The sequence below is a fragment of the Sphingomonas sp. GC_Shp_5 genome (assembly GCF_026540855.1).
Classification (GTDB): Bacteria; Pseudomonadota; Alphaproteobacteria; order Sphingomonadales; family Sphingomonadaceae; genus Sphingomonas.
Genome location: NZ_JALNUP010000012.1, coordinates 1 through 112497 on the forward strand (window position 1 = coordinate 1; position 112497 = coordinate 112497).

General features: G+C 68.4%; 107 protein-coding genes, 2 tRNA genes and 2 other RNA genes (1 of these 111 only partly in view). 52 read left to right on the forward strand and 59 right to left on the reverse strand.

The window, feature by feature from the left end; genetic code table 11:
• Positions 1–1320, reverse strand: a 1320-nt coding sequence (gene radA / locus OXR60_RS10975; RefSeq protein WP_267395938.1) for a DNA repair protein RadA, incomplete at its 3' end; no start/stop codon positions are given.
• A 254-nt stretch (positions 1321–1574) separates the two neighbouring features.
• On the opposite strand from radA, the gene OXR60_RS10980 reads away from it, so the two are divergent.
• The 3 genes from OXR60_RS10980 (at position 1575) to OXR60_RS10990 (ending at position 4147) form a co-directional block, all read left to right on the forward strand.
• A complete protein-coding gene (locus OXR60_RS10980) occupies positions 1575–2027 on the forward strand; it encodes a PA2169 family four-helix-bundle protein (RefSeq protein WP_267395940.1) in 453 nt (150 codons plus the stop codon).
• Between the two features lie 31 nt (positions 2028–2058).
• A complete protein-coding gene (locus OXR60_RS10985; protein WP_267395941.1) occupies positions 2059–2907 on the forward strand; it encodes an oxygenase MpaB family protein in 849 nt (282 codons plus the stop codon).
• Positions 2908–2989: 82 nt separating this feature from the next.
• Positions 2990–4147: a glycosyltransferase family 1 protein gene (locus OXR60_RS10990; protein WP_267395942.1), complete on the forward strand. Its 1158-nt coding sequence runs from the start codon at positions 2990–2992 to the stop codon at positions 4145–4147.
• Positions 4148–4261: 114 nt separating this feature from the next.
• Here the strand turns inward: OXR60_RS10990 and OXR60_RS10995 are convergent, their stop codons facing one another.
• Together OXR60_RS10995 and OXR60_RS11000 are read right to left on the reverse strand one after the other, a co-directional pair.
• Entirely contained in the window at positions 4262–4552 is a 291-nt protein-coding gene (locus OXR60_RS10995; protein WP_267395943.1) for a DUF2218 domain-containing protein, read from the reverse strand.
• Positions 4549–5193, reverse strand: a complete 645-nt coding sequence (locus OXR60_RS11000; RefSeq protein ID WP_267395944.1) for a PadR family transcriptional regulator — start codon at positions 5191–5193, stop codon at positions 4549–4551. Before OXR60_RS11000 ends, OXR60_RS10995 begins: the two co-directional genes overlap by 4 nt.
• A gap of 162 nt (positions 5194–5355) precedes the next feature.
• Between OXR60_RS11000 and OXR60_RS11005 the strand changes: the two genes are divergently transcribed.
• Entirely contained in the window at positions 5356–6675 is a 1320-nt protein-coding gene (locus OXR60_RS11005; RefSeq protein WP_267395945.1) for a replication-associated recombination protein A, read from the forward strand.
• Between the two features lie 24 nt (positions 6676–6699).
• Here the strand turns inward: OXR60_RS11005 and OXR60_RS11010 are convergent.
• The 5 genes from OXR60_RS11010 to OXR60_RS11030 all read right to left on the reverse strand — a co-directional run bounded on the left by OXR60_RS11010 (position 6700) and on the right by OXR60_RS11030 (position 12077).
• Positions 6700–6775: transfer RNA gene (locus tag OXR60_RS11010), tRNA-Thr, on the reverse strand.
• Between the two features lie 59 nt (positions 6776–6834).
• Complete coding sequence (locus tag OXR60_RS11015; RefSeq protein ID WP_267395947.1) at positions 6835–8226, reverse strand: FAD-containing oxidoreductase; 1392 nt, start codon at positions 8224–8226, stop codon at positions 6835–6837.
• On the reverse strand, positions 8223–8678 hold the full coding sequence (locus tag OXR60_RS11020; protein ID WP_267395948.1) for a DUF4126 domain-containing protein: 456 nt from the start codon (positions 8676–8678) through the stop codon (positions 8223–8225). Before OXR60_RS11020 ends, OXR60_RS11015 begins: the two co-directional genes overlap by 4 nt.
• A 79-nt stretch (positions 8679–8757) precedes the next feature.
• The gene (locus OXR60_RS11025; protein WP_267395949.1) at positions 8758–10743 is read right to left on the reverse strand and encodes a M1 family metallopeptidase; all 1986 of its coding nucleotides are present in this window, start codon (positions 10741–10743) and stop codon (positions 8758–8760) included.
• Between the two features lie 68 nt (positions 10744–10811).
• Positions 10812–12077 carry an oligosaccharide flippase family protein gene (locus OXR60_RS11030; RefSeq protein WP_267395950.1) on the reverse strand — a complete coding sequence of 422 codons (1266 nt, stop codon included), beginning with the start codon at positions 12075–12077 and terminating at the stop codon, positions 10812–10814.
• Positions 12078–12167: 90 nt separating this feature from the next.
• Here OXR60_RS11030 and OXR60_RS11035 point away from each other — a divergent pair, with 90 nt between their 5' ends.
• The 5 genes from OXR60_RS11035 to OXR60_RS11055 all read left to right on the forward strand — a co-directional run bounded on the left by OXR60_RS11035 (position 12168) and on the right by OXR60_RS11055 (position 17229).
• Positions 12168–13280, forward strand: coding sequence for a hypothetical protein (locus OXR60_RS11035; RefSeq protein WP_267395951.1), 1113 nt, complete (start codon positions 12168–12170; stop codon positions 13278–13280).
• A complete protein-coding gene (locus tag OXR60_RS11040) occupies positions 13277–14416 on the forward strand; it encodes a hypothetical protein (RefSeq protein WP_267395952.1) in 1140 nt (379 codons plus the stop codon). The genes OXR60_RS11035 and OXR60_RS11040 overlap by 4 nt, the downstream gene beginning before the upstream one ends.
• Before the next feature lie 110 nt (positions 14417–14526).
• Positions 14527–15573 carry a diacylglycerol kinase family protein gene (locus tag OXR60_RS11045; RefSeq protein ID WP_267395953.1) on the forward strand — a complete coding sequence of 349 codons (1047 nt, stop codon included), beginning with the start codon at positions 14527–14529 and terminating at the stop codon, positions 15571–15573.
• The gene (locus OXR60_RS11050) at positions 15570–16460 is read left to right on the forward strand and encodes a hypothetical protein (RefSeq protein WP_267395954.1); all 891 of its coding nucleotides are present in this window, start codon (positions 15570–15572) and stop codon (positions 16458–16460) included. Before OXR60_RS11045 ends, OXR60_RS11050 begins: the two co-directional genes overlap by 4 nt.
• Positions 16453–17229: a nucleotidyltransferase family protein gene (locus OXR60_RS11055; protein ID WP_267395955.1), complete on the forward strand. Its 777-nt coding sequence runs from the start codon at positions 16453–16455 to the stop codon at positions 17227–17229. The genes OXR60_RS11050 and OXR60_RS11055 overlap by 8 nt, the downstream gene beginning before the upstream one ends.
• A gap of 20 nt (positions 17230–17249) precedes the next feature.
• Here the strand turns inward: OXR60_RS11055 and OXR60_RS11060 are convergent, their stop codons facing one another.
• Together OXR60_RS11060 and OXR60_RS11065 are read right to left on the reverse strand one after the other, a co-directional pair.
• Entirely contained in the window at positions 17250–17954 is a 705-nt protein-coding gene (locus tag OXR60_RS11060; RefSeq protein ID WP_267395956.1) for an HAD-IB family hydrolase, read from the reverse strand.
• Positions 17955–17968: 14 nt separating this feature from the next.
• A complete protein-coding gene (locus OXR60_RS11065) occupies positions 17969–19924 on the reverse strand; it encodes a CocE/NonD family hydrolase (RefSeq protein WP_267395957.1) in 1956 nt (651 codons plus the stop codon).
• Positions 19925–20267: 343 nt separating this feature from the next.
• Here OXR60_RS11065 and OXR60_RS11070 point away from each other — a divergent pair, with 343 nt between their 5' ends.
• Positions 20268–22586: an adenosylcobalamin-dependent ribonucleoside-diphosphate reductase gene (locus tag OXR60_RS11070; RefSeq protein WP_267395958.1), complete on the forward strand. Its 2319-nt coding sequence runs from the start codon at positions 20268–20270 to the stop codon at positions 22584–22586.
• 107 nt (positions 22587–22693) lie between these two features.
• Here the strand turns inward: OXR60_RS11070 and OXR60_RS11075 are convergent, their stop codons facing one another.
• On the reverse strand, positions 22694–23182 hold the full coding sequence (locus OXR60_RS11075; RefSeq protein WP_267395959.1) for a nuclear transport factor 2 family protein: 489 nt from the start codon (positions 23180–23182) through the stop codon (positions 22694–22696).
• 167 nt (positions 23183–23349) lie between these two features.
• On the opposite strand from OXR60_RS11075, the gene OXR60_RS11080 reads away from it, so the two are divergent.
• Positions 23350–23778: a VOC family protein gene (locus tag OXR60_RS11080; protein ID WP_267395960.1), complete on the forward strand. Its 429-nt coding sequence runs from the start codon at positions 23350–23352 to the stop codon at positions 23776–23778.
• A 3-nt stretch (positions 23779–23781) separates the two neighbouring features.
• Here OXR60_RS11080 and OXR60_RS11085 read toward each other — a convergent pair whose 3' ends face one another.
• Genes OXR60_RS11085 through OXR60_RS11095 form a run of 3 tightly spaced genes read right to left on the reverse strand, consistent with a single transcriptional unit; the run spans position 23782 to position 27647 of the window.
• Entirely contained in the window at positions 23782–25188 is a 1407-nt protein-coding gene (locus OXR60_RS11085) for a phospholipase D-like domain-containing protein (RefSeq protein WP_267396049.1), read from the reverse strand.
• Between the two features lie 33 nt (positions 25189–25221).
• Positions 25222–26418 carry a Xaa-Pro peptidase family protein gene (locus tag OXR60_RS11090; RefSeq protein WP_267395961.1) on the reverse strand — a complete coding sequence of 399 codons (1197 nt, stop codon included), beginning with the start codon at positions 26416–26418 and terminating at the stop codon, positions 25222–25224.
• Positions 26415–27647 carry an FAD-dependent oxidoreductase gene (locus OXR60_RS11095; RefSeq protein WP_267395962.1) on the reverse strand — a complete coding sequence of 411 codons (1233 nt, stop codon included), beginning with the start codon at positions 27645–27647 and terminating at the stop codon, positions 26415–26417. Before OXR60_RS11095 ends, OXR60_RS11090 begins: the two co-directional genes overlap by 4 nt.
• 76 nt (positions 27648–27723) lie before the next feature.
• Between OXR60_RS11095 and OXR60_RS11100 the strand changes: the two genes are divergently transcribed.
• From OXR60_RS11100 to OXR60_RS11115, 4 genes are read left to right on the forward strand one after another with little or no spacing between them, the layout of a single operon-like run.
• Positions 27724–28638 (forward strand): dihydrodipicolinate synthase family protein, encoded by a 915-nt coding sequence (locus OXR60_RS11100; protein ID WP_267395963.1) that lies wholly within the window; start codon positions 27724–27726, stop codon positions 28636–28638.
• 12 nt (positions 28639–28650) lie between these two features.
• A complete protein-coding gene (locus tag OXR60_RS11105; protein ID WP_267395964.1) occupies positions 28651–29649 on the forward strand; it encodes a 4-hydroxyproline epimerase in 999 nt (332 codons plus the stop codon).
• A gap of 46 nt (positions 29650–29695) precedes the next feature.
• Positions 29696–30346: a GntR family transcriptional regulator gene (locus tag OXR60_RS11110; RefSeq protein WP_267395965.1), complete on the forward strand. Its 651-nt coding sequence runs from the start codon at positions 29696–29698 to the stop codon at positions 30344–30346.
• Positions 30347–30371: 25 nt separating this feature from the next.
• Positions 30372–31784: an amino acid permease gene (locus OXR60_RS11115; RefSeq protein WP_267395966.1), complete on the forward strand. Its 1413-nt coding sequence runs from the start codon at positions 30372–30374 to the stop codon at positions 31782–31784.
• A gap of 225 nt (positions 31785–32009) precedes the next feature.
• On the opposite strand, the gene OXR60_RS11120 is transcribed toward OXR60_RS11115, so the two are convergent.
• From OXR60_RS11120 to OXR60_RS11150, 7 genes are all read right to left on the reverse strand, one after another.
• Entirely contained in the window at positions 32010–33791 is a 1782-nt protein-coding gene (locus tag OXR60_RS11120) for a DUF885 family protein (protein WP_267395967.1), read from the reverse strand.
• Complete coding sequence (locus OXR60_RS11125; protein WP_267395968.1) at positions 33788–34816, reverse strand: Ldh family oxidoreductase; 1029 nt, start codon at positions 34814–34816, stop codon at positions 33788–33790. The genes OXR60_RS11120 and OXR60_RS11125 overlap by 4 nt, the downstream gene beginning before the upstream one ends.
• The gene (locus OXR60_RS11130; RefSeq protein ID WP_267395969.1) at positions 34813–37185 is read right to left on the reverse strand and encodes a glycoside hydrolase family 127 protein; all 2373 of its coding nucleotides are present in this window, start codon (positions 37183–37185) and stop codon (positions 34813–34815) included. The genes OXR60_RS11125 and OXR60_RS11130 overlap by 4 nt, the downstream gene beginning before the upstream one ends.
• A gap of 71 nt (positions 37186–37256) precedes the next feature.
• A complete protein-coding gene (locus OXR60_RS11135; RefSeq protein ID WP_267395970.1) occupies positions 37257–39572 on the reverse strand; it encodes a DPP IV N-terminal domain-containing protein in 2316 nt (771 codons plus the stop codon).
• A 52-nt stretch (positions 39573–39624) separates the two neighbouring features.
• Entirely contained in the window at positions 39625–42096 is a 2472-nt protein-coding gene (gene galA, locus OXR60_RS11140) for a beta-galactosidase GalA (RefSeq protein ID WP_267395971.1), read from the reverse strand.
• Positions 42097–42151: 55 nt separating this feature from the next.
• Positions 42152–45136: a TonB-dependent receptor gene (locus OXR60_RS11145; RefSeq protein ID WP_267395972.1), complete on the reverse strand. Its 2985-nt coding sequence runs from the start codon at positions 45134–45136 to the stop codon at positions 42152–42154.
• Positions 45137–45317: 181 nt separating this feature from the next.
• Entirely contained in the window at positions 45318–46868 is a 1551-nt protein-coding gene (locus OXR60_RS11150; RefSeq protein ID WP_267395974.1) for a L,D-transpeptidase family protein, read from the reverse strand.
• A 185-nt stretch (positions 46869–47053) separates the two neighbouring features.
• Here OXR60_RS11150 and OXR60_RS11155 point away from each other — a divergent pair, with 185 nt between their 5' ends.
• The 3 genes from OXR60_RS11155 to fghA all read left to right on the forward strand — a co-directional run bounded on the left by OXR60_RS11155 (position 47054) and on the right by fghA (position 49477).
• Positions 47054–48166: an S-(hydroxymethyl)glutathione dehydrogenase/class III alcohol dehydrogenase gene (locus OXR60_RS11155; protein ID WP_267395975.1), complete on the forward strand. Its 1113-nt coding sequence runs from the start codon at positions 47054–47056 to the stop codon at positions 48164–48166.
• Between the two features lie 64 nt (positions 48167–48230).
• Entirely contained in the window at positions 48231–48620 is a 390-nt protein-coding gene (locus tag OXR60_RS11160; RefSeq protein WP_267395976.1) for a VOC family protein, read from the forward strand.
• Entirely contained in the window at positions 48617–49477 is an 861-nt protein-coding gene (gene fghA / locus OXR60_RS11165) for an S-formylglutathione hydrolase (protein ID WP_267395977.1), read from the forward strand. Before OXR60_RS11160 ends, fghA begins: the two co-directional genes overlap by 4 nt.
• Here fghA and OXR60_RS11170 read toward each other — a convergent pair.
• A complete protein-coding gene (locus tag OXR60_RS11170; protein WP_267395978.1) occupies positions 49474–49698 on the reverse strand; it encodes a hypothetical protein in 225 nt (74 codons plus the stop codon). The genes fghA and OXR60_RS11170 overlap by 4 nt on opposite strands.
• A gap of 47 nt (positions 49699–49745) precedes the next feature.
• On the opposite strand from OXR60_RS11170, the gene OXR60_RS11175 reads away from it, so the two are divergent.
• Positions 49746–51413: a formate--tetrahydrofolate ligase gene (locus OXR60_RS11175; RefSeq protein WP_267395979.1), complete on the forward strand. Its 1668-nt coding sequence runs from the start codon at positions 49746–49748 to the stop codon at positions 51411–51413.
• A gap of 164 nt (positions 51414–51577) precedes the next feature.
• On the opposite strand, the gene OXR60_RS11180 is transcribed toward OXR60_RS11175, so the two are convergent.
• Together OXR60_RS11180 and OXR60_RS11185 are read right to left on the reverse strand one after the other, a co-directional pair.
• The gene (locus OXR60_RS11180) at positions 51578–55705 is read right to left on the reverse strand and encodes a translocation/assembly module TamB (protein WP_267395980.1); all 4128 of its coding nucleotides are present in this window, start codon (positions 55703–55705) and stop codon (positions 51578–51580) included.
• Positions 55702–57636, reverse strand: coding sequence for a BamA/TamA family outer membrane protein (locus OXR60_RS11185; RefSeq protein WP_267395981.1), 1935 nt, complete (start codon positions 57634–57636; stop codon positions 55702–55704). The genes OXR60_RS11180 and OXR60_RS11185 overlap by 4 nt, the downstream gene beginning before the upstream one ends.
• A gap of 136 nt (positions 57637–57772) precedes the next feature.
• On the opposite strand from OXR60_RS11185, the gene OXR60_RS11190 reads away from it, so the two are divergent.
• Positions 57773–57943, forward strand: coding sequence for a hypothetical protein (locus OXR60_RS11190; RefSeq protein WP_267395982.1), 171 nt, complete (start codon positions 57773–57775; stop codon positions 57941–57943).
• Positions 57944–57981: 38 nt separating this feature from the next.
• Here OXR60_RS11190 and OXR60_RS11195 read toward each other — a convergent pair whose 3' ends face one another.
• A complete protein-coding gene (locus tag OXR60_RS11195; protein ID WP_267395983.1) occupies positions 57982–58599 on the reverse strand; it encodes a S24 family peptidase in 618 nt (205 codons plus the stop codon).
• An 89-nt stretch (positions 58600–58688) separates the two neighbouring features.
• On the opposite strand from OXR60_RS11195, the gene OXR60_RS11200 reads away from it, so the two are divergent.
• The 5 genes from OXR60_RS11200 to OXR60_RS11220 all read left to right on the forward strand — a co-directional run bounded on the left by OXR60_RS11200 (position 58689) and on the right by OXR60_RS11220 (position 63533).
• Positions 58689–58865, forward strand: a complete 177-nt coding sequence (locus OXR60_RS11200; protein ID WP_267395984.1) for a hypothetical protein — start codon at positions 58689–58691, stop codon at positions 58863–58865.
• The gene (locus tag OXR60_RS11205; protein ID WP_267395985.1) at positions 58862–59179 is read left to right on the forward strand and encodes a hypothetical protein; all 318 of its coding nucleotides are present in this window, start codon (positions 58862–58864) and stop codon (positions 59177–59179) included. Before OXR60_RS11200 ends, OXR60_RS11205 begins: the two co-directional genes overlap by 4 nt.
• Positions 59180–59213: 34 nt before the next feature.
• Complete coding sequence (locus OXR60_RS11210) at positions 59214–60005, forward strand: tryptophan 2,3-dioxygenase family protein (RefSeq protein ID WP_267395986.1); 792 nt, start codon at positions 59214–59216, stop codon at positions 60003–60005.
• Between the two features lie 98 nt (positions 60006–60103).
• A complete protein-coding gene (locus tag OXR60_RS11215; protein ID WP_267395987.1) occupies positions 60104–62242 on the forward strand; it encodes a TonB-dependent receptor in 2139 nt (712 codons plus the stop codon).
• 106 nt (positions 62243–62348) lie between these two features.
• Positions 62349–63533: an acyl-CoA dehydrogenase gene (locus tag OXR60_RS11220; RefSeq protein ID WP_267395988.1), complete on the forward strand. Its 1185-nt coding sequence runs from the start codon at positions 62349–62351 to the stop codon at positions 63531–63533.
• Positions 63534–63598: 65 nt separating this feature from the next.
• On the opposite strand, the gene OXR60_RS11225 is transcribed toward OXR60_RS11220, so the two are convergent.
• Entirely contained in the window at positions 63599–63985 is a 387-nt protein-coding gene (locus OXR60_RS11225) for a protease inhibitor I42 family protein (protein WP_267395989.1), read from the reverse strand.
• A 53-nt stretch (positions 63986–64038) separates the two neighbouring features.
• Here OXR60_RS11225 and OXR60_RS11230 point away from each other — a divergent pair, with 53 nt between their 5' ends.
• Complete coding sequence (locus tag OXR60_RS11230; RefSeq protein ID WP_267395990.1) at positions 64039–65160, forward strand: CaiB/BaiF CoA-transferase family protein; 1122 nt, start codon at positions 64039–64041, stop codon at positions 65158–65160.
• A gap of 80 nt (positions 65161–65240) precedes the next feature.
• On the opposite strand, the gene OXR60_RS11235 is transcribed toward OXR60_RS11230, so the two are convergent.
• On the reverse strand, positions 65241–66383 hold the full coding sequence (locus OXR60_RS11235; protein WP_267395991.1) for a DUF2171 domain-containing protein: 1143 nt from the start codon (positions 66381–66383) through the stop codon (positions 65241–65243).
• Between the two features lie 256 nt (positions 66384–66639).
• Here OXR60_RS11235 and OXR60_RS11240 point away from each other — a divergent pair.
• The 7 genes from OXR60_RS11240 (at position 66640) to OXR60_RS11270 (ending at position 71474) form a co-directional block, all read left to right on the forward strand.
• Positions 66640–66715: transfer RNA gene (locus tag OXR60_RS11240), tRNA-Ala, on the forward strand.
• 150 nt (positions 66716–66865) lie between these two features.
• The gene (locus OXR60_RS11245) at positions 66866–66994 is read left to right on the forward strand and encodes a hypothetical protein (RefSeq protein ID WP_267395992.1); all 129 of its coding nucleotides are present in this window, start codon (positions 66866–66868) and stop codon (positions 66992–66994) included.
• A gap of 51 nt (positions 66995–67045) precedes the next feature.
• Positions 67046–67798: an NUDIX domain-containing protein gene (locus OXR60_RS11250; RefSeq protein ID WP_267395993.1), complete on the forward strand. Its 753-nt coding sequence runs from the start codon at positions 67046–67048 to the stop codon at positions 67796–67798.
• 44 nt (positions 67799–67842) lie between these two features.
• The gene (locus OXR60_RS11255) at positions 67843–68544 is read left to right on the forward strand and encodes an extensin family protein (RefSeq protein ID WP_267396050.1); all 702 of its coding nucleotides are present in this window, start codon (positions 67843–67845) and stop codon (positions 68542–68544) included.
• Positions 68545–68602: 58 nt separating this feature from the next.
• Entirely contained in the window at positions 68603–69841 is a 1239-nt protein-coding gene (gene mtaB, locus OXR60_RS11260; RefSeq protein ID WP_267395994.1) for a tRNA (N(6)-L-threonylcarbamoyladenosine(37)-C(2))-methylthiotransferase MtaB, read from the forward strand.
• Positions 69838–70776 carry a signal recognition particle-docking protein FtsY gene (gene ftsY / locus OXR60_RS11265; RefSeq protein ID WP_267395995.1) on the forward strand — a complete coding sequence of 313 codons (939 nt, stop codon included), beginning with the start codon at positions 69838–69840 and terminating at the stop codon, positions 70774–70776. The genes mtaB and ftsY overlap by 4 nt, the downstream gene beginning before the upstream one ends.
• Before the next feature lie 56 nt (positions 70777–70832).
• Positions 70833–71474, forward strand: a complete 642-nt coding sequence (locus OXR60_RS11270; RefSeq protein WP_267396051.1) for an inner membrane-spanning protein YciB — start codon at positions 70833–70835, stop codon at positions 71472–71474.
• Positions 71475–71569: 95 nt separating this feature from the next.
• On the opposite strand, the gene OXR60_RS11275 is transcribed toward OXR60_RS11270, so the two are convergent.
• Both OXR60_RS11275 and pspF read right to left on the reverse strand, forming a co-directional pair.
• Positions 71570–72172: a superoxide dismutase gene (locus OXR60_RS11275; RefSeq protein WP_267395996.1), complete on the reverse strand. Its 603-nt coding sequence runs from the start codon at positions 72170–72172 to the stop codon at positions 71570–71572.
• Positions 72173–72251: 79 nt separating this feature from the next.
• Positions 72252–73301 carry a phage shock protein operon transcriptional activator gene (pspF, locus tag OXR60_RS11280; protein ID WP_267395997.1) on the reverse strand — a complete coding sequence of 350 codons (1050 nt, stop codon included), beginning with the start codon at positions 73299–73301 and terminating at the stop codon, positions 72252–72254.
• A 174-nt stretch (positions 73302–73475) separates the two neighbouring features.
• Between pspF and OXR60_RS11285 the strand changes: the two genes are divergently transcribed.
• The 10 genes from OXR60_RS11285 to OXR60_RS11330 all read left to right on the forward strand — a co-directional run bounded on the left by OXR60_RS11285 (position 73476) and on the right by OXR60_RS11330 (position 76968).
• Positions 73476–73619 (forward strand): hypothetical protein, encoded by a 144-nt coding sequence (locus OXR60_RS11285; RefSeq protein ID WP_267395998.1) that lies wholly within the window; start codon positions 73476–73478, stop codon positions 73617–73619.
• A gap of 68 nt (positions 73620–73687) precedes the next feature.
• Positions 73688–74368 carry a phage shock protein PspA gene (gene pspA / locus OXR60_RS11290; protein ID WP_267395999.1) on the forward strand — a complete coding sequence of 227 codons (681 nt, stop codon included), beginning with the start codon at positions 73688–73690 and terminating at the stop codon, positions 74366–74368.
• 1 nt (position 74369) lies between these two features.
• The gene (gene pspB, locus OXR60_RS11295) at positions 74370–74630 is read left to right on the forward strand and encodes an envelope stress response membrane protein PspB (protein ID WP_267396000.1); all 261 of its coding nucleotides are present in this window, start codon (positions 74370–74372) and stop codon (positions 74628–74630) included.
• Between the two features lies 1 nt (position 74631).
• A complete protein-coding gene (gene pspC / locus OXR60_RS11300; protein WP_267396001.1) occupies positions 74632–75009 on the forward strand; it encodes an envelope stress response membrane protein PspC in 378 nt (125 codons plus the stop codon).
• A 46-nt stretch (positions 75010–75055) separates the two neighbouring features.
• On the forward strand, positions 75056–75379 hold the full coding sequence (locus OXR60_RS11305) for a hypothetical protein (RefSeq protein ID WP_267396052.1): 324 nt from the start codon (positions 75056–75058) through the stop codon (positions 75377–75379).
• Between the two features lie 14 nt (positions 75380–75393).
• A complete protein-coding gene (locus OXR60_RS11310; protein ID WP_267396002.1) occupies positions 75394–75657 on the forward strand; it encodes a hypothetical protein in 264 nt (87 codons plus the stop codon).
• Positions 75658–75672: 15 nt separating this feature from the next.
• Positions 75673–75948, forward strand: coding sequence for a hypothetical protein (locus OXR60_RS11315; protein ID WP_267396003.1), 276 nt, complete (start codon positions 75673–75675; stop codon positions 75946–75948).
• Positions 75949–75979: 31 nt separating this feature from the next.
• Positions 75980–76219 carry a hypothetical protein gene (locus OXR60_RS11320; RefSeq protein ID WP_267396004.1) on the forward strand — a complete coding sequence of 80 codons (240 nt, stop codon included), beginning with the start codon at positions 75980–75982 and terminating at the stop codon, positions 76217–76219.
• Positions 76220–76232: 13 nt separating this feature from the next.
• Positions 76233–76469, forward strand: a complete 237-nt coding sequence (locus tag OXR60_RS11325; RefSeq protein ID WP_267396005.1) for a hypothetical protein — start codon at positions 76233–76235, stop codon at positions 76467–76469.
• Between the two features lie 91 nt (positions 76470–76560).
• Positions 76561–76968, forward strand: coding sequence for a SufE family protein (locus OXR60_RS11330; protein WP_267396053.1), 408 nt, complete (start codon positions 76561–76563; stop codon positions 76966–76968).
• Here the strand turns inward: OXR60_RS11330 and OXR60_RS11335 are convergent.
• The 12 genes from OXR60_RS11335 to OXR60_RS11390 form a co-directional block, all read right to left on the reverse strand.
• A complete protein-coding gene (locus tag OXR60_RS11335; protein ID WP_267396006.1) occupies positions 76965–77270 on the reverse strand; it encodes a (2Fe-2S) ferredoxin domain-containing protein in 306 nt (101 codons plus the stop codon). The two genes, OXR60_RS11330 and OXR60_RS11335, sit on opposite strands and share 4 nt — an antisense overlap.
• A complete protein-coding gene (locus OXR60_RS11340; RefSeq protein ID WP_267396008.1) occupies positions 77255–77794 on the reverse strand; it encodes a J domain-containing protein in 540 nt (179 codons plus the stop codon). Before OXR60_RS11340 ends, OXR60_RS11335 begins: the two co-directional genes overlap by 16 nt.
• Positions 77795–77842: 48 nt before the next feature.
• On the reverse strand, positions 77843–79777 hold the full coding sequence (locus OXR60_RS11345) for a hypothetical protein (RefSeq protein ID WP_267396009.1): 1935 nt from the start codon (positions 79775–79777) through the stop codon (positions 77843–77845).
• Positions 79778–79855: 78 nt separating this feature from the next.
• Positions 79856–80238, reverse strand: an RNA gene (gene rnpB / locus OXR60_RS11350) — RNase P RNA component class A.
• A 10-nt stretch (positions 80239–80248) separates the two neighbouring features.
• Entirely contained in the window at positions 80249–80938 is a 690-nt protein-coding gene (locus OXR60_RS11355) for an N-acetylmuramoyl-L-alanine amidase (protein ID WP_267396010.1), read from the reverse strand.
• Between the two features lie 42 nt (positions 80939–80980).
• Positions 80981–81838 (reverse strand): CheR family methyltransferase, encoded by an 858-nt coding sequence (locus tag OXR60_RS11360; RefSeq protein WP_267396011.1) that lies wholly within the window; start codon positions 81836–81838, stop codon positions 80981–80983.
• The gene (gene cheB / locus OXR60_RS11365; protein WP_267396012.1) at positions 81835–82965 is read right to left on the reverse strand and encodes a chemotaxis-specific protein-glutamate methyltransferase CheB; all 1131 of its coding nucleotides are present in this window, start codon (positions 82963–82965) and stop codon (positions 81835–81837) included. Before cheB ends, OXR60_RS11360 begins: the two co-directional genes overlap by 4 nt.
• Positions 82966–82984: 19 nt before the next feature.
• On the reverse strand, positions 82985–83350 hold the full coding sequence (locus tag OXR60_RS11370; protein WP_267396013.1) for a response regulator: 366 nt from the start codon (positions 83348–83350) through the stop codon (positions 82985–82987).
• 83 nt (positions 83351–83433) lie between these two features.
• Complete coding sequence (locus OXR60_RS11375) at positions 83434–83859, reverse strand: chemotaxis protein CheW (protein WP_267396014.1); 426 nt, start codon at positions 83857–83859, stop codon at positions 83434–83436.
• Positions 83859–86153 carry a chemotaxis protein CheW gene (locus OXR60_RS11380; RefSeq protein WP_267396016.1) on the reverse strand — a complete coding sequence of 765 codons (2295 nt, stop codon included), beginning with the start codon at positions 86151–86153 and terminating at the stop codon, positions 83859–83861. The genes OXR60_RS11375 and OXR60_RS11380 overlap by 1 nt, the downstream gene beginning before the upstream one ends.
• A gap of 72 nt (positions 86154–86225) precedes the next feature.
• Entirely contained in the window at positions 86226–86870 is a 645-nt protein-coding gene (locus OXR60_RS11385; RefSeq protein ID WP_267396017.1) for a histidine phosphotransferase family protein, read from the reverse strand.
• Positions 86861–87319, reverse strand: a complete 459-nt coding sequence (locus OXR60_RS11390; protein ID WP_267396018.1) for a M67 family metallopeptidase — start codon at positions 87317–87319, stop codon at positions 86861–86863. The genes OXR60_RS11385 and OXR60_RS11390 overlap by 10 nt, the downstream gene beginning before the upstream one ends.
• 17 nt (positions 87320–87336) lie before the next feature.
• On the opposite strand from OXR60_RS11390, the gene OXR60_RS11395 reads away from it, so the two are divergent.
• From OXR60_RS11395 to mtgA, 4 genes are all read left to right on the forward strand, one after another.
• Complete coding sequence (locus OXR60_RS11395; RefSeq protein ID WP_267396019.1) at positions 87337–88284, forward strand: RluA family pseudouridine synthase; 948 nt, start codon at positions 87337–87339, stop codon at positions 88282–88284.
• A gap of 61 nt (positions 88285–88345) precedes the next feature.
• Positions 88346–89251, forward strand: coding sequence for an RNA polymerase sigma factor RpoH (gene rpoH, locus OXR60_RS11400; protein WP_267396020.1), 906 nt, complete (start codon positions 88346–88348; stop codon positions 89249–89251).
• Between the two features lie 2 nt (positions 89252–89253).
• The gene (locus OXR60_RS11405; protein ID WP_267396021.1) at positions 89254–90513 is read left to right on the forward strand and encodes an NAD(P)/FAD-dependent oxidoreductase; all 1260 of its coding nucleotides are present in this window, start codon (positions 89254–89256) and stop codon (positions 90511–90513) included.
• A gap of 31 nt (positions 90514–90544) precedes the next feature.
• On the forward strand, positions 90545–91219 hold the full coding sequence (gene mtgA, locus OXR60_RS11410) for a monofunctional biosynthetic peptidoglycan transglycosylase (protein ID WP_267396022.1): 675 nt from the start codon (positions 90545–90547) through the stop codon (positions 91217–91219).
• A gap of 223 nt (positions 91220–91442) precedes the next feature.
• On the opposite strand, the gene OXR60_RS11415 is transcribed toward mtgA, so the two are convergent.
• From OXR60_RS11415 to OXR60_RS11455, 9 genes are all read right to left on the reverse strand, one after another.
• Entirely contained in the window at positions 91443–91688 is a 246-nt protein-coding gene (locus tag OXR60_RS11415) for a hypothetical protein (protein WP_267396023.1), read from the reverse strand.
• 72 nt (positions 91689–91760) lie between these two features.
• Positions 91761–92084 carry a YbaB/EbfC family nucleoid-associated protein gene (locus OXR60_RS11420; RefSeq protein ID WP_267396024.1) on the reverse strand — a complete coding sequence of 108 codons (324 nt, stop codon included), beginning with the start codon at positions 92082–92084 and terminating at the stop codon, positions 91761–91763.
• On the reverse strand, positions 92081–93751 hold the full coding sequence (locus tag OXR60_RS11425) for a DNA polymerase III subunit gamma/tau (RefSeq protein WP_267396025.1): 1671 nt from the start codon (positions 93749–93751) through the stop codon (positions 92081–92083). The genes OXR60_RS11420 and OXR60_RS11425 overlap by 4 nt, the downstream gene beginning before the upstream one ends.
• Positions 93752–93949: 198 nt before the next feature.
• An RNA gene (gene ffs, locus OXR60_RS11430) (signal recognition particle sRNA small type) lies at positions 93950–94045 on the reverse strand.
• Positions 94046–94084: 39 nt separating this feature from the next.
• Complete coding sequence (locus OXR60_RS11435) at positions 94085–94309, reverse strand: hypothetical protein (protein ID WP_267396026.1); 225 nt, start codon at positions 94307–94309, stop codon at positions 94085–94087.
• Positions 94310–94370: 61 nt separating this feature from the next.
• Entirely contained in the window at positions 94371–94622 is a 252-nt protein-coding gene (locus tag OXR60_RS11440; protein ID WP_267396027.1) for a hypothetical protein, read from the reverse strand.
• Between the two features lie 162 nt (positions 94623–94784).
• Complete coding sequence (locus OXR60_RS11445; protein ID WP_267396028.1) at positions 94785–95096, reverse strand: 2Fe-2S iron-sulfur cluster-binding protein; 312 nt, start codon at positions 95094–95096, stop codon at positions 94785–94787.
• On the reverse strand, positions 95093–96181 hold the full coding sequence (locus OXR60_RS11450) for an aminotransferase class V-fold PLP-dependent enzyme (protein ID WP_267396029.1): 1089 nt from the start codon (positions 96179–96181) through the stop codon (positions 95093–95095). Before OXR60_RS11450 ends, OXR60_RS11445 begins: the two co-directional genes overlap by 4 nt.
• On the reverse strand, positions 96178–97248 hold the full coding sequence (locus tag OXR60_RS11455) for an aminotransferase class V-fold PLP-dependent enzyme (protein WP_267396054.1): 1071 nt from the start codon (positions 97246–97248) through the stop codon (positions 96178–96180). Before OXR60_RS11455 ends, OXR60_RS11450 begins: the two co-directional genes overlap by 4 nt.
• A 95-nt stretch (positions 97249–97343) precedes the next feature.
• On the opposite strand from OXR60_RS11455, the gene OXR60_RS11460 reads away from it, so the two are divergent.
• Entirely contained in the window at positions 97344–98000 is a 657-nt protein-coding gene (locus tag OXR60_RS11460) for an alpha/beta hydrolase (RefSeq protein ID WP_267396030.1), read from the forward strand.
• Positions 98001–98093: 93 nt separating this feature from the next.
• Here the strand turns inward: OXR60_RS11460 and OXR60_RS11465 are convergent, their stop codons facing one another.
• Positions 98094–98273 (reverse strand): hypothetical protein, encoded by a 180-nt coding sequence (locus OXR60_RS11465; protein ID WP_267396031.1) that lies wholly within the window; start codon positions 98271–98273, stop codon positions 98094–98096.
• A gap of 197 nt (positions 98274–98470) precedes the next feature.
• Positions 98471–99430 (reverse strand): threonine/serine dehydratase, encoded by a 960-nt coding sequence (locus OXR60_RS11470; protein ID WP_267396032.1) that lies wholly within the window; start codon positions 99428–99430, stop codon positions 98471–98473.
• Between the two features lie 139 nt (positions 99431–99569).
• Here OXR60_RS11470 and OXR60_RS11475 point away from each other — a divergent pair, with 139 nt between their 5' ends.
• The 4 genes from OXR60_RS11475 to OXR60_RS11490 all read left to right on the forward strand — a co-directional run bounded on the left by OXR60_RS11475 (position 99570) and on the right by OXR60_RS11490 (position 103317).
• Entirely contained in the window at positions 99570–100826 is a 1257-nt protein-coding gene (locus OXR60_RS11475; RefSeq protein WP_267396033.1) for a type III PLP-dependent enzyme, read from the forward strand.
• A gap of 111 nt (positions 100827–100937) precedes the next feature.
• Positions 100938–102020 (forward strand): deoxyhypusine synthase, encoded by a 1083-nt coding sequence (locus OXR60_RS11480; RefSeq protein WP_267396034.1) that lies wholly within the window; start codon positions 100938–100940, stop codon positions 102018–102020.
• Positions 102021–102045: 25 nt separating this feature from the next.
• The gene (locus OXR60_RS11485; RefSeq protein WP_267396035.1) at positions 102046–102231 is read left to right on the forward strand and encodes a hypothetical protein; all 186 of its coding nucleotides are present in this window, start codon (positions 102046–102048) and stop codon (positions 102229–102231) included.
• An 81-nt stretch (positions 102232–102312) separates the two neighbouring features.
• Positions 102313–103317, forward strand: coding sequence for an alpha/beta hydrolase (locus OXR60_RS11490; protein ID WP_267396036.1), 1005 nt, complete (start codon positions 102313–102315; stop codon positions 103315–103317).
• A 9-nt stretch (positions 103318–103326) separates the two neighbouring features.
• Here the strand turns inward: OXR60_RS11490 and OXR60_RS11495 are convergent, their stop codons facing one another.
• The 7 genes from OXR60_RS11495 to OXR60_RS11525 form a co-directional block, all read right to left on the reverse strand.
• The gene (locus tag OXR60_RS11495) at positions 103327–104640 is read right to left on the reverse strand and encodes a methyl-accepting chemotaxis protein (RefSeq protein WP_267396038.1); all 1314 of its coding nucleotides are present in this window, start codon (positions 104638–104640) and stop codon (positions 103327–103329) included.
• A 90-nt stretch (positions 104641–104730) separates the two neighbouring features.
• Positions 104731–106617 carry an XrtA/PEP-CTERM system amidotransferase gene (locus OXR60_RS11500; RefSeq protein ID WP_267396039.1) on the reverse strand — a complete coding sequence of 629 codons (1887 nt, stop codon included), beginning with the start codon at positions 106615–106617 and terminating at the stop codon, positions 104731–104733.
• Positions 106618–108150 carry an exosortase A gene (gene xrtA / locus OXR60_RS11505; RefSeq protein WP_267396041.1) on the reverse strand — a complete coding sequence of 511 codons (1533 nt, stop codon included), beginning with the start codon at positions 108148–108150 and terminating at the stop codon, positions 106618–106620.
• A 246-nt stretch (positions 108151–108396) separates the two neighbouring features.
• The gene (locus OXR60_RS11510) at positions 108397–109614 is read right to left on the reverse strand and encodes a TIGR03087 family PEP-CTERM/XrtA system glycosyltransferase (RefSeq protein ID WP_267396042.1); all 1218 of its coding nucleotides are present in this window, start codon (positions 109612–109614) and stop codon (positions 108397–108399) included.
• Complete coding sequence (locus OXR60_RS11515; RefSeq protein WP_267396044.1) at positions 109590–110621, reverse strand: FemAB family XrtA/PEP-CTERM system-associated protein; 1032 nt, start codon at positions 110619–110621, stop codon at positions 109590–109592. Before OXR60_RS11515 ends, OXR60_RS11510 begins: the two co-directional genes overlap by 25 nt.
• Positions 110618–111445 carry an XrtA system polysaccharide deacetylase gene (locus OXR60_RS11520; protein ID WP_267396055.1) on the reverse strand — a complete coding sequence of 276 codons (828 nt, stop codon included), beginning with the start codon at positions 111443–111445 and terminating at the stop codon, positions 110618–110620. The genes OXR60_RS11515 and OXR60_RS11520 overlap by 4 nt, the downstream gene beginning before the upstream one ends.
• 46 nt (positions 111446–111491) lie before the next feature.
• Positions 111492–112497, reverse strand: the 3' portion of a protein-coding gene (locus tag OXR60_RS11525; RefSeq protein ID WP_267396045.1) for an AAA family ATPase. Its footprint extends 155 nt past the window's final position; only the last 1006 of its 1161 coding nucleotides appear in the window; the start codon falls outside the window, past its right edge — the gene reads right to left on this strand; its stop codon occupies positions 111492–111494.

Consider the following 112497-nt stretch of genomic DNA (forward strand, 5'->3'; position numbering starts at 1 on the left):
CAGCCGCAGCGGCCCTTCGTCCTTGGCCATGCCGATCGGCACCATTGCCCGCTCGAAGCCGAGCTTGCCCGCTTCCTTCAAGCGCAGCGGCCCATGCGCCACCGGCCGCACCTCGCCTGACAGCGCGACCTCGCCGAACGCCACCGAATCCACCGGCATCGGCCGCTCCGACAAGGCCGAGATCAGCGCTGCCGCGACCGCGAGATCCGCCGCCGGGTCCTGCACCTTGTAGCCGCCCGAGACGTTGAGATAGACCTCACACGCCGAGAAGGAGAGCCCGCAGCGCGCCTCGAGCACCGCGAGGATCATCGCCAGCCGGCCCGAATCCCAGCCGACCACCGCGCGCCGCGGGGTCGCCCCGCTCGCCAGCCGCACCGTCAGCGCCTGGATCTCCACCAGCACCGGCCGCGTGCCTTCCAGCGCCGGGAACACCGTGGTCCCGGTCACGCCCTCGTCGCGGTGGGTGAGGAACAGCGCCGAGGGGTTGGCGACCTCGGTCAGTCCCTCGGTTTGCATCGAGAACACGCCGATCTCGTCGGTGCCGCCGAACCGGTTTTTGATCGCGCGCAGGATGCGATACTGGTGGCTGCGCTCGCCCTCGAAGCTCAGCACGGTATCGACCATATGCTCGAGCACGCGCGGCCCGGCGATGCTGCCGTCCTTGGTGACATGGCCGACCAGCACCACCGCGGTGCCGCGCTCCTTGGCGAAGCGGATGAACTCCTGCGACGACGCGCGCACCTGGCTCACCGTGCCCGGCGCGCCCTCGATCAGGTCGGAATGCATCGTCTGGATCGAATCGATGATCAGCAGCGCCGGCGGCGCGGAGAGCCCCAGGGTGGTGAGGATGTCGCGCGTCGAGGTCGCCGAGGCGAGTTGCACCGGCGCATGGCCGAGCCCCAGCCGGCGCGCGCGCAGCCGCACCTGGTCGGCCGCTTCCTCGCCCGAGACATAGGCGACGCTCATTCCCGCGAGCGCCATCTTCGCCGCCGCCTGGAGCAGCAGCGTAGATTTGCCGATGCCCGGATCGCCGCCGATCAGGATCGCCGATCCCTCGACAAAGCCGCCGCCGAGCGCGCGGTCGAGCTCGGCGATCCCGGTCGTCATCCGCTCGGGCAGCGCGATCTCGGCATCGAGCCCGACGAGCTGCAGCGCCCGCCCGCCCGATTGCAGGTTATGCTTGGCGTGGAACGGCGTCGCCGCGGTATTGGCCTCCTCCACCAGCGTGTTCCACTCGGCACAATCGGCGCACTGCCCCTGCCACCGCGACGCCACCGACCCGCAGGCCTGGCACACATAACGCTTCTGGATCTTCGCCATCCCGCCCGCCTAGCAGAAGCGGAACGATAGGGGAACATAGCTGGAAAAAGTCCGTCTCCTCGGCGGCCGGAGCCCCGCCGGATCAGCTCGGGCGGTCGAAGCAGAAGATCGCCCCAACCACCGCACACGACAAGTTCAAGCGCACTAATCGTTTACGATCCGGTAACCATCAAAGTGTCGTCCGTCGTCCCGGCAAGCAACGATCCGAGCCGCACCACGTTGTCCCCGGGTATCTTCACACCAGGAGAAGCATCGTGTCGAACAATCACGCCGTATCGAAGCTCGATGATCTGATCGTCACCACGATCGACAGCATCAAGGGCTATGAGCATTCGGCCGAACACGCCAAAGACAGCGCGTTTGCGTCGTTCTTCGCGGACATGGCGCAGGAGCGCCGCCAGGTCGTGGCGCTGCTCCAGGACGAAAGCCGCCGCCTTGGCGGCACCCCGGCCGATTACGGCTCGGCGGCCGCGACCATCCATCGCCGTGTCGAGGATCTGCGCCGCGTGCTCGGCGGCGGCGACACCGCGCTCGCCAGCGAAGTCGAGCGCGGCGAGGATTACCTCAAGGAGGAATTCGAGCGCACCCTCGACGATGCCAAGATGGAGCCTGCCACCCAGGCCGTGATTCGCGATGCCTATCAGTCGGTGCTGCGCGGCCACGATCGCGCCCGCGAGCTCAAGCACGGGCTGCGCGCCGCGGCCTGATGGCCATACTGTCTCGGGCCGGGGCGCGGCGATGAGCCTCGCCCTGGCCGGGCTGATGCGCCCGCCCGCCGGGCTTGCGCTGGATTTCAGCCAGCCGCCCGGCGAGCCCGCCCTGGTCGGCGCCGATTCGATATCCTGGCGGGTGTTCCGCAACCCGGTGTCGCTGTTCGTCGGCGGCGTCGCCGCGGTGCTGCTCGAGCTCGCCGAACCATCGGTCTGCGCGGGCGTCTGGGATCACAGCAGCTTCCGTCGTGATCCGGGGTTGCGCCTGCGCCGCACCGGCTTTGCCGCAATGATCACCGTCTACGGGCCGCGTACCGCCGCCGAGGCGATGATCGCGCGGGTGGTGCGCATGCACGGCAAGGTCTCGGGTACCGATGCTACCGGCCAGGCCTATCACGCCAATGATCCGCGCCTGCTCGACTGGGTCCAGGCGACCGCGAGCTTCGGCTTTGTCGAGGCGTACAGCCGCTTTGCCGAGCCGCTGTCGCCGGCGGAGAAATCCACCGCCTTCGCCGAGGCCGCGCCCGCCGCGCTTCTCTATGGCGCCACCGGGGCGCCGCGATCCTGGCCGGAATGGGAGGCGCTGCTCGCCCGCACCGCACCGACACTGACCGGCACGCCCGTGCTCACCGACTTCCTCGACATCATGACGCAGGCGCCGATCCTGCCCGCGCCGCTGCGCTGGCTCCAGCGCCTGCTGGTCCGTGCCGCGGTGGAGATGACACCGCCGCCGGTGCGAACGCTGCGTCAGCTGGATGGTCGCGGTCTGCGCCGCGGTGAGGAACGGCTGGTCCGCCTGCTCGGCGGCGCTGCCCGTCATCTGCCGATGGGCGCCCTGCCACCCGGCCAGGCGGCCCGGCGCGTCGCCGCGCGCTGATCGCGGCGCATTCCAAATCGCCGCCGCAAGCGATTCGCAACGATGGCCCTGCCGCCCCGGCCCCGCTATGGCGCCGCTCGACATGCATCCGACGGACATCCGCCTTGCCCTGTTCAGCGGCAATTACAATTACACCCGGGATGGCGCCAACCAGGCGCTCAACCTGCTGGTGGCGCATCTCCTCGCCGCCGGCGTCGCGGTGCGCGTCTATTCGCCGACGATCGATCCCCCCGCCTTTCCGCCGGTCGGCGACCTCGTCTCGGTGCCCGCGGTGCCGATGCCGGGGGGGCGCACCGAATATCGGCTCGGCCGCTATCTGCCGCGCGCGGTGCGCGACGATCTCGAGCGGTTCGCGCCGACGATCGTCCACGTCTCGGCGCCGGACCTGCTCAACCATGGCGCGGTCACCTGGGCGCGCCGCCACGGCGTGCCCTCGGTCGCCTCGCTGCACACCCGGTTCGAAACCTATCCGCGCTATTACGGCATCGGCTTCGTCGAGCCCGCGCTGCAGTGGATGCTGACCCGCTTCTACAATCGCGTCGATCGCGTCCTCGTTCCCAGCCCCTCGATCGCGACGCTGCTCCGCGCCTGGGGCGTCACCACCCCGATCGGCATCTGGTCGCGCGGGATCAACCACGATCGCTTCAAGCCGGCGCGCCGCAGCCTGGAATGGCGCCGCAGCCTCGGCATCGCCGATGGCGAGGTCGCGGTCGGCTTTCTCGGCCGGCTAGTAAAGGAAAAGGGCCTGGACGTGTTCGCCCGCGTCATCGATCAGCTGCGCCGCCGCGGCGTCGCGCACAAGGTGCTGGTGGTCGGCAAGGGCCCGGCGCAGGACTGGTTCGCTGCGCAGGCGCCCGAGGCGATCTTCGCCGGCTTCCAGTCGGGTGACAACCTCGGCCGCGCCGTCGCCTCGATGGACGTGTTCTTCAACCCGTCGGTCACCGAGACCTTCGGCAACGTCACCACCGAGGCGATGGCCGCCGGCGTTCCCGTGGTTGCGGCGCGCGCCACCGGCGCGGTCGATCTGATCAAGGACGACGTCACCGGCTATCTGGTCGAACCCACCGATATCGCCGGCTATGCCGACGCCATCGCCCGCATCGTCGCCGATCCGCAGCTGAGAGCCAGCATGGGCGCCGCCGGTCACGCCGATGCCGCCGGTTATCTGTGGGGTACCGCCAACCAGGCGGTGCTCGACACCTATCTCGCGATGCTGGGCGACCACGCCAAGGCCGCCTGAGCAACCACCGGCTCGCCCGGCTTTTCGGTCATCATCGCCCAGCCGTCATGCCAGCGGCAGCTGGCATCTCCCCGAGGCACGCCCACCGCCGGCCCCGCAAGGCCGAGCGACAACCTACCCCTCGCGCCAGTCGAACGTCAGCGGCGCCTCGCGGAACGCGAAGCGGTCGAGGTGGCTCGCCACCACCTCGCGCATCCGCTCGGTATCTTCCGCCTCCGGCACGGTCAGCACCAGGTCGAGCGATTCGCTATCCGCCTGCATGGCCAGCCGCGTGCCATTGGGGAAGTCGATCATCCCCTCCTCGGCGGTGAACACCACCGTCATCTTGTGGCTCCAATGCTTGGCGAGTTGCTGGAGGTAGCGGCTCGCCGAATGGGTCGGCACCCGGGCAACGGAAATGCTCATTTCAGCCTCTCGATCTTCTGCGCGACTTCGTCGATCAGCGCCGCCACGTCGTGCAGCGTATCCTCGGTGATGTTACCCTGCTCGAGCCGGTTCTGCACCGCCATCCGCAGATTGCCCATCGCGCGGCGCAGCGGCGCGCCGTTGGTGCGCTCGCGATGCTCGCCCACCGCCGCGAGCCGGGCGAACAGCGCCTCGACCAGCTCGGCATTCTGCTCGAGATGCGCGCGGCCCTCATCGGTGATCGCGAAGCGCTTCTTGGCGTCGTCCGACTGCTGCTGCGCGGTCAGCCCCATCTCGTCGAGCATCGACAAGGTCGGGTAGACCACCCCCGGGCTCGGCGCATAGGCACCCCCGGTCAGCGTCTCGATCGCGCGGATCAGCTCATAGCCGTGCCGCGTCTCGTCGGCGATCAACTTGAGCAAAACCAGCCGCAACTCGCCGCCGTCAAACATCCGCGGGCCGCGGCCGCGCGGGCCGGCGCCGCTCTTCCACGCCATATATTCCTCGCCATCGCGTCCCCCGCCGCCGCGCGGGCCGCAGCCGCGGCCGTGCGTGCCATGGTGGCCGCCATGGTGGCCGCCGTGGCGATGTTGCCCGCGCTCGCCGCGGCCCCATCCTTCATGTCCCATACCGAATCGCATGATCGTTTAACTCCTGTGTATCACGATAGCGCTAAGATATATCTTCGTTGCCGTTGCGCAAGAGTGTTCAAGATATATCTTCGATCGCGACCGCGAGCGATATGCGTGATGATAGCGAAGTTACGGATGACGCGAGGGGCAGCGCACCCTACCTTGGCGGGCATGGCCGACCTGTTCGCGGGCTTCGATCCCCCTCCTCCCGACGAGGCGCCCGGCGCCAACGCGCCCCTCGCCGATCGCCTGCGCCCGCGGGTCCTCGCCGACGTCGTCGGCCAGGAGCATGTCACCGGCCCCGATGGCGCGATTGGCCGGATGGTCGCGGCCGGCCGGCTGTCGTCGATGATCCTGTGGGGGCCGCCCGGCACCGGCAAGACCACCATCGCCCGGCTCCTCGCCGCCACGGTCGACCTGCGCTTCGTCGCCATCTCGGCGGTGTTCTCGGGCGTCGCCGATCTCAAGAAGGCCTTTGCCGAGGCGCGCGACCATGCCCGCATCGGCAAGCGCACCCTCCTCTTCGTGGACGAGATCCACCGCTTCAACCGCGCTCAGCAGGACGGCTTCCTGCCCTATGTTGAGGACGGCACGGTCACCCTGGTCGGCGCCACCACCGAGAACCCGTCGTTCGAGCTCAATGCCGCCGTGCTCAGCCGCGCCCAGGTGCTGATCCTCCACCGGCTCGACGCCGCCGCGCTTGGCCAGTTGCTCGACCGCGCCGAGGCGGTCGAGGGCCGATCGCTGCCGCTCACCCCGGCGGCGCGCGACGCGATCGTCGCCAGCGCCGATGGCGATGGCCGCTTCCTGCTCAACCAGGCCGAGACCCTGTTCTCGGTCGCGCTCGATGCGCCGCTCGATCCCGCCGGCCTATCGAGCTTCCTCCAGCGCCGCGTCGCCGTCTACGACAAGGATCGCGAGGGCCATTACAACCTCATCTCGGCGCTCCACAAATCGATCCGCGGGTCGGACCCACAGGCGGCGCTCTACTATCTCGCCCGCATGCTCACCGCCGGCGAGGAGCCACTGTTCCTGCTCCGCCGCCTCACCCGCGCCGCGGTGGAGGACATCGGCCTCGCCGATCCCCAGGCGCTGGTCCAGTGCATCGCCGCCAAGGACACTTACGACTTCCTCGGCTCGCCCGAAGGCGAACTCGCGATCGCGCAAGCCTGCCTTTATCTCGCCACCGCGCCCAAATCGAACGCCGCCTACAAGGCCCAAAAGGCCGCCTGGCGCAGTGCCAAGGAGACGGGTTCGCTGATGCCGCCGCAGAACATCCTCAACGCGCCGACCAAGCTGATGAAGCAGATCGGCTATGGCGCCGGCTACGCCTATGATCACGACGCCGAGGACGGCTTCTCGGGCGCCAACTATTGGCCCGACGAACTGCCGCCGCAGACCTTCTACGAACCCACCGAGCGCGGCTTCGAAAAGCGCCTGTCCGAGCGCCTGGCTTACTGGTCGCAGTTGCGTGCCGAGCGGCAGGGATAGGACCCCGCCATCGCTGTCGCGGCGTGGTGCCGGTTGCAGGAATCGAACCCGCGACCTTCGGTTTACAAAACCGCTGCTCTACCAGCTGAGCTAAACCGGCACTGGCCGCCCCATGCGACAGCCGCGGGCGCTAGTCCACCCCCCCCGCGGCGCAATATCTCAGCCGCCTGAAGCCGTGTCACGCGGCGCCAGCCCGAGCAGCACCGTGGGGATCAGTTCCGACACGGTGGGGTGGATCGGCACCGCCCAGCGCAGCGCGGACACTGGCTGATCGGCGTTCATCATGTCGAGGATGCCGTGAATTGCCTCGTCGCCAGCCGTGCCGAGGATCGCCGCGCCGAGGACGCGCTGCGTCTCGGCATCGGCGACGATCTTGATGAACCCCTTGGTCTCGCCCTTCTCCACCGCGCGACCGACTCGCGCCATCGGCCGGGTCGATACCAGCAGCGGCCGCCCCGTGGCCACCGCCTGCGCCTCGCTCATGCCGACGCGGCCGAGCGGCGGGTCGATGTAGAGCGCATAGCCGGGGATGCGCTGGTGAAGCCCGCGCTGCTCGCCGTCGAGCAGATTGGCGGCGACGATCTCGAAGTCGTTGTAGGCGGTGTGGGTGAAGGCGCCGCGACCGTTGCAATCGCCGAGCGCCCAGATCCCCGGCACGTTGGTCTGCAGCTGATCGTCCACGGTGATGTAGCCGTGCGCATCGGTGGCGACGCCGGCAACGTCGAGCCCGAGATCGTCGGTGTTCGGCCGCCGGCCGACCGCGAGCAGCACGTGGCTGCCGATCACCGTCGGCTCGCCTGCGGTGCAATTGACCGAGACCGCGACGCCATCGGCATGCCGGGCGAAGGCGATGCACTCGGCGCCGGTGCGCACGGCAATGCCCTCGTCCTCGAGGATACCCCTCACCGCCTCGGCGATATCGGCATCCTCATGCCCGATCAGCCGCTCGCCGCGTTCCACCACAGTCACCGCAGCGCCGAAGCGGCGGAACATCTGGGCGAACTCCAGCCCGATATAGCTGCCGCCGACCACCACCAGATGATCGGGGACGATGTCGAGCGCGACCATGTCGGTGTTGTCGAGATGCGGCACCTCGCCGACGCCGGGCATCGCCGGCACGCTGGCGCGGCCGCCGACGTTGAGGAAGATGCGCGGCGCGGTGAATGAACGCCCCTCCACCTCGATCACCTGCGCCGCGGTGAAGCGCGCATGGCCGCGCACGAAGGTGAGCCCGGACATGCCCTCGAACCAGCGCTCGTTGCCGGTGCGGGCATCCATCGTCACCTTGTGGACGCGCGCGGCCACCGTCGCCATGTCGATGCTGACCGGCCCTGTATCGACGCCGAACTCGCGGCCGCGGCGGGCGAGATGCGCGGCATAGGCACTGGCGACCATCGTCTTGGTCGGCATGCAGCCGGTGTTGACGCAGGTGCCGCCGACCAGGTGGCGCTCGATCAGCACCACGCGCATCCCCGCCGCCGTCAGCCGCCCCGCCAGCGGTGGCCCCGCCTGGCCGGCGCCGACGATGATCGCGTCGACCTGCTCGGTCACAGCGACTGGACGACCAGCACCGCCGCCAGGATCGCGATCACGTCTTCGATCAATGCCGCCGGCAGATCACGCCCGAACGCCGCGGCCAGGCGCGAGCGCAGCGCTGCGCCGCCATAGGTACCGATCACCGCGCCAACGACGCCGAGCACAATCCCAATCGCGAGCGTGCCGAGGCCGATGCCGATCGCCCCACCGGCGACGCCGCCCGCGATCACCCGCGCCCCGAACTGTGCGGGCACCTTGCGGCTGGGGGTGGACGGCAACTGATCGGTGATCAGCTCGCCGATCGCGAGCAGTGACACGATCCACGGCGTGTAGCGCCAGCCGAGGAAGGCGAGCCAGCTACCGGAAAGATCAAGCCGACCGAGTGCGGCCGCCCACGAAACGGCGACGAGCGCCATCGCCGCGCGCAACCCCGCGATGATACCGACTACCAATGCTAGAACGATCACGGGCCTGCCCTCCCTGTCTCGAAGACGAGAAGGTCCCATGGCCGATGCTCGGCGTCAATTCGATTCGCCCGCGTAATCGTCAGCGGGCGATGGCGACGTTGTTGGTGCGGTCCTTGTCGGGCAGATGATGCTCGGGATCGAGCTCGGCGCGGATCACCGGGGTCGCGCCGGGCACCGGGATCTGCGTCGCCGCCTGCCGGATCCAGGTTTCCGCCGGTAGCTTGATGTCCTGGGTAGCGCCGCCGCGGAAGGTGACGCGCAGCGTCACCGGCATTACCAGTTTGTCGCGCGCCTCGACCGTGACGAGCGATCCCGGCCCGCCCGCCTTGGCCGGGAACGGCGCGATGCCGCCGACCGCCAGGTCCATCTGCCAGTTGTTGGCGTACCAGCCGTTCCACCACCACGACAGGTCCTCGCCGCTGTCGCTCTCCATCGCGCGGAAGAAGTCGGCGGGCTTGGGATGCTTGAACGCCCAGGCGGCGATGAAGCGGCGGAAGGCGGGATCGAACCGGTCTGGGCCGAGGATCTCGTCGCGCAGCAACCGCAGGCCGAGCGCCGACTTGAAATAGGTCACCGGGTGGCGCCACTGCTCTACCACCGTATCGGCGCGCGACAGGATGGGCGGCGCGGTCGGGTCGGCGAGCACCGGCAGGATCTCGTCCACCGGATTGCCGCCGCCCGGCGCATATTCGCTGTCGCGCTTGGGGGCATATTCGCCGCGGTTGAAATCGTCCGACTGGAAGGTGTCGATGAAGGTGTTGAACCCCTCGTCCATCCAGGCGTGGCGGCGCTCGTCGAACCCGACGATCATCGGGAACCAGCTATGCCCGATCTCGTGCGCGGTGATCCAGAACAGCGTCTTGCCGGCATCATCGATGCCGTCGAACACGATGCCAGGATATTCCATGCCGGCTGCCGGGCCCGCGACGTTGACGGCCGCGGGCCAGGGATAGCGGAACCAGCGCGCGGAGAAGCGCTCCACCGAATCCTTGAGATATTCGGTCGAGCGGCCCCATCTAGCCTCGCCCGCGCTTTCCGCTGGGTAGAAGGACATCGCGAGCGAGCTGCCGCCGCCGGGCAGGTTGATCCGCGCCGCATCCCAGGCAAAGGCCGCCGACGCGCTGAACGCGACGTCGCGGGTATTCTCCATCCGGTAATGCCATGTGCGCGATCCGCCCGGCCGCGGCGCCGCGGCAGGGCCGACCTCACCCGGCGCACGGATCATCACCGTCGCATCGCTCGCCTTCGCCTTGGCGAGCTGCGCGCGTTCGTGCGCGGTGAGCACCTCGTCGGGGTTCTGCAGCTCGCCCGATCCGGCGACCAGCATGTCCGCTGGCACCGTCAGCCAGTAATCGTAATTGCCATAATCGAGGTAGAATTCCTGGGCGAGATACGGCAGCGGATCCCAGCCGCGCAGATCGTCATAGACGGTGATGCGGGGATACCATTGCGCGATGCTGAAGATGGCCTGCCCGCTCTTCGCGGTCAGCCAGCCGGTGCGCCCGCCGAACGCGTCGGATGGCACCGCATAATGATAGCGCAGCCGCAGGGTCAGCTTGGCGTCGGCGGCGAGCGCGGTCGGCAGGCGCAGCTGCGCGCGGGTATCGACGACCAGCGGCGTCACCGCCTGCCAGCGCCCGCCGACCTGGAGCTCGACCGCGTCGAGCGTCATGCCCTCGGTGTAGCCACCGGCCACGCCGCCCTCGGCGAAGCCGCCACGCGAACCGGGCCGGTAGAGGTTCTGCTCGAGTTGCAGCCAGAGCACGTCCAGCGCCTCGGGGCTGTTGTTGGCATAATCGACCTCGACGCTGCCGGTGATCGTCTTGCGCGTCGGGTCGAGCGTCGCGCGGATCCGGTAATCGGCGCGGTTCTGCCAATAGGCCGGCCCCGGCAGCCCGTTGGCGGCGCGCACCGCGCCTGACGGCTGTTCCATGACGAAGGGCGCAAAGGTCTCGCGCGGGGCGTAGCGGCTGGCCACCGGGGCAGCGCCCGCCGGAACGGCGGCGGCGAGCAGGCCGAGGAGAGAGACGCCGACAAGGCCGAACAACGAACGGTGCGTATTCACGGCATCTCCTGAGATAGACCGTGACGGGCTAACAAAGCCGCAGGCAAACTTCCATAGCGCCCCGCCGATCAGATCGGCGTCGCCGGCAGCGGCCCGCGCACCGCGCGCCGCGCCGAGCCGACCAGCCCGCCGAGCGCCAGCATCGACGAGACCAAAGTCGCAACCGCCGCACCAATCGCGCCGAACTGCAGCATCGCGACGATCGCGATCGCGAACAGCGCGATCACCGCGGTCAGGCGGATGCGGAAGATCTCGCGCGAGCGGCCGGTGCCGAGCAGCATCGGCTCGAAGCCGACGCTCATCACGTCGAGCGCGGTGGCGAGGCTGAGCAGCACCAGGATCGGATAGGCGCCCTTGAACGCGCTGCCGCCGACCAGCTTGAGGATCGGATGGCCGAGGATCGGCGCCAGCACGCAGATCGCCGCCCCGGTGGTGACGGTGAAGCGGGTCGCCTGGCGGAACAGCTTCTGCAGCCGATCGGCCGAGCCGCTTTCGTGCGCGCGGGTGAATTCGGGGAAGATCGCGCGCGAGAACATGTCGCCGAGCCGCGCCAGCGCCTGGCTGAGCTGGAAGGCGAGCCGATAGGCACCGGCCGCCGCCTGCCCCGCGATCACGCCGACCAGCACGATCAGCAGCTGCTTGCTGCCGGCATCGAGCGTCGAGTTGACGTTCACGGTCCAGGCGAAATGCCAGAAGCCGGCATGCTCGCGCGGCACCCCGACGGCGCCGCGCAGCGGCCCGATGACGCTGCGATCGGTGAGGATCGCTGCCGTCCAATAGACCAGCGCCGTGACGATCTCGGCGATCGCCCAGGCCATCAGGAAGCCGCTGACGGTGGCGCCGGACAGCACCGCGACGATCGCGCCGGCGAAGCGCGCGATCGGCGTCACCGCATCCGCTGCCGCGCCGATCGAGAACCGGTCGTGCAGCCGGAGGATGCCGACCGGGGTGGAGCGGCTCGACAGCAGCAGCACCCAGCAAAACAGCATAGCTTCCTCGCGCAGCTCGCCGGACCAGCCGAGATGCGGCCCGAGCAAGGCGATCACGATCGCGGCGATCACGCAGCCGACCAGCGCGGCGCCGAGATCGAGCAAGGCGCAGAATCGGATAAGCCGGCCGAGCGCCGCCTGCTGCCCGTCGCCGAGCAGCGCCACCCCATAGCGGACCACGATCTGCCACGACTGGAAGGTGACGAAACCAGCCACCGCCTGGCCGGCGCTGAGGATCAAGGTGAACTGGCCGAACCGCTCCAGCCCCAGGCTGCGCGTCGCCAATCCCAGATAGACGAGGCTCAGCACCGCGCCGACGCCCTTGCCGGTCAGCAGCCAACCCACGTTCTGCAACGCCCGACGAAACGAACTCGACTGACTCATGTACCCTTCATCGGCTTTCCGTCTGGACGTTTCCCGCACTAAGGGGCGGGGATGCGGATCGCGTTCCTCTATATCGCCGAAGCGTACCAGTGCTACCATGGTGCGGCGATCGCGCTCGATCTCGCGGCGAGACCCGGCTGGGAGGTCGTGAGCTATTACAACGATCCCGAGACACCGCACCATCTCGAACGGATCCGCGCCGCTTTTGGCGCACCACCGCTGGACGTGCGGCCGCTCCGCCGCAGCGCCTTCACCCGCGCGATGCAGCGCATCCGCATCCTCGGCATGTTCAAGGATCTGGTGATGCGCGACAATGCCGCCGCGCTCGACGGCTATGACGCGATCGTCGAGGTCGAGGACACGGTGGCGAGCATCCGCCGCCTCGGCGTGCGGCGGCCGGCGCTGATCTACATCCCGCATGGCGCTGGCGATCGCGCGCGCGGCTTCGTCAAGGAGGTCGCCCGGTTCGATTATGTGCTGCTCGCTGGCGACAAGACCGCCGCGCGGATGCTCGCCGACGGGCCGGTGCGCGCCGACGGTTATGCCGTCACCGGCTCCGCCAAGCTCGACACCGCCGAGCGGCTTGCCGATGCGACCGGCCTGCCCTTTGCCACAAGGCGGCCAGTCGTGCTCTACAACGCCCACAAGGCGCCGCGGCTCGGCTCGTGGCCGCGCTTCATCGAGCCGATGCTGGCGGGGTTCGCCGCTGACGACAGCATCAATCTGATCGTGGCGCCGCACGTGAAGCTGTTCCGCCGCCGCGACGTGGCGGTCCGCCGCCGCTGGCGCGCGCGCAGCACCGCCAACGTGCTGATTGATCCGGGCTCCGACCGCAGTGTCGACATGAGCTACACCGCCGAAGCGGACATCTATGTCGGCGACGTCAGCAGCCAGGTGTATGAATTCCTCATCCGCCCGCGGCCCTGCGTGTTCCTCAACGCCCATCGCATCGACTGGCGGGACGATCCGAGCTTCGCGCATTGGCATCTCGGCGACGTCGTCGACGATCCCGCCGAACTGATGGCCGCGATCCACGCCGCCCCAAACCGGCATCATCTGTACCTCGAGCGGCAGGCAGCGCTCGCCCGCGCCTCGCTTGGCGATGGCCGCCCCGGTGCCGCAGCGCGCGCGGCAGACGCGATCGCGGCGTTCCTCGCGCGATGAAGATCGGCTTCCTGTTCAACCATGACGCGCTTCACCAGGTGCGGCATACCGCGCCGGTGATCGCCGAACTCGCGCGCAACCCGGCAGCCAGCGTCTCGGTGCTGACCTCAAGCCCGGCCCAGGAGGCGGAGGTGCGGGCGCTGCTCGGCGAGCAAGCGGCGGTGGTCCGCTTCGTCGCGCTGACGATCGGCCCGGTGGCCCGCACGATCGATGCCGGGCTGCACTGGATCGCGCCGTTCCGCCGCGTCGCGATGCTGCGCGAGAACTTCGCCATCTTCGCCGCGCTCGACGTGCTGGTGGTACCCGAAACCACCTCGCTGATGCTGCGCGACCGGTTCGGGCTGCGCGACCTCAACTATGTCTGGATCCCGCATGGCGCCGGCGACCGGTCGGTCGGCTTCAGGGCGGTCGCGCGCGGGTTCGATCTGGTGCTGCTGTCGGGCGAGAAGGTGCGTGATCGCATGCTCGCGGCGGGGGTGATCACGGCCGACAACCACGCGATCGTCGGCTATCCCAAGTTCGACACGGTCGCCTTCGCCAGCCCACCGCCGCGGCTGTTCGCCAACGACCGACCGACAGTGCTCTACAACCCGCATTTCGATCCGGCTTTGTCGTCCTGGTATGATTGGGCTCAGCCGATCATTGACTGGTTCGCCGGGCAGAACCGCTTCAACCTCGTCGTTGCGCCGCATGTGATGCTGTTCCAGCGCCGCTGGCACGCCTCGGTCGAACATCGCCGGGTAAGACGGCGCCGCGACCTGCCGACGCTAGCCACCGATCACATCATCATCGATCCCGGCAGCAGCCGCTCGGTGGACATGAGCTACACCAGGGCGGCCGACATTTACCTCGGCGATGCGAGCAGCCAGATCTACGAATGGATCGTCCGCCCGCGGCCGGCGATCTTCCTCAATCCCTCGCATGTCGCTTGGCTTGGCGACGCCAATTTCGCGCATTGGCGGCTTGGCGAAGTGATTGATCGGCTTGACCAACTGCCCGCCGCGCTGGCACGGGCGGTCGATCATCCTGATGCCTTCCGAGCGCCACAGGAAGCGGCGCTCGCCAGCACCTTCAGCGTCACCGATGAGCCCGCGGCCCGCCGCGCCGCCCGGGCGATCATGGAGCGGTTCGGCTGATCGGCCCAGCGGCGATCATGGCAAATTGATGACGGCGTAGGGAATATATTTTTCATCATCCCGTCACATTTCTGTAGCCGCTTGCCGCGCTGGGGAATTACAGCATCCTGGTGAACGGAAGCATTTACGACTTCGGGGCGCTGCCGAGGCTTGCCCTACAGCCGACAAGCGATCGGCCTTACACCGTCACGCGCGCGCCGCGCGTCGGTGCCCGCCGGCTGCGGCTTGCCGGCCTGATCAGCAATCCGCGCAGCCATCGCAACATCGGCGGCAGCATCGCCGCGCTCGGCCGCTCCGACGTGATCGGCGCCGCCCCGGCAACCCGCGCCGAGCTGCGCGACGTCCTCGCGATGTTCGCCAGCAAGGATATCGACCTGCTGATCATCGACGGCGGCGACGGCACGATCCGTGACGTGCTGACCTGCGCCGGCGATGTCTGGGATTCAGGCTGGCCGGATATCGCCATCCTCCCCTCGGGCAAGACCAATGCACTCGCGGTCGACCTTGGCCTGCCGGACGGTTGGAGCCTGGACGCCGCGCTCGCCGCCGGTCGCCAGGGCCACACCGTCAGCCGCTCGCCGATCGAGATCGAGCAGCGCCACACCCAGTCGCTCGCGGTGCGCGGCTTCCTGTTCGGCGCCGGCGCCTTCGTCGACGCCACCGAACTCGCCCAGCAGACCCATCGCGCCGGCGCCTTCAACAGCATCGCCGTCGGCCTCGCGCTCGCCTGGGGGATCGGCCAGACCTTGTTTGGCCGGGGTACCAGCGCCTGGCGTGCCGGCAGCCGCATCGGGCTCGGGTTTGATGACCGCGCGGTCCGGATGCACGACACCCGGCCCGATGGCACCGATGACCGCTATATCATGCTCGCCTCGACGCTCGAGCGGCTGCCGCTCGGGTTGAAGCCGTTCGGCAGCCAGCGTCCCGGGCTCAAGCTGCTGGTGGTCGATGCACCGCCACGGCGGCTGGCGATGATGCTCGCACCGCTGCTTGCGGGCCGCGAAACGCGCGCGCTGGAAAAGCACGGCTATCATCGCGTGGATGCGTCGACGGTGACGATCGACACCGACACCAGCTTCATCCTCGATGGCGAGAGCTTCCCGCGCGGCCAGTACGTCCTGCGCCGCGCGCCGGCGCTGCGCTTCGTGGTGCCGTGAGCGAGACGCTCGGCGCGTTCGTCGAACGCGCTCTGGCTGCCTCGATCGTCCCCGCGGTGGCGGCGCTGGCGAGGCAACTCGGCGCCGAAGCAAACGCCCGTTCGGTGCTGTTCTATGGCTCAAACCTGCGCAGCGGCGCGCTGGAAGGCGTGCTCGATTTCTACGTGCTGACCCCCGGGCCGGTCGAGCGCGGCATGTGGCCGACGGTGAGCTACCGCGAGGTGGAGATTGACGGCGTCACCCTGCGTGCGAAGATCGCAACCATGCGGCTCGCCACCTTTGCGCAGGCCGCGGCGGCACAGACACTTGATACCACGATCTGGGCGCGCTTCGCCCAGCCAGCCGCGCTCGCCTGGACCGCCGACGCGGCCGCGGCGCGCCACACCCGAGATGCGGTCGCCGCGGCGGCGATATCGGCGGCGCGCTTCGCGGCGGCCTTAGGTCCCGATGACGGCGCCGCGGTGGACTATTGGCGGGCGCTGTTCCGCGCTACCTACGCCGCCGAGCTGCGGGTGGAACGCAGCGGCCGCGAGGAGCAGTTCATCGCCCGTGATCACGACCACTATGTCGCGCTGCTGCCGCTCGCCTGGGCGGCCGGGGAGGTGAGCTTCACCGAGGATAACGGTCGCTACCGGCCGCAACTCGCCCACGACACACGCACGCGCCTGCGGCGGCAGTGGCGCCGCCGCCGCGCGATGGGCAAGCCGATCAACATCGCCCGGCTGATCCGCGCCGCCTTCACCTTTGACGGCGCGGCGCGCTACGGGGCGTGGAAGATCGAGCGCCATACCGGGGTCGCCGTGCGGCTGACGCCGTGGCGCGAACGCCATCCGGTGCTCGCCGCACCCGGTGTGTTTTTCTCCGTCTGGCGCGCGCGCCGTGGCTGATCCGACCGCTTCGCCCAGCGCATTGATCCTCGCCGGCTCGCGGCCGGGAATCGATCCGCTCGCGGCCGACGCCGGCGTACCCCACAAGGCGCTGATCACGCTCGATGGCAGCACCTTGCTGGTGCGGGTCGCCGCCAGCCTGCGCGGCGCCGGGATCGCCACGATTGGCGTGTCCGCCTCCACCGGCCCCGTCAGCGATGCCGCCACCGCGCTCGATCTGCGGGTGATTCCCGCCGCCGCCGGGCCGAGCCTCAGCGTCGGCGCGGCGCTGGCGGCGCTGGGCACGCCGTTGGTGGTGACCACCGCCGACCACGCCCTGCTGCAGCCGGCATGGGTCCGCGACTTCATCGCCGCGGTACCGCCCGCCGCCGATGTCGCGGTGCTGCTCGCGCGGCGGGAGAGCATCGAAGCGGCTCTGCCCGGCTCGAAACGCACCTATCTGCGCTTTGCCGATGGCGCCTGGTCCGGCTGCAACCTGTTCTATTTCGCCACTCCCCGCAGCGCCGCCGCGCTGGCGCTGTGGCAGTCGGTGGAGGCCGATCGCAAGCGGCCGTGGCGTATCGTCCGCCGCTTCGGCATCGGCATGCTGGTGCGTTACCTGCTCGGTCGGCTTACCCTGCGCGACGCGGTGGCGCATCTCGGCCGGCTCGCGGGGATCGAGGCTGTGGTGGTCGAAAGCCCCTACGGCCTCGCGGCAGTGGACGTCGATTCATCGGCGGATCTCGCGGCGGTACGCGGCATCGTCGAACAAGGTCGCCTGCAGCCGTAATCGCGGCGTGCGGGGCAGCATTACTCCTGCCACTCCAGCACCGGCCAGCCTTGCGCCGCCGCCAGCTGTCGCAGCGGCTTGTGCGGATTGACCGCGAAAGGCTCGTCCGCCCAGGCGAAGGTCGGCGCGTCGGAGCGGTGATCCGAATAGAAGCGCACCAACGCCTGCTCACGCGCGATCCCCTGCTCGCGCATCCACGCCTTGATCATCGCCAGCTTGGCCGGACCGTAGCAATTGTCGCCGGCAACCTGCGGGAGGATCCGTCCCTTCGCACCGCGCGTGGCGCGGGTCGCGACCAGCGCGTCGGCGCCCACAGCTCGGGCAAGCGCCTCGGCATAGAAGTCATAGGCCGCGGTGGCGATGACGATGGTAAAACCCGCCGCCCGATCCGCGGCAATCCGCGCCCGCGCTGCCGGGTAGATGTGGCGCGCGCCGAAATCGTCGGCGAAGGCCTCGGCAAGCGCCGTCGCCTCGACGTCGGTGAGCGTGCCCAGCGCCGCCCGGTGCATCACCTGCTTGAGCGATCGCCGGTCGATCGCGCCGAGCTGGTTGAGCAGCGCCGCACCGATCACCACCGGTGCCAGCGTCCAGCGCCATGGCGCCCGGGCGCGCACCGCGGCGATCAGGAACGGCGTCCAGGTCGGCCGCCGGGTGATCGTCCGATCGAGATCGTAGATCGCCAGTCGGTGCGCGGTTCGCGCCCGGCGGTCCGGCAGATCGGTCACGCCGCGCGGGTCGATTAGCGCGCCATCACCGCCGCCTGGTCGACCGGCACCACCGGCAGCCATACCCGGCTGGCGTTGGCGCCGCCGCGCTCGATCGTCACCGTCGCCTTTCGATAATCCGACGGCTGCGCCAGGAAGATGTTGGGCACATAGGTCTGCGGATTGCGATCGTAGAGCGGGAACTGGCTCGACTGGACCTGGATCATGATCCGGTGGCCCGGCTGGAACACGTGGTTCACCATCGGCAGGCGGAAGCTATATTCCTGCACCTTGCCGGCGGGGATCGCCGAGGGCTTGCTGACGCTCTGGCGATAGCGGCCGCGGAAGATGTCCTGACTGATCGCCAGCTGATAGCCACCCATCTTGGGATCGGTGGCGTTCTCGGCCGGGAACACGTCGATCACCTTGACGATGAAATCGCCGTCGGTGCCGGTGGTGCGCGCGAACAGATCTGCGATCGGCGCGCCCGAGACGCGCACCGGCTGGGTCAGCACGTCACCCTTGTAGCTCAGCACGTCCGGCCGCCCATCGACGCCGCGCTGGTCGCTGACCAGCCAGTCGCCCCAGCGCCCGTCCTCGAAATTCACCGGGCGCGGCAGGTGCGGCACCGGCTTGGCGGGGTCGGACACATAGCTGTCCTCGCCGGTCGCCACCTTGGCGAAGCCGAGCGAACTGTCGGCGCCGAGATAGATCGGCGTCAGCGGCGCGGCACACCCCGCCTTGCACGCCAGCGGCCAGCTGGTGAGCTTGTCCCAATGGTTCTCGCCGGTGTTGTAGATCGCCGCGGCGGGCAGGTTCGCGGCCGGACCGTCCTTGAGATACTGGTCGAACAGCGGCAGCACCATCTGCTCGCGGAACTGCTGCGCGGTGTCGCCATTCCACTGGAACGGCCCGAGGCTGCGGCCCTCGCGATTGACCTGGCTGTGGCGCCACGGCCCCATCACCAGATGGTTGTTGCCGATCTTGCCGGCCGCCTTCAGCGCCTCCCAGCTATGGATCGCGCCATACATGTCCTCCTGGTCCCACAATCCCTGCTCCCAGATCGTCGGCACGTCGGAGGGGTTGGCGGCGATCAACTTGTCGAGCGCCTGGCCCTGCCAGAAGGCGTCATAGGCGGGATGCGACACCATCCGCTGCCAGTAAGGCAGCTGGTCGTAGCCCGACTTCTTGGCCCAGGCGCCGGCCGAGCCGATCTCGCGGAAATTGTCGTAATCGTCCCAGCCGCCGGTCGGCGGCGCGGTGCCGGCGCCCTTGTAGCCGGTCTGGCTGCCGAGCCAGGCGATGTTGGCGAGGCGGAACGCGCCGTTGTGGAACCAGTCGTCGCCCATCCAGCCGTCGACCATCGGGCTTTCGGGCGCCGCGACCTTGAGCGCGGGGTGCGGATGGAGCAGCGCCATCACCACCGTGAAGCCCTCGTAGGACGAGCCGATCATCCCCACCCGCCCGTTCGACTCGGGCAGGTTGGCCTTGTTCACCAGCCAGTCGATCGTGTCATAGGCATCGGTGGTGTGATCGACCTTGGTCGGGTTGAGCGGGCCGATCACCGGGCGGGTGACGACGTAATCGCCCTCCGAACCATATTTGCCGCGGATGTCCTGGTAGACGCGGATATAGCCGTCCTTGACGAACATCTCGTCGGACAGCGGCAGCGTCGCGAGCATGCTCGAACTGTCCGCCCGGCTCGCGCGAGCCTTGGCGTTATAGGGCGTGCGGGTGAGCACGATCGGTGCGTTGGTGGCGCCCTTGGGCACCACGATCACCGTGTAGAGCTTGGTGCCGTCGCGCATCGGGATCATCACCACGCGCTTGTCATAATCGTTCTGCGCCGACGGCGGGGTGAACTTGGCCGGGATATCGCCCGCGGCCTGCGCGGTCGCCGCGCCATCCTTGCTCCCCGGCGGCACCTGCTGCGCCACCGCCGGCGAGAGAATCAGCATCGACACGGCAGCGAGCAGCATTGGCTTGATCATGAAGCGGGTATCCGAGCGGGAAAGTTGATGCGTCTACGTGGCGCGGCAGGCGCTTGAGAGCAACCGCGATTGTTGCCCCGTCACCGCAGGCGCCGCCGTGCGCGGGCGACGAACGGAAGCGCAAGGCGCTTGCCTTCGCAGCCTCCTTTGCCCACACCAGCGGCTGTGCGACGGCATCCCTCACCGGACGGGTCGAAGCAGGAAATGCAGCTGATAACACCATGAGTGGTGGTACTTGGCTGCAAGACACGCCATATATAGGCGACAGAATCATGGCCGATACCAGCCACACGTCCCTGCAGCCAGGGCGAACCCTGGTGCGCGGCCGAACAAGGAACGCGCGATGACGAACACCCATGCCGGCCCGCTCGATCAGCCGGTCACCGTACACATCTGGCGCGAGAAGTACCGGCACGGCAACGAGGCGACCCCGTCCGACACCTTCGCCCGCGTCGTCGGCGGCGTGTACGGCCAGGATCAGGCGCATGCCGCCACCGGGCTCGCCGCGCTCGAGGCCCGTGACTGGGTGCCCGGCGGGCGGATCTTCGCCGGTGCCGGCACCGGCAAGCGCGTCACCTGGATCAACTGCTTCGTCAGCCCGACGATCCAGGACTCGATGGATAGCGAGCCCGATCTGCCCGGCACCGGGATCATGCCCGCGCTCAACGTCGCCGCCTTCACCCAGCAGCAGGGCGGCGGCATCGGCATGGATTTCGGCACGCTGCGCCCCGATGGCGCGGTGGTCGGCCGCACCGGCTCGATCTCGTCGGGCGTGATCCCGTTCATGGTGATGTGGGACGGGATGTGCGTCACCATCCGCTCGAGCGGCTCGAGGCGCGGCGCGATGATGGGCGTGCTCCCGGTCTGGCACCCGGACGTGCTCGCCTTCATCACCGCCAAGACCCGCAAGGACTTCCTCAAGAACTTCAACGTCTCGGTCACCGTCACCGACGATTTCATGGCCGCGCTGGAGAAGGGCGAGGATTGGGACCTCGGCTTCCACGTGCCGCGCGCCGATGGCCAGCATGTCGGCGTCACCGAGAAGGACGGCCGTCCCTGGTATATCTATCGGCGCCTGCCCGCCGCCGAGCTGTTCGACCTGATCACGCGCACCACCTATGAGTTCGCCGAGCCCGGCGTGATCTTCATCGATCGCGTCAACAAGCTCAACAATCTCAAATATTGCGAGACGATCGCCGCCACCAATCCGTGCGGCGAGCAGCCGCTGCCACCGAACGGCGATTGCGACCTCGGCCACGTCAACCTGGCCAACATGGTGCTCGATCCGTTCACCGAGCGTGCCCGGGTCGATTGGGAGCGGCTGCGCGCCGCGGTCGCCACCGGCGTCCGCTTCCTCGACAACGTCCTCGACACCTCGCCCTTCCCCACCGCGGAGCAGAAGGCCGAGGCGCTCAACAAGCGCCGCATCGGCCTCGGCTACACCGGGCTCGGCAACCTGCTCCAGCAGATGATGATCCGCTACGGCCGAGCCTCGGTACCGCTGGTCGAGCAGGTCGGCGAGGCGATCGCGATCCAGGCCTATCGCACCTCGGTGGAGCTGGCGCAGGAGCGTGGCGCCTTCCCGGCCTATGATGCCGAGCAGTTCGCCAAGGCGCCCTTCCTTCAGAAGCTGCCTGCCGAGCTGCGCGCTGCCATTGCCGAGCACGGCATCCGCAACGGCGTGCTGCTGACGCTGGCGCCGACCGGCACCACCTCGATCTTCTACGGCAACGTCAGCTCGGGCGTGGAGCCGACCTTCAGCTGGCACTACAACCGCACCGTCGTCATCGAGCAGACCGCGGTCGAGCAGAAGACCGAGCAGTTCGAGGTCCAGGATTACGGCTGGTATCTCTACACCCGCCTGCCCGGCTATGACGCGTCGGCGCCGCTGCCCGATTACATGGTCGGTGCGCTCGAGTTGTCGGTGGACGATCACATCGCCGTCGCCGCCGCCGCGCAGCGCTGGGTGGACGCCGCCATTTCCAAGACGATCAACTGCCCGGCCGAGATGAGCTACGAGGCGTTCCGCGAGGTCTATCTCACCGCCTATCATGAGGGCATGAAGGGCTGCACCACCTACCGCCCGAGCGGGGTGCGAGGCTCGGTGCTGTCGATCAAGGAAGACGCCAAGCTCGCCGTCGCGGCCGAGGCTGCCCCGGCGGTCAACAACGACGACATCCTCACCCGCCCGCAGGTGCTGCCGGGCAAGACGGTGAAGATCAAATGGCCGATCGATGGCGAGAATTACTATCTCACCATCAACGACTATACGCATGCCGACGGCCGCCGCGTGCCGTTCGAGATCTTCATCTCGACCTCGTCGGTGGAAAATTTCGAGACGATGGCGGCGCTCACCCGCACGCTCTCGGCCGCTTGCCGGCGCGGCGACGCGACCTTCCTGTTCGAGGAGCTGGAGCGGGTCCATTCGCCCAAGGGCGGCGCGCTGGTCCGGCTGGAGCATGAGAAGAAGGGCACCTACGCTCCCAGCCTGATCGCGCTGATCGGCCGCATCCTGCGCCAGCATTCGGCGCCGCAGCAGGAACTGTTCGCCGAGGAGGCCCCCGAAACCGGCGAGACCTGCCCGAACTGCAAGCGCAACACCGCGCACAAGATCGAAGGCTGCCTCACCTGCTACCAGTGTGGCTACAGCAAGTGCGGCTGAGCTGACCCACCGCCGTCACCCCAGCGAAAGCTGGGGTCTCTGGCGGCTCTTGCGGTCCGCTCGGCTCAAAGATCCCAGCCTCCGCTGGGCCGGCAGTCCTGCGACGCTCAGCTGGTGCTGCATCCGGTGGTCCGGCTCGACCAGGTGACGTTGAGGATCGTCCACCGCCCGCCGTCGCGGACGAGATCGAAATGGTCGGTGCCGCAATGCAGCGGCTTGCCGTTCATGGTCAGCGTGTAGGGCGCCCAGACCATCGCGATGTCGCCGTCCACCTCGATCGCGGGGTCGCTGAGCCGCTCCTCGAGCCGCGGACCGCCCGGCTTGAACAGGGCGGCGAACTCGGGCCAGCTGTAATGGCGCAGCCGGCTGCCGCCGGCCGTCTGTTCCATCGCGGTCGCCCCGCCCTCGGGCCGGACCTGCGCGATCACGCCGGCACCGTCGTTCGCCGCCATCGCGCGGAACAGCGCATCGATCGGCGCCATCACCGCCCTCGCATCGGGATCCGCATAGGGCACGGGGTTGGCGGGCGGCAGCTTGTCACTCGGCGCGCTTTGCAGCGCGAGCAGCAGCGGCAGGATCATGGCATCGGTCCTCATACGGTGGCAGCATCGCTGTCTAGCGCGAGACGGCCGGTGATGGCGCGGCTTTTGCGGTGGCATTGACGATCGAGCCGGGACGATCGATTTTCGGCGCACCGTGCGATCACCGAGATCGGTGACCTCGCCTGCCCATGTGCGCGTATCCCTTAGCCAAGGAGGATCACATGCCCATCCGTCCCGCCATCATCCCGGTGCTGCGCTACACCGACGCCCCAGCCGCGATCGACTTCCTGTGCCAGGCGTTCGGCTTCAGCCGCCATGCGATCTACCCCGATCCCACCGACCCCAGCGTTATCCACCACGCCCAATTGATCCGCGACGGCGAGATGATCATGCTCGCCTCGGCGCTGCAGACGCCGTTTGCGACAGCCGCGGGGATGCGCACGGTCAAGCAAGCGGGTTGTACCACCCAGTCGATCGTCGTCGTGGTCGACGATGTCGACGGCCATGCCGCGATCGCCCGCGCTGCCGGGGCGGAGCTGTTCATGCCGCCGGAGGATCAATCCTATGGCGGCCGCAGCTACAGCGCCCGCGATGTGGAGGGCAATGTCTGGACGTTCGGCAGCTACGATCCGTACGCCGCCGCGCCCTGATCCTCACAATAGCGAACTGACCAGCCGCGCGACGTTTTCGATGACCTTGCGCTGCCGCGGCCGGGCACGCCACGTCGCGAGATCCAGCGTGTCGCTGCCGGCCAGATAGCCGTGCTGGATCGTCTCCACGCTGGTGATCGAGCTCGTGTCGAACAGCAACAGGCTGGCTTCCTCGTTGAGCTGGAACGAGCGCAGGTCGACGTTGCTCGAACCGAGGATCGCGAGCCGCCCGTCGATGCTGATGTTTTTGGCGTGGAGCAGGAAGTCGCGGAACAGATGCACGCCCACGCCCGCGACCAGCAGGTCGTCGTAGAAGGAACATTGCGCCAGGTTGACGAGCCGCTGGTCGACCACCGCGGACACCACCAGGTCCACCGTCACGCCGCGCGCCACCGCGGTGCGCATCGCCCCCATCACCGCATCGTCCGGGATGAAATAGGGCGTGACGATGATCACCCGCGAAACGGCCTGGTGGATCTGCCAGACGAGCAGCGTCTCAAGCCCCTCGAGCGGGAAATCGGCGCCGCTCGGCAACAATTGCGCCCGCGCATCGCCGGCCGGCGCCGGAATCGGCGGCGGTGGCGCCGGCGGCTCGCCGGTCTCGATGCTCCAATCGGCCGCCACCACCGCGCCGAGGCCCGCCACCACCGGTCCGGTCAGTCGCGCCACTAGCTCGCGGTTGATCACGCCCGGCCGGAAATCCTTCGCGACGATGTTCTGTGATCCGGCATAGCCGATCGCATCGTCGATCACGAACAGCTTGCGATGGTTGCGCATGTCGCGGCGGGTACGGCGGCCGAGCAGCCTGAACGGCAGCGCCTCGCGCACCTCGACCCCCGCTGCTGCCAGCGCCCGGCGGATGCCCCGCCGCCAATGATGCGAGCCGACCGGATCGAACATCACCCGGCAGCGGACGCCGCGCTCCCGCGCCCGGCGCAGCGCGTCGACCACGAGCAGGCCGGTGGCGTCATCGGCGAAGATATAGACCAGCAGGTGCACGCTGTGTCGTGCCGCATCGATATCCGCGACCAGCCGCGCGATGGCGGCGTCATAGTCGTCGATCAATTCGATGCGATTGCCGTCCACCGCCGGCAGGAAGCCAAGCGTGCCCGCAAGCGCCGCGGCCGGGCCGTCCGCCTTGCGGCGTCGGCCATCGTCGAGGCGCGTCGCCACCTCGGCGAAATACGGCCGCAGCTTGCGGAACCGCGCCGTCCGCCAGCCGGGAAAGCGCGGGTTGCCGATCGCGAGGAACAGCAGCAGGCCGGCGATCGGCAGGAAGAAGATCAGCAGCAGCCAGGCGCGGCTCGCCGCCGGCGAGCGCCGCAGCGGCACGATCGCAAGCGCGCCGAGGCGGATGATCCATTCCGCGGCAAGGTAGAGCGTGCCCGGCGCGATCGGCATGTGCTGCATCATCCCGGGTCCCCTCTACCGCAGCGGGCGGGTTCAGCCAAACGGGCGATCGATCGACGGCTGCGGGTCGGTGAACCAGGCTGCGCCGGTCTCGGTGACGTGGAAATGGTCCTCGAGCCGGACGCCGAACCGCTCGGGCACCACGATCATCGGCTCGTTGGAAAAGCACATGCCGGGCGCCAGCGGGGTGCGGTCGCCGCGCACCAGATAGGCCGGCTCGTGGATCGAGAGGCCGATGCCGTGGCCGGTCCGGTGCGGCAGACCCGGCAATCGATAATCGGGGCCGAGCCCGGCCTTCACCAGCACCGCGCGCGCCGCCGCGTCGACGCTCTCGCACGGCGCGCCCGGGCGCACCGCCGCGAACGCCGCCTGCTGCGCCGCCTGCTCGATCTCCCAGATCGCGCGCTCGTCGTCGCCGACCGTGCCGAAGGCATAGGTGCGGGTGATGTCGGAATGATAGCCGTCGATCTGGCAGCCGGTATCGATCAGCACCAACTGGTCCTCCTCGAGCCGCTGGTCGCCCGGCAGGCCGTGCGGGAAGGCCGTCGCCTTGCCGAACTGCACCGCACAGAAATAGGAGCCCGCCACCGCGCCTAATGCGCGATGTGCCGCGTCGATGAAGCGAATAACCTCGCTTGCAGCGATGCCGGGGGCCAATATCAGTGCCGCGCGCCGCTGCACTTCCAGCGTCATCGCCTTGGCCTGAGCGAGCAGCGCCAGCTCCATTGCGCTCTTGATCATCCGGCAGCCGTCGATCACGCCGGCGCCGTCGGCCAGCTCCAGCCCGCCGCCCGCCGCGGCGAGCGCGCTCGCCATGCCATAGGGCAGCTGCGGATCGAGCAGCAGCCGGCGGGTTCCCGCCGCTGTCATTGCATCGGCGACCAGTGCGTATGGGCTCTCATCTTCCTCCCACAGGCGCAGTGCGCCGGTAATGCCGAGCACCGCCTCGAGCGATCCCTGTTCGAAGCGCGGGCAGATGAAGATCGGGTCGCCCGCCACCGGCAGCAGCATCGCGACCAACCGCTCGGTCGCGCCCCAGGGCACGCCGGCGAAATAGCGCAGGCTGGGACCGGCGGCGACCAGCAGGGCATCCGCACCTGCCGCGGCGATCAACGCCCGCGCGCGATCCAGCCGCGCCGCGCGCTCGTCGGCAGTGATCGGTGCCGCCCGGTCAGCCCATGGCCGGACGGAAGCCAGTTCACCGGCCGCGGTCGATCCACCAATGGTCATGCGCGTCGTCCTTTGTTGAATCGCTGCAGAGTAAAGGCGTCGATCGGCACCGGCGGCGCCGCGCCGGCGACCAGCGAGGCAACAATCTGCGCGGTGATCGGTGCCAACGTGAGCCCCAGATGCTGATGCCCGAACGCATAGAACAGATTGGCGAAAGCCGTCGAGCGGCCGATCGCCGGCAGATAGTCGGGCAAAGTCGGACGCGCGCCCATCCAACGCCGGAAGGGGCCGTCGATCGGCAAGCCAAGCTCGCGGACATGACGCTCAAGTCGCTCCCATTTGCGCGCATCGGCGGGGGCGTCGGGATCACCGAGTTCGACGAAGCTCGCCGCCTGAACGCAGTTGGCATAGCGGGTTACGATCATCGAGCGGTCCTCGAATACCACCGGCGGCAGGTCGGCCGGCCAGCGTTCGGCGGCGGCCCGGATGTGATAGCCCCGCTCCGCGATCATCGGCACGGCGACGCCAAGGCTCTGCATCAGCGCTGCGGAGCGAACGCCCGCTGCGACCAGCACCTCATCACACGCGTGGCCGGCGATGCCGACCCTGCCCGCGTGCTCGGCAAGCTGCGCTCGCTCGCGGACGATACGCCCGCCCCGCGCGATCACAGCCGCGTCCAGCGCGTCGGCCATCTGCCCGAGATCGGCGATCTGTCCGCTGCCACTGAACCGGATCGCGCCGGCGATCCCCGGCGCCAGTTGCTCCAGCCATCGCAGCGTCGAGGCATCGACGTCGGCGAACCGCGCGGTGCCGATCGCCGTCTCGCCCCAGCGCCGCCGGCCGTGGATTGCTGTGTCCGCGCTTTCCCAGGCAACGAGGTGACCGTCACGGCGCAGCAGCGCGCTCGCACCCAGTTGCTCGACGAGTTGCTGCCACGCCGGCATCGCCGCCGCCATCAGCGGGCCAAGCGCCACCGTCCCCGCGCCGAACCGCGCCGGGGTGGACGCCGCCGCGAGCCGCGCCGCGAACGGCAGCCAAACGCGCGTCATCGCCGGCGGCAGCGCCAACGCACCACCGCGGCTGAACAAACGTCCCGGCGCCGAGCGCAACGCTGCTGCAGATGCGAGCGGCTCTACCTGCTCGACGGCAATATGCCCTGCATTGCCCCAAGAGGCGGCGGTGCGGTCGATGTCTGGCTCGAACACCGTCACGCTTGCCCCACCATCGAGCAGCGCCACCGCGCAACACAGCCCGACGATGCCGCCGCCGACGATCCCGATTGATTGCACGCTAATCTCCTGTTGCGCTGCAGCCAACGCTTTCGTATACGGTATATATAAGCAATCGCAGGAAGGTCGATACCGAATGTCCGTCAAGTGGAAGGGTGTTTTTCCAGCCGTGACGACGCAGATCCGTGAAGATCTGTCGATCGATTTGGCCGATACGCAACGCGTCGTCGATGATCTGATCCGTGACGGAGTTACCGGCGTAATCGCGCTCGGCACCGTCGGCGAGAACAACTCGTTCGACTATGACGAAAAGGTTGAGGTGCTCACCGCCATCGTCGAGGCGGTGGCCGGCCGCGTTCCCGTCGTCACCGGTGTCTCCGAATACGACACCCGCCGCGCCGTGCGCTATGCTCAGGCTGCCGAGGCCGCGGGTGCCGACGGCCTGATGCTGCTGCCGCCGATGGTCTACGTACCCAAGCCGCTCGAGCTGGTTGCGCATTTCAAGGGCGTGGCAACCCAGGTCGGGCTGCCGATCATGCTCTACAACAACCCGCCCGCCTATCGCACCAACATCGACAATGAGGTGCTCGCCGCGCTCGTCGACGTCGCCAACATCGTCGCAGTCAAGGAATCGGCACCGGATACCCGCCGCTTCACCGACGTGCGCAACGCCTTCGGCGATCGCTACGTGCTGTTCGCGGGGCTCGACGACGTCGCGCTCGAGGGCCTGTACCTCGGCGCCCAAGGCTGGGTCTCGGGCCTCACCAACGCCTTTCCGCGCGAATCGGTCGAGCTGGTCGCGGCGTTCGAGCGGGGCGACCATGCCAAGGCGATGGAGATCTATCGCTGGTTCATGCCACTGCTCCACCTCGATGCCGAGCATGACCTGGTCCAGTCGATCAAGCTTGCCGAGCAGGTGATGGGACGTGGCTCTGAGCGGGTGCTGCCGCCGCGCTACCCGCTGGTCGGCGAACGCCGCGCCGAGGTGATCGCGATGGTCGAACAGGCGGCTGCGACGCGGCCGAGCCTCGCCCCCGTCAAGGCGGCCTGATAGGCTCCACCGATGCGCCACACCTTCTTCTGCATCGACGGCCACACCGCCGGCAACCCCGTCCGCCTGGTCGCGGGCGGGGCGCCCCTGCTCAAGGGGGCGTCGATGTCGGAGCGGCGACAGGATTTCCTCGCACGGTTCGACTGGATCCGCACGGGGCTATGCTTCGAGCCGCGCGGGCATGACATGATGTCCGGCGGCTTCCTCTATCCGCCAACGCGGGCGGACAACGATATCGGCATCCTGTTTATCGAGACTAGCGGCTGCCTGCCGATGTGCGGCCACGGCACCATCGGCATGGTCACCTTCGGGCTCGAGCACGGGCTGATCCAGCCTGCCGAACCTGGCAAACTACGCGTCGAAGTGCCCGCGGGCGTGATCGACATCGCTTATGAGACCCAGGGCGACAAGGTGACCGCGGTGCGGATCACCAACGTGCCGGCCTATGTCGCGGCCAAGGGCATCCAGGTCGACGTCGAGGGCATTGGCCCGCTGTCGATCGACGTCTCTTATGGCGGCAACTACTACGCGATCATCGAACCGCAGGGTCGCTACACCGGGCTCGACGATCTCGGCGCCAGCGAGCTGATCCACCTCAGCGGGCTGATTCGCGAGGCGGTGCGCGCCAAGTTTGAGCCGGTCCACCCGCTCGACCCGACCATCCGCGGCGTCAGCCACATCCTGTGGGCGGACAAGCCACGTGGGGACGGCGCCGATGGCCGCAACGCGGTCTTCTACGGGGACAAGGCGATTGACCGCTCGCCGTGCGGCACCGGCACCTCGGCGCGGCTCGCCCATCTTGCCGACAGCGGGCGCCTCGCGGTCGGCGAGCGCTTCGTCCACGAAAGCTATATCGGCAGCCGCTTCATCGGCCGTGTCGAAGCGGCAACGACACTCGGCGACACGCCTGCAATCGTGCCGTCGATCGAGGGTTCGGCGATCGCCACCGGTTTCAACACGATCTGGATTGATCGCAGCGATCCGTTCTGGGAAGGTTTCCAGGTCACGTGAGCCGCGGGCCTCTCCGCCGCTCTCTTTCCTGCATCGGAGCCAGGTCATGAGCATCGTCGTCCGCACCTTGTCTGAGCAGGTGTTCGAGATCGTCCGCGAGCAGATCGTCACCGGCAAGCTGCCTGGCAACGCGCCGATCCGCCAGGATGCACTCGCCTCCGAACTCGGCGTCAGCAAGATCCCGTTGCGCGAGGCGCTCGCCCGGCTCGAGCAGGAGGGCCTGCTCTCCAGCCACGCCAACCGCGGCTATGCGGTGCGCCCGATGTCGGCCGAGCAGGCCGAGGAAATCTTCGCGCTGCGCCTCAGCATTGAGCCCCAGGCCGCTGCTTATGCCGCCACCATCGCCGACGATGCGGATCGTGACAACGCTCGCATCGCCTTCGAGGAGCTGGACAGCGCCGCCGGCGAGCGGCTCGCCGAGGTCGCGGTGCGCAACCGCGTGTTCCACACCGCGCTGGTCCGTCCCGGCCGCCGCCTGCTCACCACACAACTGGTGGAGCGGCTCGCGATCCTCGCCGAACGCTATGTCGTCGCTCACCTGCAGCCCGCCGGCCGCGAGCACCGCGCGCATCTCGAGCATCGCCAGTTGCTCGATGCTTGGCTCGCACGCGACGAGGGCCTGATGGCGACGCTGCTTGCCAGCCATATCCAGTCGACGCTGACCGATCTTCGCGGCCAGCTCGGCGCCAGTACTTGACGACGCAACACCATGGGGGGTGCCAATGTTCGGACCACGTAAATCGCTCGACGCCCCGGCATCCCAGCAACAAGGCCTCGCCAAGACACTGAGCTGGCCGCATCTGATCGCACTCGGGGTGGGCGCGATCGTCGGCACCGGCATCTACACGCTGGTCGGCGTCGGCGCCGAGCGCGCCGGCCCGGCGGTGATCCTCGCCTTTGTGATCTGCGGCGTCATCTGCGGCTGCGCCGCGCTCGCCTATACCGAGCTCGCGACGCTGATCCCTGCCGCGGGCAGCGCCTATACCTTCAGCTACACCGCGCTCGGCGAAGGCATCGCCTGGGTAGTCGGCTGGAGCCTGATCCTCGAATATTCGCTCGCCTGTTCCACCGTCGCGGTCGGCTGGTCGGGCTATCTGGTCGGCTGGATCGAGGCGGCGGGGATCCATTTGCCCCATGCCCTGCTCGTCGGCCCCCACGGCGGCGGGCTGATCAACATGCCCGCGGTGCTGGTGGCGCTCGCGGTAATGGGCATGCTGATCCTCGGCACCCGCCAGAGCGCCACGCTCAACATCGTGCTGGTGATCATCAAGCTGGTGGCGCTGACCATCTTCGTCGTCTACGCCGCGCCCGCCTTCAACAAGGCCAATCTCCACCCGTTCATGCCCTATGGCTTCGGCTCGGTGGAATCGGGCGGCCACAAGCGCGGGGTGATGGCGGCGGCGGCGATCGTGTTCTTCGCCTTCTACGGCTTCGACGCGGTCGCGACCTCCGCCGAGGAAACCAAGAACCCCAAGCGCGATCTGACGATTGGCATCGTCGGTTCGATGCTGGTGTGCACCGTGATCTACATGGCCGTGGCGGTGAGCGCGATCGGCGCCCTGCCCTTCACCCAGCTCGCCAATTCGCCCGAGCCGCTGGCGCTGGTGCTGCGGCAGCTCAGCCAGCCGTTCGCGGCGCAGCTCATCGCACTGGCCGCGGTGATCGCGCTCCCGTCGGTGATCCTGGTGATGATGTACGGCCAGAGCCGCATCTTCTTCGTGATGGCGCGTGACGGCCTGCTGCCCCGCCGCCTCGCCACCGTATCCCCGCGCACCGGCGCGCCGACGCTGATCACGCTGCTGACCGGCCTGTCGATCGCCGCGGTCGCCGGCTTCTTCCGGCTCGACGAGATCGCCGAGCTCGCCAACGCCGGCACGCTGATCGCGTTCATCTCGGTCGGCGTCTGCCTGATCGTGCTCCGTCGCACCGCGCCCGATCTGCCGCGGCTGTTCCGCTGCCCGGCCGCTTATGTGGTCGGCACCCTTACCGTGCTCGGCTGCCTCTACCTGCTCGCCAGCCTGCCGACCTCGACCCTGGTGCGCTTCGTGATCTGGAACGTCGCCGGGCTGCTGGTTTACGTCGCTTATGGACGCCGCAACAGCGACGCCGGGCGGCTGGTCCCCGCAAGGACCTGAGCGAGGGCGACCACCTGTGCCGCGGCGCGCGGCGCGCCTGATGCCGTCACCCCAGCGAAAGCTGGGGTCTTTCGGGGCTCTTACATGATCTCACCTCACTGTCATCCCAGCTTTCGCTGGGATGACAGTGAGGTGGCGTCCGGCCCTATTGCCTCGTCATGCCAGAACAAACCTGAGTGAGGGTGCCCTATAGCCGGGCGGCACGATCAGTCCGCTGACTGCCGTTCACTCCTCGTCGGGATAAGGCCCCTTGCCGCCCGCCGCGATCAGCTGGTCGGTGCGTGCCTCGATCACCGGGATCGGCACCGAGCCCATCTCCAGCATCGCATCATGGAAGGCGCGGATGTTGAACTTGGGCCCAAGCGCGGTCTGCGCCTTGGCGCGGGCGCGCTGGAAGGCGAGCTCGCCCATGTAGTAGGACAGCGCCTGGCCCGGCCAGGCGATATAGCGATCCACCTCGGTCTCGATCTCGTGGTCGGACAGCGCGGTGTTGTCGTGAAGATAGGCCTGTGCCTGCGCACGGCTCCAGCCCTTGGCATGGATGCCGGTGTCGACGACGAGCCGCGCCGCACGCCAGGCCTGGTAGCTCAGATAGCCGAACAGGTCATACGGCGTCTCGTACATCCCCATATCCTCGCCGAGCGCCTCACAATAGAGCGCCCAGCCCTCGCCATAGACCGATAGATAGGTATCGCGCCGGAACGCCGGCAGGTCCTTGTTCTCGGCAGCGAGCGGCATCTGGAAGGCGTGCCCCGGCGCACTCTCGTGGAGCGTCAGCGCCGCCTGCGAATAGAAGGGGCGCGACGGCAGGTTCCAGGTGTTGACGAGGTAGATGCCCGGGCCGCCGCGGCCGCCGGTGTAGAAGGGCGCGAGATCGTCCGGCACCGGCTTGATCGCGAACCGGCTGCGCGGCAGGTGGCCGAACCATTGCGAGGCCTTGCCGTCGAATGTCTTGGCGATCCACGCGGCGCGATACAGCAGTTCCTCCGGCGTCTTGGGGTAGAATTGGGGATCGGTGCGCAGGTGGTTGAAGAACGCCTGCAGATCGCCCTTGAACTTCACCTCGCGCATGACGCCTTCCATCCGCGCACGGATCTTGGCGATCTCGGCAAGACCCAGCGTATGGATCTGTTCGGGCGTGATATCCTGCGTGGTATATTCGCGGACCTTGGACAGATAATAAGCATGACCGTCGGGCAGGTCGTAGGCGGCGAGCGCGGTGCGGGCATGCGGAATATAGTCGTTGCGCAGGAAGGCGAGCAGCTTGACGTGCGCCGGCACCACCGCCTCGGTGATCGCCGCGACGCCCTGCTGGCGCAACGATGCCTGGTCCGCGGCAGGGATCGTCGAGGGGAAGGTCTTGAACGGCGCGTAGAAGGGCGACTCTTCCACCGTCTTGGCGTCCACTACCTGGGCAACGCCGATGTCTCGGCCCTGCAGCGTCACCTGCGACGGGGTAAAGCCCCGCGCCAGGCCGGCGCGCATGTTGGCGGTCTGCTGGTCGAAATAGCGCGGCACCTCGCGCAGCATCGCGATATAGTTGCGATAGTCTTCGACACTGCGCTGCGGCTCGCGGGCGGCGCCGGCGATATCGCCCCAGAAACTGGTGTCGGCGGTGAGCGGCTTTTCATAGTCGCGGAAGCGCTGTTCGGCGAGCAGCGCATCGATCTGCTGCTTGTACACCGCATAGTTGACGCGATTGGCAGGGCTGAGCCGCGCCGGCGTGATCGCGGCGAGCTGCTGCGACACCTGGGTCCAGCGCGCCAGCCGCTCGGCCTGCGCCGCCGGGCCGACATCGGGCAGATGCGCCTGGCCGTTGGGATTGTCCTCGTCACGCGCCGTCTGATGCTGCCGCCAGCTGTACTCGGCGGTGTAGATCGCCTCGAAGCGCTTGTCGGCCGAGACGGCGCGCGCCGCCGGTCGGGTGGCAGGGGCGGCTTGCGCCACCACCGGCGCCAGCATCGTCGTCGCGAGGGCGAGGCCCAGCACCAGGGTTCGCATCGTCATTCTCCTTGGGCCAGGGCCATGATGTCTTGGTAGAGCGCCGGCGCGATCACCACGCCGTCAGCGAGGCTGCGCGCGCGGGCTTCATAGCGCCGCTGCGACGGCAGGCGCGCGCCCTGCCCTTCTATCGCGGCGAACATCGCTTCGGCGCGGGCCAGATGATCGGCCACGGCATCGCCGAGGAAGCCTGCGGCGTCGATCGCGACGATCAGCTCGCCGCCGATCGGCGAGCCGCCACGGCCGCCGTCGGCCGCGATCGACTCGCGGCTGGTCATGTCGCCGATCAGCGGTCCGGCGAGTAGCTCGACCATCGCCGCCAGCGCCGATCCCTTGTGGCCCCCGAAGGTCCGCATCGCTCCGGCGAGCACCGCCTCGGCATAGGTCGTCGGCTTGCCGTCCGCGTCATAGCCCCAGTCGTCGGGCACCGGCTTGCCGGCGCGGCGGTGCAGCTCGATCTCGCCGCGCGCCACCGCGCTGGTTGCGAAGTCGAACACGAACGGGTGCGCGCCGGATCGTGGCCAGCCGAACGCGATCGGGTTGGTGCCGAACACCGGCTCGGTGCCGCCCGCCGGGGCGACCCAAGCGTGGCTGGGGGTGAAGGCAAGCGCCACCAGCCCCTCGCTGGCGAGCGCCTCGACCTCGGGCCACAGCGCGGCGAAATGGACGACATTGTTGAGCGCGAGCGCGGCGATGCCGTAGCTGCGGGCCTTGTCGGCGAGCAGTCCGCGGCCGCGTTCGAACGCCAGCTGGGCAAAGCCGCCGCCGCCATCCACCTTGACCAGGGCGCGGGCCGGCTCGCTCACGATCGGTACGGCATCGGTGACGACCACGCCGCGGGCGATGCTGTTGGCGGCGACCAGCAGGCGATAGATGCCATGGCTGGTGCAGCCATCGCGCTCGCCCGCCACCATCGTCTCCGCGACCGCCGCGGCATGCTCTCGCGACAGCCCGGCACCGAGCAGCACCCGCCGTGCCAGCACGCGGACCTCGTCGAGCGTCAGGCGGACGCCCTCGTCGGCCTCGCTCACGCGATGCTGCCGGGCTTGGCGGTGAACAGGCGCACACCGAACACCGGCCCTGCCGACGAGCGGTCACGCGGCACGAAGCGGATCTTGACGCTCGCCTTGCCCTTGGTGAGCGCAAGCGGCAGCGGATATTCGACGTCGAAGAACTTGCCCGGCTTGTCCGCCTCGAGATGCTGGGTAGCGATCTTCACATTGTCGACGAGAATGTCGAAGTCGCGCCCGCGCTCGTCGCCCCAATAGGTCGCTTGGAGCACCAGCTGGCCGGGCTTGGTCTTCATCGCGAATTCAAAGAACCCGCCCGAACGGGCGTCGCGGCCGTTCCGCCCGCGATAGCTCACCGGGTAGGAGATTTCGGAGGTGAGATTGTGATCGCGCTCGGGCTGCATCTCGCCGAGATGCATCACGTCCACCGAGCGCGCGGCAATATCGCGGGCATTGGCCTGTTCCGCGGTGAAGGCGGCTTCCTCGCTCTTCCACGCCGCCTCGGTGAAGCGCTTGAAATAGACCGCGCTGCGCCGGTCATACTGGCTGTAGAAGGGCACGAACGACAGGTCCGCCGGGCGGATGATGCCTTGCGTCGCATAGGTCGCGCGCGCCGGATCCGTCGGGGTAAAGCGGCCGAGCAGATCCTCGCCAACCATCGCCGGGTCGGCGCTGTCCCACTTGGTCTCGTTGGGGCCCAGATCCGCCGCCATCACCATCGGCCCGCGCAGGAAGGCGATGGTGTTCGGATCCCCCGGCGCAGACTCGATGCGCAGCTCGAGCGGCAAGGTGATCGCGACGGAATCGCCCTTCTTCCAGCGCCGCTCGACGATCGCATAGCCGCCTTCCATCGCAGGGGTCACCGCCTGGCCGTTGACGGTCACCACCGCTAGCCCGCCGGCCCAGCCGGGCACGCGCAGCGCAATCGCGAACCGGCCAGGCTTGGAGAGCCCGGTCAGCGTCAGCCGCGACTCCGGTTCGAACGGATAGCGGGTGTCGAGCGTCAGATCCGCGCCGCGCGCCTTCCACTGCGCTTCGGCGGGAATGTAGAGATTGACCAGCAGCGTGCCGTCGCCCTCCCAGAAGATTGCTTCGCCATGCTTGGCGTGGCTCTCCATCCCGGTCCCGACGCAGCACCAGAAGGCATCGTCGTCGGGCGTCGAATAGCCGCGATCGGCGCCGGTCATCAGCGGCGTCATATAGGTGAAGCCGGCGTTCTTCGGGTTCTGCGCGGCCATCACGTGATTGAGGTGCGTGCGCTCATAATAATCGAACAGCGCGCCCTCTGGCTTCCAGCTGTAAAGATGCTGGGTCAGCTTGAGCATGTTGTAACTGTTGCAATGCTCGCAGGTCTGCTCGGTGATATGAGTGGCGATCGTGTCCGGCTCGGAGAAATACTCGCGGTCGGCATTGCCGCCGATCACATAGCTGTGATGCTGAGTGACGGTGGTCCAGAAGAAGCGCGCGGCATTCGCCGGCTCGGGCCTGCCGTTCAGCTCGTGGATCCGGGCCAGCCCGATCAGCTTGGGCACCTGCGTGTTGGCGTGGAAGTTGGCGAGCTTGTCCTGCCCTGCAACCAGCGGGTCGAGCACGCGGTGGTCGTAAACCCGCTCGGCGACGGCGAGCCACTTGCGGTCGCCGGTGCGCGCGTAGAGCTCGGCGAAGCTTTCGTTGAGCCCGCCATATTCGCAGCTCAGCAACTTCTCCATCTGCTCGTCGCTAAGCGCCGCGAAGACGCGCGCGAAATAGTCGCCCAGTCCGGTAGCGACGGCAAGCGCCTGGGTATTGCCCCAGGCCTCATGGACGTCGAGCAGACCCGCGAAGGTCTTGTGCACCGTATAGAGCGGCGACCACGAGCCGTTGAGGTCGAACCCGCCCGACTTGATCTCGCCCTTCATCACCTCGGGGAAGATCTCCTCGCCGTCGACGACGGTGCCGTCCTTCCGCTTGCGCCCGAGCGCGCCGACATAGCCGGTGCCGCGCTTGGCTTGGGCCCGCGCCAGCTCGGACACGATGTAATCGGCGCGGGTGCGGCATTCGGCGTCACCGGTCTGCTCGTTCATCTTGACCAGCGCGGTGAGGTAATGGCCGAGCGTATGGCCGGCGATCGTGTCGCTTTCCCAGCCACCATAGAGCGGCGCCTTGGCGGGCAGCCCGGCATAGACCATGAAATTGTGCAGCAGCCGATCGGCACTGAGCCGCAGCAGATAGGCGCGGTTGACCTCTACCGCCGTGGCATAGGCCGAAGGCCGCAGCCGCACCGCGGTGAGCGGCAGCGGCTTGGCGCTGGCCGGCAGCAGCCCCGCGCCACGCGCGCGGGCGATCCCCTGCGCCGGCACCAGCGTCACCGCCGCCATTCCCCACATCAATTCCCGCCGCGTCGCCCGCATGTCCACTCTCCGTTTGGATATCGTATACTAAGCTGAAGGGTAGATGACGCAAGGGTGTATCGCGCGCCCGATCAGTGCGGTGACGGCGCTGCGTTCCACGCAACCGTAGGTTGATCGGCCAGGTTGCGCAGGAAGAAATCGAACTGCCGCCGCGCGACATAGTCGATCGGACCGGTCGAGCGGCCGACGCTATGCTCGGCGCCGGGCACCACCAACAGGTCGAAATCCTTGTTTGCCTTGATCAGTGCACCGGCGACCTGCAGCGTCGAGGCGGGGTCGACATTGCTGTCCTGCTCGCCAACGATCATCAGCAGCTTGCCGGTCAGCCGATAGGCGTTGTCCACGCCCGAGGCGGCGGCATAGCTCTTGTCCACCGGCCAGCCGAGCCACTGTTCGTTCCAGCTGATCTTGTCCATGCGGTTGTCGTAGCAGCCGGCATAAGCGACCCCGACCTTGTAGAAATCGCCATGGAACAACAGGGCGTTGAGCGTGCTCTGGCCGCCGGCAGAGGCGCCGTAGATGCCGACGCGGCTGATGTCGTACGACGGGTCCTTCGCCGCCATCGCCTTGTGCCACAGGATCCGGTCGGGGAAGCCGGAGTCGGCGAGGTTCTTCCACGCCACGTCCTGGAACGCCTTGGAGCGATTGGCGGTGCCCATGCCGTCGATCTGGACGACGATGAAGCCAAGATCGGCCTGCTCCTGCATGCCGATCACCTTGTCGCCGCCGGAATGGTAGCCGAACGGCCAATAACCCTTGGGCACGAAGCTGTCGTGCGGGCCGGCGTAGATGTTCTCGATCACCGGATATTTCCAGGCCGGATCGAAGTTGCGCGGGCGCACCACCACGCCCCAGATGTCGGTGACGCCATCGCGCCCCTTGGCGACGAACACCTCCGGCGCCCGGAAGCCGGCGGCACGGAGCGCGCTGTCGTCGCCCTTGGTGATCGTCGCGACCAGCCCGCCGTCGGCACGGTGCAGCTCGCTGATCGTCGGCAGGTCGACGCGCGAATAGGTGTCGACGTAGCGCGTCATGTCCGGCGAGAAGCTGACGTCATGATCGGCCTTTACCGGGGTGAGCGCGGTCAAGTGGCGGCCGTCGAAGTCGACGCGATAGACGTGGCGAAAATAGGGATCCTCGCCCGGGTTCAACCCGCTGGCGACGAACCAGATCTGGCGCTTGGCATCGTCCACCTTGATCACGTCGCGGACCGCCCACCGGCCGTTGGTGATTTGGTTCTTCACCCGCCCGTTGCGGCCGTCGATCAGGTAGAGTTGGTTCCAGCCGTCGCGCTCGGATTCCCAGACGATCTCGTTGCCGGACTCGTCCACGTCATGAGCGAAGCGACGATCGGCATAGACGAAGGTCTCGGCGTCCTCGGTCACCGCGGCATGCGCTATGCCGCTGTCGGCATCGACGGCGATGATCCGGGCCTGGCCGAAGCCACGACGGATGTAATCAAACGCAACGCTGCGACCATCGCGACGCCAGCGCGGGCTGGAGAGCTGATAGGGGTTGGGGAACAATGCCGGATCGATCACCGTCTCGCGGCCGCTGGCGACGTCGAACAGCACCGGCTGCTCCTGGTCGATCGCGTCGCCGGGCTTGGGATAGAGCTGGCTCTGCAGCACCGGCTGGATCTGCCCGGGCGGCGAGGATTCCACCCGCAGCACATGGCGCTGGTAACCGGGGCGGACGCGATAGATCATGAGGTGCCGGCTGTCCGGCGACCAGCGCAGCGTCTCGGGATCGTAGAAGTCGCCGGCCGAGCCGTCGCTGCTCAGCCGCACCGCCGGAGCATCGCCGCGACGGACGACGAGATTGTCGCCCTGAACGAACGCGGTCCACTGGCCGTCGGGTGATGGTTTGGGGCTATTGTCAGCGTGTATCGAGAGATCGCGGACAACGCCGAACCCGCGTGGACGTGGTTGCGCCCCCATCACCTCGGGTGCGCAGCGATAATCGACCAGCCCGCAGCGCCAGCCGGCCTCGTCGAGCGTGAAGGTGATTGACTTGCCGTCGTCGGTGAAGTCGACGGCGGTGAACGGCAGGTGGAGCGGGTCCACCGTCTCGTGCCGTGCCGCGCCGAGCGCCGTCGCCAGCCTGGCCGCGTCGAACGCCGGCGTCTTGGCCAGCGTGTCGGCATCCACCACCTCGAACGCGAAGCCGCCCGCCACCGTCTTGCGATAGACGAACCGTCGCCCGTCGGCCGACCAATGCGCCGGCCACGCCACTTCGCGGGTGAGATCCTGCCACGCCCGCCGCAACCCGATCGAGCGGGTGACGTCGGCGGCGGTCGGCCCCGGCGCCTGCTGCGCGTGGAGCACGGTCGAGGCGCAGAGCAGGGTCAGCGCGAGCACACCGAAAGGCCGGCAAAAACGGGACATGGAGACCTTTCGATTGGGTGATAGGCGGAATGAAGCGGGGAGCAGCAGCGCTTCAGGCTGTGCCGATCAACGGCAGCATCGCCGGCAGCAGCCCCTCGGCACGCGCCTCCAGCCGGATCGCGCCGCCCCGCGGCCCCGCCTGGACCAGCGCCATCGCCAGCCCGTTATAGGCCGAGCGCGCGCTGGCATGATCCGGCTCCAGGCTGCGCGGATCGCCGTTGCCGACGCCAAGCAGCGTCGCATCTCCCGTCAGCGTGAAGGCGATGCGGTTGGCCGCCGTCGGCACCTCGCGGCGCCGGCCGTCGAGCACCGCCGCGCGCACCACCGCCACTTCGCCGGGGGCAAGGTGCCGCCGGTCGCTCGACAGGCCGATCCGCGCCGCCGGCCCGGTGGTCTGGCGCTCGGCGATCATGATCCGCTTCCCCGCGCGATAGCCATGCGCCATGATCCGCCCGGGCGCATAGGCGACCTGCCATGCGAGATGCTTGTTGCGCGTCACGGCTTGGCGCCCGAGGCTGCGGCCGTTGAGGAACAGCTCCACCGCGTCGCAATTGCTGTGCACCCAGACCGAGACCGGCTGGCCCTCGCGTCCTGCCCAGTTCCAGTGCGGGAACAGGTGCAGTACCGGCTCGGTACCCCACCAGGCGCGGTAATAGTGGTAATTGTCCTTGGGGAAGCCGCACAGGTCCATCTGGCCGAAGTTGGAGGCATTCTCCGGCCAGCGTTCGAACGGCGTCGGCTCGCCGCGGTAATCGAACCCGGTCCATACGAAGCCGCCGGCAAGGAAGGGTCGCGCGTCGTAAAAGCTCCACCACGTCTCCGCGGTGGTCGCCCAGCGCGGGAACTCCTGGTCATAGGCCGGCACCACGCCCGCCTTGTCATCGCGCGCATATTCGCCGCGGGTCATCACCGTGCTGCCGGTCTCGGTGCCGATCATCGGCACCGTCGGGTGCGCCGCATGGTAGCCGTCGATGGCGTCGAGGTAATAGTTGCAGCCCATCACATCGAGCACGCGCGAGGCGCCTTCACCGAACTTGCCGTTGAAGGCCTCGGTCACGGGCCGGGTACCGTCGAGTTCGTACACCTTGCGCTTCATCGTCTCGGCAATCCGCGCGCCGGTCTCGGTGCCGCGATGGATCTCCTCGTTGCCGATGCTCCAGATGAACACGCTCGGATGGTTGCGTCCCTGGCGGACGACCCGCTCGAGCTGGCTCAGCCCCTCGACGTTGCTCGACATCTGACGGGTCTCGTCCATCACCAGGATGCCCAGCCGGTCGCAGGCATCGAGGATCGCGGGTGCCGGCGAATGGTGCGTCGAGCGATAGGCGTTGGCACCCATCGCCTTCAGCTGCTCGAGCCGCCAGACGTGGAGGCTGTCGGGCACGGCGAACCCCACCCCGGCATGGTCCTGGTGGTTGCAGGTGCCCTTGATCTTGACCGGCTTGTCGTTGAGGAAAAAGCCGTGATCCGGGTCGAAACGGATGGTGCGGATACCGAACCGGCATTCGTCGCGATCGATCATGGCGCCGTCGACCAGCAGCTCGGTGACCAGCGTGTGGAGCTGCGGCGTCTCGAGCGACCACAAGGCAGGCTGGGCGATCGACATGTGCTGGGTCGGTGCCACCTCGCCCCAGGCCGGCAATGCCAGCGACTCCGAGGCGAGCACCGCCAGCACGCGACCGTCGGGGCCGAGAATCGTCGAGCGCAGCACCACCTCGGCAGCGGCGCCATGATTGTCGATCTCGGTGGTGACGCTGACCTTGGCGCCGGCCGCGGTGACGGTGCAGCGTGCCGTGGCGCCCCAGCGGCGCACATGCGCCGGTGCCGCCTTGACCAGCCGCACATGGCGATAGAGCCCGGCCCCTTCGTACGACCAGGCCTCGCCGAGGCTGACGTCGCAGCGCACCACCAGTATATTGTCGGCGCCCGGCTTGGCGAAATCGGTGACGTCGACTTCGAACGGCGCATAGCCGCTCTCGTTCGATCCCACCACGAAGCCGTTGAGGATCACCAGGCAGTCGCGCGATACGCCATCGAACTGGAGCAGCAGCCGACGGTTGGCATCGGCAGCATCGAGGCGGATGATGCGGCGATACCAGCCGACGCTGGTCGCCGGCCACAGCCGCCCGAGCGGCTTGAAGCCCTGATAGGCGCCGGTCTTGTCGCGGTCGCTGCCGGCGGGACCGAACTGCTCGAACGGCAGGTCCACCGCCCAGTCATGCGGCAGGCCAACCGCCGTCCAGCCGGCGTCGTCGAACGTAGCCTCGGCCACCGGCGTGCCGACGTCGCCCGATTTGCCATAGGTATCGTGGCTGCCGCCGAAGCCGAAGTCCCTGGCGGGATCGGCCGCATGGCCAAGGTGAAAGCGCCAGCCGTCGTCGAGCGGCACCACGATGCGCGGGCCTGGTGGCGAGGCGATCGTCGACGTCAGGCGGGCGGCACCAACTGCTGCGCCCGGTATCATCACCGTCAAGGCCGTCGCCCCGCTGGTTTTCAGAAGGTCGCGACGGCCAGGATTGTTCATGGAGTAACTCGTGCTTGCAGCGGGCCGGACGCGCAGGGCGCCCGGCCCGTCCGGCTTAGAAATTGACGGTCGCGCCCACGAAGATCGTGCGCCCGAGGGCATCGTACACGCCTGGATAGGTGTTGCCGTTGCTAAACGAGGAAAGGATGCCGGAGGCGATCGCGGGTGCATCCTTGTCGAGCAGGTTGTTGACGCCGGCGCGGAGCGACAGCCCCTTGCCGACCGCAACGGTGCCGGCGAGATCGAAGTAGTTGTAGACCGGGATGCGGCCGTTGACGACACTACCGGTACCGCTGAGGAACGAATTGTCCGACAGCGACGACAGCTTGGTGCTGTCGATATAACGCCACGCCACCGACAGGGTCGCCCCCTCAGGCATGATCCAGGTCGCGCGCAACACGTGGCGCCACTTGGGGTTGGGCTGGCCGCAGGTGTAGCCATAATAGCCGTTGCAGTCATAGGTGCCGAGGTCGGGCAACGGCTCGGACACCTGGTTGAGCACGCGGGTGCCGACCAGGTTGAGGTTGATCTTGCCGAACCCGCCGAGGCCGAGCGTGTAGTCGGCGGTCACGTCAAGCCCGGAAGTCTTGAGCGAGCCCGTGTTGTAGGTCGTCGAGACGATGTAGCCGTTGGTGCCGAAGATCGCGCCCGAGCGCGGATCGCGCGTGAACAGCCCGCAATAATAAGGATCGCCCGAGGCCACGCACTGGCTGATCGCCAGCGACGGCGCGACCGAGCTGATATAGTCCTTGATCTTGATGTGATAGTAATCGAGCGACAGCGAGAAGTTACGCAGCGTGCGCGGCGTCAGCACCACACCCGCCGTATAAGTATCGGCCGTTTCCGGCTTCAGCGCCGCGTTGCCGCCGAACTGGCCCGAGCATTGGGTGGAGGGGCAGGCGATGATGCTGCCATATTGCGCAGCGGTAACGCCGGTCAGCTGGCAGGCAGCGAGCGACGCCGTCGGCGAGGCGCCCGAGCAGGGATCCTGGGCGGCGACGTTGCCGATCGTCTGTGCGGCAAACAGCTCGTTGACATTGGGCGCGCGGATCGCGCGGTTGTAGCTCAGCCGAAGCCGCCCGTCCTGCGATGGCGCCCAGCTCATCTCGCCCTTGTAGGTCCAGGCGGTGTACTTGGAGTTGATCCCGGTCGACTGTTGATCGTTATGATAGGACGAATAGCGCAGGCCGCCGTTGAGCGTCAGGGCGTGAACGAACGGTAGATCCTGCAGGATCGGCACCTCGATCTCGCCATAGCCTTCGTTGACGCTGATCCGCCCGTCCGACGCTGCCGATCCGTTCTGGAGTGCGATCGCGTCGACGGTGAAGTTGAGCGTCTCGCGACGATGCTCGAAGCCCAGCGCAATGTTGACGCCGCGGCTCGCCCACGGGCTGGTGATGCCGAAGGTGCCGAGATCGCCGCTGAGATTTGCCGAGACTACCTGGAGCGAGTTGCGCGAGGCAGTGTTGCTCTCGGAGAACAGATAAGCGGCCTGATCGGCGGTGATGCTGTTCGCCTGGAACACGTTGAGCGGCGTACAGGCAGGATCGCTGCCGTCGATTACCGAGCGGCAGGTCGGCACGCCATTGACGTTGACGACGTCCAGCGCGCGCTGCGCCTTAACGTTGTCGACGTTGTTCATGTACGTCTCGTTATATTTCACGAGCGAATACAGGTAGCTGACGTCGTAGTTGAAGCCGTGGCCGATGTCGCCGCGGATGCCGGCCTGATAGCGATAGTCCTGGTGGCGCAGGTCGTCGCGACGCGACTGGCCGTTGCCAAGGCGGTATCCGATCAGCGTGTCCTGGGTTGCCGCCGTGCCCGCATTGGCACCGCAGAGCGCAGCCTGCTGGGCGGCGCTCATCAAGGGGTTGTTGCACGGCACGGTGAACGCGGTGCCGAAGAACAGCGCCGATGGCGCCACCTGCGAGAAGGTGTGATCCTTCATGTACATGAAGCTGCCGTAGACCTCGGCGGCCGGCACGATCTGGAACTTGGCAAAGGCGCCGCCGGTGTAGCGCTCGTCGGAGCGCTGGAAATAGTTGGTTGGCGAATAGTTATAGGCAAAGCTGTTGTCGTACGGCACCCAGGTCTTGCTGCCATCCTTGCTGTTGGCGAGCGTCTTGCCCTGGTTGGGACCGCCGAGCGGGGTGAAGGCGCCATAGGTGCCGTTGCTTGAGCCGCCGCAGGTCAGGCCGGTGCCGGCGGTGGTGTCGGAATCCACCTGGTTGAGCGCGCAGGCGGAAACGTCGCGAGTCGACTCAAGCACCGGATCGGCGTGGCGGTAGCCACCATAGACAGTGATATTGCCGCGACCATCGGCGAAATTCTTGCCGTAGGCGGCGTTGACGTCCTGCTTGCCACCATTGGCGACGTGGCGCGGCGCGTTGGCGTAGCCGGCGTCGTCAACCAGCCCACGCAGATAGTTGTCGTTGTTGACGTGCTGGGTCAGTCCGCCCTGCACGTCGATGCGCAACCCGTCGAGATGGTCCTTCAACACGAAGTTGACGACGCCGGACATGGCATCCGACCCGTACACCGCCGAGGCACCGCCGGTGACCACGTCGACCCGGTCGATCAGCGTGGACGGCACGAAGTTGAGATCGATTGCCTGCGACGGCATCAGTCGCTGGCCGTTAAGCAGCGTCAGCACCCGGTTCGAGCCGAGATTGCGCAGGTTGATGTTGGCGGTGCCGTCAGAACCGTTCGAGGCATTCTCGTTGGCATCCGCGGTAAATTGCGGGAGTCGGTTGAGCACGTTCTCCACCTGGACGGCGCCGGTATATTTAATTTCCTGGTTGCTCACCGTCGTGATGGGGCTGTTGCTCTCCAGACCCGGGCGACGGATGCGCGTGCCGGTCACCACGATGGTATCGTCGTCGGCCGTCGTGGTCGCACTAGCCGCATCGGGCGTGACGACCGCGTCGGTCGGGGCCTCGGGCCCTGGCACGACCTGCGCATAGGCGCTGGTCGAGAGCAGCATGGCGATGAATGCCCCTGCGCAGGCGCGCTGACGATTGGTGCCGACGAACGATGTCATGAGGTGGCCGCTTCCCTTTTTATCTCTGCCGCCAATCCACCATGTCGTCACATCATAGTCAAATACATTATACGATATCCGCTTCTAACGTATTGTTGCGTGGTTTTGAGGTCACACAAACGTAAATGGCCGGGATGGAGGGATGCTCCATCCCGGCCATGCATGCGGAAGCGTCCAGCCGTTACGGCCCGACGTCGCCTGTCTCGGCATGGAAGTGCTTGCCGGGCGCGACGCCGAAGCCGATCTTCTGCGACACCGCATCGTTCCAGCCATAGGGATCGGTGCGCACCGCCACGCCGCCCTGCCCGTCCGGCACCACCGTGTCGTAGAGCAGCCGCACCGGGATCTGCTGCGGCAGCTTGACGAAGGTCTCCCTGCCGGTGGCCCGCGCCTTGTTCCATTCGTCGGTGACGCCCTCCGCCGCGGCGACGATCCCGGCGAAGCCGAGCGCGTCGAACACGCGGATGCAGCCATGGCTCAGCTGCCGCTGATTCTTGTCGAACAGCGTCTTGGCCGGCGTGTCGTGGAGATAGATCGCATGATCGTTCTGCATGTCGAACTTGACCAGGCCGAGCGAGTTCTGCGGGCCCGGCTGCTGGACGATCCAGCCATCCTTCCACGCCATGTTGTGCTGGTGCAGATAGGCCGCGCTCTTGCCCTTGAGATCCTTCTCCTGGATCGACCGCGGGATCGTCCAAGTCGGGTTGGCGACCAGGCGGAAGATCGGCGAGCCGAGCTGCGGCGTCGGCGTCTCGGGATCGCCGACCACCACCTTGCGGCTGTCGACGACCTTGCCGTCGCGCCAGTAGTTGAGCCGCGCGGTAGCGAGGTTGACGTCGATCCGCGTTGCCGGTGGCGCCCGGTCGAGCCAGCGCTGGCGCTCCAGCGCCACCGCCGTTGCGCGCGCGAGATCGGCGGGCGACTGGTTGAGCAGCTCGAGCGTGTCAGCGCCGATCTTGCCGTCGGGCTCGATCCCATAGTCGGCCTGCAATCGCTTCACCCCGGCCGCGATAGCCGGCGTGTAGACCGGCGACGGCGGGGTCGAGCCAGCGGCACGCGGCGCGGCCTCGGCGGGAAGATACTCATTGTCGACCAGCCGCGCGGCGATGATCGGCACGCGGGGGTTGCTGTCGCCGATCTCGATCGGCTTTTCCACCGGCGGGATCGCGCCCGGCGTGCCGGTGCCGGCATCCTTGCGGTAGCCGAGATAGGCCTTGGAGAGTTGCTTGTAGGTGTCGCTCTGCGGCGCCAGCGAGCCGAGCCAATCGGCAAGCTTGCCTGCCTTCAGCGCCCCGAGCAGCCCGGCGCGCACGTCCGTCGTCGGCCGCGGCAGGGTATAGATCTTGTAGAGCTGGGTCGGATCGGTGACGCCATGCGCGAGCGCGCCGGCATAAAGCAGTGCCGCGCGGGTCAGCCCCGCCTCGCGTGCCGCGGGGCTCGAGTCCTTGGCGGGCAACGGCACCTGCCACTGGTCGAGGCCGTGCGCAGCGCGGTGATCGATCGCGTCCACCAGCGCCTTCGCCGAGCCGTCGGTCCAGGCCGCCTGCCAGTTGTTTGCTGCGTAAAAGGCCTTGCCATCGGCATCGCTCGCTGCAGCCTGCAGATCGGCCTGAGCGATGCTCGGCGGCGTTCCGGTGGTGGTGGCGGTGGAATTGCTGGTCGTGGTCGAAACCTGGCAGCCGGCTAGCGCAATTGAAGCCAGCAGCGCCGTGGTGATATGACTGGTACGCACCCGAATCCCCTTGATGATCTGGACGGGGAACGAGGCGCACGGCGGATCGATCCGTTTGCGTATCGAACACCGGCCGAGATTTGCGCGGATGGTGCAAGCGCATCGGGTTTTGGTTGCGCAAACGGCTTACCAAGCGCGCGCAAAGTGCCTAGTCACCCGCCGGTTCCGTCTGGAGAGATGATGCCATGAAGACCCGCGCCGCCGTCGCCTTTGAAGCCAAGCAACCGCTCGAGATCGTCGAGCTCGATCTTGAAGGCCCCAAGGCCGGCGAGGTGCTGGTGGAGATCATGGCGACCGGCATCTGCCACACCGATGCCTATACGCTCGACGGGCTCGACAGCGAGGGCCTGTTCCCGAGCGTGCTCGGCCATGAAGGCGCGGGCATCGTCCGCGAGGTCGGCGCCGGCGTCACCTCCGTGGCGCCGGGCGATCACGTCATCCCGCTCTACACCCCCGAATGCCGCCAGTGTAAGTCGTGCCTCAGCGGCAAGACCAATCTCTGCACTGCGATCCGCGCCACCCAAGGCAAGGGGCTGATGCCCGACGGCACCACCCGCTTCAGCTACAAGAGCCAGCCGATCTTCCATTACATGGGCTGCTCGACCTTCTCGAACTTCACCGTGCTGCCCGAGATCGCGGTCGCTAAGATCCGCGCCGACGCGCCGTTCAAGACCAGCTGCTACATCGGCTGCGGGGTCACCACCGGGGTCGGCGCGGTGGTCAACACCGCCAAGGTCCAGGTCGGCGACAACGTCGTCGTGTTCGGCCTCGGCGGAATCGGCCTCAACGTGCTCCAGGGCGCCAAGATGGCGGGCGCGAACAGGATCATGGGCGTCGACATCAACCCCGATCGCGAGGAATGGGGCCGCCGGTTCGGCATGACCGACTTCATCAATCCGAAGGGCCAGTCGCGCGAGGAGACGATCGCGGCGATCCTCGCGCTCACCGACGGCGGCGCCGACTTCACCTTCGACTGCACCGGCAATACCGAGGTGATGCGCACCGCGCTCGAGGCGTGCCACCGCGGCTGGGGCACCAGCATCATCATCGGCGTCGCCGAGGCCGGTAAGGAGATCAGCACCCGGCCGTTCCAGCTCGTCACCGGGCGCAACTGGCGCGGCACCGCGTTCGGCGGTGCCAAGGGCCGCACCGATGTGCCCAAGATCGTCGACTGGTACATGAACGGCAAGATCGAGATCGACCCGATGATCACCCACGTCCTCACCCTCGACGAGATCAACAAGGGCTTCGACCTGATGCACGCCGGCGAAAGCATCCGCAGCGTGGTGCTGTTCTGATCGAGCGGGCGGGCGTGCGGGCGCCTGTCCGCAACCGCTAGTCACCAATCACGAAAGGAACCCGATGTTCAGCCACATGATGCTCGGCAGCGACGATCTCGAGCGCTCGCGCCGCTTCTACGACGCGCTGTTCGCCGCGATCGGCGGGCCGGCCGGGCAGATCGATCGCTATGGCCGGCTGTTCTACGCGCATAACGGCGGCCGACTGCTAATCACCCGCCCGATCGACGGCGCGCCTGCGACGGCGGGCAACGGCAGCACCACCGGCTTCGTGATGGCCAGCCCCGAACAGGCCGATGCATGGCATCAGGCCGGCGCTGCCAACGGCGGCACGCCGGTGGAAGACGATCCCGGCATCCGTCAGGGGCCCGTCGGGCCGCTCTACCTGGCCTATCTGCGCGATCCCGACGGCAACAAGCTGTGCGCGCTCCACCGGCTGCCGGTGCCGGCATGACGGTCGAGACGCTGTCGACCAACCGGGCGTTCGGCGGCACCCAGGGCGTGTACCGGCATCAGTCGAGCGCCACCGGCACGCCGATGACCTTCTCCGTCTATGTGCCGCCACATGAGGAAGGCACCACGCTGCCGGTGGTGTGGTATCTGTCCGGCCTCACCTGCACCCACGCTAACGTCACCGACAAGGGCGACTATCGCCGCGCCTGCGCCGAACTCGGCCTGATCTTCGTCGCGCCGGACACCAGCCCGCGCGGCGAGGGCGTGCCCGACGATCCCGCCCGCGCCTATGACTTCGGGCTCGGCGCCGGCTTCTACGTCGACGCCACCCAGTCGCCGTTCGCCGCCAACTACCGGATGTGGCGCTACGTCACCGACGAGTTGCCGGCGCTGATTGCCGCCGAATTTCCCGCCGCCGACATGGTCCGTCAATCGATCATGGGCCATTCGATGGGCGGCCATGGCGCGCTCACCATCGGCCTCACCTATCCCGATCGCTACCGCGCCGTCTCCGCCTTCGCGCCGATCGTCGCACCGTCGCAGGTACCCTGGGGCGAAAAGGCGCTCGGCGGCTATCTTGGGCCTGACCGTGCCGCGTGGCGCGCCCATAACGCGGTGGCGCTGATCGAGGATGGCGCACGCGTGCCGGCGCTGCTCGTCGACCAGGGCGACGCCGACCAGTTCCTTGCCGAGCAGCTCAGACCCGAGCTGCTCGCCGCCGCCTGTGCCGAGGCCGGGATCGATCTGACGCTGCGCATGCAGCCCGGCTACGACCACAGCTATTATTTCGTCGCCACGTTCATGGCCGATCACCTCGGTTGGCACGCCGAGCGCCTCGGCCGAGGCGCCGCGTCCTAGTCGATCAGCGGGTGGCGGGCGCGCAGGTCGTCGGCGACCCGCTCGACCTCGGCGATCTCATCATAGCTGCCCGACGGCGACACCGACCAGTTGCAATGCGCGTGGGTGGCACGATCGTAGACCCGCACCTCGCCGAGCACGATCCGCCAGCGCCGGCGGTTGCCGCCGGCCTCCTTCACCAGGGTGGCGAGGAACAGGTCGCGAAGATCGGCAGCAGTCATCGCCGGCGCGCCTAGCATCGCCGTCGCTCCCCCGCTAGGCGGCGATCATGCAGACCGACATCGCCATTTCCCGCGCCGCCACCCTCCGCCCGATCGGTGAGATCGCCGCCGCGCTCGCAATTCCCCCCGCCGCGGTGGAGCCATACGGCCACCACAAGGCCAAGCTCGACGTCACCCAGCTCGATCTCGCCGCGAGCCCGCGCGGCAAGCTGATCTTGGTCACCGCGATTAACCCGACGCCCGCCGGCGAGGGCAAGACCACCACCTCGGTCGGCCTCGCAGATGCGCTCAACCGCACGGGCCGCAAGACCGTGCTCGCGTTGCGCGAGCCGTCGCTCGGCCCGTGCTTCGGCACCAAGGGCGGCGCCACCGGCGGCGGCCATGCCCAGGTGGTGCCGATGGAGGACATCAACCTCCACTTCACCGGCGATTTCCACGCCATCACCGCGGCGCACAACCTGCTCGCGGCGATGATCGACAACCATGTCTATTGGGGCAATGCGCTCGACATCGACGTGCGCCGGATCAGCTGGCGCCGCGTGCTCGACATGAACGATCGCGCGCTGCGCGATGTCGTCCAGTCGCTCGGCGGCGCCGCCAACGGATTCCCACGCGAATCGGGCTTCGACATCACCGTCGCGTCCGAAGTGATGGCGATCCTCTGCCTCGCCGAGGATCTCGAGGATCTCGAACGCCGCCTCGGTCGCATCGTCGTCGCCACCACCCGCGACAAGCGCCCGGTGACGGCACGCGACCTAAAGGCCGATGGCGCGATGGCGGTGCTGCTCGCCCAGGCGATCAAGCCCAATCTCGTGCAGACGCTCGAGGGCAATCCTGCGCTGATCCACGGCGGCCCGTTCGCCAACATCGCCCATGGCTGCAATTCGGTGATCGCCACCAAGACCGCGCTGGCGCTCGGCGACTATGTCGTCACCGAGGCAGGGTTCGGTGCAGACCTCGGCGCCGAAAAGTTCTTCGATATCAAATGCCGCCAGGCCGGCCTCGCCCCGGCCGCCGTGGTGATCGTCGCCACCGTCCGCGCGCTCAAGATGAACGGCGGCGTCCCCAAGACCGATCTCGGCCGCGAAGACGTCGAAGCGGTGCGCCGCGGCGCGGTCAACCTCGTCCGCCATATCGAGAACGTCCGCCAGTTCGGCGTCCCCGCGGTGGTCGCGATCAACCATTTCGATGCCGACAGCGCCGCCGAGACGAGCCTGGTCCAGGAGATCGTCGCCGCGCATGGCACCCGCGCGATCCTCTGCCGCCATTGGGCCGAGGGCGGGGCCGGCGCGGTCGAGCTCGCCGAGGCGGTTGCTGCGCTCACCGCCGCCGATGCCGCGCAGTTTTCGCCGATCTACGACGATGCGCTGCCGCTGTTCGACAAGATCAACACCGTCGCCACCCGCATCTACCGCGCCGAGGAAGCGATCGCCGCGCCGTCGATCCGCGCGCAGCTCACTGCCTGGGAGCAGGCAGGCTATGGCCACCTCTCGGTGTGCATGGCCAAGACCCAGTACAGCTTCTCGACCGACCCGGCCTTGCTCGGCGCGCCGACGGGCCATGTCGTCCCGGTCCGCGAGGTACGGCTAGCGGCCGGCGCTGGGTTCATCGTCGCGATCTGCGGCGAGCTGATGACCATGCCCGGCCTGCCGCGCGTGCCTGCCGCGGAGGCGATCCGGATCGATGCAGACGGGCTGATCCAGGGACTGTTCTAGGGCGCCTCCGCCTTGCGCCCGTCATCCCAGCGAAAGCTGGGATCTTTTACGGCAAGGGGAGGACAGCCGCCGCAGAAGACCCCAGCTTTCGCTGGGGTGACGGCTCTCTTCTGAAGCGGCCGGATCGCGGCAGCGACGTGGGAGGCAATTGGCTTCGCGCGCCCTCAATAATCCTTGGACACCCGCACGTTGGCGCTCTGCCGCCCCAGCGTCGAGATGCTCGACAGCAGCGACAGCCAGCGTGTCACCTGGAACTCCACTTGGGTCGCCGAATAGCCCTGCCCGTCGGTGACGATCTCGGCGTAGAACTTCCGCGTCACATATTTGCCCGCGGCAATCGACGTGCCTTGCCCGGTCTGCGGATCGGCCGGCAGGATGCGCAGTCGATCAAGACCGGCGGCGCGGCGCACTGCGTTGATCGGGTTGAGCCCGTTGCCGCCATTCTGCAGCGCCGCCACCGCCGCGGCGAGCTGCAGCGCCTCCGGCGCCGACAGACTGGTGATCGAGGTGCCGAACAGCAGGCGTGACAGCAGTTCGTCCTCGGGCAGCGCGGGCGTGCTGGTGAAGCTGATCTCGGGCTTCAGCGCATAGCCGGTGACGCGGATCGTCGCGCTCAGCCCGGTACTGTCGGCATTGGCGGCGATATCGAGCGCAGGGTTGGCGGGGACCTCGCCGGCAAAGCGGATCACCCCGCGGTCGAGCTCGAACTTGCGCCCGGCGAACTCATAATCGCCGCGGATCAGCTTGGCCTCGCCGGTGATCGCCGGATTGGCCGGCTGCCCGGCGATGCGCAGGTCCGCCGACCATTCGCTGCTCAGCCCGAGCCCGCTGACGCTCACCGCATTGGGCGCACGGGCCTTGATCGCGAGCGTCCACGGTGCGGTCGGCGCCTCGTCTTCTTCCGCTCCACCGGGCAGGTTGATCTCGCGGATGTTGAGCTGCGGCACCGCGCTCGCCGCACTCGCCTGGCCGAGGCGGTAGCGACTGCGGTTGAGCACCACGTCGCCGGCGATGACGCCACCGGCGCCGTCCGAGGTGAAGGTCAGCGGCCCGGTCACGGTCGCGCCGATGTCGTCGCGGTTGATCATCACCGCGCGATCGGCGTCGAGCTTGATGGCGAGGCCGAGGCCGTGCTGGGCGGCGAAGTCGAAGCCGCCGCTGCCCGTCACATGCCCACCCTTGCCGGCATCGGCGGCGAAGCGATCGATCTGCAGCCGCGAGCCGCCGAACCGCCCACTCGCCTGGACGTTGGTAAGCACCGTCCCGGTGGTCGCGCTCTCGATCCGCGCATTGTTCGCCTGGACGACGCCGCGAATCGCCGGTGCGGCGACGCTGCCCGACACGTCGGCGCCGATCGACACCGGCCCGGACAGGTCGAACAATTCCACCCCGGTCAGCCGCCACAGGGTGTCGGCCGGGCCACCGTAGCGCAGCTGGGCAAACAGTGGCGCATGGGCGATCCGCGTCGCCAGATCGCCGCCGCCGAGCGGCGTCAGCAGCGCCTGGGCCCGCCCGATCGTCTTGCCGCCCGATGCCATCACCGCACGGACGCCGAGTTTGTCGGCGGAGAGAACACCGGCGATACCGACGTCGATCGGCCGTGACGACAGCACCAGCCCGGCGCGGCTCAGCCCGCGCACGGTGATGTTGGTCTTGCCGGTCGGCGCCCGCCCCGCCGCGACGTCATAGGCGACCGTGCCCGACACGGTGCCGCTCAGCCCCAGCCCGGGATAGCCGATGTCGAGGATCGCCAGCGGCATGCTCGTCAGCGTCGCGGTGATGCCGGTACTGGTGTCGGTGAAGCGGCCACCGACCTCGGCCTCGCCGCCGGCGAAGCTCAGCCGGGTCGGCGCGAGCCGCCAGCCGGCATCATCGCCATCGCCCTCGCGGGTCAGCACCGCCGGCGCGAGCAGCTTGAGCGGCCGGCGATCGAGCGTGCCCTGGGCACTGATCGCATAGCGGTCGTCGCTCACCTCGGTCACCGTCTGGATATCGAACGCCCGCCCGCGCGATCCCGCGATCGAGGCACGGATCTCGCCGACGCCGCCACGCAGCCGCATGTTGCCGGCAAACCGGGCGAGGCTCAATTGTCCGCGCCGCACCCCCGCGCCGGTCGCGGTCGCCTCCACCGACGTGCCCGCAGGATCGAGCAGCGTCACCAGATCGAGGTGGCCGCCGCGCAGGACCGCGCCGGCCAGCGTGGCGTTGGTGGCGTCGAGATGCCCCTCGATTCGCTGGATCGTGCCGACCGGCCGGAACAGCAGATCGCCGGCAAGGCCGCCGCCGTTCACCGTCAACTTGCCGTCGAACCCGCCATCGACGACGGCCAGCCGTCCCGCGGCATGGGTCCCGGCGACGTCGAGCCGGGCGATGTCGATCACCGCCTGGCCGCCCGGCGGCAACAGGATCGCGCCGGCACCGGTGAAGGCGCCGATCCGTGACTGCCCTTGCGCGGTGAAGCTGAAGCCTTGCGCCGTCGGGTCGAGGTGCGCGCGGACGTTGGCGAGCCCCAGCGTCGCATTCGGGCTGGCGAAGACGAGATCGAGCGTCGGCCGGTCGATCCTGCCGTCGAGCCGCAGCGTCAGCGGGCCGTAGCTCGCCTGACGGCCGCTGCCCTCGAAATAGAAGGTGCCGTCGCGCCGCCGATGGCCCTGCCCGCGCAGGGTGAGCTGCGGCGAGGTCAGCAGCAGGTCGGTGAAGTGGAGGATGCCGTCGGGGGTCCGCTCGAGGTTGCTGACGAGGTGCGGCAGGCCGCCGGTGAGGCTGCGGAAGAACGCATTGTCGAGCCGCAGCATCTGCGCGGTGCCGCGCCCCACCACCCGGGTGCCGTGCCCGTTCGCGCCCGGCACCACCCGCAACGTCGACGACACGTCGACCACACCCAGCCCGGGGATCAGATAGCGCCCGAGCGCGCCGTTCAGCCCTACCTCGTAGCGCCCGGTGCGCAGGTCGAGCGCGAGCATGATCCGGGCCGTCAGCTTGTCGGAACGCAGTTGCAGATTGTCGCCGGTGAGCAGCGTCGGCGTTACCTTGAGCACGCCATCGACGCTGAGGTTGCGCAGGATGCCGCCGGCGACGTCGCCCACCCCCGTCACCCGACCGGCGGTGAACCGCGAGGTGACGAGCACCGGCGCGCTGGAGAGCCGCCCATGGCCGACGAGATGCGCCTGCTCGAACCCGGTGTTGTCGAAGGCGAAGCGCGGCGCATCGATCCGATAGTCGAACCGGGCGGCTGAAAACGCCCCGTCCAGGAGCGCGCGCAATTCCATGCCCTGCCCGGTCATGTTGCCGAACAGCGCCGGTGGCCGCAGCAGCCGCGCCTTGATCCGCACGTTGCGCCAGGCATTGCCGGCAAGATCGATCACGCCCTGTGTATCTACCGCGAGCGACGGCGAGCGCAGGCTGAGCTGGCCATCGAGCCGGCGATCGGCAAAGCCCGCGCTGCCGTTGACCAGCACCCGCGGGCTGCTCAGCCGCTGCAGCTTGCCGGTGAGCAGCGATCCGGGCGCCAGCGTGCCCGACAACGTGTAGCGCCCGGCCTGCGCGCTCAGCGCCAGTGCGGCGACCCGCTGCGCGCCCGCCGCCGCCACGGCCCGCCCGTGCCAGGCCGCCCAATGGCCATCGCCGTCAACGTCGAGCGACACCGGCGCCCGGACCCCCGCCATCCGCGCCAGCACGCCGCCGACGGCGCCGCGCGCCTTGACGGCGAGTTCGAAGCGGTTGCGATCGGGCTCGGCATCGATCCGCACCACCAGCCGGTCGGTGCCGGCGACCAGCCCGTCGAGGCGGACGAAGGCGCGGCCGGCATGGATGTCGGCGCGGCCGGCGAGCCGCCCCAGCCGTGGCGTGCCGAGCACCAGCCGGGCGAGTTCGAGCCGCTCCACCGCCAGGGCACCGATATGGATATCGAAATCCGGCAGGATCGGCCCGCGCCGCCTGGCGGGCCGGGTGTGCGGCGCGTGCAGCAGCATCGCCCGCGGGATCGCCAACCGCTCGATCTCGAGCCGGTTGTGCAGCCAGCGCCACGGCTGCCAGTCGAGCGCCACGTCTGGGGCCTCGAACAGCAGCCCGTCGAGATCATAGACGCGCAGGTCCTTGAGGCGGGTGGCGCCGTAGAGCGAGCCGTCGATCCGGCCGACGGTGAAGCGCAGCCCGTTATTGTTGCGGATCGAGCCGATCCGGTCCGCCACCCAGCGATGGCCGAGACCGGTATCGACGATCGCCAGCGCCGCCGCCACGATCAGCGCGAGCCCGATCAGCCCCGCCGCCAGCCAGCGCAGCCACCGCCTCAAAACGCCTGTCCCAGCGAGACGTAGACGCCGAGCCGGCTGTCACCGGGTTTTGGATTGAGCGGCGTGCCGACATCGACGCGGATCGGCCCGAAGTTCGAATAGTAACGCACGCCGATGCCCGCGCCATATTGCAGCGTCGAGAAGGTCGGCAGCGTCGAGGTGTAGATGTTGCCGCCATCGAGGAAGGGCACCACGCCAAAGTTGCCGAACGCCTTGACCCGCGCCTCTACCGAGAATTCGGCGAGGCTGCGGCCGCCGATCGGATCGTTGTTGACGTCGCGTGGCCCGATCGCCTGATAGGCATAGCCGCGCACCGAGGCGCCGCCGCCGGCATAGAAGCGCCGCGACGGCGCGATTTCATCACGCGGCGCGCCGAGGATCGAGCCGATCCGCACCCGCCCGGCGAGCACCAGCTTATCGCCCAATGGCTGGTATCCGCTCGCATCGATCTGCGCGCGCGTATAGCCGAACACGGCGCCCTGCAGCGACAGCTCGGGGCTGAGCCGTCCGCCGAGGCGGAAGCCCTTGGTCGGGTTGAGCAGATCGTCCGAGCCATCATAGTTGAGCGTGGTCGGCGCCGCGGCGATGAAGAAGGTCCGCCGCCGCGGTTCGCCGGTCGACGCGATCACGTCGCGCTCGTCGGACGCGACCAACTCGCCGCCGAGCGACCAGGTCCAGGTCTTCTGGAAGAAGATGTTGGTCTGCCGCTCCAGGCTCGCCGAGAGCGAAAAGGTCTTGGCGTCATAGGCGTCGCGCTGGGTATGCGCGGCGGCGAGCTGCGCGGTCAGCACCCGGTCGCGGCCCTCGAAATTATTGCGGCGGAAGATGATGCTGCCGAGCTGCTCCTTGGTGCCGAGCACGCCGCGCAAGGTCAGTCCGCCCTCGGGCGGAAACAGGTTGCGATCGGTCCAGCTGAGTTCCGCGCGCGCGCCCTCGCCGGTGCCATAGCCGAGCTCGCCCGCCACGGTATGCTGCGGCGCCGGCTCGAGCTTCACCCCGATGTCGACCACCGCCGGGTCGCTGCCGTCAACCGGCTTGACCTCCACCGACGAGATCAGCCCGGTCTGGATCAGCGCGCGGCGCAGATCGTCGAGCGAGGTCTGGTTGAACGGATCGCCGGACGAAAAGCGCGCGATCTCGCTGACGTGATCGGCGCCGAACACCTTGTTGCCCGGTAGCGCAACGAGGCGGCCGAACCGCCGCTGCGTACCCGGGCTGACCGGCAGGTCGAGCGTCGCGGTGCGGGTCGCGTGATCGACCACGATCTCGGGCTGGCCGATGCTGGCGAAGGGAAACCCCTCCTGCCCCACCCTCGTCTTGAGCTGCGCCTCGCCGGCGACCACCGCATCGGCGTTGACCGGGTCCTGCGGCTTGATCCCGAACGCCTTGGTGAGATCGTCGGCCTTGGCGCCGGCGGCGGCGACCCCGGCGAGCGTGACGCCGTTGAAGCGATACAGCGTTCCCGGCTCGGCCTCGAGCACCACCAGCGGCCGCGCACCCTGCTCCACCCGCGTCGTCACCCGCGCATCATAATAGCCCTCGCCCCGCAGCAAGGTGCCGAGCAGATCGGCGTCCTCGCGCGCCCGGCGGTCGATCTGCGCGGCATTGGCGGCCTTGCCGCGGTTGGCCGCCAGCGTGGAAAGTTGGGTGAAGCGCTGGCGCAGCAGCGGCGTCGCGACCTCGTCGATCCCGTCGAGCCGCCAGGTGTAGCGCGTCTCGGCGGCGCTGTCGGTCGACTGCTGGGGTGAGCTGGCGATCGCGGCGTCGGTGCCCAGCTCGGGCCAGGCGACACCGATGTCGGGCAACGCCGCCATCGGCGAATTGGGGTCGAGCGGTGGCAGTTCGGCAGGCGCGGTCTGCGCCGCGGCCGGGTCGGCGAGCAGAAGAACGGCCGTCGCACCAAGCCCCAACCATCCCGTGCGCACCACCATGGCCGGGTTCTAGCCGCGACAAGGTTAATGGAACAGTGCCGATGGCAGACATTGGTCGCCGCTTCGGCCACCATTCGGCCCGGCACGGCGCGCCCCAGCGCTGGCGTCCACGCAAATGCCATGGCAGGGTCGCGCGATGGCAACTTCCCCACCCGCAGCCGCCGGCGGCGTGCTCATCGCGCTTGGTGCTCTCGTGGGCGCCGGCGTCGGCCTTTCGCGCGGCCAAGTGACGATCGGCTTCCTGATCGGCATCGCCGCCGGCATCCTCGCCGCGATCGCTGTCTGGCTGGTGGACCGCCGGCGCTAGGCGCCCGCCGCGTTGGGCTGGCACGATAACGATGCCGGCTATTGCGGCGCCCGCATCAGCCACACCACCCGGCCGATCAGCTCCACCCGCCCGCGCCCGACCGGGGGCGCCGCCGGATTGTCGCTCGTCGCCACCAGCCGCGTGCCAAGCCGCGCCACCCGCTTCACCATCACCGCGCCGTCGATCCGGATCACGAAGATCTCGCCGCGCGCGCTCGCCGTTCGCCGCGCGAGATCGACGAGGATGAGATCGCCATCCATCAGCCCCGGTTCCATCGAGTCGCCGCGTACCCGCACGATCCCCGCCTGCCCCTCGCGCAAGCCAAGCCGCTCCGCGAGCGACGGGTCGATCGCCTCGGCACCCAGCACCAGATCGTCGTCGACCAGCGATCCTGGGCCTGCTGACGCGCTGACATCGAGTCGTGGCACCCGCCACGCACGTGGCGCCGCCACGCCCCCCAACGCTACTTCGTCGATCCCGAAATAATCGGCCAGTCGACGGCGGTCGTCCTCGGCCAGTCGCTTCGGCGTACCACGGCTTACAAACTGCTGCAGATAAGCGGCATTGCGCCCGAGCATCGCCGACAGCGCAGCAAGGCTGTCGCCACGCGCCGCGGCGGCGGCGACCAGCACCGCGCGTGGATCCCTGCTCGTCACCCACCGACCCTACCGTAGGAAATTTCCTAGACAAGTTGGAAAATGCAGAACAGACCAGGAACATGATTCGAGACTCGGAGGGTGTCCACATGTCCGTACTGCCCAAGATCGACCGCTATCTGCGCGCGACGCGGATGCCGCCGACCAGGTTCGGCAGGCTTGCCGTCAACGACCCGCGGCTGGTGGGGGATCTCCAGCGCGGCCGCCACGTCGGCCAGCGGCTGGTCGCGCGGATCGAGGCGTTCATCGAGCAGAGCTCGCAATGAGCCGCGGCTTTCCCCGCCTCACCACCGCGACGCGGCTCGCCCGCGCGCTCTGCCACAGCGCGCGCGACGCCGCGTGCGTGGTCACCGTCGTTGACCAGGCGGAGCAGCCCTGGGCGAGCGCCACCTTTACCGGCGCCACCCATCAATTGCAGCTATCCACAGAACCCGGGGCTGCGCTCGACGCCTGGCTCGCAGGCTTGCCCGAGCAGGAATGGACGCTGCCGGGTCAGCTGGTCGCGGAATGCAGCGTCGCCCCGGCCGATGGCCTCACCGGGCACCGGACGATCTCGTTCCTGCTCATTGCTGAGGCCTGAGCCGCGACTCGCGCGCGACGACGGTAAAGCCGCTATGCTGGGCGTCATGGTCACCTATCGCAGCTATCTCCGCCTTCCCGAACTGCTCGCCGTCCAGACTCCGCTCAGTGGCGTGCACGACGAACTGCTGTTCGTGACGATCCACCAGGCTTCCGAATTGTGGATGAAGCTGTGCCTCCACGAACTCGGCGAGGCCCGGCGCCGCATCGCCGCCGACGATCTGCCGCCCGCGCTCAAGATGATGGCGCGGGTGAGCCGCATTCAGGCGCAGCTGATCCAGTCGTGGGAGGTGCTCGCAACCATGACGCCCGCCGATTATGCAGCGATGCGCGGCAGCCTCGGCAGTTCGTCCGGCTTCCAGTCCGATCAATATCGACAGCTCGAATTCATCATGGGCAACCGGAACGCGGCGATGATCGCGCTGTTCGACGAGCCCGAGGTACGCGCCCGGCTCGAGGACGAGCTGAACCGCCCCAGCCTGTACGACGAGGCCTTGCTGCTGCTCGGCCGCCGCGGGCTGCCGGTGCCCGACAGCGTCGCCAGGTGTGACTTTCGTGACCTTCGTCCCACATCAGCACAGGTGGAGGCTTGCTGGGCGGCCATCTACAGCGACACCGATCGTTACTGGGACCTCTACGAACTCGCGGAGAAGCTGGTTGATCTCGAATATCACTTCCAGCTCTGGCGCTTCGGCCACCTCAAGACGGTGGAGCGGGTGATCGGCTTCAAGACCGGCACCGGTGGTACCGCCGGCGTCCCCTACCTCGCGCGCGTGGTCGAGCAACGCTTCTTCCCCGAGCTGCTCGACGTCAGGACGAAGCTTTGATGCGGCGAACCGCTGGAACATGACGCCATATTCATTTTGATATAACGTAACATGGACGCTAGGCTGTGCTCGCACCTGCACAATATCACGGAGTAACGATGTTCCGATTCGCCCTGCTGTCCAGCGTCGCGCTGGTCGCTGCCCCCGCCGCCGCCCAGACGACGACGTCGACCACGCCAGCGTCCACCGCCACCACGGACCAGAGCCACGACATCATCGTCACCGCCGCGGTCGAGCGCAGCGAGGCCGACGTGCTCCAGGGCACCTCGGTGATCACCGGCGAAGAACTCACCCGCAACCTGCGGCCGACGATCGGCGAAACCCTCGCCCGCCAGCCCGGCGTCTCGGCCACCTCGTTCGGCCCGAGCGCGTCGCGGCCGATCCTGCGCGGCTTCCAGGGTGATCGCATCCGCGTGCTCACCGACGGCATCGGCTCGATCGACGTGTCAAACACCTCGGTCGATCACGCCGTGATCATCGATCCGCTGCTCTCCGAGCGGGTCGAGGTGCTGCGCGGCCCGTCGGCGCTACTGTTCGGCTCGTCCGCGGTCGGCGGCGTGGTCAACGTCATCGACACCCGCATCCCGCGCACCGTGCCCGCCAACGGCTACCGGCTGAACGGCATCGCCAATTACGGCTCGGCCGCCAACGAGCGGTCGGGCGGCCTGGCGGGCGACGTCGCGGTTGGCGAGCATCTCGTCCTCCACGCCGACGGCTCCTATCTGAAGTCCGACGATCTGCGCACCGGCAAGGGCTACATCCTCTCGCCCGCCGCGCGCGCTGCCGCGCTGTCGCAGGTCGGCCTGCCGCAGAACACCGATGAGCCGATCGATTTCGCGGCCTCGGCAGCACTGCGCGATCGCTTGCCCAACACCGCCGCCGAGACCTGGACCGCGGGCGCTGGCGCGACGATCATCACCGACACCGGCAGCCTTGGCATCTCCTACAGCCATTATGACAGCCTGTACGGCGTGCCGATCCGCTTCGCGACCGAGGTCGGCCAGGAGCAGGAGGCGCCGCGGCTCGACGTCGTCCAGAACCGCGTCGACCTGCGCGGCGAGGTCAACACCGGCGGCGACTTCATCAGCAAGATCCGCATCCGCGCCGGTCAGGCGAGCTATCGCCACTTCGAGCTCGAGGAGGATGGCTCGGTCGGTACGGCGTTCTACAACAACGGTCTCGAGGGCCGCCTCGAGCTGGTCCAGGCGGACCGCGGCGGCTGGCAGGGCGCGTCCGGCGTCCAATATTTCAACCGCCAGTTCAACGTTCAGGGCGACGAGGCCTTCCTGCCCAAGAACGAAACCAACCAGACCGGCTTTTTCACCCTGCAGCAGTACTCTGCCGGCAAGTTCAAGGCCGAGGGCGGCGTCCGCTATGAAGTCTCCGACGTCCGCGCGCAGACCCCGGCGGACGATTTGCGCTTCTTCAACGGCAGCCGCAGCTTCGATGCGGTATCGGGCTCGCTCGGCGCGTCATACGGCCTAACCGACCGGATCCGCATCGGCATCAACGCCTCGCGCACCGAGCGCGCGCCGACCGCGGAGGAGCTGTTCGCCAACGGCGGCCACGCCGGTACCCAGGCCTATGAGCTCGGCAGCCCCGATTTCCAGCTCGAGAAGAGCTGGGGCCTGGAAGGTACGCTTCACGTCCATGGCGATGGCTACAGCCTCGATGCCTCGGCCTATTACAATTGGTTCACCAACTACATCTCGGAGAACCAGGTCGATCCGGCGATCTGCCAGGCCGCCGCAGCACCGTCCGGCCGCGAGGTCGATCTGCCCTGCTTCCAATATCAGCAGGTCGACGCCCATTATTACGGCTTCGAGGCGCAGGGCTCGCTGCGGCTCGCCAAGATCGGCGGTTACACGCTCAACGCCGATCTGCTCGGCGATCTGGTTCGCGCCAACATCGTCGACGAAAGCCCGGTGCCGCGCATCCCCCCGGCGCGCGTGCTCGGCGGCATCGAGGCGCAGGGCGATCTCACCACCGGCCGGATCGAGGTCGAGCACGTCTTCCCGCAGAACCGCATCGCCCCGTTCGAAACCCCGTCGGATCCCTATACGATGGTCAACGCCTCGGTGTCGCTGTCGCCCTGGGGCAAGGACAGCAAGACCAGCCTGCTGCTCTCGGCCAATAACATCTTCGACGTGCTGGCCCGCCGCCACGCCAGCTTCCTTCAGGACTTCGCCCCGCTCGCCGGCCGCGACATCCGCGTGACGCTGCGCTTCGGGATCTGAACAAGCCTCACCGTCATCCCGGGCGATCCCGGGATGACGGACCAAGCGTCAAGCCTTGCACCCCCAGCCGCCACCCCGTACCGCGCTTTCAAAAGGAGAGACGACGATGAGCGGCATGGGCAAGTTCAATTGGGCAGACCCGTTCCTGCTCGACGAGCAACTGAGCGACGACGAGCGCATGGTCCGCGATACCGCGCGGGCCTATGCCGAGGACAAGCTCGCGCCGCGGATCATCGACGCGTTCGCCCAGGAACATACCGACCCCGAGATCTTCCGCGAGATGGGCGCGCTAGGCCTGCTCGGCCCGACCATCCCGGAGGAATATGGCGGGGTCGGCGCCGGCTATGTCAGCTACGGCTTGGTCGCCCGCGAGGTCGAGCGGATCGACAGCGGCTACCGCTCGATGATGAGCGTCCAGTCCAGCCTCGTGATGTACCCGATCCATGCCTATGGCTCGGAGGAGCAGCGCCGCCGCTACCTGCCCGGCCTCGCCAGCGGCGAGCTGATCGGCTGCTTCGGCCTCACCGAACCTGACGCCGGTTCCGATCCCGGCGGCATGACCACCCGGGCGAAGAAGACCGCCGACGGCTATGTCATCTCCGGCGCCAAGACCTGGATCAGCAACGCGCCGATCGCCGACGTGTTCGTGATCTGGGCCAAGTCCGACGCCCATGACGGCGCGATCCGCGGCTTCATCCTCGACAAGGGGCTGAAGGGCCTCGCCGCCCCCAAGATCGACAACAAGCTGTCGCTGCGCGCCTCGATCACCGGCATGGTGATGATGGACGAGGTCGCGGTCGCCGACGATGCGCTGCTGCCCAACGTCGAGGGGCTGAAGGGCCCGTTCGGCTGCCTCAACCGCGCCCGCTACGGCATCAGCTGGGGCGCGCTCGGCGCCGCCGAATTCTGCTTCCATGCCGCGCGCGCCTACGGGCTCGACCGCAAGCAGTTCGGCCGCCCGCTGGCTGCCACCCAGCTTTTCCAGAAGAAGCTCGCCGACATGCAAACCGAGATCGCGCTGGGGCTGCAGGCGAGCTTGCGCGTCGGCCGGCTGATGGACGAGGGCAAGTTCGCGCCCGAGATGGTCTCGATCGTCAAGCGCAACAACGTCGGCAAGGCGCTCGACATCGCCCGGGTGGCGCGCGACATGCACGGCGGCAACGGCATCTCGGGCGAGTATCAGGTGATGCGCCACCTGATGAACCTCGAGACGGTCAACACCTATGAAGGCGCGCACGACGTCCATGCGCTGATCCTCGGCCGCGCCATCACCGGCATCGCCGCCTTCTGATGCACGGCGCGCGCCCTGCCCTGCGCACCGCCGTGCGCCTGCCGCGGCGCGAGCGCGTTACGCGCTCAGGGCTCGCGCACCGCCAGGCAGAAGCTGGCTTCCTTTATGGCCGGCCCGTCGCCCCGGGCATAGCCGACCACCAGCCGCCCGCGCCCGGCCCTGGTCGGCCTGAACCGCAGCACCTGCGTCTGCGGCCCGCCGACCACCATGCCGCCGCCCGCCACCGCGCCGGTCGCCATCTCGCCGACCTGCTCGAACCCGGCGCCGCTGCGCAGGCGCCAGCTATAGCCCGTCCCCGCGCTCGCCGGCAGCATCAGCTGGAACAGCGTCCCCACCGCCAGCGGATAGCAGATCGCCGGATCGCTGGTGGTGCGGAGCGTCAGGATGGTCTGCGCCGGGGCCCCGCCCGCGCACGCCAGAGCGAGCAGCCCGGCAGCCCACCATCGCTTCATCGTGCCACTCCTCCTGTCCCAGCCATGATCACGATCATGCGGCGCGCTGGCCGATGAGCGCAACCGCCAACACCCCGCTTGCCGGCCTCAAGGTGCTCGAGCTCGCGCGCATCCTTGCCGGTCCTTGGGCCGGGCAGGTGCTCGCCGATCTCGGCGCCGAGGTGACCAAGGTCGAAAGCCCCGCCGGCGACGATACCCGGACCTGGGGCCCGCCGTTCGTCGACAATCCCGATGGCAGCCGCGACGCCGCCTATTTCCACGCCTGCAACCGCGGCAAGGCCTCGCTGGTGGTGGATTTCACCACCGCCGAGGGCCAGGCGCAGATCCGCGCGCTGGCCGCCGAGGCCGACGTGCTGATCGAGAATTTCAAGGTCGGCGGCCTTGCCAAATACGGGCTCGATTATCCCAGCCTCGCCGCGCTCAACCCGCGGCTGGTCTATTGCTCGATCACCGGCTTCGGCCAGACCGGACCCTATGCGGCCCGCGCCGGCTATGACTTCATCATCCAGGGCATGGGCGGGATGATGGACCTCACCGGCGAACCGGATGGCGCGCCGCAGAAGATCGGCGTGGCGATGGCGGACATCACCACCGGCCTCTATGCGGTGATCGCAATCCAGGCGGCGCTGGCGATGCGCACGCGCACCGGTCGCGGCCAGCATCTCGATCTGGCGCTGCTTGATACCATGACCGGGGTGCTCGCCAACCAGGCCGCCAATTACTTCGCGAGCGGCGTCAGCCCGGCGCGGCTCGGCAACGCCCATCCCAACATCTGCCCTTATGCCGTGTTCGAAACCGCCGATGGCTGGTTCATCCTCGCGGTCGGCAACGACGCCCAGTTCCGCGCCTTCTGCGCCGTCACCGGCCTGATCGCCGAGGATGGCTGGGCGACCAACGCCGGCCGTGTCGCCGATCGCGACCGCCTCACCGCCACGATCACCGCCGCTACCCGCCGCGTCGCCCGCGACGAGCTGCTCACGCGACTCGAGGTGGCAGGCGTGCCGGCGGGGCCGATCAACACCGTCGAACAGGCATTGACCGATCCCCAGGTCGTCGCGCGCGGCATGGTCCTGCCCGGCGAGCGCCTGGCCGGGCTGCGCACCCCGATCCGCTTTTCCGACGCCGAGCTGGCCCCCCTCGCCCCGGCACCGCGACTGGGCGAACGACCGGCCTGACCGGCGCCGGACGCAAAAAGGGCCCGGGCAGCAAGCCCGGACCCTTCGTGATCGGCGGTCGAGCCGCGCGTCGCTGCCGGTCAGTAGGTGCCCGGGAAGCTCTTGTTGAGGTTGCGGCTGTCGCTCGACGCCTCGCTGCTCGCGCTTGCTGCCGAGCTGGTTCCGGTAGCGGCGCTGCGGTCCTGCCCGGCAAACCGCTGGTCGGTCTTGTCGTCGCCGAACAGCGCCTGGTTGCGCTCCTCGTCCTTCCACGCCTTCTTGGCGTCGGCCGCAGTCTGGCTCAGCGTCACCTTGCCCTCGACGCTGGAGATCCAGCTCGACGGGAAGGAGTGATGCCGGCCGCCGGCGTCAACGTCGTTCTTGGTCAGCAGGATGCGATCGCCGCGCACCTTGTCGACCGTGCCGACATGCCCGCCGTCGGAGCCGACCACGTCCATATGCTCCTCGACCTTGTTCAGCGCATCGCGCTGCGACTGGCGCGAGGTCCGCCAGGTCGAGAACTCATTCTCGAACTTGGCACGATGATGCTGGCGGTATTCGTCATAGTCGCGATCGAGCGCCGCGATCTGGCTGCTGCGCCAATTGTGATAGTCGGCGTCGCGATGCTGCTGGTGACGCTCGCCGGCGCCATAGCCGCGATCGTCGTAGCGTGAATCCATCTCGCGACGGCGCTCGGCATCATCGTCGCCGAACCACGAGCGAACCTCGTCGCCGGCGCGCGCCAGGAAGCCGCGTTCCTCATAGTCATAGCCCTGCGGCTGACGACCATAGCCGCCGCGGCCCTGCTGCTGCTGCTGGCCGCGATAATCGTCATCATCGGCATGGCGCCGCGCGCCGACGTCTTCGAAGCGCCGGCCATCGGAGCCATAGCTGCCGTGATAGTCGGACGAGCTGGAGCGCGCATCAGCGCCATAGCGGCTGCGCGAGAACTGATCCTGGTCCGGCCGACCGTAGCGTGGGTCCTGCCCCGACGGACGCCCGCCGTAGCTGCCCTGGTCGCGCTGGCGGTTGAACTGGTCGCGCTGGCCATACCGCTGGTTGCCATAGTCGCGATTGCCATAGCCCTGGCGATCGCGATCCCGGCCGCCGATCTCGCCGGCCGCCTCGTAATCGCGCGCGCTGGAATAGCTGTAATCGCGACCTGACCCGTAATCGTGGCCAAAGTCGCCGGGATCGGAGCGTCCGTTACCCTGCGGGTTACCGGGATAGCGTTCATAGCCCATGATCGTCTCCTCGAATATCATCCTGCGGCCGCCGGCGGCGTCGTTGCAGCGCCATCGTGCGTCCAGGCTTAACAAAGATCGAGAAACCGGTTCGTTCCTGCCGTTTCGGGCGCGAAACGGGTGACTGCCGCAAGCTCGTGTCGGGCCGCCGCAGCATCGATCGAGGAATTTCCACGAGGGTGCACCGGCGCCGTGTTGCATCACCCGAAAAGGCCGGCTAATGGCGGCGCTCCCGGCCATGCCGGGTGCCGGGCGCGGGGCTGTAGCTCAGATGGGAGAGCGCTGCAATCGCACTGCAGAGGTCAGGGGTTCGATTCCCCTCAGCTCCACCACGCCCGTTGCCGTCGCATCGTCACTAAGCCAACCGTGCGCCTGAATGCACTGGATGCACTCGGCACCTCTCAGATTGCATTTGCCACAACTGCAGCCTCCTCTCATATCGTGCCAGTGCTGCATTGCAGCAAGTTGCTCCAGAGGTTCGCATGTTCAGCTTGATCGCCCTGTATTTCGAGTATCGGAAGCTGAAGACGCAGTCCGCCACGTCAGCCGTGACTGCCGCTCGCCCGGCCAACGATGCCGGCGATGCCAAGGTTCTCCAGCGCGCGGCCTGATTATTGCCGCTGCCGACGCCCGATCACGGGCTGACGCGTTAGAGGCGGACCATGTCGTCGCCTCCTGTTGCCATTCCCGCCGCCACGCTGATCGTCATTCGTGACCGGATCGGCCAGCCGCCTGATCTGCTGATGGTCGAGCGGGCCAGAACGATGGCCTTTGCCGGCGGCGCCCTGGTCTTCCCGGGTGGCCGGATCGATCCGGGCGACGAGGCGCTGGCGGCGCTGCTCGACGCCGGTGACGATGGCGCGGCCCGGGTCGCCGCCATCCGCGAGACGATCGAGGAGGCCGGCATCGCGATCGGCCTCGAGCCACCACCCTCGCCCTCGCAGATCGCCTTGCTACGGCGCCGACTCCATGCCGGCGACAGCCTGGCGGTCGCGCTCGACGGGACGGGCCTCCGGCTCGCGCTGGACCAGCTGCACGCCTTCACCCGCTGGGTACCGGCCCATCGCCACACGCGGATCTTCGACACCCGCTTCTTCCTTGCCCGAGCCACCGACGCCGAGCACGCGAGCGTCGACCATACCGAAAATGTCCGACTGCTCTGGGCGGGCGCAGCGCAGCTGCTCGCCGACGCGGCGGCAGGCGCGGCAACGATCATCTTTCCGACCCGCCGCGTGCTCGAGCGGCTGGCCGGCCTGGCGAGCTTCGCCGACGCACTGGCTGACGCCCGGCGCTACCCGCCGGTGACGATCACGCCTTATGTCGAGCAGCGCCGCGGCGTGCCGCACCTGTGCATCCCGGAAGGGGTCGGCTATCCTGTTACCTCCGAGCCGTTGTCGGCAACGGACCGCGGGTGACCCGCTCATCCTGGCCGGCCCGGGCGCGGCGCGCGGTCGGCAGGATGCTCGCGGTGGTGCTGATCGCCGCGCTCGGCCTGCTGCTGTGGGGGATCGCCAGGGGCCGTCCGCAGGACCTGCCCTGGACGCCGCTCGATCTCGGCCAGCCGATCGGCTTTGCCACCGGCGCCAAGCTCAACCGGCTCGGCCGCGACACCCCCCTGTGCCGGGCGCTGCTGACCGGCGCGGGGATCGGCTTCACCCGCCTGCCCCCGCGCTACGAGGGCGACCGCTGCGGCTATGACGATGCCGTCCGCCTGACCGCCGGCGGCGCCCGCCAGATCGGCTGGCGACCGCCGGCGCTTGGCACTTCATGCGGAGTCGCCGCGTCGCTGGCGGTGTGGGAGTGGGAGGTGATCCAGCCGGCAGCACAGGCGCGCTTCGGTGCCCGCGTTGTCGCGATCGATCATTTCGGCAGCTATGCGTGCCGCCGGATCTACGGCCGCGACACCGGCAGTTGGAGCGAACACGCCAGCGCCAACGCGGTGGACATCGCCGGCTTCCGCCTGTCGGATGGCACCCGCATCACCGTGGCGCGCGACTGGGCGGGCGGCGGCGCCAAGGCGGCTTTCCTGCACGATGTCCGTGACGGCGCCTGCCGGCTGTTCGCGACCACCCTCTCGCCCGACTACAATGCCGCGCACCACGATCACCTCCACCTCGACCAGGCGCGCCGCGGCAGCATGGGCTGGCGCGCCTGCCGCTAGCGGCGGCGCATGGCGTGCCTGCATGGACTTGGGCGCCCAGCTTGACTAGATCGCGCGCATGAACGCTCCCGCGCCAGAGGTGATTTCCCTCGGCTGCCGCCTCAACATCGCCGAGAGCGAGACGATCCGGACGCTGATCGCGGGCCGCGACATGGTGGTGGTCAATTCGTGCGCGGTTACCAATGCCGCGGTCAAGCAGACCCGCGCCGCCATCCGCCGCGCGCGCCGGGCGCGACCCGGCGCGCAACTGGTCGTCACCGGCTGCGCCGCGCAGATCGACCCGGCGAGCTTCAGCGCCATGCCCGAGGTCGACCGCGTGATCGGCAATGCCGACAAGCTCAGCGCCCGCGCCTTCGAGGCTGACGAGGCGGTGATCGTCAGCGACATCATGCAGGTCCGCGAGACGGCACCGCATCTCGCCGCCAGCTTTTCCGCCCATGCTCGCGCCTTTGTCGAGGTGCAGAACGGCTGCGACCATCGCTGCACCTTCTGCGCCATTCCCTTTGGCCGCGGGCCGAGCCGATCGGTGCCCGCGGGCGGCGTGGTCGAGCGGATCGCGCAACTGGTCGACGCCGGTCACGGCGAGATCGTGCTCACCGGCGTGGATCTCACCAGCTATGGCCATGATCTCCCCGGCGCGCCGACGCTCGGGCTGCTCGTCGAACGGATCCTGCGCCACGTGCCGCGCCTGGCGCGGCTGCGGCTGTCGTCGCTCGATTCGATCGAGATCGACGATCCCCTGGTCGATCTGATCACCGGCGAGCCACGGATCATGCCCCACCTCCACCTCTCCTTCCAGGCCGGCAACGATCTTATCCTCAAGCGGATGAAGCGGCGTCACAGCCGCGCCCAGGCGGTCGCCACCGTCGCGCGGCTGAAGGCGCGGCGGCCCGCGCTGGCGATCGGCGCCGATCTCATCGCCGGCTTTCCCACCGAGGATGAGGCGATGTTCGCCGACACCCTCGCGCTGATCGACGATGCCGACATCGTCCACGCCCATATCTTTCCCTTTTCGCCGCGCGCCGGCACCCCCGCGGCGCGGATGCCCCAGGTCGATCCGGTTATCGCCCGCGACCGAGCCGAGCGCCTCCGCACCGCCGCGGCGCGGCACAAGGCCGCCTGGCTGCGGACGCTGGTCGGCACCGACCAGTCGGTGCTGGTCGAACGCCCCGGCGCCCGCGGCCACGCCGGCAATTTCGCCGACGTCCATCTCACCGTCCCCCAGCAGCCCGGCGACGCCACCCGCGTCGTGATCACCGGCGCCACCGATACCCATTTGATAGGCACTGCAGCATGAGCACCACTCCCTCCTGGCACGAGAAGCTGCTCGGCGGCTTCCGCAAGACCTCCGATAAGCTGGTCGGCAATCTCGCCGGGCTCGGCGGCGCGCGGCTGGATGCGGAAACCCTCGACGATATCGAGGAAGCGCTGATCGCCTCCGATCTCGGCCCCGATACCGCCGGCCGCATCCGCACCCGGCTCGCGGAGGGCACGTTCGAGCGCAACATGGAGGAACTCGGCATCCGCCTGGTCGTCGCCGAGGAGGTCGAGAAGGCACTCGCACGCGTCGCCACGCCGCTCGAGGTGACCGCCTTCCCGCGCCCCCAGGTAATCCTCGTCATCGGCGTCAACGGCTCGGGCAAGACCACCACCATCGCCAAGCTCGCCCATCTGCTGATGGAGCAGGATTACGGCGTGATGCTCGCCGCCGGCGATACCTTCCGCGCCGCCGCGATCGGCCAGCTGCGGACCTGGGCAGACCGGGTCGGCGTGCCGATCGTCACCGGGCCCGAGGGCGGCGATGCCGCCGGCGTGGTCTGGGACGCGGTCAAGAAGGCGACCGAGACCGGCATCGACGTGCTCATCGTCGACACCGCCGGTCGCCTCCAGAACAAGCGCGAACTGATGGACGAGCTCGCCAAGATCCGCCGCGTGCTCGGCCGGATCAACCCGGCGAGCCCGCATGACGTGGTGCTGGTGCTCGATGCCACCACCGGCCAGAATGCGCTGTCGCAGATCGAGGTGTTCAAGGAGGTCGCCGGCGTCACCGGCTTGGTCATGACCAAGCTCGACGGCACTGCCCGCGGCGGCGTGCTGGTCGCGGCGGCGGAGAAATACGGCCTGCCGATCCACGCCATCGGCGTCGGCGAGGGAATGACCGACCTTCGCCCGTTCGACCCCGCCGAAGTCAGCCGCATCATCGCCGGCGTCGACCAGGGAATCGCCAAGTGACCAGCTCGCCCCGCTCCGCCGCCGTCGCCGCCCCGGCGCACGATGCCGCGCCCGGCCTGCGCATGGCGCTGGAATATGGCCCACTGCTGGTGTTCTTCGCGGTCAACTTCCTCGCCCCCGCCGCCGCGACCATGCGGCTGGTGGCGGCATCGACCAGCTTCCTCTCCGAGCTCGACCGCGCCGGCGCGCTGGTGATCGCGCGCATCATCGTCGCCACCGCGGCGTTCATGCTGGCGACCGTGGTCGCGATGATCGTGTCGCGGGTGAAGCTCGGCCGGGTATCGCCGATGCTGTGGATCTCGGGCGCGTTTGTGGTCGTGTTCGGCGGTCTCACCGTCTATTTCCACGATCCCAAGTTCATCCAGATGAAGCCGACCTTCGTCTATGCGATGTTCGCCGCGGTGCTCGGCTTCGGCCTGCTCACCGGCCGGCCGCTGCTCCAGGGCCTGCTCGGCGCCGCCTATCCGGGGCTCACCGCCGAGGGCTGGCGCAAGCTCACCCGCAACTGGGCGCTGTTCTTCCTCGCCATGGCCGCGCTCAACGAGGGCGTCTGGCGATCGACCAACTGGGATTTCTGGGTCGGGTTCAAGCTGTGGGGCGCGATCCCGCTCACCCTCCTGTTCGCGCTCGCCAACGTGCCGATGCTGCTGCGTCACGGGCTCAACACCGGCGACGAGCCGGTGGTGCCGGTGGAATGATCCAGACGGTCACGCCACCGGCTACCTGTTCGTCACCCCGGCGCAGACGGGGGTGACGAATTCGGGTCATGCCCCGTCGGGCATGACCGCGCGCCTCACGCGTCGAAGCGCTTGCCTGCCTCGTCCCAGTTGACGATGTCCCACCATGCCTTGAGATAACCCGGCCGGTCGTTCTTGTAGGTCAGGTAATAAGCGTGCTCCCACACGTCGTTACCCAGGATCGGCGTGCCCTTGTCGGCAACGTCGTCCATCAGCGGATTGTCCTGGTTCGGCGTCGAGGTCACCTTGAGCGCGCCCGACGAATCCTTGATCACCCATGCCCAGCCCGAGCCGAACTGGCCCGCGCCCTTGGTGTTGAAGTCTTCCTTGAGCTTGTCGAGACCGCCATAGGCGTCGATCGCGTCCTTGAGCGCGCCCGACGGCTGAGTCGAACCCTTGGGGCCCATGATCTTCCAGAAAAAGTCGTGGTTCCAGAACCCGCCGCCATTGTTGCGGACCAGCGGCGGCTGGGTGGAGATGGTGGCGAGGATCTCCTCGATCGTCTTGCCGGCGAGCGCCGGGTCCTTCTCGACGCCCTCGTTGAGCTTGGCGGTATAGGCGGCGTGGTGCTTGTCGTGGTGGAAGGTCATGGTCTCCTTGGAGATCACGGGCTCCAGCGCGTCATAGTCATACGGCAGGGGCGGCAGGTCGAAAGCCATGGAATCCTCCATTGATGGTTCGGCAGCGAAACGCGTGCGGGCCGCAAATGGTCCCCGATCGATCGTTACGCAACCGTCTCTAGCCGTCGCCGGCCTTGATCAGGTCGTGGCGTCGCAGCGCGTGGCGCAGCTGGTCGTAGCTGAGTCCGAGCGCCTCGGCGGTGCTGCGCTGGTTGAAGCGATGCTCGGCGAGGCTGCGCGCCAGCAATTCGCGCTCGAACCGTGCCACCCGCGACTTGAAGTCGGACGGGCCGGCCTCGCAGGCGGCGACCACATCGTCCTCCGGCAAGGACGGCGCAGCGCTCGGCGTCGGCACGGCTGCCGCCAAGGGTGCGGGCGCACCGCTGCCCTGCGGCCGGTAAGGCGAGGCGAACGGATCGATCTGCAGCGCGTCCACCGGCCCGTCGCTGGTCCAGCGATACACCGCGCGTTCCACCGCGTTGCGCAGCTCGCGCACATTGCCCGGCCAGCGATGGGTGGTCAGTGCATCGAGCGCCGCCGGGCCGAACCCCGGCCAGCGATCCCAGCCGATCTCCGACGCCATCCGTCGCCCGAAATGGTCGGCGAGCACCACGATGTCGCCGGCCCGCGCCCGCAGCGGCGGCAACGTCACCACCTCGAAGCTCAGCCGGTCGAGCAGATCGGCGCGAAACTCGTGCCGATCGACCTTGTCGGGCAGATGCTCGTTGGTCGCCGCGACGATCCGCACGTCCACCCGCAGCGGTCGCGACGAGCCGATCCGCGTGATCTCGCCATATTCCACCGCGCGCAGCAATCGGTCCTGCGCCGCCATCGACAATGTGCCGAGTTCGTCGAGGAACAAGGTGCCGCCATCGGCTTCCTCGAACCGCCCGGCCCGCGCCTTGGTGGCGCCGGTGAACGCGCCGGCCTCATGGCCGAACAGTTCGGCCTCGATCAGGCTCTCGGGCAGCGCCGCGCAGTTCATGATCACCAGCGGCTGGTCCCAGCGCGGGCTCAACCGGTGCAGCCGCTCGGCGACCAGTTCCTTGCCGGTGCCGCGCTCGCCGATCACCAGCACCGGGCGGTCGAGCGCGGCCGCCCGTGATGCCTGTTCGAGGGCGTCGAGAAACGCGCCGGACTGCCCGATGACCTGCGATGTGCGCTCCATCACCAATGTTTGGCGTGAATTCCCAATCGTCTGCAAGGCCAGACCGCATCGCCAGCGGCAACTTTCACGCAACCCCCTGTAAAGCGGCGTTTTTGAAAACTGGCACGAAGGCTGCAAAGCTTCTGGCATACCGCTTCACGGCGGTGACAAGGTTCAGAACTTCAGGAGGAAACAATGTTCAAGTCCGATCTCGGTCGCACCGTCGCCGCCATTGCCTGCACCCTCGTCTTCAGCGCCACCTGTGTCGCCGGGGCGGTGGGTCCGGCCACCGCCGGCACCAAGGCGACCCCCGCCATGGCCCTGCGCCTCCAGGCGTAATCGGCCATACCGGGGCGGGTCCTTATCCCTCGCCCGCCCCGGGATTTAACTCAGGAGCATCACCACCGATGGGTATTTTCTCCCGCACCCGCGACATCGTCGCCGCCAATTTCGCCGATCTGCTCGAGAAGGCGGAAGACCCCGCCAAGATGATCCGCATGATCATCCTCGAGATGGAGGAAACGCTGGTCGAGGTTCGCGCCTCCGCCGCGCGCACCATCGCCGACCAGAAGGAGATGCGCCGCCACATCGCCAAGCTCGATCAGCTTCAGGACAATTGGACCGAAAAGGCCGAGCTGGCGCTGAGCAAGAACCGCGAGGACCTTGCCAAGGCGGCACTGGTCGAGAAGCAGAAGGCGGCCGACATGGCCGATCAGCTGAAGGCCGAAGTCGGCGTGCTCGACGACGCGCTGCGTGCCGCCGAAGAGGATATCGCCAAGCTCCAGAAGAAACTGAGCGAGGCCCGTACCAAGCAGTCGAACGTCCAGACCCGGCTGGAGAGCGCCAACAACCGCTATCGCCTGCGCGAGATGTACGCCGGCCCCAAGACGCACGAGGCATTCAGCCGCTTCGATGTCCTCGAGCGCCGGGTGGACGATGCCGAGGGTCGCGCCGAGGCGATGGGTCTGGGCGCGCTGCCCAAGACGCTCGAGGAAGAGATCGCCGAGCTGCGCGCCAGCGACAAGGTCGATGCCGAGCTCGCAGCGCTGAAGGCGCGGCTCAACGGCAACGCGAACCGGGAGGGCTGAGATGGACTTCGAAGGCGTTCTCGCCATCTTCCTGGCCTTGATCGGCCTGCCCTGGTTGATCTTCCATTACGTCACCAAGTGGAAGCAATCGCCCAAGATCACCGACGAAGACGAGCGGCTGCTCGACGAGATGTACAATCTCGCCCGCCGTCTCGAGGAGCGGGTCAACACCGTCGAGCGGATCGTCGCCGCCGACAACCCGGACTGGAAGCCGCATCTCGATGCCCCCCAGTCCACCTACCAGATCGATCGGAGGAACTGAGATGTCCGCCAGCCGCACCAAATTCTATCTCGACAAGCAGGACGCGAAATGGGCCGGCGTCTGCGCCGGGATCGCGGATTATACCGGGGTCGATACCACCTTGGTCCGCGTGTGCATGGTGATCCTGACGCTGGCGACCAGCGGCTGGGTGTTCCTCGCCTATCTCGCCGCCGCCTGGCTCGCGCCCAAGAAGCCGATCGGCCTCTACCAGGACGCCGCCGACCAGAAGTTCTGGCAGGGCGTGCGGGTCAACACCAAGCGCTCCACCGCCGAGGTGCGCAGCAAGTTCCGCGACATCGATCGCCGGCTCGCCGACATCGAGACGCACTACACCAGCCGCAACAGCCAGCTGGCCAACGAAATCGACGCCCTGCGCTGAGCCTCAACGGCTCGCGAGCGGCGACAAGGGGAGAATAGACATGGACATGGGTTGGATGGTTCCGGTGGGCGTGGTCGGCGCGATTTCGGCGCGGCACGCCTTCACCACCTGGGTGAAGGCCAAGCATGGCTACCCGATCGAGGACGAGGGCCGCAGCGCACGCCGGATGCGCCGGCTGGGCCGGTGGGGTCACAGCAGCGGCGGCGACGATCTCGAGGCCGAGCGCAAGATCATGCTGCTCACCAACGAGAACGACAAGCTGACCGGCCAGGTCGGCCGCCTCGAAGAGCGCATCGCCGTCCTCGAGCGCATCGCCACCGATCCCGCCGAGCGCACCGCTCGCGAGATCGAAGCCCTCCGCGACCGCTAGGAAGGAGCCCCGTGATGGGACCGGATCATGTCTTCTGCATGTTCGTCGGCGCGGCGATCACGCTCGCCATCCAATGGTACGGCCGCCGCAAGGTCCGCCAGGCGATCGCCGCCCCGGATCTCGACGCCCGCCGCAACATCGAGCTGCTCGATGCCGAGAACAGCCAGCGGATCGGCCAGATCGATCGGTTGCAGGATCGGCTCGCGACGGTGGAGAGCATCGTCACCGATCGCTCGCACCGACTGGGCCACGAGATCGAACAATTGCGCAGCCGCTAAATTGAGGAACGGATCATGTTGAACGGCTTCACCATCTTCATGCTCGCGGTTGTCGTGGTCGGATTGCCCGTCGTGCTGGGCATCGGCAGCGAGGTGTTCAAACGCTGGCTCGATCACAAGGAACGGATGGCCTCCGCGCTCAACGCGCAGGCGGCGGAAAAGGCGGCTCAATATGCCGCCCATACCGAGCGTCTGGAGCAGCGGGTGCGGGTGCTGGAACGGATCGCGACTGACCGCGGCGCCGATCTTGCCGACGAGATCGCCCGGCTCGATCAACGGCCGCTCAACTGAACAACTCCCCGCGTCACGGAGTGTAGAGGCAATGAATCCCCTTGAACTGGTCTTCGGCATCGTCGTGGTGGTGACGATCGCCAAGCTGCTGCGAGACCGATACCACCATCAGGCGAGCACGCGACCCGCGACCGACACCATCGACACGCTGCGGCTGCAGGACGAGGTCCGCCATCTCAAGGAGCGTGTCCAGGTGCTGGAGCGCGTGATCACCGACAACCATGGCAGCGCCGATCTGGATCGCCAGATCGAGCGGCTGCGCGACCGCTGAAAGGAGGCGGACCATGACCGATCCCACGACCTATCTCACCTTGTCGCTGTCGGCGCTCGCCGGTCTCGGCATGATCGTCACCGCCAGCCTGTCGGGCTGGCGCGGCTGGCTGGCGCTCAAGCACCAGCAGCTCGATCAGGAGCATGAGACCGCCGCCCCCGGCCCCTCGGCCGGCTCGCGGATCGAGATCGCCGATCTCAAGGAGCGCATCAAGAAGCTGGAAGCGATCGCCGCCGGCGTCGATCTGTGAACGGGGGCGGGACGGCGCCGGCGCGGAAAGGCTTCCAACCCGCGCCGCGCCCCTGTACCGCGCGGCCATGTCCAGCCCCACGCCCAGCGCGATGCCGACCCTGGCCGACGTCCGCGACGAATATGATTTCCTCGATCCGGATGATCGCTATCGCCTGCTGATCGATCTCGGCCGCGCGTTGGAGCCGATGCCCGATGCGCTCAAGACCGAGGCAACGCTGGTCCGCGGCTGTTCCGCCTCGGTCTGGGTCTATCCCACCGCCCGCGACAACGGCACGCTCCACTTCCTCGCCGATTCCAACGCCGCGATCACCAAGGGCATCATCGCGTTGGTGCTGCTGACGGTGCAGGACCAGCCCGCCGCCGCGATTACCGCCACCGACATCCCGGGCGAGCTCGCGCCGTTCGAACTCGGCAAGCAGCTCAGCTCCAACCGTACCCAGGGCATCCCCAACATGATCGCGCTGATCCGCGACAGCGCGGCACGGCTAAGGGGCTAGCTTTCCAACCGGGCGGCGACCTCGCCAAGCTCCGCGCCTTTGGGGATGCTCAGCCACTCGGTGGGTCGTCGGCTGTCGATCACGATCACCGCGCGCTTGGGGCAGAGGCCGAGGCATTTGGTCTCAACCACGCCGAGCGTACTCTTGCGGCCCTTGCCGCCGCCGAGCAGCTGTCGCAGCACCTTGGCGAGCGAGCTGTGCCCCTTCTTGCCGAAGCCGCCATTGATCTTGCGGCTGCATTTGCCGCACACCAGGATCGCGCCCTGCCAGTCGCTGCGGATCCGCTTCAGCGTGGGCGCCACTCACGCTGCTCCTCGGCGGTACGCAGGATCTCATAGGCCGCCTGGACTGCCTGGAAGCGGACGGCGGCATCGGCGTCGCCGGGGCGGACGTCGGGGTGGTTTTCCTTGGCCATCCGCCGCCACGCCGCCTTGACGGCATCGAAATCGGCATCGCTCTCCAGCCCCAGCGCCTCCAGCGCGCGCAGTTCGTCGCGTGAGCGGGTGCCGTCACCGGGGCCTCCCCAGGCGTAATGCTTGGATTGCGTATAGCCGGCCGCGGTGCTGCTTTCGGACGCCTCGCGTGCCGCGGCTTCTTCGGCGTTGAGCCCCTCGAAATAGTTCCAGCCGCGATTGTATTCGCCGGCATGGGTTTCGCAGAAATACCAGCGGTCGGGGTTGTTGGGCGATTTGGGCGCCGGGCAATTACCCGGCTCCTCGCAGCCATGGCGATCGCACAGCCGCACCTGCGTCGCCTCGCGGCCGGAGCCATATCCCCGCCAGCGGGGAAAGCCCCAGTCGTTCGATCGAGAGGTGGTACGCGCCATCGCGCCGACATAAGCCGTTGAACCGCTGGCGCAACCGCCGTGGACGGCTCAGCCCATCTTGAACGCCACCCCTTGCGTGCTCGCGCCGCAGCCGAGGGCGCCGGCGGGCCGGTAGCTCTTGGCATAGGTCGCGCCGCTCACGGTCTGCACACCGGCGCGGGTGAACACGAACGGCGGGTAACTGACGATCGCCCGCTCGTTGAGCACTTTGCCATCGGCGGCAATGTCGAACTGGGTCCGGGTCCAGCCCTCGAAGCCCCAGACGCGGGCCTCGTCGGGGAAGGTGCCGCCATAATGCAGCAGCTTGGGCGGGTTGTCGCTCAGCGCGCATTGGTCGGCGGACAGGCCGGATTGCGCATACGCGGCCTTGGCCGCCTCCTTGTTGCCGCGATCCTCCTCGAACGATGCGGTGCGGATCAGTGCGCCCACCCGCAGCGGATCGTCGCGACCGAGCCCCGGCAAGGCTGCAGCCTGCTGCAGCAGCGCGAGCGCGGCGTCGCGGGCCCTGCCCCGCTCGTTGTCGGCCAGCATCAGCAGCAGCGCCGCGCGGGCGCGCGGGTCGCTGGCGTAAGGCTGCTCGGTCAGCATCGGCGTGACGAGGCGGCGGAACACGCCGGGCCTGTAGCTCTCGGCCTTGGCGCTGGTCCGGGCGGTGATGTCGAGCCCGAGCCGCGCGGTGACCGGCGCATCGGCGGCGTTGGCGATCGCCAGCGCCCGCGTTGCGAAGCCCACCCGCTCCTCGCGCGGCAGCACTGGATTGTCGATCAACGCGACCAGCGACGACAGCGCCGCGAGCGACGCGCCCTGCCCCTGTGCCTCGACCTTCGCCAGCGCCGCCCGCTGGCCGCCGAGCGCAATCGCATCGCCAACCGTCTGCTCGGCGACCGGATGGCCCTTGTCGTTCAACCAGCGGGCGAGGTCGGCGGCAAGCCCCGCGCCCACCGATGGCCGCTCGAAAGCAAGGTTGCAGCGCATTTCCACCCGCATGTTGTAGCGGAAGAAGGTGGGCATCTGCTTCACCTGCTCCGCCGTCCAAGACCATCGCCCCGCCGCGCGCGCGAATTCGAGCGCGACGGCGCCGCCGCCGGCGGCATAGATCGGCCGTGCGGCGGCGACGCTGCCGTCGTCGGCGATCGAGAATTCGACCACCGCCATGTCAGCCGGCTTCAGCCCGGCCTCACCGCCGCAGTCGGGCGGCGTCATTTCCACCGCGGGGTTGAACTTGCCCGAGCTCAGCCGGCCGGCGCCGGTCATCGCCATGTAATGGCGCGCCTCGTCGGTATCGCCGGACAGCAGCAGCGCGATCGCGGCATTGGATCGCGCCGACACGTCGTTGAGGTCGGTTGCTTCGGTCAGACCGCCCATCAATTTGACGGCAGCAACGGTCGCCGCGCGGGCGCCGGGCAGGTCGCCGCGGTTCAGCAACAGCACGCCCTTGGCCGTGCCGAACTGCCCACGCACCACGTTGCCCATCTTGCTGGTGGCGAGCAGCGCCTCGGCTCGCGTCGCCGCCGCTGCCGCGCCATCGGGATCGGTGAAGGTCTTGGTCTTGATGATCGCGAGCAGGGTGGACAATTTGTCGGTCGGCGTCGCCGCGAGCGCCTCGGCCTGGTCGTAGGCGGCCGCGGCGCTGGCATAGTCGACCGCATTCTGGGCGATCCGGCCGAGATTGTAGAAGGCGTTCCATCGATCCTCCCGCAACGAAGGATCGTTCGCCGGCAGGCCCGCCAGCCCCTCGCGCGCCGCGATCACGGCATCGTCCTTGCGATCGAGATCGAGCAGCACCGCGCTCTTACGCACCAGCACGATCGCATGGCTGCGGCCGTTGGTGCCGACCCGCCGCTCCAGCGATTCCCACGCCGCGAGCGCCGCCGCCTTGTCGGTGCCCGCCGACAGCGCCGCCGCTGCCTCGAAATCCTGCTGCACGCTTTGCGCGGGTTGCTGCGCCGCTGCGCCCGCCACCAGACAAAACGCCAATGCCATCGCACCAGCCCTGCTCGTCACCCGAATCATGGCATCCCCCCACCCGATTTGGCGGGAATGTGCTCACAGCACCGGAAAAATGCCAGAGGGTCTGTAAGCCGGGTTCTGTCCACCGGCGCGAAGCCGGATAGGCGACCATTCCTCTCGGACGACGCTTGCGCGCCGCCTCCAGCAATCAACCCGGGTGACGAGCTGAAACGAAGCCCATGTGCCACCCCTATTCGATCTTGCTCCCGGTGGGGTTTACCATGCCGCTCCCGTTACCGGTCGCGCGGTGCGCTCTTGCCGCACCCTTTCACCCTTGCCCGCCCGAAGGCTTCATCCCGAAGGATTAGGCGGTCTGCTCTCTGTGGCACTGTCCCTGGGGTCGCCCCCGCCGGGCGTTACCCGGCACCGTCGTTCCGCGGAGCCCGGACTTTCCTCGACACGCTTGCACGTGACGCGGCCGCCCGACCCTCTGGCGCCCTCCCCTTAGTCGTCGCCCTGGGGTTTGGGAAGCAATAGCGCGAGCAGGATCATCCGACATTCGGCATCTACCTCGCCGTCGATCAGCTCGGGGCGAAATCGGCGCTGGAAGGCCATAATCGCCGCCATCGCATCGGCCACGTCATAGCCGAACCGCTCGAGCGCGAGCAGGAAGCCCCCTTGAGTCCACATCGGGTCCATCAGATTCCGGGTCGGCCGCGGCAGCGCCAGCCGCAGCCGGGCGAGCTGATACCAGGGAAACAATTCGCCGGGATCGCGCTTGCGAGTCGGCGCGATGTCCGAATGGCCGACGACGTTGCCGCGCGTGATGCCGTGGCGTTCCTTGATAGCCGCCACCAGCGGGATCAGCGCGGCGATTTGCTGCTCGGTGAACGGCCGATAGCCCCAGTCATGCCCCGGATTCACGATCTCGATGCCGACGCTCGCTGAATTGACGTCGGTGATCCCTCGCCAATGCGATTGGCCCGCATGCCAGGCGCGCTGATCCTCGGCGACCATGCGCAGCACCGTGCCGTCCTCGTCGACCAGATAATGGGCGGAGACCTTCGCCTCAGGGTCGCGCAGCCGCGCGATCGCGGAGGCTGCATCCTCCATGCCGGTATAATGGAGCACGATCATGCTGATCGGCAGCGTCCGCTCGTCGAAGTTCGGCGACGGCGTGTCGATAATGGTCATGCGCCACCCGTAGCCGCAAAATGCGGCGGGCGTACAGAGGCCTCAGGCGGCGTTGCGGGTCCCGGGCGCAGGACTGGCGACCCGCTCGTAGAAGCCGCGCAACCGCTTGCTCGGCTCGAACTCGCGAGTCTGGCCGATCACCGTCTCGCCGGCGCCGAGCACCAATGTGCCGCCGGAGCGCAGCGCGCCGGCGAGCCGCGCGAACACCTGAGCCTTGATCGGCGGCGCGAAGTACAACAGCACGTTGCGGCACAGCACGATGTCGAACTGCCCAGGAGGCGCCGGCTCCGCCGCGAGATTGTGGCGGCGCACCGAGATCATCCGGGTGAGCTCGGGATTGGCGACCCAGTCGGCACCCGCCGCCTCGAACCAGCGCATCATCCGGCGGATCGGCAGTCCGCGCTGGATTTCGAACTGGGTAAAACGCGCCGCCCGGGTACGCGCCACTGCGGCATCGGACACGTCGGTGGCGACGATCTCGGGCACCGGCACGCCGCGGTCCTGCTGGCGTTCGGCAAACAGCATCGCCAGCGACAGCGGCTCCTGGCCCGACGAGCAACCGGCGCACCAGATGCGCGGGCGTCGGCCGGTGGCCTCCACCGCGGTCGCCGCCTCGATGATCGAATCGAAGATCAGGGCGTCGCGAAAGAACGATGTCTCCCCGTTCACCAACGCTTCGACTATCTGATCCCCCACCATCGTATCCCGTCCTTCCAACAGCACCCCGACCAGCTGATCCAGCGTTTCCAGCCCCCGATCGCGCAACAGCGGCTTGAGCGCGGTATCGATCCGCCACGATCGATTGCTGGCGATCTGCTGCCCGGTTCGCGCCTCGAGCAGCGCGGTCAGCACGCTTACCGCGATCGCCGATGCCCCGGGGATGGTCGGCAGCCCGGTCATGGCCGCCGCCGTGCCGCCGCGAGGCGACCGATCTCGTCGGGCGGCATCACCGCCTGGGCGAGGCCCTGTGCCGCCACCGCGCCGGGCATGCCCCAGATCACCGAGCTCGCCTTATCCTGCACCACCACGCAACCACCGGCCGCATGCACCGCCAGCGCGCCCTCGGCGCCGTCGCGGCCCATGCCGCTCAGCACGATGGCGAGCACGCGCGAACCGAACACCTCGGCGAGCGAATCGAACATCGGATCCACCGATGGCAAACAGCCGCTGGTTACGCTCTCGCGAGAGAGGCGGATCGAGGCACTGCCGTCGCGCAAGCGTACGCAGCGCACATGGGCGTCGCCGGGCGCGACGATGATGCGGCCCGGCCTGATCCGCAGCCGGTCCGTCGCGACATCGCACGGGCGGCCGCCGAGCACGGCGAGCTGCGCCGCGAAGTAAGGCATGAACGAGGCCGGCAGATGCTGGGTGACCAGGATCGGCAGGCGGAAACTCGGCGGAATGGTCCGCAGCAATTGGCTAAGCGCGTGGATTCCGCCCGTCGAGGCGCCGATCGCGACGATGTCAAATTCGTCGCTGCCACCCTGCGGGCTGACGGACCCTGCAGCAAACGGCGGCATGGCACTGATCCGCGCCGCGGCGGGCGGGATCGCCGGCATCGCCGGCATCGGCACCGCCGGCATCGGCACGGCCGCGCCGTCGTTGAGCCGGCGCAGCTTTTCAACCAGCGCCTCGCCGAACCGCGACATGAGATGGCCAGGCGCGGGCTTCTCCAGCGTATCGGCGGCCCCGAGCGCCAGGGCCTGAAGAGTGATCGCGGCGCCTTCGCTGGCGCAGGACGAGACGATAACCACCTTGGCGCCATGACTCGCCGCAAGCATGTCTGGCAGCGCGGTAATGCCGTCGGTGCCCGGCATCTGTACGTCGAGCAGGATGAAATCCACCGTCTGCTTGGCGAGGAAAGCCATCGCCGCCGCCGCTGTGGACACCGACTCGGTGACCGAAAAACTGCCGCTGGCATCGATCATCCGGGCCATCACCGCCCGGGCGACCGCTGAATCGTCGACGATCAGGACGCGCGCCTTGCCGGGTTCGGGCAGGGCACATGCAATAGGGGAATGTGCCACGTGGCCGAGCCCTTCGGGGTCAGGCCATGCCCACGATCTGAAGCTTCGATTCCAGCGTGTCGCGGTCGAACGGCTTCATGACATATTCGTCCGCCCCGGCTTCGATCGCGGCACGAATATAAGCCATGCCGTTCTCGGTGGTGCAGAACACCACTTTGGGTCGCGACGGAATGCTCGATTCGCGCAGTGCGCGCAGGAAATCCATCCCGCTCATCACAGGCATGTTCCAGTCGAGCAGGATCACGTCGGGCGCGGATACCAGGCACGCATCGAGCGCCTCGCGGCCGTCGCAGGCTTCGCTGACGGAAAAGTCGAGTGTTTCAAGGATGTGGCGGGCGACCTTACGGATCACCTTCGAATCGTCGACAACGAGGCAGGTCTTCATGAATGGGCCTTTTCGTGCGGTGGCGCGGGATCGTTATGCCTGGGAAGCGTAAGCGGGGCGTTAAGCTGCGAGACGATTGCGGCTCAGGCGGCGAGGGCCTGGGACGGGATCAGCGCGGCGAGATCGACGATCAGCATCGGCTCGCCGTCGCGCTCCACCAGCCCGGTGCCCGCGGCGGCCCAGCCGCGGTCCAGCGCCAGGCCGGACGACAGCGGCTGGCGTTCGAACAACGCCACGTCCTCCAGCGAATCGACCAGGATGGCATAATGGTGACCGTCGAAGCGGGTGATGATCGCGCGGCGCGTGCTCGCCGGGGTCGGCTCGAGGCCGAGCGCGGTGCCGGTGTCGATCACCGTCACCACCCGGCTGCGCAGCGCCACCAGCCCGCGCACCGCGGCCTCGGCGCGCGGCACCGCCACCACCTCGGCGATGTCGACCACCGAGTCGACCTGCCCAGCCTCGATGGCGACGCCGCGGCCGGCGATATGGGCGATCAGGAACAGTTCCATCAGCGGCCTCCCGCCACGTCCGCCAGCGCCGCGATCAACGCGGGCCGGTCATACCGATAGATGCTGGTGTCGTCGGGCTCAGCGATGCGCTCGCGACGCAGGCGCACCAGCGGCGCGTCGCTCGCCGGCGGGTCGACATCGTCCATCGCCAGCGCCACGCTCGCCGTTTCGCCGATGGGCCGCTGCGTGACGCAGCGATAGCCCGCCGCTTCCAGCGTCGGCTTCAGAAAGGTTTCCATCCAGCCCGAGCCGTCGCCCTGCAGCCAGCAGAGCGGCTGATCCTCGACCGGGCGTTGCTCGTCGGCGAACAGGGCATGCGCATCGACCACCTCGACCTGTTCGTCGCCGACAATCACCACGCCCGCGATCGGCCCGGTGCCGCGCGCGGGCGAGATCTCGGCCGGCAGGACGACAATCTCGGTCGCCTCGGCAATCGCATAAGCGAGCTCGCAGGCGCCATCGGTCAGCCGCAGCACCGCCACCTCTTCGCGCTGCTCGAAGCCGGCGACGGCGTGGAGCGGCACCAGCGCGCCGCCGATGGCGAGGCGCAGCCGGCCACCGGTCATCCGGATTGCGTCGGTCGAGACGGTTTCCACACGGTCGATCGCCGCCAGCGGCATCACCCGGCGCTGGCCATCGAGGTCGTCGAACAGCAGCGCACGGATGCCGGTCGCCGCCTCGGCGACGATCACCTCGTCGCTCGCCGCGGCACGCTGGAACTTGAGGCCGGCAACGGCGGCGATGCCCGAACCGTCGAGCAGCAGCATGGGCAGCCCGCTGTCGGGCAGGGTCTGGCCGGCATAGACGCCGGTGGCCATCACCGCGGGCGCCGCGGGCTTGACCACCAGTTCCTCGGTATCGAGCACCTCGTCGATCGCCAGCGCGTAATCGCCATCGCGGGTGGAGACGATCGCGAGCGTGCCGGGCTCGCCGCCGCCGAGGCCGAGCACATCGCCCAGCCCTACCAGCGGCAGCCGCTGGCCGCGCACCGTCGCCACCATCGCATCGCCGACCTGGTCGATCCGCACCGCATCGCCGCGCACCCGGACGATCTCCTCGACCGACTGGCGCGCGATCGCAAACCGCTGGTCGCCCACGCCGAGCACGATGGTGGAGATGATCGACAGCGTCAGCGGCACGTGAATGACGATCGTCAGCCCCCGGCCCGGCTGGTTGGCGAGCACGATCCGTCCGCCGATCTGCTCGATGTTGGCACGGACCACGTCCATGCCGACACCGCGGCCTGAGATCGCGGTGACCATGTCGCGGCTGGAGAGGCCGGCGTGGAAGATCAGGTCGAGCTTGGCGGCCTCATCCATCGCGGCGAGCTCGGCGCCAGTGTAGAGCCGCTGCTCGCGCGCCTTGGCGACGAGCCGGTCGACATCGATGCCACGGCCGTCGTCGGCAACCTCGATAAGGATCTGGTTGCCCGACTGGCGCGCCGATACCAGCAGCTTGCCGGCGTCTGCCTTGCCTGCCGCGCGGCGCTCAGCGGCGAATTCGATGCCATGGTCCACCGAATTGCGGATGATGTGCACCAGCGGATCGCGCATCAGCTCGATCATTTCGCGATCGAGCTCGACGTCCGAGCCGTCGATCGACAGCGCCACCGTCTTGCCGAGTTCCGCCGCGGTGTCGCGCACCATCCGCGGCAGCGCCGAAAATAGCGCGTCGATCTTCTGCATCCGCGTCCGGGTGACGGTGTCGCGCATCTCGGCAACCGTCAGCGACAATCGCTCCAGCGCCGCTTCGATCCGCGGATCAACCTGTTCGTCGCGCAACCGGCGGGCCAGCTCGTTGCGCGCCAGCACCATCTCCGACATGCCGCTCATCATCCGGTCGAGCAGGTCGACGTTGAGCCGCACCGAGCGGGTATTGCTGCGCGGCGCGCCGGCGGGTTGCGCCTGCACCGCGACGATCGGCTGTGCGTCCTCGGCGAGCGCCGCGATCAATTCGTCTTCATTGGCATCGTCGAGCGCCATGCCGGCATCGATCGCCTCGACGAGCTCGCCGATCCGGTCGACGATCGCGAGCACCGCATTGACCAGCGCGGTCGAAGGCGTCCGCTTGCCCTCGCGCACCGCGGCGAGCACGTCCTCGGCAGCGTGGCTCAGCCGGGCGAGCCGCGGCAGATCGAGAAAGCCGCAGCTGCCCTTCACGGTGTGCACGAAGCGGAAGATCGCATCCAGCCGAGCTCGATCGGCGGGATCCGCCTCCCACGCGACGATCTCCCCCGAGAGCGCATCGAGCGTCTCGCGGGTCTCGGCAATGAATTCCTGAAGCAGCTCGTCCATGGGCCCCCAGCGGTCTGAGGGGCGTCTTGGCCGAGAAGGAGTTAAGGGGCCGTTTACTGGCTACCTGCGCGATCAGCCCGCGTTGAACACCGCGCCCAGGATCAGGACGTTGTCGGCAGGCTCGACGATCTGCACCGCGCCGCCGGCCTCGGCCGCCAGCGTGTGGACCAGATAGGCCGCCGCGGCGCGCGGCGTGACGCCGCCCGGCCGCTCACCTTCGGTCAGCGTCGCGCGCAGCTCGGGGTCGAGCACGATCCGCGGCCCTTCGATCTTGACCACGATCTCGAGCTGGCCCTCATTCTCCTCGCCGCCGACCGACAGCGTGCCGCCGCGCACCAACGCCTCGCTGGCGATCAGCGTCAGGTTGAGCAACACCTTGATCGCGCCCTTGGGCAACGCATCGGATTCGACGAACCAGCCAAGCTCGATCCGCTTGTTGTCGACCAGCAAGCCCTCGATCGCCGCCTTGGCCTCGCGGGTGTCGACGCTCTCGCCGAAACCGCCCGCGGCGCCGAAGGCGAGCCGGAAGAACTTGAGCTTGTTGGCCGAGGCCCGCGCGCTCTCGGTAAGCAGCTCGAACACCCTGGCGCGCATCTCGGTATCGGTCTCGTCCGACAAGAGCTCGAGCCCGTTGTTCAGCGCGCCGACCGGCGACAGCAGGTCATGGCACAGCCGCGAGCAGAGCAGGCTCGCAAAATCGACCGGGCTCACTGGCATTGTTCGTCCCCTGGTAATTGCCGTCTCTCTGGCGAAGCCGACTCGGCCGCGCAAGAGATTGCGACGGGATCGAACCGCCCGTGGATTGCGCCGTCCGCCACCGCGCGCCAGCCGCGCACGAGCCCCCCCGCCACGATCAGCCACAGCGATCCATCGGGCGCCGCATCGTGCGCGTCGCACGCGGAGGGCAGCGCAACGCCGTTGGGATGCGAGTGGTAATGGCCGATCGGGCGGCCGCCGCCGCCTCTTGCCGCACGGTGAGCGGCGAGCAATGCGGCCGGATCGATCTCGAACCGGCGCGCCGGCGCCGCGGCGACGTTGCGGCAGGGCAGGATGGCGCTGACGCGGTCGGTGTCGCCGAGCAGCAGCCCGCAGATCTCCTCCCCGGGAGAATTTGCCCCTGCATCCTTGATGCGCTGCAGCAGCTCGCTTGAAATCTCCACCGTCACGCCCACATCACTAGGCCATGGACCGGGGGGTTTCCATCATCGAAGCGCTGATCGCGCCTGACGCCGACGGGTGGCGGCTCGACCGTGCGCTGGCGGACGCGGTGCCGACGCTGTCGCGCGAGCGCCTCAAGGTGCTGATCGCGAGCGGCGCCGTGTCGCGCGCCGGCGCATTGTTCCGCGATCCGGCGAAGAAGGCCACCGCCGGCGACACCTTCGCGCTGGCAATCCCAGATCCCACGCCCGCGCATAACGAGGCGCAGGATATCCCGCTCGTCGTCGCGTATGAGGACGAGCATCTGATCGTGATCGACAAACCGGCCGGGCTGGTGGTGCATCCCGCCGCGGGCAACTTCGACGGCACGCTGGTCAACGCGCTGCTCCATCACTGCAACGGCAGCCTGTCCGGCATCGGTGGGGTCGCGCGGCCCGGCATCGTCCACCGTATCGACAAGGACACGTCGGGGCTGATGGTCGCGGCCAAGACCGATCGCGCGCACGAGGGGCTCGCCCGGCAGTTCCATGACCACAGCATCGATCGCCGCTACAAGGCGATCGTCGGCGGGGTGCCGCGGCCGGCGGAAGGCACGATCGACGCGCCGCTCGCGCGCAGCGCCCAAAATCGCAAGAAGATCGCGATCGTCGCCGGCGGCAAGCGCGCGGTCACCCATTTCCGCACCATCCAGCGCCTCAAGGAAGCGGCGCTGGTCGAGTGTCGGCTCGAGACGGGGCGTACCCACCAGGTGCGCGTCCACATGACCTCGATCGGGCATGCCTTGTTGGGTGACCCGGTCTATGGTAGAACAAAAGGTGCTCAGAAGGCGCTTCTCGAAACCCTCGGTTTCCGCCGTCAGGCCTTGCACGCGGCGCACCTCGGGTTCATCCACCCGGTGAAAAATACCGCTTTGGCGTTCGAGAGCGAAATGCCTGCCGACATGCAGGAACTGTTCACCGAGCTTCACGTATAGAGACGAGCCGTTCTTCGCCGCACTGCGGGATAAACGCCTCCACAGAAAGGGAGATCAGATCATGGCAGCACGCAGCAACGTCCCGGCGACGATTCCTGCCCTCGGCGGCGAGCAGAGCCTCAACCGCTATCTGTCCGAGATCAAGAAATTCCCCCTGCTCCAGCCGGAGCAGGAATATATGCTCGCCAAGCGCTTCCAGGAGCATGGCGACACGGAGGCGGCCGCCCAGCTCGTCACCAGCCACCTGCGCTTGGTCGCCAAGATCGCGATGGGCTATCGCGGCTACGGCCTGCCGACCTCCGAGCTGATCTCCGAGGGCAACATCGGCCTGATGCAGGGCGTCAAGAAGTTCGAGCCCGATCGCGGGTTCCGCCTCGCGACCTATGCGATGTGGTGGATCCGCGCCTCGATTCAGGAATATATCCTGCGGTCGTGGAGCCTGGTGAAGATGGGCACCACCGCGGCGCAGAAGAAGCTGTTCTTCAACCTGCGCCGGATGAAGTCCAAGCTCGACGCGTTCGAGGACGGCGATCTCAAGCCCGAGCATATCACCAAGATCGCCACCGATCTGGGCGTCGCCGAGAGCGATGTGATCAGCATGAACCGCCGCATGGCGATGGGCGGGGATACCTCGCTCAACGTCTCGATGCGCGAGGACGGCGAGGGCCAGTGGCAGGATTGGCTCCAGGATGATGCGCCGCTGCAGGATTCGGTGGTTGCCGAGGCGCAGGAGGCCGATGTCCGCCACGGCATGCTGGTCAATGCGATGGATGATCTCAACGATCGCGAGAAGCACATCCTCACCGAGCGTCGGTTGACCGACGATCCCAAGACGCTCGAGGAACTGAGCCAGGTCTATGGCGTCAGCCGCGAGCGCGTCCGCCAGATCGAGGTGCGCGCCTTCGAGAAGCTGCAGAAGGCGATGATGCGTCTTGCTGGCGAGAAGCGACTGCTCGCCGCCGCGTAACCATGGCCGAACGGACGGGCCGCACTGTCGTCATCGGCGGCGGGGCGGCCGGCATCGCCGCCGCCCGGCGGCTGTGGGACTCGGGCACGGACGTGCTGCTGCTCGAGGCGGGAAGCCGCGTCGGCGGCCGCGCCAGCAGCCTGACGCTGGACCTCGCACCAGCTTCCTTCCCCATTCCCGCGGCCGTCACCGTCGACGCCGGCTGCGGCTGGCTCCACTCGGCGCGTCGCAATCCCTGGACGCAGGTCGCCGAGCAGACCGGCGCCGCGATTGATCGGTCGTCGCCTAATTGGGGCGTGCAATGGCGTGATCTCGGTTACTCGCCGGCAGAGCAGCAGGCGTTCGGCGAGGCTTGGCACCGCTGGGAAACCGCCGCCCGCGCCGCCGCCGGCGGCCCCGACCAGCCGCTCTCCGCCTTCATTGCCCGCGACGACCGCTGGCGGCCGATGATCGATGCCATCTCCGGCTATGCCAATGGCGCGCCGCTTACCGCCGTCTCGCTCCACGACTGGCTGGCTTATGAGGATGCGTCGACTGCCGACAATTGGGCGTTGCCCGCTGGCTATGGCACGTTGATCGCGGGCCATGTCGGCAGTGTGCCGGTGCGGCTCGGCACGCTCGTCACCCGCATCGATCACCGCGGCACCGCGCTGCGCATCGATACCGATGCCGGCACGGTCGAGGCCGATCAAGCGATCGTCTGCGTCCCCACCACCGCGCTAGCCGCGATTGCCTTCGATCCGCCGCTGCCCGGGAAACACGACGCTGCCGCCGCGCTGCCGCTCGGGCTTGCCGACAAGGTGTTCCTCCAAGTCGACCGGATCGACTGGCCCGCCAGCAGCCACCTTATCGGCAATCCGCATAGCGGCTGCTCCGCCAGCCATCGTCTCTCGCCGTTCGGCTGGCCAATCATCGAAAGCTTCTTCGGCGGGGATTGCGCCGAGGTGCTGGAAGTGGAAGGCGCCGCCGCCGACTTCGCCATCACCGAGCTCGTCGCGCTGCTCGGCGCCGACTGGCGCGTCCGCCTCACCCCGCTGGCGGCGACGCGCTGGCGCCACGAGCCGCACATTCACGGCAGCTACAGCCACGCCCGGGTCGGCCATGCCGGTGACCGGCAGATCCTGGCAGCGCCGGTCGATGATCGCCTGTTCTTCGCCGGCGAAGCCTGCTCGCGCGAGGATTTCTCCACCGCTCATGGCGCCTACCTGACCGGCGTCGCCGCGGCCGAGGCGATCCTCGCAGCGCGCTCCCAAGGGGCTTGATGGCGCGCGCCGCCGCCGTAAGGGTCGGCGCATGATCCGTCTCCTCAGCCTGCTCCTCAAGGCCGCCCTGATCTTCGTCGCCGTCACCGTGCTGTGGGTCGGCATCTACCGCTTCGTACCGGTGCCCTTCACCTGGACGATGATGGGCGACGTGCTCAACGGCCATGGCGTCACCAAACAGTGGATGTCGCTCGACGAGATGGACCCGGACATGCCGCGCGCCGCGATCGCCGGCGAGGATTCGCGCTTCTGCACGCACCACGGCTTCGATTTCCGCGCCATCGCCAGCGCGGCGGTGCGCAACGCCGAAGGGGGGCGGATCCGCGGCGGCTCGACGATCAGCCAGCAGACCGCCAAGAACGCCTTCCTGTTCCAGGGCGGTGGGTACATCCGCAAGGCATCCGAGGCCTATTTCACCGTGCTGATCGAGACACTGTGGGGCAAGAAGCGAATCATGGAGGTTTATCTCAACATCGCCGAGACCGGAATCGGCACTTATGGCGCCGACGCCGCGGCGATCCGCTATTTCCATCACGACGCGACCCACCTCTCGCCAACCGAGGCCGGCCGGATCGCCGCGGTGCTGCCGCTGCCCAAGAAACGCGCGGCGATCGACCCGCACGGCTTTGTCCGCCAGCATGGCAATGCGCTGTCGCGCTATGTCGGCGTGGTCCGCCGCGGCGGGCTGGATAGCTGCCTACGCTGAGCAAGCTTTGGGATTCGGCGCTGGGCCTGATGATCTGACAGCCCGTATTGAGCCTGACCGGTCCTTGACGACCGTTCGCCCTGAGCCTGTCGAAGGGCCTGTGTCTCAAGGTGCTTCGACAAGCTCAGCACGAACGGATCAGATGGAAGTCAGCCTGCTGGAATGCCAGAGGAGAGGCGCAACTCTCCTCCTTGCCTCTTATCTGCGCGCAGGCAAACGCGCGCTACTTTGCGTCGTCGATCGCGCCGCCGGCCTTGTCGGCGGTCTTCTCGACGCTCTTCGCCGCCGAGGTGATCGCATTGTTCTTGGCGTTCTCGCTGCCCTGGTGGACGAACAGGAAATAGCCGCCAATCAGCACCGCAATCAGCAGCACGATGGCAATGGCGACCCCGCCGCCACCGCCGCCGCTGCGCTCGATCACAGTGGTGTGCGTGGCGGTCGGGGTCTCTACGACTCGTTCTTCAACCATGGTGGCACCCTCTCCTAGATGGTAAGGGCCCAACGCCAGGTGCCGCCAGGTTGTTCCTCAGCCGTAACGGGATCAAAACGGCAGCTTGAAGCCCGGTGGCAGCGGCAGGCCGCTGGTCATCTTCGCCATCTCGGCGCCGCTGGCCGCATCGGCCTTGGCGCGTGCGTCGTTGAGCGCGGCGACCAGCAAATCCTCGAGCATCTGCTTCTCGGACAGTTCGATCAGCGAATCGTCGATCTGGATCGACATCATCCGCCCCTTGGCCGAGGCCTTTACCTTGACCAGCCCGCCGCCCGAAACGCCCTCCACTTCGATCGTGTCGAGGCCGTCCTGCGCCTTCTGCAGCTCGTTCTGGACGTTCTGCGCCATGGCGAGGATTTCATCGATATTCTTCATGCTATACTCCGTTGTCCTGGCCAGCTTTCCAGCTGCGCGTCCGGGAAGGCGGCCAGTGCCGCCTTGACCAGGGGGGTGTCGAGAACCGCCGCGCGGACGGCATCGGAATCGGCCTTGGCCTGCTCGCGCAAGGTAGGCGCGCCGGGCGCATCCTCCAAGCTGATCTTCCACACCTGGCCGGTCGACCGCTTGAGCGCTTCGGCGGCGTCGCGCAATGCATCCGCCGACACCGGCCGCGAGCCGGACAGCACCAGCTCGGGCGCCTCGTAGCGGACCACCCGGGCGCCATTGGTGAGCTGCGCCGCCACGGCAAGATGGCCGTTTTCCTCGAGCAGGTGGATCAGCCCGGCGAAGTCGCGCGGCGGCCCTTCCGGCTCGGCGGGGACCACCGGCTCGGCCGCGGCCACCGGTGCGGCGAGCGCCGGCGCCGCAGCCGGCGCAGCTACCGAAGGCGGGGCGATCCGGCCACTGGCGATCTGCCGCGCAAGCTCGCCCGGATCGGGCAGCGTCGAGGCATGGATCGCACGCAGCAACGCCATCTCCGCCGCCTCGATCGGCAGCGCCGCCTTGGCGATCTCGTCATGCCCCTTGAGAAACAACTGCCACAAGCGGTGCAGCGCCGCGAACGACAGCGTGCCGGCCCATTCGTAACGCGCGTTGCGCTCCTCGACTGACTGGGCGGGGTCGTCCGCGGTGCCGACCTTGGTCAGGGTGATGCCATGCACCGTCTCGAGCAGCGCCCGGAACACGGAAAGCGGATCGACGCCATAATCATATTGCCGGCGCAGCGAAGCGAGCGTGGCCTGGCTGTCACCCCTCAGGATCATCCCCAGCAGGTCGCGCACCGCGCCGCGGTCGGACAGGCCGAGCATCTGCCGCACCGCCTCGGCCGTGACCGCGCTGCCTTCGATACCCGCATGGGCGATCGCCTGGTCTAGGATCGACAGCCCGTCGCGCGCCGAGCCTTCCGCGGCGCGCGCGATCAGCATCAGCGCCTCGGGTTCGGCGACCATGCCTTCCTCATGCGCGACAAAGGCGAAATGCTCGGCGAGCTTCTCGGCGGTGATTCGTCGGAGGTCGAATCGCTGGCAGCGCGACAGCACGGTGATCGGCACCTTGTTCACCTCGGTGGTGGCGAACAGGAATTTGACGTGCGCGGGCGGCTCCTCAAGCGTCTTCAACAGCGCGTTGAAGGCGTTCTTGGAGAGCATGTGGACCTCGTCCACGATGTAGATCTTGAACCGCGCGGATACCGCCGCATAGCGCGAGGCATCAATGATCTCGCGGACGTCGTCGACACCGGTGTGGCTCGCCGCGTCCATCTCGATCACGTCGATATGTCGCCCCTCGGCGATCGCGCGGCACGGTTCGCATACCCCGCAGGGATCGATCGTCGGCCCGCCTTGCCCGTCGGGCCCGATACAGTTGAGCGCCTTGGCGATCAGCCGCGCTGTGGATGTCTTGCCCACCCCGCGTACGCCGGTCATCAAGAAGGCATGTGCCAGCCGGTCGCGCTTGATCGCGTTGCCGAGCGTCGTCACCATCGCATCCTGGCCGATCAGCTCGCTGAACGTCTGTGGACGGTATTTGCGCGCGAGCACGCGATAGGCGGTGTCGGCCTTCGCCGCCGGCTGGGGCGGCTCGCCCAGATCGAAAGAGTCGGCCATGCCGATCATCTAGGCGGAACGGAGGGGGAATGTAAGGTCGGCGTTCGCCGCTGGGCAGTTCTGCCACGATCCGGTCAGCGCGGCATCGGCACCGGCAACGTGGATATCAGCTGCCTCTGGGAAGCAGGGCGTCGCGGCAAGGCCGCGTCGTCAGACGGGCTGTGCCCGCTAGTCTTGCTTACGGCATGAGCAGCGTTCGCGGTGGGAGCCGGGACGACCCGCGGCGAAATCGTTGTGGCTGCTTCCTTCCGGACCTGACCAAGTTGGCGACGACCACGTCCGCCCGACTCCCGCGCTGCCTATGGCGGGGTCGGGCGGGATGATCAAGTCGGCTTAGCGGCGGACCGTCCGGCAGACCTTGACGCGATGATGATTGCGCCACTTCCAGTCGCACACCGTACGGGCGCGGTGATTGTAGCCGCGGCGCTCGTCGTGGCGTACCACGGTGCGCTCATGGACGACGGTGCGATGCTCTTGCGCCGCAGCCGGCGCGATGGCGATCGGGGCGAGACCGGTCAGCGCGACGGCGCCGGCGGTGAGCATGGACAGAAGCTTCACAGGCTTACTCCTCTACTGGTTAGTTGTCGTGGCGTAACGATCTCGCCACGGTTCGGTTGCCTCAGCGATACACGCGGAAACAGCGGCGGACGGGATGGTAACGCCCGTGATGGACTCGGCACACCACGCGGGTGCGGCCGTAGCCGCGATGGCGACCATAGCCGCCGCGGTTGTAACCGTGATGCGGGCGGTAATCGCCGCGATGGTGATAGCCACGGTCGTCACCGTGGCGCTGCGCCTCGGCTGGCGCCACCGCGCCGACCAGGGTCCCGATCGCCAGGGCACCGGCGCCGAGCAATGCGACAAGCTTCATGATTGCTACTCCTTTTCACAGGCCCGGGCGGGCCGGACAGGAGGCTAAATCCACCTTTTGCCGTGCATGTTCCATGAACGTGTCGTTGTCGGAACGACAGCATCGCTGACGAAGCGGCAACCCTTTGTAACGAAGGGATTCCTAGCGTTCAGCTGCGATCGATCACTGCGGCGGGATGCGGACCGTCAGCCTATCGAGCCCCGCCGTCAGCCTGATCTGGCACGCCAGCCGGCTGTTCCGCGCCGCTGCCGGAGCGAGGTCGAGCAGATCCTCCTCGTCCTCGCTCGGTGGCGGCAGGCGATCGAGATCGGCGGGATCGATCAGGACATGGCAGGTCGCGCAGGCGAGATCGCCGTCGCAGATTCCCTCGAGCGGCTGGCCGTCGGCCTGGGCCACGTCAAGCAGCCGCGCCCCCACCGCGGCCTCCACCTCGCTGGACGTGCCGTCGGTGGCGATGAACCGCACCCGGATCATACCGGCAGCCGCTGGCGATCGGCCGCCGCGATCAGCTGGTCGAGTGCCCCGCGCAGCTCGTTCGCGCCGGTATAGCGCCCGAAGCCGAGGCGGATGCTCGATCGCGCCTCGGCATCGCTCAGTCCGAGCGCGCGAAGGACATGGCTAGGCCGCCCCGACCCGCTGGCGCAGGCCGACCCTGCCGAGAAGGCAAGCGTCCGGCAATCCGACATCAGTCGCGCCACATCCAGGCCGCGACGACGGACGTTGAGGTTGCCGCGATAGCGCCGGTCGGCAGCGCCGTTGAGCTGCCACTCCCCCTCGCCGCCATCGACCCCGAGCCGCTCGGTCGCGATCTGCCACAGCTGCGTGACATGCGCTTCATCCTCGTCAGCCCGCGCCGCCATCAGCATCGCCGCGGCACCGAAGCTCGCGCATAGCGCCGGCGACAGCGTCCCGGACCGTCCCGCCGCCTCCTGGCCGCCGCCATGGAGCAGCGGCGCCAGCGTCACCCCGTCGCGGATCCACAGCGCACCGATCCCCTTGGGACCGTGGATCTTGTGCGCCGAGATCGCGATCAGGTCACATTCGGGGGGGATCGCGACCCGCCCATAGCCCTGCACCGCGTCGCACAGGAACAACGCGCCCGCCCGATGCGCCGCCGCGGCAAGCTCGGCGATCGGCTGGATCACGCCGATCTCGTTGTTGACCAGCATCGCCGCGACCAGCCCGGTCCCCGGCGCGACCGGCGTCGCCGCGGCAACCAGCCCGGCGGCATCGACCGGCAGCAGCGTCGCCGCGCGCCCGCTCGCCGCGACCGTGTCGAGCACCGCGGCATGCTCGGTCGCGACCGAGACGATCGGCCCGGTGCTCCCCTTGATGGCCCAGTTGAGCGACTCGGTCGCCCCGCTGGTGAAGCTCACCGTCCCCCCGGGCGGCAGCAGCGCCGCGACCGCGTCGCGCGCCACCTCCACCGCGGCGCGTGCCGCCCGCCCCTCGCGATGCGCCGAATGCGGGTTGGCGTGCTGCCGCTCCAGCCACGGCAGCATCGCCGCCAGCGCCTCGGGTGCGAGCGGCGTGGTCGCCTGATAATCGAGATAGGTCATGCCGCGCTGCGCCGGGTGGTCCGTGCCATCGCCCGCCAGCCGGCGACGAACGCGTCGACCTCGGCCTCGCTCGTCGATCGCCCGAAGCTCACCCGGATCACCTCGCGCATCGCCGCCTCGCCCCAGCCCATCGCCGCGAGCACATGGCTCGGCTTCATGCTGCCCGACGAACAGGCGCTGCCTGCCGATACCGCAAACCCCGCGCCATCGAGCAGGATCAGCTGCGCGGCGGAGGCCACCCCCGGCAGCCGGTACGAGCCGATCGCGGGATGGCGCGGCGCGCCGGCGGCGACGATCTCGCCGCCCGATCGCGCAATGCCGTCGTCGAGCCGTGCGCGCAGCGCCGCCAGCCGCGCGACATCCTCGGGCTCGACGAGCGCCGCGGCATAGCCGAGCGCGCCCGGCAAATTCTCCGTGCCCGGGCGATAGCCCCGCTCCTGCCCACCGCTCGGGATGAGCGTCGCCAGATCGCGAACCAACAGCGCGCCGATTCCCGGTGGGCCGCCGCGCTTGTGCGCCGAGAGCACCACAAAGTCAGCGACCTTCGCCAGCCCCGCCCCCGCCGGCATCTGCGCCGCATCGACCAGCAGCAGACCACCGGCCGCGCGCACGATGGCCGATATCGCGTCGAGCGGCTGGCGCACCCCGGTCTCGCTGTTCGCCCATTGCACGCAGACCAGCGCCGGGCCGCCGTCGCCGAGCGATCGCTCCAGCGCGGCGAGCGCGACCAGCCCGTCACCGTCCACCGGCAGCATTGCCGCGTCCCCGGCGGCGCGGATCACCGCATCATGCTCGACGGCGCTGATCAGCCGCCGGGCCATGACGCTGCGCCCCAGCGCGATCGACAACGACTCGCTCGCGCCGCTGGTCAGCAGCGTCTCGCCGCGCCAACCATAAGCCGCGGCAACGTCACGCCGCGCTGCTTCCAGCGCCGCGCGCGCCGCCCGGCCCTCGGCATGCGGCGACGACGGATTGGCCCACAGCGCCTGCCCGCGCGCCACCGCCTCGCGGGCGGTCGCAGTCATCGGCGTGGTCGCGGCGTGATCCAGATAGATACGGTTGGCCAGGATTCGTTCCAATTGCGTGACGGTGCCCGCCCCTTATATAGCGGCCGATAGTGTGCGCTCCACCGGGGCGCCTTCCTTTCACGGTGCGAGTGTTCATGCCCGAAGTCATCTTCCCCGGCCCCGAAGGTCGTCTCGAGGGCCGTTTCGCCCCCGCTCCCCGCCCCCGCGCGCCGGTGGCGATGATCCTCCACCCGCATCCGAGTGCGGGCGGGACCATGAACAACCGCATGGTCCAGGAGCTCTACAAGACCTTCCAGCGCCGCGGCTTCGCGACGCTGCGCTTCAATTTTCGCGGCGTTGGCAAGAGCCAGGGCACGTTCGACAACGGCGTCGGCGAATTGAGCGATGCCGCGAGCGCGCTCGATTGGGTGCAGAGCTTCCACCCGGAAGCCTCCACCACCTGGATCGCCGGGGTCAGCTTTGGCGCCTGGATCGGCATGCAGCTGCTGATGCGCCGCCCGGAGATCCGCGGCTTCATCTCGGTGGCGCCGCCCGCCAACATGTACGATTTCAGCTTCCTCGCCCCCTGCCCCTCGTCGGGGATCATCATCCAGGGCGAGAATGACGAGGTCGCCACCCCAGGCGCCACCCAGAAGCTGGTCGACAAGCTGCGCACCCAGAAGCACATCACCATCCACCACGACACCATCCCGAAGGCGAACCACTTCTTCGAGCATGAGATGCCCGAGCTGATGGGCAGCGTGGATCGCTATCTCGACATGCGGCTGGATCCCAACTCGCCGATCCGCTGAGATCACGGGGTCCTGCGCAAGCAGGAAGCCAGGGTTACCAAAGACATCGCCGCTTCCCTGGACTCCTGCCTGCGCAGGAGCACGGGGGAGCGGTCACAGCTGCCAGATCACCACATTGCCGAGCAGCACCGCGGCCATGATCAGCAGCAGCACGCCCTTGCGCACATCGCGCCGCCCCGCGATCATCGCCCCGCCGCCGATCAGGCAAGCAAAACAGCCAAGCATCGCAATCGCCGGCGCTGCCTTGGCAATCGTGGCGATTAGGTCATTCATGATCTGATCCCGCCGTCATTCCAAATGGCAACGTCAAGGCCGGCGATTCGGCCTCCCCCTTAACCGTCGTCATGCTGAACTTGTTTCAGCATCTATGGCCAACACTACCCGTTCGCCTGCGGCCAGTTCAGGTCATGGATCCTCAAGCAAGTTCAGCATGACGGCGGGAGAGTGCCCCTAGCCGACCATTCATCAGCCTAACCAATCGCCCGCGCAAAGGCATCGATGTCCACATTCCCGCCGGACAGGATCACCAGCATCCCCGGCGCGGCCGTCACCCGCCCGGCCAGCACCGCCGCCAGCGCCACCGCGCCGCCGGGCTCCACCACCAGCCGCAGCGTCTCCGCCGCCCAGCGCTGGGCGGCACGGATCTCCGCCTCGCTAACCGCCACCCCGGTCGCATCGCGGCGCGACAGCACGTCGAAGGTCAGCGGCGACACCAGCCGGGTCTGCAGCGCATCGCACGCGGTCGGCGGCGGATTGTCGCCCACTGGCTCGATCCATGACGCCTCCAGGCTGCGGCGCATGTCGTCCCAGCCCTCCGGCTCGACCACGGTGATCCGCGCCTCGGGCAGCGCCAGCGTGATCCCTGCCGACAGTCCGCCGCCGCCGCAAGGGATGATCACATGCTGCGGCGCGCCCAACCCTGCCAACGCCATCTGCTCGGCCGCCTCGATCCCGGCGCTGCCCTGGCCCTCGATGATCCAGGCGTCATCGAAGCTTGGCACCAGCGTCGCCCCGCGCGCCTCCGCCAATCGCGCCGCGATCGTCTCGCGGCTCTCGGTAGCGCGGTCGTAGCGCACCACCTCGGCGCCCAGCGCCAGCGTGCCCTCCAGCTTCGCCCGCGGCGCATCCGCCGGCATGACGATGGTCGCGGCGATACCGAGTCGCTTAGCCGCCCAGGCCACCCCTTGCGCATGGTTGCCGGACGAGAAGGCGACCACCCCCCGCGCCCGCGCCGCGTCGTCCAGCGCGGTCAGCCGATGCCACGCGCCGCGGATCTTGAACGCGCCGATCGGCTGCAGCGATTCAGCCTTGAACGCGATTGTCACGCCATTGATTTCATGCGTGAAAAGCGGCGTCGGCGGCAGCACCCGCGCGATCTTGGCGGCGGCGTCGCGCACGCCGGCCCGCGTCGGTTGTCGCAGAATAGTCACTTTTCACCCCTTCCGTCGCATAGCCACTTTACATGGGGCCGCAGCGACCATAGATCGCGCCTCCGCTGCCCCATGGGACTTCCAACCGCAAGGCAGCTTTTGTCACCGTATGCCGAAAGGCAATTGGAGGTCCCTTGAATTGGCCAAGCACTATAGCGCGTTGGGGTTAGCGCCCCTCTCGACCGCCGGCTCCTCTGTTCTCGGAGGCGGCATCGATATCGCCACGCGACGTCCGGTTGATCCGGTAACGCTCGTTCGTCCGCATGCAGCTGCGCGGGCCGCCCGATTCTTCGTGGAGAAGTTTCCGGGTCGCTCGATGTATGCGGTCAAGGCAAACCCGTCGCCTGACCTGCTCCAGATCCTCTGGGACAATGGCATCACGCATTACGACACCGCCTCGATCGCCGAGGTGCGTCTCGTCAAGGCGACGTTGCCGGACGCCGTCTGCTGCTTCATGCACCCGGTTAAGTCGGAAGAGGCGATCGCCGAGGCGTATTTCAGCCACGACGTCCGCACCTTCTCGCTCGACAGTCTGGAAGAGCTCGACAAGATCGTTCGCGCCACGACCCAGCAAGACGGGGTTGCCGCGACGGATCTGACGCTCTGCGTGCGCCTGCGCGTCTCGTCCGAATATGCCAAGCTCAGCCTCGGCTCGAAGTTCGGTGCCGGCCCGGCGGAAACCAAGGCGCTGCTGATGGCGACCCGCCAGGTCGCCGACGCGCTCGGCATCTGCTTCCACGTCGGCAGCCAGACGATGTCGCCGGACGCCTACACCAATGCCATGGAGCGGGTGCGGGCGGCGATCGTCGATGCGGCGGTCACTGTCGACGTAATCGACGTCGGCGGTGGTTTCCCGTCGGCCTATCCGGGCATGACCCCGCCGCCGCTGGAGCGTTTCTTCGAGACGATCCACCGCGCGTTCGAGAGCCTGCCGATCAGCTATTCGGCCGAACTCTGGGCCGAGCCCGGCCGGGCGCTGTGTGCGGAATATTCCTCGGTGGTGGTCCGCGTCGAGCGCCGCCGCGGCACCGAGCTGTACATCAATGACGGCGCCTATGGCACGCTGTTCGATGCCGCGCATATCGGCTGGAAGTATCCGGTGCAGCTGCTGCGCGAGCCGGAGTCCGATGCGCGCGACATGGACTTCAGCTTCTGGGGCCCGACCTGCGACGATCTCGATTACATGGCGGGGCCGTTCCCGCTGCCGGCGGATACCAACACCGGCGATTATTTCGAGATCGGCATGCTCGGGGCTTATGGCGTCGCGATGCGCACTGGCTTCAACGGCTTCGGCACGGGCGAGACGGTGATGGTGAGCGACGAGCCGATGCTGTCGGTGTACCTGCACGACGAGGCGGCCGACGAGCATCGCGGCTCCAACGTCGTCAAGCTGTAACGCCAATCACTTAGATACAGGTTCTCTCCTCCCGCTGCGGCGGGAGGAGACGCTACGGGTTTCCGCGTCCCCATTGAACGACGACGGGTTCTGGATAGCCAAAGGCCAGCCATGACCGATACCCTCACCAAGACTGCCGGCAGCAACGCGCCGATCAACGACACCCGCAAGGCGGAACTGCTCTCCAAGCAGGTCAAACACATCGACATCAAGAGCTTCGACGCCCGCCCGATCGTCGACGCGATGGCCGACATGAGCTTCACCAGCCGCGATCTCGGCCGCGCCACCAACATCTACAATCAGATGCTGGCGGACAAGGATTGCTCGATCTTCCTGGTGATCGCGGGCTCCACCTCGGCCGGCGGCTGTATGGACCTCTACGCCGAGCTGGTCCGCAACAACATGATCGACGGCATCGTCGCCACCGGCGCCTCGATCGTCGACATGGATTTCTTTGAGGGCCTCGGCCACAAGCACTATCAGGCGCTTGAGGTGCCGCACGACGACGTGCTGCGCTCGCTCTACATCGATCGTATCTACGATACCTACATCGACGAGGAAGCGCTCCAGAACGTCGACCATACCATCTTCGAGATTGCCGAGACGCTTGAGCCGCGCCCTTATTCGAGCCGCGCGTTCATTCGCGAAATGGGCAAGTATCTCGTCGAGCACGGCAAGAAGGAGAACAGCCTCGTCAAGCTCGCCTATGAGCATGACGTGCCGATCTTCTGCCCGGCGTTCGTCGACAGCTCGGCCGGCTTCGGGCTTGTCAAGCATCAGGTGGACCGCGCCAAGGCCGGCAAGCCGTACATGGTGCTCGACGCCATCGCCGATTTCCGCGAGCTCACCCAGATCAAGATCGAGGCAGGCGTCACCGGGCTGCTGATGATCGGCGGCGGCGTGCCCAAGAACTTCATCCAGGACACCGTGGTCTGCGCCGAAATTCTCGGTCACGACGACGTCCAGGTCCACAAATATGCGGTGCAGATCACCGTCGCCGACGTCCGCGACGGCGCCTGCTCCTCCTCGACGCTGCAGGAAGCGGCGAGCTGGGGCAAGGTCAACACCGCAATCGAGCAGATGGTGTTCGCCGAAGCCGGCAGCGTGATGCCGCTGCTCGCCTCCGACGCCTATCACCGTGGCCTGTGGAAGGATCGCCCGGTCCACAAGTGGGCGACGATCTTCGACAAGTAAGCATATACGACGAAAGGAACTGACGATGGCCAAGGGTGAAGCATTCGAGCGCCATCGTCAGCCCTGGACGACCGACGAAATCCAGAAGCTGCACCAGTTCGCCAAAAAGGGCATGGCGCTGAAGGCGATCGCCAAGGCGCTCAAGCGCTCGGAAGAATCGACCAAGGACCGCGCCAAGGCCGACGGCCTGTCGATCGCCAAGCTGCGCTGAGGGCTGACATCCGTCGCGCTCGACGCGCGGCGTGACATCCCCGCTCGACTTACGTCACCACCCCCGGCAGGTAACGCGGCCATGACCGTTGACCGCCGCCACCTCATCGCTCTGTCGCTCGGTCTCGGCGCGATCGCCGCGCCGGCGATCGCCCGCGCGCGTGCCGCCGCGCTGGCGGCGGATGGCAGCCTGCCGAGCTGGCCGCCGGCCGAGCGCTTCGACCTGTGGCCTGCCGGCGAGTTGCGCGTCCCCCCTGGCCTGCGCCCCCGCCCGCAGATCACCCGCGAACGCACCGACGGCTATCGCAACCTGCTGATGCGCGGCACCGTGCGCCCCGACGTCGGCGTGTTCCGGCCCCGGCGACCGGACGGCCGCGCGGTGCTGATCGTGCCCGGCGGCGGCTATTCGGTGACCTCGCTGCGCGGCGAGGGCATCGATGTCGCCTTGACGCTCGCCGCGCAGGGCATCACCGGCTTCGTGCTCAACTATCGCCTGCCGGGTGAGGGCTGGGCCGACCGCGCCGACGTGCCGCTCAGCGACGCCCAGCGTGCGATGCGGCTGATCCGGGAGAATGCGGCGCGGTTTCGCATCGATCCCGCCAAGCTCGGCGTGCTCGGCTTCTCCGCCGGCGGCCACCTCGCCGCGTCGCTGGCAACACTCCACGATCTGCGCGTCTACCGCCCGCTCGACGCCGCCGACCGCCAGTCGGCGCGCCCGGCCTTTGCCGGACTGATGTACGCGGTGTCGAGCATGGACGCCGGCCGCAGCCACGGCGGCTCGCGCGCCAACCTGCTCGGTCCCGATCCCGATCCGGCGATGCAGCGCCGCTATGCGGTTGATCGCCACATCAACGCCGCCACGCCCCCGCTGTTCGTCCTCGCTGCCGAGGACGATCCGACGGTGCCGGTCACCAACAGCCTCGATCTCCTCGCCGCCGCCCGCGAGGCGCGGGTGCCGGTCGAGGCGCATATCATCGAGCGCGGCGGCCACGGCTTCGGCACCCGCCTGCCGCGGATCAATCCGGGCTCACTGTGGCCCGATCTGTTCGACCGCTGGACGCTGCAGACGCTGGCGGGTTTGCGCTGACGCGAACGCCTACAGCGCCGCCACCACGCCCACGAACCCCTGCGCCCGCTCGCGCAGCCGATCGGTCGATCGCGTCAGCGTCGCCGACAATCGCTCGAGCACGCGGGCATCGTCGCCCAGCGCCGCGGCCTGCTCGCTGATCGCCCCCATCCGCGCGCGGATGTCGCCGCCCGCCTCCACCGACTGCTCGACATTGACCGCGATCGCATGGGTGGCGCCGGTCTGCGCCTGCACCTCGGCGTCGATCGACGCGCCGGTCTCCGCGATCGCCTCCATCGCCAGCCCGAGCAGCTCGTGGCCGCCGACCACGTCGCCAAGCAAGCCGTTCATCTCCGTCACGTGCAGCGCGATGTCCTTGGCGGCGGCGCTGGTCTGCTGCGCCAGCGTCTTCACCTCGGCGGCGACCACCGCGAAGCCCCGGCCGGCCTCCCCGACCCGCTCTGCCTCGATCCCGGCATTGAGCGCGAGCATGTTGGTCTGGGCGGCAATCGTCTGGATCAGCCGCAGCATGTCGTCCACCGCGCCCGCGGAGTGCGCCAGCGCAGCCACCCTGGTCCCGGTTTGATGCACCGCCGCGCGCGCATCGCCGCGAATCCGCGCGGCCTGCGCGGTGTTGCGCGCGATGCTGTCGAGCGTCGCGGCAAGGCTGCGCCCGCGCCCGGCGATCTCGCCTAGGGCCTGCACCGTCTGCCCCGCCGCCGCCGCCACCGAGGCGGAGCCGTCGCGGGTGCTGCCGGCGCGCTCGATCAGATGACCGGCAAGACGCTGCACCTGCCCCGCGATTGCGCCGAGCTCTGCAACCAGGGCGGCGACCTCCCCGGTAAAGCCGCGCCCAGCCGCATCGATCCGCTCGGCGCGGGCGCTGCGTTCCGCCACCTGGTCGAGCTGGCGCTGGGCGGCGAGCCGCGCCAGCTCGCGCGCATCGATCACCGAATGGAAGCTGCCGCCGCTGGTCAGGATCATGCCCTCGCCGCCCGGCGAGCGATGATAGGCGTCGAGTAGCTCGGCGGGCGCGAGATGCGCATCGGCGGTGGCGCATGGCCGGATCAGCCCGTCGAGCGACCCGCCGATGCTCGGATTCTGCATCAGCGCATGGCCGAACGGGTTGAACAGGATGCTGCGCACGTCGATCTCGTGGATCGCGCCGACCGGCCGGCGCGCCTCGTCGACGATCGGTAGCAGCCGGAGATCGGCATGCGCGCGGAACATGTCCACTACCGCCGCCAGCGTCGCGGTGCGCGGCAGCGCCTGGCGGTTGACCTTGATGGACGGATTGATTGAGCCGATCGATCCGCTGCGCAACATCTCTACGTCCAACAACATGGCGCTGCTGCTAGAGCCCGATGGTAAAGGCGGCATTATGTTTTGGTGACGGAACGATGACGGTACTCGCGCCCCCAGCCTGACGGAAAGTTAACCAAACAATCGCCTGAGGCTGCGCTCGAGCATGGTGAACTGCCACAAGGTGCGGCCATGCTCGGCGCGGCCGGCGCGGTGGTCCGCCGCCAGCGTCGCCAGCACGCCCTGGTCGAACCAACCGGTATCCGCCAGCAGCCGCGAGCGCCCCATCCCCGCCGCCGCCTCGGCGAGCGGCCCGCGGAACCAGGCGCTGATCGGTGTGACGAAGCCCATCTTGGGGCGGTAGAGGATCTCGCGCGGCAGATAGGGCTGGAGCGCGCGCTTCATCAGCCACTTGCCCTCGCCATGGCGCAGCCGCATCGCCGCCGGCAGCGTCGCGCAAAAATCCACCAGCCGGTGATCGAGCAGCGGCTCGCGCGCCTCCAGGCTCACCGCCATGCTGGTCCGGTCCACCTTGGTGAGGATGTCGCCCGGCAGCCAGATCTTCATGTCGGCATATTGGGCGCGGTCGAGCGCATCGCGCCCCGGCGCCGCGCGCATCGCCGCGACATAGCGGTCCTCGGCGCGATGCCCGCCGAGCGCGGCGCGCGCCTCGGGCGTGAACAGCCGCCGGCGCATCGCCGGCGCGGTCACCCCCACCGCCAGCGCATAGGCCTCGTCGCCATCGGCAGCGAGCGCCTGGAACGTCGATTTGGCGCGCAGCGGCCGGGGTGCCCAGTCCACCTTGGGATACCAGCGGCCGAGCGCGCCGAACGCCGCGCGGCGCATCTCGGTCGGCAGCAATCCGCGCACCCGCTCTTCCGCGGCCTGGAACTTGTAGCGGCGATAGCCCGCCATCGCCTCGTCGGCACCGTCGCCGGACAGCGCCACCGTCACGTTCTCGCGCGCCAGCGCCGAGACGCGGTAGGTGGCAAGCGCCGAGGCATCGGCGAACGGCTCGTCGAAATGATGCACCAGCGTGTCGATCAGCCCGAAGTCGTCGGGCGAGACCACCCGTTCGTGATGATCGGTGGCGAACCGCCGCGCCACCGCGTGGGCATGCGCGCGCTCGTCATGTCCCGCCTCGTCGAAGCCGATGGTGCAGGTCTTCACCGCCTTGGGGCTCGCCTCGGCCATCAGCGCCACCACCGCCGAGCTGTCCACCCCGCCCGACAGGAACGCGCCGAGCGGCACGTCCGCGACCATCCGGCTGCGCACGCCGTTGCGCAGATGCTCGATCAGCTGCTCGCCGAGCGCCGTGGCCGACCCGCTCGCCCGATCCGCGAAGCTCACGTCCCACCATTGCCGCTGGCTCGGCACCGGCCGGCCGCGCTCCACCAGCAGGAAATGCCCCGCGGCCAGCTTGCGCACCCCGGCGACCAGGCAGGCATCGTCGGGCACATAGCCAAAGGCGAGATAATCCTCGACCGCGGTGAGATCGGGCACCCGGCGCAGCAGCGGGTGCGCGAGCAGCCCCTTCAATTCCGACGCGAACGCCAGGCTGCCGTCGGACAGCTCGACGTAATGGAGCGGCTTCACCCCCATTCGGTCGCGCGCGAGGAACAGCGTCGCCGCGTCGGCGTCGTGCAGCGCGAAGGCGAACATGCCGTTGAGCCGGTCGAGCAGGCCCGGGCCCCACGCGCGCCAGCCATGCAGCAGCACCTCGGTGTCGCCGGCGGTGTGGAAGCGTGCGCCCTTGCGCTCGAGCTCGGCGCGCAGGTCGGCGAAATTGTAAATCTCGCCATTGTAGGTGACGGTGAGCCCGCCCGCCTGCATCGGCTGCGGCGAGCCCTCGAGATCGATGATCGACAGCCGGCGATGGCCCAGCCCGACGCCGGGCGCGGTGAAGATGCCGTCGCCATCGGGCCCGCGATGCGAGAGGGCAGCGATCATCGCCGCGATGCGGTTTGGATCGACCGGCTTGGGGGTCGCGGGATGAAAGATCCCGGCGATGCCGCACATCTAGCGCAGGCCCGCGGCGTGGTCGGCCAAGGCGTCGATCGGACCGATCGCGGCGAGCAGCCGCTCTATCGCCCCGCGCGGATCGCGCCCCGGCCCCGCCTCGGCGGAGAGATGGATCGCCACCGCGCGTTGCGGACCGCCGAGCAGCCTTGCCTTCATCGTTTCGATCTTCACCAATCGCTCGTCCGCCGTCACCAGATCGCCGACGCGATACCATGTCGCGACCACGCGCTCCACCGGCCCCGGCGCGGTGATCCGCATCGCCGACCCGCCCGCGATCGCGGGCTCGTCGCCGACCCGCACCCAGCGATCCTCCTCGCGCAGCACGCCGGTGCCGAATGCCGCCAATTTCTTGCCCTCGTGCTGGCTGCCATAGACCGCGATCGCGACGTCCACTGCGTCGCGGCCGTCGCCGTAGCGGCCGAACAGATAATGGTCGGCGCCCGGATAATAAGGCTGCCACGGTGCCACCGTGCTGAGCGGCGCGCGCGTCCACCCCTTTACCGCCGGCAGCTCGATATGCGCCGGCAACGTCGCGGCGCGCCCCGCGACCAGCCCGCTCCACGCCGGCGCCATCGCGACCACCGCGATCGTCAGCCCCAGCGCCACGGCGAGCGGCAGTCGGCCACGCCGCGGCGGCGGCAACGCCGCAGGATCGAACGCCGGTGCGTCGGGCGCGCGATCGAACCAGCGCCAGCCGATCGCCAGCACCGCCGCCATCACCAGCCCAAAGAAGATCCAGCCGTAGACGATATGGTCGAAACCGGTCGCCGCCTCGACGCTGGTGAGATTGGCGGCATAGATGGTCGCGAACGCCCGCAGCGCGTTGGCAACGATCGGCACGATCACCGCCGCGACCATGAACAATGCACGCCGGCGCCACGAGACGAAGCAGAGGTTCGCCACCAGCAAACCGAACGCGACCATCGCGATCACGAATTTGGCGCCCGAACAGGCCTCCGCCACCTCGAAGAAATAGCGGCCGGCGTGGATCAGCACGCCGTTCGATTCGGCTGGCACGCCGACGAGGTGGAGCATCGGCATCAGCAGTGCGATCGTCACCGCCTGCAGCGGCGGCTCCAGTTCCTCGCCGAACGGCACCAGCAGCAAGGCATAACCGAGCGGAAACGCCAGCGCGCGGGCGACGTGCGGGCCGAGCAGCGTCACGGCCGCGCCCTGCAGCATCACCACCAATCCCAGCTGCCGCGCAAAGGTGACCGAGCCGGCATCACCCATCAGCCAGCACAGCGCACCTGCTGCGACCAGCGCCAGCCCCGGCCACCAGGCGGTCGGCGCGAGCTGCTCCAGCTCTCGCCGCCGCTGCCACACCAGCCAGGCGATCACCGGCCCGATGAACAGGCAGTGCCCGAAGGTGGTGCTGGTCCACCAGATGCCCACCAGCCGCGCCACATCAACGCGAAAGATCAGCAGGATCGCCGCCGCGACGACCGTCAAGGCCGCCCCATGCAGGCGCCAACCCAGCGCCGCTCCACCGCGCCCGCGCGCCGCAGTAAGGCCCAATGCGCCTGTCATGTCGCGCGCCACTCCGGCGCCAGCGACGGTCCGTCGCTCCAGCGACCGCTACGGCCTTCTGCGACTCCATTCCCACCCGTATCGGCAGAGATCCCAGCCTTCGCTGGGATGACGGAAGTTAGTCCCACTCCCTCGAACCTGCTCGTCATCCCAGCGAACGCTGGGATCTTACGCGCCTCCTTCCCCATGCCGTCGCCAAGGATCCTGGTTTTCGCCGGCACGCCTGACGGTGCGAGACCAACGAAGCTACGCATTCGTCCCACCTCCGCCGGCAATCTCGGCCAACACTCCATCGAGCGGCGCCAATCGCGCCGCCCAGTCATAGCGCGCCAGCACCCGCGCCCGCGCCGCTGCGCCCAGCGCCGCCGCGCCAATCGGGTCTCCCAGCAACGCCTCGATCGCCGCGACCTGCGCCTCGGCATCGGCGGCCACCCGAACCGTCCCGCCATGGTCGATCCCCTCCGCCGCCGCGGCCGAGGCGACCACCGGCCGCGCCATCGCCATCGCCTCGAGTACCTTGTTCTGGATCCCGCGCGCCTGCTGCAGCGGTGCAATGCACACCGTCGCCGCTGCGAGCCACGGCCGGACATCGTCCACCGCGGCGGTGACGAGCACCTGCGCGCTGGCCAGCGCCGTCACCGCCGCGGTGGGCGCGCGACCGACGATGGCCAGCCGCAGCCCCGGATGACACTCCACCAGCCGCGGCAGCACCGCCGTGGCAAACCAGCGCACCGCCTCGATGTTCGGCGGATAATCCATCTGCCCGGTGAAGACGATCAGCGGACCCATGCCGGGCAACGGATCGACATGCGCCGGATCATATTGCCCGGCATCGATGCCATTCTCGACCGCTAGAATCCGCCCGCGCGCGCCGCCATCGCGAAACAGCGCCGCCTCCGCCTCGCTGACAAACAGGCTGGCGGCGACCCGCGCCGCGACCTGACGCTCGAACGCACCCAGCAGCCGCGCCTCGCGCCGCATCAGCCAGCGCAGCGGCGGCAGGCCGCGGCTCGCATAGCCGGCGAACTTGGCCGAATCCACGTCGACGAAGTCCATCACCACCGGCGGTCCGGCGTCGGGAAGATATTGCGCCATCTGCCCCGAGAAACAGTAGTTCGCGTCGATCGCCTGCCCGGCGAGCACAGCGTCGACCGCGCGCCGCAGCGCCGGCGCCGCAAAAGCGGTCAGCGACACCGGCCGGCCGCTCGCCAGCGCTTCCATCGCGGCGACCGCGCGCGACTTGCCGCGCGGCACGATGGTGCAGCTCGCCAACAGCTCGCTGAACGCCGGCGGCGGCGTCATATCCGCCGCTTCCTCGCCGAAGGCGACGAGGTGGATCCGCGCCCTGCCGGCGAGATGGCGAAGGATGTGGAAGCTGCGAATCTTGTCGCCGCGGTCGGGCGGGAACGGGGTACGATGGGCGAGGAACAGGATGTCCATCACCCCAGGCCCCGGGATATCCATGGCCCGACGAGGTTGGCGATCGGCAGTGGCAACCGCTGCCATGTGCGCACCATCAGTGCATATTTGGGGTTGAGCGGATTGACCTCGCGCGCCGGCCCGTCGCTGCGCTTGGCGTAGCGCCGCGGCTCGGGCACGAACCCCCAATTCTTCTTGAACGCCGCCGCACCGGTGCCGGTCTTCGATCGCCCGAAGTCGAACCGCGTGCAGCCGCGCGCGCGCGCGTGCGCCATCAGCGCGAAATACATCCGGTCGTTGGCGCGCAAGCCCCGCGCCGCCGCGGTGCCGCCGCCCCAATAGGGATAGACGGTGCCATTGAAATACAGGCTGAGCACGCTCGCCACGGCCTTGCCGCCGTGGCGCACGGTGAGCACGTCGGCGTCCAGCTCCCCGGCGACCGCGCGCAGCAGCTTGGCGGGAAACACGGGCGTGCCGAGGTTGCGCACCGACTCGGCATAGACGCGGTGATGCTCGGCGTAAGCGGCGGCGTCGGTGTCGACCACGACATCGAGATCGAAGCCGAGCGACCGGCGCACCTCGGCACGCTGCTTGCGCGGGATCGCGAGCAATTCGGCCTCGTCGTCGGCGGCGAGGTCGCGGACGAAGCCCAGATAGGATTGGTCGTCCGTCGCCCAGCCGTCCGGCGCCGCGCCGCCGCGCAGTTCCACCTCGGGGCAGCCCAGGCGCCTGGCCAGCGCCCAGGCCGCGGCGGCGAGCGGCTCGATGCCCGTGCCGAGGATGCCGCCGTCGACCGCGAACGCGGCCGAAATCAGTGCCTTGCCGAACAGCGGCGAGCGCATCGCGGTCAGCGGCAGCACGCCGGCGATCCGCCCCGCCCCTTCGGCGACCAGATAATGCGCGCGCTGGCCGCTGCCCGCCTGGATGGCGCGGCTCCACCCCGGCAGGTGGAACGGCGTCGCATCGGTCTGGCCGCGCACGAACGCGTCGATCGCAGCGCTATCGCGCGCGTCGGCGAGGTCGGCTTCGCGCACCGTCAGCGGATGGGTCACGGCAGCGCCGCCGCCTCGCGCGCCACCACCGCATCCACCCGGCCCCAGTCATGCCGGCCGATCAGCCCGCGCAGCTTGCCCGCCATCGCGCCGAGCCGGGAATAATGGCGGATCTTCGAGCGCAGCGGCGCCGCCGCGACCCGCGGCTGGGCGGGATCGATCTCCCAGGGATGGAAATAGAACATCGCGGCGTGGCCGGCGCCGTTCACCTGGCGCACCGCGAAATCGGTCAGCGCCGCGGGCAGCAGCCGGAAAAAGCCCCCGCCGGTGGCGAGGTGCTTGCCCCCGATCTTCGCCACCGTCACCGGCAGCTCGACCAGCGCGCTGTCGGCGAGCGGGCGGAACGCGTAGCGCGGCGCCTCGCGCCAGCCATAATGGTCGTGCCGCACCGGTGCGACGCTCGACGAATAGGCATAGCCCGCGGCCGCCAGCTCGGCATGCGCGAACGGGGTACGGGTATCGATCGAGAAGCTCGGCGCGCGATAGCCGGTCACCGCCTGGCCGCCGGCATCCTCGAGCGCGGTGCGGGCACGCAGCAGATCGGCGCGGAAGGTCGCCGCGTCCATCGTGAACACGCGCTGGTGATCCCAGCCGTGGCTGGCGATCTCATGGCCGGCATCGGCGATCCGCCGGATCAGCGCCGGATAGCGATGCGCCACCCAGCCGAGCGTGAAGAAGGTCGCCTTGACCCCGCTCTCGGCGAACAGCGCCAGCACTGCGTCGCTGTTCTGCTCCACCCGCGCCGGCAGCCGGTCCCAGTCGCCCTTGTCGATCACGCGTTCGAACGCGCCGACCTGGAACCAATCCTCCACGTCCACCGACATACCGTTGAGAGGGCGACCCGTCGGCGCCGCTGCGCTGCTCACCGGATCAGGCCGCATCGCCCCAGGCGGTGCCTCGCCGGATCGGCGCGTAATCGGCCTGGTCGGCGATCCCCGCGGCATCGGTGCGATCGGATTCCACCCAATCCACCAGCAGCGTCAGCACCCGGCGCAGCGCCGCATCCTGCTCGTCGACGCGCGCCTCAAGCGCAGCCAGCCGTTCGGAAACGATCGTCGACGTCTCGGGCTCGGGCACGTCCTCCGGCGCCTCGTTGTTGACGATATTGAGCCACCGGTCGGTACGCGGCGTGAACCGGCGCGGCTCCTCCTCGGCGGCAGGCTCGGTCGCCGCCGCGATCGGCAGCGGCGCCGGGTCCGCCTCGATCGTCACCAGCGGCAGGTCCGCCGCGAGATCGCGCAGCACCGCGCGCACCACGCTGGCGTCGATCAGGTCGAGATCCTCGATCGCGGCATGCAGCATCACCCGGCCGGCGAGCAGGTTGAGCCGCCGCGGCACGCCGCCCGAGCCGCGATACAGCGCCTCGAACGCATCCACCGCAAAGTCCGGCCGCCCTTGCCAGCCGACGATCGACAGCCGGTGGGCGATGTAATCGGCCACCTCATGCTCCTCCATCGGATCGAGATGGTGGATCGCGATCACCCGCTGGCGCAATTGCTCGAGCCGGTCCGAGCCATGCAGCCGGTCACGGAACTCGGGCTGGCCGAGCAGCACGATCTGCAGCAGCGCATGGCCGCCGGCCTGAAAATTGGAGAGCATCCGCAGCTCCTCAAGCGCCGAGACCGGCAGCGCCTGCGCCTCGTCGACGATCAGCAGCGTCCGCCGCGCGCTGCGCGCCACCGCATGGAGCCCACGCTCGATCGCGGTGAGCAGCTGCGCCTTGGCGAGCCCCTTGGGATCCACCGCGAGGCCGGTGGCGACGATCCGCAGCAGGTCGTCCGCCTCGATCGCGGTGGAGACGATCTGGATGACGTTGAGGTGCGCAGGATCGATGCCGTCGGTGAGGTGCCCCATCAGCGTGGTCTTGCCCGCGCCG

What these genes read in the sequence shown, in the direction of transcription:
- OXR60_RS10985 (WP_267395941.1), top strand. Translation starts at nt 2,059, where the DNA reads ATGAGCCTCGCCCTGGCCGGGCTGATGCGCCCGCCCGCCGGGCTTGCG.
- OXR60_RS10990 (WP_267395942.1), top strand. Translation starts at nt 2,990, where the DNA reads ATGCATCCGACGGACATCCGCCTTGCCCTGTTCAGCGGCAATTACAAT.
- OXR60_RS10995 (WP_267395943.1), bottom strand. Translation starts at nt 4,552, where the DNA reads ATGAGCATTTCCGTTGCCCGGGTGCCGACCCATTCGGCGAGCCGCTAC.
- OXR60_RS11000 (WP_267395944.1), bottom strand. Translation starts at nt 5,193, where the DNA reads ATGCGATTCGGTATGGGACATGAAGGATGGGGCCGCGGCGAGCGCGGG.
- OXR60_RS11005 (WP_267395945.1), top strand. Translation starts at nt 5,356, where the DNA reads ATGGCCGACCTGTTCGCGGGCTTCGATCCCCCTCCTCCCGACGAGGCG.
- OXR60_RS11035 (WP_267395951.1), top strand. Translation starts at nt 12,168, where the DNA reads ATGCGGATCGCGTTCCTCTATATCGCCGAAGCGTACCAGTGCTACCAT.
- OXR60_RS11040 (WP_267395952.1), top strand. Translation starts at nt 13,277, where the DNA reads ATGAAGATCGGCTTCCTGTTCAACCATGACGCGCTTCACCAGGTGCGG.
- OXR60_RS11065 (WP_267395957.1), bottom strand. Translation starts at nt 19,924, where the DNA reads ATGATCAAGCCAATGCTGCTCGCTGCCGTGTCGATGCTGATTCTCTCG.
- OXR60_RS11070 (WP_267395958.1), top strand. Translation starts at nt 20,268, where the DNA reads ATGACGAACACCCATGCCGGCCCGCTCGATCAGCCGGTCACCGTACAC.
- OXR60_RS11075 (WP_267395959.1), bottom strand. Translation starts at nt 23,182, where the DNA reads ATGAGGACCGATGCCATGATCCTGCCGCTGCTGCTCGCGCTGCAAAGC.
- OXR60_RS11080 (WP_267395960.1), top strand. Translation starts at nt 23,350, where the DNA reads ATGCCCATCCGTCCCGCCATCATCCCGGTGCTGCGCTACACCGACGCC.
- OXR60_RS11085 (WP_267396049.1), bottom strand. Translation starts at nt 25,188, where the DNA reads ATGCAGCACATGCCGATCGCGCCGGGCACGCTCTACCTTGCCGCGGAA.
- OXR60_RS11090 (WP_267395961.1), bottom strand. Translation starts at nt 26,418, where the DNA reads ATGACCATTGGTGGATCGACCGCGGCCGGTGAACTGGCTTCCGTCCGG.
- OXR60_RS11100 (WP_267395963.1), top strand. Translation starts at nt 27,724, where the DNA reads ATGTCCGTCAAGTGGAAGGGTGTTTTTCCAGCCGTGACGACGCAGATC.
- OXR60_RS11105 (WP_267395964.1), top strand. Translation starts at nt 28,651, where the DNA reads ATGCGCCACACCTTCTTCTGCATCGACGGCCACACCGCCGGCAACCCC.
- OXR60_RS11110 (WP_267395965.1), top strand. Translation starts at nt 29,696, where the DNA reads ATGAGCATCGTCGTCCGCACCTTGTCTGAGCAGGTGTTCGAGATCGTC.
- OXR60_RS11115 (WP_267395966.1), top strand. Translation starts at nt 30,372, where the DNA reads ATGTTCGGACCACGTAAATCGCTCGACGCCCCGGCATCCCAGCAACAA.
- OXR60_RS11120 (WP_267395967.1), bottom strand. Translation starts at nt 33,791, where the DNA reads ATGACGATGCGAACCCTGGTGCTGGGCCTCGCCCTCGCGACGACGATG.
- OXR60_RS11130 (WP_267395969.1), bottom strand. Translation starts at nt 37,185, where the DNA reads ATGCGGGCGACGCGGCGGGAATTGATGTGGGGAATGGCGGCGGTGACG.
- OXR60_RS11135 (WP_267395970.1), bottom strand. Translation starts at nt 39,572, where the DNA reads ATGTCCCGTTTTTGCCGGCCTTTCGGTGTGCTCGCGCTGACCCTGCTC.
- galA (WP_267395971.1), bottom strand. Translation starts at nt 42,096, where the DNA reads ATGAACAATCCTGGCCGTCGCGACCTTCTGAAAACCAGCGGGGCGACG.
- OXR60_RS11145 (WP_267395972.1), bottom strand. Translation starts at nt 45,136, where the DNA reads ATGACATCGTTCGTCGGCACCAATCGTCAGCGCGCCTGCGCAGGGGCA.
- OXR60_RS11155 (WP_267395975.1), top strand. Translation starts at nt 47,054, where the DNA reads ATGAAGACCCGCGCCGCCGTCGCCTTTGAAGCCAAGCAACCGCTCGAG.
- OXR60_RS11160 (WP_267395976.1), top strand. Translation starts at nt 48,231, where the DNA reads ATGTTCAGCCACATGATGCTCGGCAGCGACGATCTCGAGCGCTCGCGC.
- fghA (WP_267395977.1), top strand. Translation starts at nt 48,617, where the DNA reads ATGACGGTCGAGACGCTGTCGACCAACCGGGCGTTCGGCGGCACCCAG.
- OXR60_RS11170 (WP_267395978.1), bottom strand. Translation starts at nt 49,698, where the DNA reads ATGACTGCTGCCGATCTTCGCGACCTGTTCCTCGCCACCCTGGTGAAG.
- OXR60_RS11175 (WP_267395979.1), top strand. Translation starts at nt 49,746, where the DNA reads ATGCAGACCGACATCGCCATTTCCCGCGCCGCCACCCTCCGCCCGATC.
- OXR60_RS11185 (WP_267395981.1), bottom strand. Translation starts at nt 57,636, where the DNA reads ATGGTGGTGCGCACGGGATGGTTGGGGCTTGGTGCGACGGCCGTTCTT.
- OXR60_RS11190 (WP_267395982.1), top strand. Translation starts at nt 57,773, where the DNA reads ATGGCAACTTCCCCACCCGCAGCCGCCGGCGGCGTGCTCATCGCGCTT.
- OXR60_RS11200 (WP_267395984.1), top strand. Translation starts at nt 58,689, where the DNA reads ATGTCCGTACTGCCCAAGATCGACCGCTATCTGCGCGCGACGCGGATG.
- OXR60_RS11205 (WP_267395985.1), top strand. Translation starts at nt 58,862, where the DNA reads ATGAGCCGCGGCTTTCCCCGCCTCACCACCGCGACGCGGCTCGCCCGC.
- OXR60_RS11210 (WP_267395986.1), top strand. Translation starts at nt 59,214, where the DNA reads ATGCTGGGCGTCATGGTCACCTATCGCAGCTATCTCCGCCTTCCCGAA.
- OXR60_RS11215 (WP_267395987.1), top strand. Translation starts at nt 60,104, where the DNA reads ATGTTCCGATTCGCCCTGCTGTCCAGCGTCGCGCTGGTCGCTGCCCCC.
- OXR60_RS11220 (WP_267395988.1), top strand. Translation starts at nt 62,349, where the DNA reads ATGAGCGGCATGGGCAAGTTCAATTGGGCAGACCCGTTCCTGCTCGAC.
- OXR60_RS11225 (WP_267395989.1), bottom strand. Translation starts at nt 63,985, where the DNA reads ATGAAGCGATGGTGGGCTGCCGGGCTGCTCGCTCTGGCGTGCGCGGGC.
- OXR60_RS11230 (WP_267395990.1), top strand. Translation starts at nt 64,039, where the DNA reads ATGAGCGCAACCGCCAACACCCCGCTTGCCGGCCTCAAGGTGCTCGAG.
- OXR60_RS11235 (WP_267395991.1), bottom strand. Translation starts at nt 66,383, where the DNA reads ATGGGCTATGAACGCTATCCCGGTAACCCGCAGGGTAACGGACGCTCC.
- OXR60_RS11245 (WP_267395992.1), top strand. Translation starts at nt 66,866, where the DNA reads ATGTTCAGCTTGATCGCCCTGTATTTCGAGTATCGGAAGCTGAAGACG.
- OXR60_RS11250 (WP_267395993.1), top strand. Translation starts at nt 67,046, where the DNA reads ATGTCGTCGCCTCCTGTTGCCATTCCCGCCGCCACGCTGATCGTCATT.
- OXR60_RS11255 (WP_267396050.1), top strand. Translation starts at nt 67,843, where the DNA reads ATGCTCGCGGTGGTGCTGATCGCCGCGCTCGGCCTGCTGCTGTGGGGG.
- mtaB (WP_267395994.1), top strand. Translation starts at nt 68,603, where the DNA reads ATGAACGCTCCCGCGCCAGAGGTGATTTCCCTCGGCTGCCGCCTCAAC.
- ftsY (WP_267395995.1), top strand. Translation starts at nt 69,838, where the DNA reads ATGAGCACCACTCCCTCCTGGCACGAGAAGCTGCTCGGCGGCTTCCGC.
- OXR60_RS11275 (WP_267395996.1), bottom strand. Translation starts at nt 72,172, where the DNA reads ATGGCTTTCGACCTGCCGCCCCTGCCGTATGACTATGACGCGCTGGAG.
- pspF (WP_267395997.1), bottom strand. Translation starts at nt 73,301, where the DNA reads ATGGAGCGCACATCGCAGGTCATCGGGCAGTCCGGCGCGTTTCTCGAC.
- OXR60_RS11285 (WP_267395998.1), top strand. Translation starts at nt 73,476, where the DNA reads ATGTTCAAGTCCGATCTCGGTCGCACCGTCGCCGCCATTGCCTGCACC.
- pspA (WP_267395999.1), top strand. Translation starts at nt 73,688, where the DNA reads ATGGGTATTTTCTCCCGCACCCGCGACATCGTCGCCGCCAATTTCGCC.
- pspB (WP_267396000.1), top strand. Translation starts at nt 74,370, where the DNA reads ATGGACTTCGAAGGCGTTCTCGCCATCTTCCTGGCCTTGATCGGCCTG.
- pspC (WP_267396001.1), top strand. Translation starts at nt 74,632, where the DNA reads ATGTCCGCCAGCCGCACCAAATTCTATCTCGACAAGCAGGACGCGAAA.
- OXR60_RS11305 (WP_267396052.1), top strand. Translation starts at nt 75,056, where the DNA reads ATGGGTTGGATGGTTCCGGTGGGCGTGGTCGGCGCGATTTCGGCGCGG.
- OXR60_RS11310 (WP_267396002.1), top strand. Translation starts at nt 75,394, where the DNA reads ATGGGACCGGATCATGTCTTCTGCATGTTCGTCGGCGCGGCGATCACG.
- OXR60_RS11315 (WP_267396003.1), top strand. Translation starts at nt 75,673, where the DNA reads ATGTTGAACGGCTTCACCATCTTCATGCTCGCGGTTGTCGTGGTCGGA.
- OXR60_RS11320 (WP_267396004.1), top strand. Translation starts at nt 75,980, where the DNA reads ATGAATCCCCTTGAACTGGTCTTCGGCATCGTCGTGGTGGTGACGATC.
- OXR60_RS11325 (WP_267396005.1), top strand. Translation starts at nt 76,233, where the DNA reads ATGACCGATCCCACGACCTATCTCACCTTGTCGCTGTCGGCGCTCGCC.
- OXR60_RS11330 (WP_267396053.1), top strand. Translation starts at nt 76,561, where the DNA reads ATGCCGACCCTGGCCGACGTCCGCGACGAATATGATTTCCTCGATCCG.
- OXR60_RS11340 (WP_267396008.1), bottom strand. Translation starts at nt 77,794, where the DNA reads ATGGCGCGTACCACCTCTCGATCGAACGACTGGGGCTTTCCCCGCTGG.
- OXR60_RS11345 (WP_267396009.1), bottom strand. Translation starts at nt 79,777, where the DNA reads ATGGCATTGGCGTTTTGTCTGGTGGCGGGCGCAGCGGCGCAGCAACCC.
- OXR60_RS11355 (WP_267396010.1), bottom strand. Translation starts at nt 80,938, where the DNA reads ATGACCATTATCGACACGCCGTCGCCGAACTTCGACGAGCGGACGCTG.
- OXR60_RS11360 (WP_267396011.1), bottom strand. Translation starts at nt 81,838, where the DNA reads ATGACCGGGCTGCCGACCATCCCCGGGGCATCGGCGATCGCGGTAAGC.
- OXR60_RS11370 (WP_267396013.1), bottom strand. Translation starts at nt 83,350, where the DNA reads ATGAAGACCTGCCTCGTTGTCGACGATTCGAAGGTGATCCGTAAGGTC.
- OXR60_RS11375 (WP_267396014.1), bottom strand. Translation starts at nt 83,859, where the DNA reads ATGGAACTGTTCCTGATCGCCCATATCGCCGGCCGCGGCGTCGCCATC.
- OXR60_RS11380 (WP_267396016.1), bottom strand. Translation starts at nt 86,153, where the DNA reads ATGGACGAGCTGCTTCAGGAATTCATTGCCGAGACCCGCGAGACGCTC.
- OXR60_RS11385 (WP_267396017.1), bottom strand. Translation starts at nt 86,870, where the DNA reads ATGCCAGTGAGCCCGGTCGATTTTGCGAGCCTGCTCTGCTCGCGGCTG.
- OXR60_RS11395 (WP_267396019.1), top strand. Translation starts at nt 87,337, where the DNA reads ATGGACCGGGGGGTTTCCATCATCGAAGCGCTGATCGCGCCTGACGCC.
- rpoH (WP_267396020.1), top strand. Translation starts at nt 88,346, where the DNA reads ATGGCAGCACGCAGCAACGTCCCGGCGACGATTCCTGCCCTCGGCGGC.
- OXR60_RS11405 (WP_267396021.1), top strand. Translation starts at nt 89,254, where the DNA reads ATGGCCGAACGGACGGGCCGCACTGTCGTCATCGGCGGCGGGGCGGCC.
- mtgA (WP_267396022.1), top strand. Translation starts at nt 90,545, where the DNA reads ATGATCCGTCTCCTCAGCCTGCTCCTCAAGGCCGCCCTGATCTTCGTC.
- OXR60_RS11415 (WP_267396023.1), bottom strand. Translation starts at nt 91,688, where the DNA reads ATGGTTGAAGAACGAGTCGTAGAGACCCCGACCGCCACGCACACCACT.
- OXR60_RS11420 (WP_267396024.1), bottom strand. Translation starts at nt 92,084, where the DNA reads ATGAAGAATATCGATGAAATCCTCGCCATGGCGCAGAACGTCCAGAAC.
- OXR60_RS11425 (WP_267396025.1), bottom strand. Translation starts at nt 93,751, where the DNA reads ATGGCCGACTCTTTCGATCTGGGCGAGCCGCCCCAGCCGGCGGCGAAG.
- OXR60_RS11440 (WP_267396027.1), bottom strand. Translation starts at nt 94,622, where the DNA reads ATGAAGCTTGTCGCATTGCTCGGCGCCGGTGCCCTGGCGATCGGGACC.
- OXR60_RS11445 (WP_267396028.1), bottom strand. Translation starts at nt 95,096, where the DNA reads ATGATCCGGGTGCGGTTCATCGCCACCGACGGCACGTCCAGCGAGGTG.
- OXR60_RS11450 (WP_267396029.1), bottom strand. Translation starts at nt 96,181, where the DNA reads ATGACCTATCTCGATTATCAGGCGACCACGCCGCTCGCACCCGAGGCG.
- OXR60_RS11460 (WP_267396030.1), top strand. Translation starts at nt 97,344, where the DNA reads ATGCCCGAAGTCATCTTCCCCGGCCCCGAAGGTCGTCTCGAGGGCCGT.
- OXR60_RS11465 (WP_267396031.1), bottom strand. Translation starts at nt 98,273, where the DNA reads ATGAATGACCTAATCGCCACGATTGCCAAGGCAGCGCCGGCGATTGCG.
- OXR60_RS11480 (WP_267396034.1), top strand. Translation starts at nt 100,938, where the DNA reads ATGACCGATACCCTCACCAAGACTGCCGGCAGCAACGCGCCGATCAAC.
- OXR60_RS11485 (WP_267396035.1), top strand. Translation starts at nt 102,046, where the DNA reads ATGGCCAAGGGTGAAGCATTCGAGCGCCATCGTCAGCCCTGGACGACC.
- OXR60_RS11490 (WP_267396036.1), top strand. Translation starts at nt 102,313, where the DNA reads ATGACCGTTGACCGCCGCCACCTCATCGCTCTGTCGCTCGGTCTCGGC.
- OXR60_RS11495 (WP_267396038.1), bottom strand. Translation starts at nt 104,640, where the DNA reads ATGTTGTTGGACGTAGAGATGTTGCGCAGCGGATCGATCGGCTCAATC.
- OXR60_RS11500 (WP_267396039.1), bottom strand. Translation starts at nt 106,617, where the DNA reads ATGTGCGGCATCGCCGGGATCTTTCATCCCGCGACCCCCAAGCCGGTC.
- xrtA (WP_267396041.1), bottom strand. Translation starts at nt 108,150, where the DNA reads ATGACAGGCGCATTGGGCCTTACTGCGGCGCGCGGGCGCGGTGGAGCG.
- OXR60_RS11510 (WP_267396042.1), bottom strand. Translation starts at nt 109,614, where the DNA reads ATGGATATCCCGGGGCCTGGGGTGATGGACATCCTGTTCCTCGCCCAT.
- OXR60_RS11520 (WP_267396055.1), bottom strand. Translation starts at nt 111,445, where the DNA reads ATGTCGGTGGACGTGGAGGATTGGTTCCAGGTCGGCGCGTTCGAACGC.